The 115,343-nt window shown below is 61.2% G+C and carries 85 protein-coding genes and 7 pseudogenes (2 of these 92 cut by a window edge); 30 read left to right on the top strand and 62 right to left on the bottom strand.

What is annotated here, in order from left to right:
• The 5 genes from QMK55_RS28465 to QMK55_RS28445 all read right to left on the bottom strand — a co-directional run.
• Positions 1–148 carry the 5' portion of an aspartate/glutamate racemase family protein gene (locus tag QMK55_RS28465; RefSeq protein ID WP_320328321.1) on the bottom strand. The gene continues 545 nt to the left of window position 1, outside the view, so the window shows 148 of its 693 coding nt (coding positions 1–148); the start codon lies at positions 146–148; its stop codon lies off the left edge, out of view.
• A gap of 147 nt (positions 149–295) precedes the next feature.
• Positions 296–1,264, bottom strand: coding sequence for a halovibrin HvnC (locus QMK55_RS28460; RefSeq protein ID WP_102355071.1), 969 nt, complete (start codon positions 1,262–1,264; stop codon positions 296–298).
• 59 nt (positions 1,265–1,323) lie between these two features.
• Positions 1,324–1,785 (bottom strand): DUF2599 domain-containing protein, encoded by a 462-nt coding sequence (locus QMK55_RS28455; protein WP_102355072.1) that lies wholly within the window; start codon positions 1,783–1,785, stop codon positions 1,324–1,326.
• Complete coding sequence (locus QMK55_RS28450; protein WP_320328320.1) at positions 1,782–2,711, bottom strand: halovibrin HvnC; 930 nt, start codon at positions 2,709–2,711, stop codon at positions 1,782–1,784. Before QMK55_RS28450 ends, QMK55_RS28455 begins: the two co-directional genes overlap by 4 nt.
• 55 nt (positions 2,712–2,766) lie before the next feature.
• Positions 2,767–4,158 carry a hypothetical protein gene (locus QMK55_RS28445; RefSeq protein ID WP_320328319.1) on the bottom strand — a complete coding sequence of 464 codons (1,392 nt, stop codon included), beginning with the start codon at positions 4,156–4,158 and terminating at the stop codon, positions 2,767–2,769.
• Positions 4,159–4,372: 214 nt separating this feature from the next.
• Here QMK55_RS28445 and QMK55_RS28440 point away from each other — a divergent pair, with 214 nt between their 5' ends.
• Complete coding sequence (locus tag QMK55_RS28440; RefSeq protein ID WP_320328318.1) at positions 4,373–4,864, top strand: hypothetical protein; 492 nt, start codon at positions 4,373–4,375, stop codon at positions 4,862–4,864.
• Between the two features lie 132 nt (positions 4,865–4,996).
• On the opposite strand, the gene QMK55_RS28435 is transcribed toward QMK55_RS28440, so the two are convergent.
• Together QMK55_RS28435 and ccoN are read right to left on the bottom strand one after the other, a co-directional pair.
• Positions 4,997–5,218 carry a CcoQ/FixQ family Cbb3-type cytochrome c oxidase assembly chaperone gene (locus QMK55_RS28435; RefSeq protein ID WP_102355076.1) on the bottom strand — a complete coding sequence of 74 codons (222 nt, stop codon included), beginning with the start codon at positions 5,216–5,218 and terminating at the stop codon, positions 4,997–4,999.
• 15 nt (positions 5,219–5,233) lie between these two features.
• The gene (ccoN, locus tag QMK55_RS28430) at positions 5,234–6,661 is read right to left on the bottom strand and encodes a cytochrome-c oxidase, cbb3-type subunit I (RefSeq protein ID WP_320328317.1); all 1,428 of its coding nucleotides are present in this window, start codon (positions 6,659–6,661) and stop codon (positions 5,234–5,236) included.
• A gap of 321 nt (positions 6,662–6,982) precedes the next feature.
• Here ccoN and QMK55_RS28425 point away from each other — a divergent pair, with 321 nt between their 5' ends.
• The 3 genes from QMK55_RS28425 to QMK55_RS28415 all read left to right on the top strand — a co-directional run bounded on the left by QMK55_RS28425 (position 6,983) and on the right by QMK55_RS28415 (position 10,415).
• On the top strand, positions 6,983–8,656 hold the full coding sequence (locus QMK55_RS28425) for a nitrite/sulfite reductase (RefSeq protein ID WP_320328316.1): 1,674 nt from the start codon (positions 6,983–6,985) through the stop codon (positions 8,654–8,656).
• On the top strand, positions 8,653–9,132 hold the full coding sequence (locus QMK55_RS28420) for a DUF934 domain-containing protein (RefSeq protein WP_102355079.1): 480 nt from the start codon (positions 8,653–8,655) through the stop codon (positions 9,130–9,132). The genes QMK55_RS28425 and QMK55_RS28420 overlap by 4 nt, the downstream gene beginning before the upstream one ends.
• A gap of 308 nt (positions 9,133–9,440) precedes the next feature.
• Positions 9,441–10,415 (top strand): hypothetical protein, encoded by a 975-nt coding sequence (locus tag QMK55_RS28415; RefSeq protein WP_102355080.1) that lies wholly within the window; start codon positions 9,441–9,443, stop codon positions 10,413–10,415.
• Between the two features lie 118 nt (positions 10,416–10,533).
• On the opposite strand, the gene QMK55_RS28410 is transcribed toward QMK55_RS28415, so the two are convergent.
• Positions 10,534–12,894 (bottom strand): tetratricopeptide repeat protein, encoded by a 2,361-nt coding sequence (locus QMK55_RS28410; RefSeq protein ID WP_320328315.1) that lies wholly within the window; start codon positions 12,892–12,894, stop codon positions 10,534–10,536.
• Positions 12,895–13,109: 215 nt separating this feature from the next.
• Here QMK55_RS28410 and QMK55_RS28405 point away from each other — a divergent pair, with 215 nt between their 5' ends.
• The gene (locus QMK55_RS28405; RefSeq protein ID WP_102355082.1) at positions 13,110–13,787 is read left to right on the top strand and encodes a DUF3313 domain-containing protein; all 678 of its coding nucleotides are present in this window, start codon (positions 13,110–13,112) and stop codon (positions 13,785–13,787) included.
• A gap of 106 nt (positions 13,788–13,893) precedes the next feature.
• Here QMK55_RS28405 and QMK55_RS28400 read toward each other — a convergent pair whose 3' ends face one another.
• Positions 13,894–16,398 carry a fused MFS/spermidine synthase gene (locus tag QMK55_RS28400; RefSeq protein WP_320328314.1) on the bottom strand — a complete coding sequence of 835 codons (2,505 nt, stop codon included), beginning with the start codon at positions 16,396–16,398 and terminating at the stop codon, positions 13,894–13,896.
• 270 nt (positions 16,399–16,668) lie between these two features.
• Here QMK55_RS28400 and QMK55_RS28395 point away from each other — a divergent pair, with 270 nt between their 5' ends.
• A complete protein-coding gene (locus QMK55_RS28395; RefSeq protein ID WP_102359176.1) occupies positions 16,669–17,616 on the top strand; it encodes an IS110 family transposase in 948 nt (315 codons plus the stop codon).
• Between the two features lie 151 nt (positions 17,617–17,767).
• Here QMK55_RS28395 and QMK55_RS28390 read toward each other — a convergent pair whose 3' ends face one another.
• The 13 genes and pseudogenes from QMK55_RS28390 to QMK55_RS28330 form a co-directional block, all read right to left on the bottom strand.
• A complete protein-coding gene (locus tag QMK55_RS28390) occupies positions 17,768–19,357 on the bottom strand; it encodes an arylsulfatase (RefSeq protein ID WP_320328313.1) in 1,590 nt (529 codons plus the stop codon).
• A gap of 72 nt (positions 19,358–19,429) precedes the next feature.
• A complete protein-coding gene (locus QMK55_RS28385) occupies positions 19,430–20,452 on the bottom strand; it encodes an HAD family hydrolase (RefSeq protein WP_102355085.1) in 1,023 nt (340 codons plus the stop codon).
• Positions 20,449–21,810, bottom strand: a complete 1,362-nt coding sequence (locus QMK55_RS28380; RefSeq protein WP_320328312.1) for a hypothetical protein — start codon at positions 21,808–21,810, stop codon at positions 20,449–20,451. Before QMK55_RS28380 ends, QMK55_RS28385 begins: the two co-directional genes overlap by 4 nt.
• Positions 21,807–23,387: a VWA domain-containing protein gene (locus QMK55_RS28375; protein ID WP_320328311.1), complete on the bottom strand. Its 1,581-nt coding sequence runs from the start codon at positions 23,385–23,387 to the stop codon at positions 21,807–21,809. The genes QMK55_RS28380 and QMK55_RS28375 overlap by 4 nt, the downstream gene beginning before the upstream one ends.
• 1 nt (position 23,388) lies before the next feature.
• The gene (locus QMK55_RS28370; protein WP_320328310.1) at positions 23,389–24,381 is read right to left on the bottom strand and encodes a VWA domain-containing protein; all 993 of its coding nucleotides are present in this window, start codon (positions 24,379–24,381) and stop codon (positions 23,389–23,391) included.
• Entirely contained in the window at positions 24,368–24,967 is a 600-nt protein-coding gene (locus QMK55_RS28365) for a DUF4381 domain-containing protein (protein WP_320328309.1), read from the bottom strand. The genes QMK55_RS28370 and QMK55_RS28365 overlap by 14 nt, the downstream gene beginning before the upstream one ends.
• Positions 24,964–25,902 carry a DUF58 domain-containing protein gene (locus QMK55_RS28360; RefSeq protein ID WP_102355090.1) on the bottom strand — a complete coding sequence of 313 codons (939 nt, stop codon included), beginning with the start codon at positions 25,900–25,902 and terminating at the stop codon, positions 24,964–24,966. The genes QMK55_RS28365 and QMK55_RS28360 overlap by 4 nt, the downstream gene beginning before the upstream one ends.
• 8 nt (positions 25,903–25,910) lie before the next feature.
• Positions 25,911–26,891 (bottom strand): MoxR family ATPase, encoded by a 981-nt coding sequence (locus QMK55_RS28355; RefSeq protein ID WP_320328308.1) that lies wholly within the window; start codon positions 26,889–26,891, stop codon positions 25,911–25,913.
• Between the two features lie 19 nt (positions 26,892–26,910).
• The gene (locus tag QMK55_RS28350) at positions 26,911–27,861 is read right to left on the bottom strand and encodes a transporter (RefSeq protein WP_102355092.1); all 951 of its coding nucleotides are present in this window, start codon (positions 27,859–27,861) and stop codon (positions 26,911–26,913) included.
• Positions 27,862–27,913: 52 nt separating this feature from the next.
• Positions 27,914–29,284, bottom strand: a pseudogene (locus QMK55_RS28345) (DUF1254 domain-containing protein); the annotation flags it as partial.
• 13 nt (positions 29,285–29,297) lie between these two features.
• Complete coding sequence (locus tag QMK55_RS28340) at positions 29,298–30,749, bottom strand: DUF1254 domain-containing protein (RefSeq protein ID WP_102355094.1); 1,452 nt, start codon at positions 30,747–30,749, stop codon at positions 29,298–29,300.
• Between the two features lie 10 nt (positions 30,750–30,759).
• Positions 30,760–31,547 (bottom strand): annotated as a pseudogene (locus QMK55_RS28335) (hypothetical protein).
• Positions 31,548–31,880: 333 nt separating this feature from the next.
• Positions 31,881–32,012, bottom strand: a pseudogene (locus QMK55_RS28330) (YciI family protein); the annotation flags it as partial.
• A 180-nt stretch (positions 32,013–32,192) separates the two neighbouring features.
• On the opposite strand from QMK55_RS28330, the pseudogene QMK55_RS28325 reads away from it, so the two are divergent.
• The 3 genes and pseudogenes from QMK55_RS28325 to QMK55_RS28315 form a co-directional block, all read left to right on the top strand.
• Positions 32,193–32,657 (top strand): annotated as a pseudogene (locus QMK55_RS28325) (PAAR domain-containing protein); the annotation flags it as partial.
• Complete coding sequence (locus QMK55_RS28320; protein ID WP_320328307.1) at positions 32,657–33,355, top strand: hypothetical protein; 699 nt, start codon at positions 32,657–32,659, stop codon at positions 33,353–33,355. The pseudogene QMK55_RS28325 and the gene QMK55_RS28320, both read left to right, overlap by 1 nt.
• Positions 33,356–33,446: 91 nt before the next feature.
• A complete protein-coding gene (locus tag QMK55_RS28315; protein WP_320328306.1) occupies positions 33,447–33,806 on the top strand; it encodes a hypothetical protein in 360 nt (119 codons plus the stop codon).
• A gap of 86 nt (positions 33,807–33,892) precedes the next feature.
• Here the strand turns inward: QMK55_RS28315 and QMK55_RS28310 are convergent, their stop codons facing one another.
• Positions 33,893–34,318 (bottom strand): YciI family protein, encoded by a 426-nt coding sequence (locus tag QMK55_RS28310; protein WP_320328305.1) that lies wholly within the window; start codon positions 34,316–34,318, stop codon positions 33,893–33,895.
• A 133-nt stretch (positions 34,319–34,451) separates the two neighbouring features.
• Between QMK55_RS28310 and QMK55_RS28305 the strand changes: the two genes are divergently transcribed.
• The 8 genes from QMK55_RS28305 (at position 34,452) to QMK55_RS28270 (ending at position 48,202) form a co-directional block, all read left to right on the top strand.
• Positions 34,452–34,895, top strand: coding sequence for an SRPBCC family protein (locus tag QMK55_RS28305; RefSeq protein ID WP_102355096.1), 444 nt, complete (start codon positions 34,452–34,454; stop codon positions 34,893–34,895).
• A 158-nt stretch (positions 34,896–35,053) separates the two neighbouring features.
• Positions 35,054–35,554 (top strand): thiol peroxidase, encoded by a 501-nt coding sequence (gene tpx / locus QMK55_RS28300; protein WP_102355097.1) that lies wholly within the window; start codon positions 35,054–35,056, stop codon positions 35,552–35,554.
• 175 nt (positions 35,555–35,729) lie between these two features.
• The gene (locus QMK55_RS28295) at positions 35,730–37,037 is read left to right on the top strand and encodes an MdtA/MuxA family multidrug efflux RND transporter periplasmic adaptor subunit (protein ID WP_320328304.1); all 1,308 of its coding nucleotides are present in this window, start codon (positions 35,730–35,732) and stop codon (positions 37,035–37,037) included.
• On the top strand, positions 37,034–40,135 hold the full coding sequence (locus QMK55_RS28290) for an MdtB/MuxB family multidrug efflux RND transporter permease subunit (RefSeq protein WP_320328303.1): 3,102 nt from the start codon (positions 37,034–37,036) through the stop codon (positions 40,133–40,135). Before QMK55_RS28295 ends, QMK55_RS28290 begins: the two co-directional genes overlap by 4 nt.
• 142 nt (positions 40,136–40,277) lie before the next feature.
• The gene (locus QMK55_RS28285; RefSeq protein WP_102355100.1) at positions 40,278–43,385 is read left to right on the top strand and encodes an efflux RND transporter permease subunit; all 3,108 of its coding nucleotides are present in this window, start codon (positions 40,278–40,280) and stop codon (positions 43,383–43,385) included.
• Complete coding sequence (locus QMK55_RS28280; protein ID WP_320328302.1) at positions 43,382–44,851, top strand: efflux transporter outer membrane subunit; 1,470 nt, start codon at positions 43,382–43,384, stop codon at positions 44,849–44,851. Before QMK55_RS28285 ends, QMK55_RS28280 begins: the two co-directional genes overlap by 4 nt.
• A 306-nt stretch (positions 44,852–45,157) precedes the next feature.
• On the top strand, positions 45,158–47,236 hold the full coding sequence (locus QMK55_RS28275) for a putative bifunctional diguanylate cyclase/phosphodiesterase (protein ID WP_320328301.1): 2,079 nt from the start codon (positions 45,158–45,160) through the stop codon (positions 47,234–47,236).
• A gap of 219 nt (positions 47,237–47,455) precedes the next feature.
• The gene (locus tag QMK55_RS28270) at positions 47,456–48,202 is read left to right on the top strand and encodes an SDR family oxidoreductase (protein WP_102355103.1); all 747 of its coding nucleotides are present in this window, start codon (positions 47,456–47,458) and stop codon (positions 48,200–48,202) included.
• A gap of 117 nt (positions 48,203–48,319) precedes the next feature.
• Here the strand turns inward: QMK55_RS28270 and mapR are convergent, their stop codons facing one another.
• The 3 genes from mapR to QMK55_RS28255 all read right to left on the bottom strand — a co-directional run bounded on the left by mapR (position 48,320) and on the right by QMK55_RS28255 (position 51,878).
• Entirely contained in the window at positions 48,320–49,729 is a 1,410-nt protein-coding gene (gene mapR / locus QMK55_RS28265) for a GntR family transcriptional regulator MpaR (RefSeq protein ID WP_102355104.1), read from the bottom strand.
• A gap of 274 nt (positions 49,730–50,003) precedes the next feature.
• The gene (gene ccoG / locus QMK55_RS28260) at positions 50,004–51,434 is read right to left on the bottom strand and encodes a cytochrome c oxidase accessory protein CcoG (RefSeq protein WP_320328300.1); all 1,431 of its coding nucleotides are present in this window, start codon (positions 51,432–51,434) and stop codon (positions 50,004–50,006) included.
• A gap of 195 nt (positions 51,435–51,629) precedes the next feature.
• Positions 51,630–51,878: a DUF3203 family protein gene (locus QMK55_RS28255; RefSeq protein ID WP_320328299.1), complete on the bottom strand. Its 249-nt coding sequence runs from the start codon at positions 51,876–51,878 to the stop codon at positions 51,630–51,632.
• 121 nt (positions 51,879–51,999) lie between these two features.
• Between QMK55_RS28255 and QMK55_RS28250 the strand changes: the two genes are divergently transcribed.
• Entirely contained in the window at positions 52,000–52,512 is a 513-nt protein-coding gene (locus QMK55_RS28250) for an MgtC/SapB family protein (RefSeq protein WP_320328298.1), read from the top strand.
• Positions 52,513–52,536: 24 nt separating this feature from the next.
• Here QMK55_RS28250 and QMK55_RS28245 read toward each other — a convergent pair whose 3' ends face one another.
• On the bottom strand, positions 52,537–52,695 hold the full coding sequence (locus tag QMK55_RS28245) for a hypothetical protein (RefSeq protein WP_178082101.1): 159 nt from the start codon (positions 52,693–52,695) through the stop codon (positions 52,537–52,539).
• A gap of 217 nt (positions 52,696–52,912) precedes the next feature.
• On the opposite strand from QMK55_RS28245, the gene QMK55_RS28240 reads away from it, so the two are divergent.
• The 3 genes from QMK55_RS28240 to glgB all read left to right on the top strand — a co-directional run bounded on the left by QMK55_RS28240 (position 52,913) and on the right by glgB (position 60,633).
• Positions 52,913–54,910 carry an alpha-1,4-glucan--maltose-1-phosphate maltosyltransferase gene (locus tag QMK55_RS28240; protein ID WP_102355107.1) on the top strand — a complete coding sequence of 666 codons (1,998 nt, stop codon included), beginning with the start codon at positions 52,913–52,915 and terminating at the stop codon, positions 54,908–54,910.
• Between the two features lie 147 nt (positions 54,911–55,057).
• A complete protein-coding gene (gene treS, locus QMK55_RS28235; protein ID WP_320328297.1) occupies positions 55,058–58,399 on the top strand; it encodes a maltose alpha-D-glucosyltransferase in 3,342 nt (1,113 codons plus the stop codon).
• Positions 58,400–58,401: 2 nt separating this feature from the next.
• Entirely contained in the window at positions 58,402–60,633 is a 2,232-nt protein-coding gene (glgB, locus tag QMK55_RS28230) for a 1,4-alpha-glucan branching protein GlgB (RefSeq protein WP_320328296.1), read from the top strand.
• Between the two features lie 120 nt (positions 60,634–60,753).
• On the opposite strand, the gene QMK55_RS28225 is transcribed toward glgB, so the two are convergent.
• The 21 genes and pseudogenes from QMK55_RS28225 to QMK55_RS28680 form a co-directional block, all read right to left on the bottom strand.
• The gene (locus tag QMK55_RS28225) at positions 60,754–61,824 is read right to left on the bottom strand and encodes an autotransporter outer membrane beta-barrel domain-containing protein (protein ID WP_320328295.1); all 1,071 of its coding nucleotides are present in this window, start codon (positions 61,822–61,824) and stop codon (positions 60,754–60,756) included.
• Between the two features lie 323 nt (positions 61,825–62,147).
• Positions 62,148–64,702, bottom strand: a pseudogene (locus QMK55_RS28220) (autotransporter outer membrane beta-barrel domain-containing protein).
• A 194-nt stretch (positions 64,703–64,896) separates the two neighbouring features.
• Positions 64,897–65,679, bottom strand: a complete 783-nt coding sequence (locus QMK55_RS28215; RefSeq protein WP_320328294.1) for an endonuclease/exonuclease/phosphatase family protein — start codon at positions 65,677–65,679, stop codon at positions 64,897–64,899.
• 213 nt (positions 65,680–65,892) lie between these two features.
• Positions 65,893–66,651, bottom strand: a complete 759-nt coding sequence (locus QMK55_RS28210; protein ID WP_102355111.1) for a PIG-L deacetylase family protein — start codon at positions 66,649–66,651, stop codon at positions 65,893–65,895.
• Positions 66,652–66,808: 157 nt separating this feature from the next.
• Positions 66,809–67,495 (bottom strand): glycosyltransferase, encoded by a 687-nt coding sequence (locus tag QMK55_RS28205; RefSeq protein WP_102355112.1) that lies wholly within the window; start codon positions 67,493–67,495, stop codon positions 66,809–66,811.
• Complete coding sequence (locus tag QMK55_RS28200; protein ID WP_102355113.1) at positions 67,492–68,091, bottom strand: SAM-dependent methyltransferase; 600 nt, start codon at positions 68,089–68,091, stop codon at positions 67,492–67,494. The genes QMK55_RS28205 and QMK55_RS28200 overlap by 4 nt, the downstream gene beginning before the upstream one ends.
• Positions 68,088–68,858 carry a PIG-L deacetylase family protein gene (locus QMK55_RS28195; protein WP_102355114.1) on the bottom strand — a complete coding sequence of 257 codons (771 nt, stop codon included), beginning with the start codon at positions 68,856–68,858 and terminating at the stop codon, positions 68,088–68,090. The genes QMK55_RS28200 and QMK55_RS28195 overlap by 4 nt, the downstream gene beginning before the upstream one ends.
• Entirely contained in the window at positions 68,855–69,853 is a 999-nt protein-coding gene (locus QMK55_RS28190) for an acyl-CoA dehydrogenase family protein (protein WP_102355115.1), read from the bottom strand. The genes QMK55_RS28195 and QMK55_RS28190 overlap by 4 nt, the downstream gene beginning before the upstream one ends.
• Position 69,854: 1 nt before the next feature.
• A complete protein-coding gene (gene glgX / locus QMK55_RS28185; protein ID WP_320328293.1) occupies positions 69,855–72,014 on the bottom strand; it encodes a glycogen debranching protein GlgX in 2,160 nt (719 codons plus the stop codon).
• Positions 72,015–72,264: 250 nt separating this feature from the next.
• On the bottom strand, positions 72,265–72,600 hold the full coding sequence (locus QMK55_RS28180) for a DUF2934 domain-containing protein (RefSeq protein ID WP_102355117.1): 336 nt from the start codon (positions 72,598–72,600) through the stop codon (positions 72,265–72,267).
• Positions 72,601–72,627: 27 nt separating this feature from the next.
• Entirely contained in the window at positions 72,628–75,396 is a 2,769-nt protein-coding gene (locus QMK55_RS28175; protein ID WP_320328292.1) for a malto-oligosyltrehalose synthase, read from the bottom strand.
• Positions 75,393–77,471, bottom strand: coding sequence for a 4-alpha-glucanotransferase (malQ, locus tag QMK55_RS28170; protein WP_102355119.1), 2,079 nt, complete (start codon positions 77,469–77,471; stop codon positions 75,393–75,395). The genes QMK55_RS28175 and malQ overlap by 4 nt, the downstream gene beginning before the upstream one ends.
• On the bottom strand, positions 77,468–79,270 hold the full coding sequence (treZ, locus tag QMK55_RS28165; protein ID WP_102355120.1) for a malto-oligosyltrehalose trehalohydrolase: 1,803 nt from the start codon (positions 79,268–79,270) through the stop codon (positions 77,468–77,470). Before treZ ends, malQ begins: the two co-directional genes overlap by 4 nt.
• A gap of 18 nt (positions 79,271–79,288) precedes the next feature.
• Complete coding sequence (gene glgA, locus QMK55_RS28160; RefSeq protein ID WP_102355121.1) at positions 79,289–80,875, bottom strand: glycogen synthase GlgA; 1,587 nt, start codon at positions 80,873–80,875, stop codon at positions 79,289–79,291.
• Between the two features lie 650 nt (positions 80,876–81,525).
• Positions 81,526–82,479 (bottom strand): D-2-hydroxyacid dehydrogenase family protein, encoded by a 954-nt coding sequence (locus QMK55_RS28155; protein ID WP_102355122.1) that lies wholly within the window; start codon positions 82,477–82,479, stop codon positions 81,526–81,528.
• A gap of 13 nt (positions 82,480–82,492) precedes the next feature.
• A complete protein-coding gene (locus QMK55_RS28150; RefSeq protein WP_102355123.1) occupies positions 82,493–83,545 on the bottom strand; it encodes an alpha/beta fold hydrolase in 1,053 nt (350 codons plus the stop codon).
• 86 nt (positions 83,546–83,631) lie between these two features.
• The gene (locus tag QMK55_RS28145) at positions 83,632–84,066 is read right to left on the bottom strand and encodes a YqaA family protein (protein WP_320328291.1); all 435 of its coding nucleotides are present in this window, start codon (positions 84,064–84,066) and stop codon (positions 83,632–83,634) included.
• A complete protein-coding gene (locus QMK55_RS28140; RefSeq protein ID WP_102355125.1) occupies positions 84,066–84,512 on the bottom strand; it encodes a DUF411 domain-containing protein in 447 nt (148 codons plus the stop codon). The genes QMK55_RS28145 and QMK55_RS28140 overlap by 1 nt, the downstream gene beginning before the upstream one ends.
• A 332-nt stretch (positions 84,513–84,844) precedes the next feature.
• On the bottom strand, positions 84,845–85,792 hold the full coding sequence (locus QMK55_RS28135) for an IS110 family transposase (protein ID WP_102359176.1): 948 nt from the start codon (positions 85,790–85,792) through the stop codon (positions 84,845–84,847).
• Between the two features lie 328 nt (positions 85,793–86,120).
• Positions 86,121–86,648, bottom strand: a pseudogene (locus QMK55_RS28685) (methyl-accepting chemotaxis protein); the annotation flags it as partial.
• 333 nt (positions 86,649–86,981) lie between these two features.
• A pseudogene (locus tag QMK55_RS28680) lies at positions 86,982–88,112 on the bottom strand (cache domain-containing protein); the annotation flags it as partial.
• A 380-nt stretch (positions 88,113–88,492) separates the two neighbouring features.
• Between QMK55_RS28680 and QMK55_RS28125 the strand changes: the two are divergent.
• A complete protein-coding gene (locus QMK55_RS28125; RefSeq protein WP_102355127.1) occupies positions 88,493–89,020 on the top strand; it encodes a hypothetical protein in 528 nt (175 codons plus the stop codon).
• Positions 89,021–89,068: 48 nt separating this feature from the next.
• On the opposite strand, the gene QMK55_RS28120 is transcribed toward QMK55_RS28125, so the two are convergent.
• From QMK55_RS28120 to QMK55_RS28095, 6 genes are all read right to left on the bottom strand, one after another.
• Positions 89,069–89,995, bottom strand: a complete 927-nt coding sequence (locus QMK55_RS28120) for a GNAT family N-acetyltransferase (protein ID WP_320328289.1) — start codon at positions 89,993–89,995, stop codon at positions 89,069–89,071.
• Positions 89,995–91,284, bottom strand: coding sequence for a phenylacetate--CoA ligase family protein (locus tag QMK55_RS28115; protein ID WP_320328288.1), 1,290 nt, complete (start codon positions 91,282–91,284; stop codon positions 89,995–89,997). Before QMK55_RS28115 ends, QMK55_RS28120 begins: the two co-directional genes overlap by 1 nt.
• Before the next feature lie 46 nt (positions 91,285–91,330).
• A complete protein-coding gene (locus QMK55_RS28110; RefSeq protein ID WP_320328287.1) occupies positions 91,331–93,733 on the bottom strand; it encodes an aldehyde dehydrogenase family protein in 2,403 nt (800 codons plus the stop codon).
• Position 93,734: 1 nt separating this feature from the next.
• Positions 93,735–94,865, bottom strand: coding sequence for an acyl-protein synthase (locus QMK55_RS28105; RefSeq protein WP_102355130.1), 1,131 nt, complete (start codon positions 94,863–94,865; stop codon positions 93,735–93,737).
• A gap of 9 nt (positions 94,866–94,874) precedes the next feature.
• On the bottom strand, positions 94,875–96,131 hold the full coding sequence (locus QMK55_RS28100; protein ID WP_320328286.1) for an MFS transporter: 1,257 nt from the start codon (positions 96,129–96,131) through the stop codon (positions 94,875–94,877).
• A 262-nt stretch (positions 96,132–96,393) separates the two neighbouring features.
• Positions 96,394–96,528: a hypothetical protein gene (locus QMK55_RS28095; RefSeq protein ID WP_256588101.1), complete on the bottom strand. Its 135-nt coding sequence runs from the start codon at positions 96,526–96,528 to the stop codon at positions 96,394–96,396.
• A 157-nt stretch (positions 96,529–96,685) separates the two neighbouring features.
• Here QMK55_RS28095 and QMK55_RS28090 point away from each other — a divergent pair, with 157 nt between their 5' ends.
• On the top strand, positions 96,686–96,874 hold the full coding sequence (locus QMK55_RS28090; RefSeq protein ID WP_025109975.1) for a hypothetical protein: 189 nt from the start codon (positions 96,686–96,688) through the stop codon (positions 96,872–96,874).
• Between the two features lie 18 nt (positions 96,875–96,892).
• Here the strand turns inward: QMK55_RS28090 and QMK55_RS28085 are convergent, their stop codons facing one another.
• On the bottom strand, positions 96,893–97,270 hold the full coding sequence (locus tag QMK55_RS28085) for a fe2+ zn2+ uptake regulation protein (protein WP_102355132.1): 378 nt from the start codon (positions 97,268–97,270) through the stop codon (positions 96,893–96,895).
• Positions 97,271–97,547: 277 nt separating this feature from the next.
• On the opposite strand from QMK55_RS28085, the gene QMK55_RS28080 reads away from it, so the two are divergent.
• A complete protein-coding gene (locus QMK55_RS28080; RefSeq protein ID WP_320328285.1) occupies positions 97,548–99,893 on the top strand; it encodes an acylase in 2,346 nt (781 codons plus the stop codon).
• 72 nt (positions 99,894–99,965) lie between these two features.
• On the opposite strand, the gene QMK55_RS28075 is transcribed toward QMK55_RS28080, so the two are convergent.
• Entirely contained in the window at positions 99,966–100,973 is a 1,008-nt protein-coding gene (locus tag QMK55_RS28075; protein WP_320328284.1) for a FecR family protein, read from the bottom strand.
• A gap of 153 nt (positions 100,974–101,126) precedes the next feature.
• Between QMK55_RS28075 and QMK55_RS28070 the strand changes: the two genes are divergently transcribed.
• Positions 101,127–101,396, top strand: coding sequence for a PepSY domain-containing protein (locus QMK55_RS28070; RefSeq protein WP_320328283.1), 270 nt, complete (start codon positions 101,127–101,129; stop codon positions 101,394–101,396).
• Positions 101,397–101,448: 52 nt separating this feature from the next.
• Here QMK55_RS28070 and QMK55_RS28065 read toward each other — a convergent pair whose 3' ends face one another.
• Complete coding sequence (locus QMK55_RS28065; RefSeq protein ID WP_320328282.1) at positions 101,449–106,284, bottom strand: dermonecrotic toxin domain-containing protein; 4,836 nt, start codon at positions 106,282–106,284, stop codon at positions 101,449–101,451.
• A 235-nt stretch (positions 106,285–106,519) separates the two neighbouring features.
• On the opposite strand from QMK55_RS28065, the gene QMK55_RS28060 reads away from it, so the two are divergent.
• Positions 106,520–107,560 carry an Ldh family oxidoreductase gene (locus QMK55_RS28060; protein WP_320328281.1) on the top strand — a complete coding sequence of 347 codons (1,041 nt, stop codon included), beginning with the start codon at positions 106,520–106,522 and terminating at the stop codon, positions 107,558–107,560.
• A 151-nt stretch (positions 107,561–107,711) separates the two neighbouring features.
• On the opposite strand, the gene QMK55_RS28055 is transcribed toward QMK55_RS28060, so the two are convergent.
• Positions 107,712–108,029, bottom strand: coding sequence for a DUF883 family protein (locus QMK55_RS28055; protein WP_102355138.1), 318 nt, complete (start codon positions 108,027–108,029; stop codon positions 107,712–107,714).
• Positions 108,030–108,182: 153 nt separating this feature from the next.
• Between QMK55_RS28055 and QMK55_RS28050 the strand changes: the two genes are divergently transcribed.
• Positions 108,183–108,437: a hypothetical protein gene (locus QMK55_RS28050; protein ID WP_003224595.1), complete on the top strand. Its 255-nt coding sequence runs from the start codon at positions 108,183–108,185 to the stop codon at positions 108,435–108,437.
• A gap of 6 nt (positions 108,438–108,443) precedes the next feature.
• Here QMK55_RS28050 and QMK55_RS28045 read toward each other — a convergent pair whose 3' ends face one another.
• Positions 108,444–109,358 carry a LysR family transcriptional regulator gene (locus QMK55_RS28045; protein WP_102355139.1) on the bottom strand — a complete coding sequence of 305 codons (915 nt, stop codon included), beginning with the start codon at positions 109,356–109,358 and terminating at the stop codon, positions 108,444–108,446.
• An 84-nt stretch (positions 109,359–109,442) separates the two neighbouring features.
• On the opposite strand from QMK55_RS28045, the gene QMK55_RS28040 reads away from it, so the two are divergent.
• Entirely contained in the window at positions 109,443–110,366 is a 924-nt protein-coding gene (locus QMK55_RS28040) for a carbon-nitrogen hydrolase family protein (protein WP_320328280.1), read from the top strand.
• 83 nt (positions 110,367–110,449) lie between these two features.
• Positions 110,450–112,021, top strand: coding sequence for an alkaline phosphatase D family protein (locus tag QMK55_RS28035; RefSeq protein WP_320328279.1), 1,572 nt, complete (start codon positions 110,450–110,452; stop codon positions 112,019–112,021).
• 3 nt (positions 112,022–112,024) lie between these two features.
• Here the strand turns inward: QMK55_RS28035 and QMK55_RS28030 are convergent, their stop codons facing one another.
• The 3 genes from QMK55_RS28030 to QMK55_RS28020 form a co-directional block, all read right to left on the bottom strand.
• Complete coding sequence (locus QMK55_RS28030; RefSeq protein ID WP_102355142.1) at positions 112,025–112,495, bottom strand: LEA type 2 family protein; 471 nt, start codon at positions 112,493–112,495, stop codon at positions 112,025–112,027.
• 65 nt (positions 112,496–112,560) lie between these two features.
• The gene (locus tag QMK55_RS28025) at positions 112,561–114,027 is read right to left on the bottom strand and encodes a nucleobase:cation symporter-2 family protein (RefSeq protein ID WP_320328278.1); all 1,467 of its coding nucleotides are present in this window, start codon (positions 114,025–114,027) and stop codon (positions 112,561–112,563) included.
• 246 nt (positions 114,028–114,273) lie between these two features.
• The gene (locus QMK55_RS28020) at positions 114,274–115,188 is read right to left on the bottom strand and encodes a LysR family transcriptional regulator (RefSeq protein ID WP_320328277.1); all 915 of its coding nucleotides are present in this window, start codon (positions 115,186–115,188) and stop codon (positions 114,274–114,276) included.
• A 99-nt stretch (positions 115,189–115,287) separates the two neighbouring features.
• On the opposite strand from QMK55_RS28020, the gene QMK55_RS28015 reads away from it, so the two are divergent.
• Positions 115,288–115,343, top strand: the start of a protein-coding gene (locus tag QMK55_RS28015) for a polyamine ABC transporter substrate-binding protein (RefSeq protein ID WP_320328276.1). The gene runs 1,036 nt beyond the window's last position; only the first 56 of its 1,092 coding nucleotides appear in the window; the start codon lies at positions 115,288–115,290; the stop codon falls past the right edge of the window.

Below are 115,343 nucleotides of genomic sequence, written 5' to 3'. Positions count from 1 at the left end.
GTTCGACCGGGCCGAAGTCGACGCTGTGCATCAACAGTTGTGCCGAGCGCAGCGGGCCGAGGCGATCGCGCACTTGTTGATTGATGAGGCGATAGTATTCGGCGCTGGACTCCCAGCTCATGCCGCCGATCAGGCCGATGGTGCGCATTGAAATTCCTCTGGCTTGGACCTGGAACGAACCACCAAGTCTGAACAGAGTGTCCATTTGTTCATCGAAGGACGCCAGCGTAAATCAGCTGTACTGCCAATCCTTCTGCCAGGTGTAACGGTGCCGTTCGCCTTCAACCGCCGCTGTTCATTGTGTAACCACTTGATCCGCTGGCGCGAACGTAAAGCTCGCCGCACCCCCGTTACTGGCGGAGGGTGTCAACCGAATGATGGGCACGAGGATTCTCGGGTTGGTCGAGTTATAGAAGTCGCGCTGGTTGTATTGCGCGTCCGCCAGGCCGGCGTTGGCGCCTCCATAAACATAGAAGAACGCCATGATGGGGAATCGGTTGGGAGGAAAACTCGAAGCACATGATTTTGCCGGGTCGGGGGAGGTCGGATTGCACCAGGTTTTTATCAGCAACTCATTGTGTTCATTGTAGCCAGTGAGACTCACAAACGCCCTGGCGCGCACGGATTGATAAAACGCCGGGCCCGCCAGATGATTGCGCTCGTCTCTGACGTCAAAGCCACATTGCCGCTGGTGCGGGTTGCCTCCCGCTATCCTCCAGACCGCATACCATTGCTCTGCGGTGGTGACACCGGCGTTCTGGCAGAGCTGACTTTGCACGGGATAGCTCGGGTGGGCAGCGCAGACAGCGTCAGCCCGGCGTGTCCAGGTCCAGGCATCGTAGGCATAGGCACACAGATAATCGAGGTCAAGCTTGTCTTGGGGGGACTCAAAGATCGGATAAACAATGTAGCCGTTGCCATTGCCCCAGGCGAGTCGGCCGAAGTCGGCATCCTGACGCAGGTAGGAAAAGGACACGCCTCCACTGGTCACAGATGTCGGGCTTGGGTCCCAAACCTTGTATTTGTTGGCGGGATCTTTGACCGTCACCCGCAGGGTCACACCGGAACACAGGAACGCTGGCTGGGAGTCGCTCTTGTTGCAGTTGGGAAATTTGCGCCCGTAAAGCGTATTGAGCTGAGTGGCGATGGCCGGGCCGTTGAGCACCTCAACACCACTGACGCCGATGGCCACCGGCGGTTGGGTTGCGGTCTGCACGCAACCCATCAGTAATGCAATAAAAAACGCTGCGGCTATTTTTCTCATGATGAGCCTCTGGCCTGAAATGGGGATTGTGTTTGTCAGTTCAAAAACGCGGTTAAGCGTTACGGTGCAGGTTCAGGCAACGGCTCGACAGGGTTGCAGCCGGCTGCCAGCGTTCGGGCATATCCCACGTCAGGCCGCCACGGTTCGATGTTCCACTCCGGTTTGTCGCGGGTGATCGCCAGGTGGCAGATCAATTGATGGCGAAGACCGTGGGTATTGGACCAGTAGCGGCTGTTGGAGTAGTCCCTCAGCAATTCATCCATCAGAAACGGCGTTGCTTGTTCCGGGGTACGACGTGCACAGGGCGTTGGGGTGATGGCAAACACCCACTCATCGTCACGGTAGAGCCATTTCGCACTTGCGATGTATCGAGTACAGCGCTCCACGGTCACGATGACGGAGTCCGGTTCCGTTGCCTGTGCGATTGCAGGGGCACCGAAGGGCAGCGCCATGCAGCGATTGAGCAAGGCAATCAAGGTGAAACCTGATCTTTCTCGCCCGTTTTGTTGGTGCAAATTCATTGAGCCACCGCCTGATCTGCTGCCGAATAGGTGAAAGCCGCCGGCGCTGCGGCGCTTGTCGCAGGCGTCAGGCGAATAATGGGGACGACGATTTTCGGGGTGGTCGAGTTGTAGAAGTCACGCTGGTTGTACTGCGCGTCTGCCAGGCCGGCATTGGTGCCGCCGGCGATAAAGAAAAAGGCCATGATCGGAAGCTGGTTGGCGCTCCCGGCTGCCCAAGTGCTGATAATGACTTCGTTCTGTTCGCCGAAGCCGGTCTCTCCCAGCAACGTCTTGGCTCTGAGAGATTGATAAAATGCCGGGCCTGCGAGGTGGTTACGTTCATCCCTGACATCGAAGTCGCATTGACGAAGATTTTTGTTCTCGTATGAATAATCCCAGGCTGCCTTGAACTGCTCAGCGGTTAAAACACCGGCATCCTGACAATGGCCACTGACGTTCGGATATTGCGGAGTGGGAACGCACACAGCGGTTGCGCTGCGATGCCAGCCCCACGCGTCCATGGGGTAAGAGCACAACACTTGGAGCTGAAGCTTGCCCGCCGGTTGTTCCAGGAACGGGTAAACGATATAGCCGTTACCGTAACCCCATGCCAGTCGGCCGAAATTGGCATCCTGGCGCAGGTACGAGAATGAAACACCACCGCTTTTTACCGAGGTTGGGCTCGGATCCCAGACTTTGTATTGGCCTGCCGGATCCCTGGCGGTGACCCGCAGTGTCACACCTGAACACAAAAAGGCCGGTTGTGAATCGATCTTGTTGCAGTTGGGAAACTGCCGTGCATAAAGCGTGTTCAGATAGGTCGCGATAGCAGGACCAGTGCGGGGCTGGGCATTGTTGACGCCAATCTCGGTTGGCAGTTGGGTGGCGGTTTGAGAGCAGCCCCATAGCAGCGCGATGAGCAGTGACAGCAGCAATTTACTCATGAGAACCCCTGTTTAGTGCAATATCGCGCGTTGTTCCGGGATAGGCTTCGAAGTGTTAAAGAGTCACTCGCAGGTACCAGGAAAAAATGATTGGTTCGCCCGTGCCCGTCTTTCTGAGGGTGTAATTGAACAGGCCGGGTTTTCCCCTGTTCGGCGGGATCCAGCTCGACGGGACGACGACGTCGGTATAGGACGACGGCTGGGTGATGAAGAATTCCTCGCTGTCATAGCGGATCGTTTCAACGGTCAGCGATATTCGTACTTTGTAAGTACCGTCCAGCGTCGGGTAGTACGTTCTCAGGTTGTCCTTGGCGGCATTCAGCGTCGGTTCCGGCAGGTGATGCCTTTGTCCGGTAATGGTTATGTTCAGCGGTTTGGACGGGCGATCCTCGGTGGTGTCCGGTAAACGGACGGTGTAGGCCACTTCAGCACCGCTGCCAACGGTGTCGACCACTTCTTCGCGCGGAATCCGAAACTGCAAGGTCTGCCCGACAGCGGTGACGATTTGAACCTCACTGCTATAAGTGGAGTTGCGGCCTTTCCAGTAGACCTTCACCGATTGCCCCGGCGCCGAGCCGGTGTATTTCACTTCGACGGTCGCGTACTGGGCTGCATAGAAGTCGCGAACAAAATTCAGCACAGAGCCGTTGGCGTCTCTGGCTTCGAGCACTTTGGGGGCAAGCAGGTCCAGCACCGGCCGACGAATATGCACATCGACGTAGGTGGTTGCCGACCAGATCGCCTGTGGCCCCGAGGAGTTGCCGAGCAGGTCGGTGACGCGAAAACGCAAGGCGAACCGGGCATTGTCCTGCCAGAAGTCATTGGTGGTCAGCGTGATCACCAGTTGACTGGCGGCAGCCTGTGCCTCGGTCACGGTATGCTGGAGATTGCGCCCGTCAAGATCGACAGTGATGACGTCCCCCGCCCGCATGTAGACATAGCGCAGCGTAACGTCAACGCCTTGTGCCGCACGTGCTGCATCGATGCCTTTGGCGATGACATCGGCCGGCAGGGTCTTCAGCAAGTTCGGATTATCACCGCCCCCGGCGATCTCTCCACCTGGGCGAGGTGTATGGAAGAGCACACGTAACGGCTCTGAAGTTTCGGGCATCGGTTGCGTGATCCGCGCCACCCGCAGGCGCAGCAGGTTGATTCCATCCCTCAGCAACGACGCCGCAAAACTCATGCTGAACGGTTGATTCAGCTGCGTTGGTCCGATGATTTGTGTGGCAACAATGGTTTGCGACTCGTTGAGCAGTAGCTGAGCACTGTCCTCCAGGCTCTGGCTGGTCCATGGATCGACAAGAATCCGGATAAATCCATTGGCGACCAGCACGAGCGGAACCCCGCCGTGCGGATTCTGCGGATGCTGGATCGGTGACACCCACCCCGGAATCCTTACCGGGTCGATCTTCAGCAGTTGACTATCGTTGATCTGGTTGGCCATTTCGTTCGCTCCGCAAAGGATTGCTCTCTGGTTTTATCTAAAACCTTCGCGTACCGCTTGCCTACTGTCAGATCTGACAGGTGGCCGCGCAAAAGACCTACCGTCCGTCGTGCCAGTCCCGGATTGGTGCGGGTTGGCATTCGAGGTTTTACGCGCACTGGCGTGTTGATCTGTCACTATGAGTTTCGCAAGCTCTCCCCCGAGGAACGTACCGATGAACGACGTACAACAACTGGGCGAAATGCTTCGTCACTATGCCGAGAGTGAAGCGCACAAGAAGCAACTGTTCGAAACCCAGTCGCAGGCGTGGGCCAGCCGGATCACCGAGCTGTTCGGCCATATTCAGCAATGGCTGGAGCCGGTGCAGGCGCCGAACCTGCTGGAGGTGAGCCGCGAGGCCTACGTCGCGTTCGGGCCGAGCACGCCGGTGGAAACCTCGACCTTCAAGACCGAAAAACTGAGCATCGTGATTGCCGGCAAACCGGTGGAGTTCGTGCCGGATGTAATGGGCAGCGCCGGGCAGATTTCCCTGGCGGTGATGGGCCTGACGGCGGCGCGTTACGGCAGTATTTCGCTGGTGGGACTGCCGAACGGCGAGTGGCAATGGCGCAAGACCAACGGTTTGAAGGATCCGGACACGTTTGTGTTTGATGCGGATTTTCTGGCGCAGCAGTTGCAGAGCCTGATTCCGCGCGACCGTAACTAGATCTCAAGGACTTGCAAATTCCCCTTGTGGGAGCGGGCTTGCTCGCGAAGGCGGTGTGTCATTCAACATTAGCGTTGGCTGATCAGACGCTATCGCGAGCAGGCTCACGCCTGCAGGTGGAAGGTGGTGTCGCTACATTTCGAGGTTGATCCAGCCCGGTTTTGCCTCTTCCGGCGCCACAGCCTTCACGGTCTTTCCGGTCGCCAGCTCCACCCGCCGCGCCACTTCCGGATCATCGGCAAACGGCACCATGCTCGCATCATCCAGGCTCTCTGAAGTCTGATGGCGCAGGCAGTACTCCACCGCCAGCCACAGAAACACCACCCCCAGCAGATTCAAGAAAAGTTCGAACATCTTCGGCTCCCTGCCTCAGGCGATCTGCGCCTGACTGCGCGCCAGCGCCACGTCGGCCACCCGCACTGTGCGCCAGACGTTGTAGGCCATCAGCAACATGCCGCTGAGGAAGAACACTCCGCCGGCAAAGCGCACGATGAACCCCGGATGGCTGGCCTGCAGCGCTTCGACGAACGAATAGGTCAGCGTGCCGTCCTCGTTGATCGCGCGCCACATCAGGCCCTGGGTGATACCGTTGACCCACATCGACGCGATGTACAGCACCGTGCCGATGGTCGCCAGCCAGAAGTGCAGGTTGATCAGCGGCGTGCTGTACATCTGCTCGCGGCCAAAGACTTTCGGCACCATGTGATAGGTCGCGCCGAAGGTGATCATCGCCACCCAGCCGAGCGCGCCGGCGTGGACGTGGCCGATGGTCCAGTCGGTGTAGTGGGAGAGGGCGTTGACCGTTTTGATCGCCATCATTGGGCCTTCGAAGGTCGACATGCCGTAGAACGCCAGCGACAGCACCAGAAAGCGCAGGATCGGGTCGGTGCGCAACTTATGCCAGGCGCCCGAGAGGGTCATCATGCCGTTGATCATCCCGCCCCAGCTGGGTGCCAGCAGGATCAGCGACATCGCCATGCCGAGTGACTGCGCCCAGTCCGGCAGCGCGGTGTAGTGCAAGTGGTGCGGGCCGGCCCAGATGTACAGGGTGATCAGCGCCCAGAAGTGCACGATCGACAACCGGTACGAATACACCGGGCGGTTGACCTGTTTTGGCACGAAGTAATACATCATGCCGAGGAACCCGGTGGTCAGGAAGAACCCCACCGCGTTGTGCCCGTACCACCACTGCACCATCGCGTCGGTCGCCCCGGAATACACCGGATAGGATTTGAACCAGTCCACCGGGATCGACAGGTGATTGACCACGTGCAGCATGGCGATCACCAGAATGAACGCGCCGAAGAACCAGTTGCCGACGTAGATATGCTTGGTCTTGCGCTGCACCACGGTGGTGAAAAACACGATGGCATACGCGACCCAGACCACCGCCATCCACACCGCGCCGGAGAATTCGATCTCGGCATATTCTTTGGTGGTGGTGTAGCCCATCGGCAGGGTGATCAGCATGACCACGATCACCGACTGCCAGCCCCAGAAGGTGAAGGCTGCGAGCTTGTCCGAGTACAGCCGTACCTGGCAGGTACGCTGCACCGCGTAGTAACTGGCGGCGAATTGCGCGCTGCCGGCGAAGCCGAAAATCACCAGGCTGGTGTGCAGTGGCCGCAAGCGGCCGAAGGTGGTCCACGGCAGGTCGAGATTCATGTCCGGCCATACCAGTTGCGAGGCGATCCATACCCCCATCGCCATGCCGACGACACCCCAGAAAACCGTCGCGATAACGAATTGGCGGACGACCTTGTAGTTATAAACCTGTCCGATTGTTGCTGTGCTCATGGTCAGTTCTTCCACGGTTGCAAAGTCTTGCCAGGCCACCCGGTCTGGCATGCACTGCACTGTAGGAACACCGCCAGAAACAAAACAGGCTCAGGAATATTTCATTTGTACGGATCAGATCAAGGGGCTGCCTGCGGCGTTCTGCCGCGCCCTGATACGGTTTTTATCGTTTCAGGTGAATCTGTTGCGTGCTGCGCTGCTTCGTCATAGTGCTCTGAAGAAAACTGTAGGAGTGAGCCTGCTCGCGATAGCGACACACCGCTATCGCGAGCAGGCTCACTCCTACAGGAATTGTGTGCGTCCTGATGAGGTGGCAGTTGCATGTATCAATACGATGATTACGACCGGGCGCTGGTGTTCGAGCGCGTTGCGCAGTTTCGCGATCAGGTCGAGCGCTTCATGGCCGGCGAGTTGAGCGAGGAGGAGTTCCTGCCGCTGCGCCTGCAGAACGGCCTGTACATGCAAAAGCACGCGTACATGCTGCGGGTGGCGATTCCCTACGGCACGTTGAGTGCCGAACAGATGCGCACCCTTGCGAGCATCGCCGCCGATTACGATCGCGGTTACGGCCACTTCACCACCCGGCAGAACCTGCAATTCAACTGGATCGAACTGAGCGAAGTGCCGGACATTCTCGAACGTCTGGCGCAGGTCAACATGCATGCGATCCAGACCTCCGGCAACTGCGTGCGCAACATCACCACCGAGGCGTTCGCCGGGGTGGCGGCGGACGAGATGATCGATCCGCGTCCGTTGGCAGAAATCCTCCGGCAGTGGTCGACGATCAACCCGGAATTCCTCTTCCTGCCACGCAAGTTCAAGATCGCCATTTGCTCGGCGAAGCAGGATCGCGCGGCGATCATGATGCACGACATCGGCCTGTATCTTTATCCCGGGCGCGAGGGGCAAATGCTCCTGCGGGTGATCGTCGGCGGCGGGTTGGGGCGCACGCCGATTCTCGGTCTGCAGATCCGCGAAGGCTTGCCGTGGCAGCATCTGTTGTCTTACGTCGAAGCGATCTTGCGGGTCTACAACCGCCATGGCCGGCGTGACAACAAGTACAAGGCGCGGATCAAGATTCTGGTCAAGGCGCTGGGCATCGAGGCGTTCGCCCGGGAAGTCGAAGAAGAATGGCAGCACCTCAAGGATGGCCCGGCGCAGTTGACCGAGGCTGAATACGAGCGGGTCGCCAGTGCGTTCGTGCCGCCGATCTATCACACCCTGGCCGACACTGATCTGGACTTCGGCACGCGCCTGGCCGAGAGCCCGGCGTTCGCTCGTTGGGTGGCGCGTAACGTGCAACCGCACAAAAAACCCGGTTACACCAGCGTGGTGCTGTCGACCAAACCGGGCCTGGCCGCGCCGCCGGGGGATGTTACCGGGTTGCAGATGCTGGCCGTCGCCGACTGGTCGGAGCGCTTCGGTTTTGGCGAGATTCGCATCGCCCACGAACAGAACATCGTCCTGCCCGATGTACAGAAGTCTGACCTGTACCCGCTCTGGCAACTGGCCTGCGAGCGTGGCCTGGGCAGTGCCAATGTCGGTCTGCTGACCGACATCATCGCCTGCCCGGGCGGCGATTTCTGTGCGCTGGCCAACGCCAAATCGATCCCGATTGCCCAAGCGATTCAGGCGCGATTCGACAACCTCGACTACCTGCACGACCTGGGCGACATCAGCCTGAACATCTCCGGCTGCATCAACGCCTGCGGCCACCACCACATCGGCAATATCGGCATCCTCGGCGTCGATAAAAACGGCAGCGAGTGGTACCAGATCACCCTCGGTGGCGCGCAGGGTAAAAACAGCACGCTGGGCAAAGTCATCGGCCCGTCGTTCAGCGCTGCCGAAGTGCCGCAGGTGATCGAGCGGATCATCGGCACCTTTGTGCGTTACCGCGAAAGCGAGGAGCTGTTTGTCGACACCGTGGCGCGCATTGGCCTGGAACCGTTCAAGGAGCGGGTCTATCCGAAAGCGCTGGAGGTGACGGCATGAACAATCTGCTGCGGTTGGAACAGGGCGTCGCGCGGCAAGTCGAGGACGATCCGTGGACGCTGGTGCGTGACCCGGAGCAGGGCAGGTCGCAAGGGTTGCTGATCCTGCCGCTGGCGCACTGGCTGCAGTCGCCCTCGACCCACGCGGTGTGGCTGGGGCCGGACGATGAGGTTGAAAGTGTGGTGCCGTGGCTGGCTTCGCTGCCGTTGATTGCCCTGGACTTCCCGAACTTTCGCGACGGTCGCGCCTACAGCCAGGCGTATCTGCTGCGCAGCCGTTTTGGTTGGGCCGGGGAGCTACGGGCGATCGGCGATGTGTTGCGTGATCAGCTCAGCCACATGCGCCAGTGCGGGTTCGACAGCTTTGCGGTGCGTGAGGACAAGTCGGCTGAAGATGCGCTGAAAGGGCTGGCTGGAATGAGCGTGCTGTACGGCCGCTCCGTCATTGAACCGCGCCCCTTGTTCCGCAGACGCTGACATATCCAATGCCTGATAAATACTTTGTGGTGAGGGGATTTATCCCCGATGGGCTGCGAAGCGGACCTAAAACCTGCCAAAGCATTTCTTCAGCTAAAACCTGTTGGCGGGTTCTGCGGCCGCTGCGCAGCCGGTCGGGGATAAATCCCCTCACCACAATTGTCTAGTGGCCCCTTCAATACAGGGGAAACCCTTAGATCCCGCACCATTCCCGGATTTTCCCTTGGGTCGATGCTGGCCTTTTGGTAGAGTCCCCGTCGCCAGCGGGTTTTCGGCTGGACGACGGAACGAAGAAGGGAGTCTGGGTAGTGAGTGCGGGCAAAAAGATTTTGGGCCTCACGGCAATGCTGTTGATGCTGACGCTGTGGGCCAGTTACTTCTATGTGATCAAGGAAAACCGCGACGGCCAGTTGGGCGGCGCCGGTGAAAGCACTGCGTGGTGCGGCACGCCGCCGTCCACCGAAGCGGCGTTGCTGGGCAAGGATCAACTGACCTTGCGCGTGACCAACAACCTGCGCGGCGAGTTCATGCTCAGTGGCTCGCTGGTGGTCTCTGAACGCACCTTCAACCGCTATGACCTGGGTCGCAACGAACTGCGCCTGCGTCTGGAACCCTTGCAGTGGTCGTACGGCGTCACGCCGATCTTCCTTGAGCAGGTCAAGGTTCAGCCGCTGAGCCGCAACCTCGCGTCGCCGACCAAGAGCGCTTACGCCGAACTCGAGCCAAGGCCGATCGGCGTACAGGGTCAGGTCACCGAATTCCCCTTCGACACGTATCGCTACGGCTACAAGCCGGTGCTGTATTACCTCAAGGGCAGCGAGCGCATCGACCTGCGCTTCAAGAACATCACCACGCTGATGGAGATGTCCAACACCTTCACGCCGATCCAGAAGTACAACCGCGTCGAGTACATCAACGAGAAAAACTCGATGATCCGCGACGAGGACTACAAGGCCTACGGTCCGCACGAATGCGCATTCAGCGTCGAGCGCAAAGGCTCGTTCAAGGTGGTGGTGCTGTTGTTGCTGCTGGTGCTTTGCCTGCCGTTGTTGCACGTGTTCTATCGCGACGAACCGGGAATCGATTTCCTTGCGACGCTGGTAGCGATTGCCGTGGTGCGCGTGGTGCTGGTGGGGCCGGTGCAGGACTTCCAGCTGTACAACATCGACTTCCTGTTTGGCGCGGCAATCCTGCTGGTGGGCTCGGTGTCGCTGATCAAGGCGATGCGCGCCAACAGTCGGCGGGAGATGGCGTTGAAGAGCGGCGAGACGTCTTCCTGGTAACGCCACTGTAGGAGTGAGCCTGCTCGCGATCGCAATGGGTCAGTGACATTGATGGTGACTGACACAACGCTATCGCGAGCAGGCTCACTCCTACAGGTGATCGGCGTTTATTGGCCGGTCACTTCAGCGCCGGATCACCCATGTTCATCCTCTTCCATCCCTGCAACAGCACCTGCGCCTTCGGTTCCTGGCCGTTCTCCAGGTAGTACTGGATCAGCGACAACCGCGCATTGCGGTTCGCCGGTAGTACCTTGAGCAGGCGCTCCAGCACCTCGCAGGCTTCATCGACCTTGCCGCTGTCGTGCAACGCCACCGCCAGCACATAGCCGTACTGCGCGCTCTGCGGCTCCAGATGCGCGGCTTTGTGCAGCGCGGTCATGGCCTCGGCGGTCTTGCCGGCGCGAATCAGTGACAGGCCACGGGTGTGTTGCAACAGCGCTGCGTCCGGGTGGGCCTTGAGGCTGTCATTCAGCAGCGTTTGCGCCTCTGGTCCTCGGCCATTGGCCTCCAGCCATTGCACCAGCGTCACCAGCGCCGGGTAGAAATCCGGATCACGTTGCAGTGCGCTGCGCAGCAAGCCTTCGACTTCACCGCTGCGGCCGCTGGCCTGATACAGCATGGCCAGATTCAGATTGGCCTCGGCACGCTCCAGCAGGCTCTGCTGCACCGCCTCGTATTCGGCAATTGCCGCGTCCCAATTGGCTTGCGCCGAGCCAAGGCCGTTGTTGTGGGCCACGCTCAGCAGGTCGCGGGCGACGACGATGCGCACTGCTTTAACCGGGTCATTCAACAGCGGCGTCAGCAGCGGTGCACGCTCCGGTGGCGGCAGGAATGCACTGATCGCCCGCACCGCACTTTCACGCACCTGCGGCTCGGGGCTTTGCAGGTCCTGGGTCGCCAGTTTCAACGCCTGCTCACTCGGGTACAACGGCAGTTCCGCCAGCAACGTGGCACGCTGGATCGCCGGCAGGTTGCTGCGCTGCAATTGCTCGTACAACGCGTTGGCAGCGCCGGGCTGACCATTGCGGATCAGCCACAGGCTTTCGTCATAACGCGGCGCCTGTGGGGCGGTTGAAGCACTCCACAGTTTGAACTGCGCGGTGACCTTGTCGCCGGCCTTGCCCTGATGGCAGGTCAGGCAGGCATCCGGGGTGCCGAGCTTTTGCGCACGTTCGGGATTGGGAATGCTGAAACTGTGGTCGTGACGCAAGTCGTTGCCCATGTAGAGCTTGCCGGGCATGTGGCAATCGATGCACTGCGAGCCGGGCTGGCCCATGGTGTGGCGGGTGTGTTCGACGGAGTCGTAATTCTTTGCCAGCAGGCCCTTGCCGTCGACGCCTGCGACCGAGGTCTTGCCGGCGCTGTTGTGGCATTGCAGGCACACCGCGTTGCCCGGTGCCTTGAGTTCGGTGCTGTGCGGGTTGTGGCAATTGCTGCAACGCACGCCCTTGTCGAACATTTTGCTTTGCAGGAACGAGCCGTGCTCGAACACTTCATCTTTGATCTTGCCGTCCAGCGCATACAGTTCGCGGGTGAGGGTGCTCGGCAGGTAGTCGTCCATCAAACGCTTGCCGACCGTGTAACCATCGCCCAACGGCGCACGGCGGGCATGGCAACGCGCGCAGGTCTCGATCTCGACCGTGGCGTTGTTGTCCTTGAGGTCGACGGCAAAGCCCTTGTGGATCAGGTCGTCCTTGTTCTGCGCCCATTGCAGGTGATTCGATGCCGGGCCGTGACAGGCCTGGCAGCCGACACCGAGGCTGTTCCACTGACTGTTGAAGGTGTTGCTGACCGCGTCGAAATTGCGCTTGAAGCCGGTGGTGTGGCATTCGACGCACATGAAGTTGGCGTTCTGGCTCGGTTTGCTCCAGTGCAGCGGGTTCTTGAAGTTCACGCCCTGGCCGGGGTAGAGGTGAAACCAGCGGTGCTGCTCGGTATCCCATGCCACGCCGAGCGCCTGCAAGCGGCCTTCGCCGACCTCAATCAGGTACTGCTGCAGCGGCGCGATGCCGAAGGTGTAGGCGACCTTGAAGTCGGCGTTCCTGCCGTCGATGCCGGACGTATTGACCCAGAATTCGTCGCCCTTGCGCGAGAACCGCGTGGTCTCGTTTTGCGCCTTGAACGTGATGTTGTTGAAGTCGCCGAGCGTGGTCTCGGCAGTGGCTGCCTGCATCGCCAGTTGATGATGCGAGCCTTGCCAGTCCTTGACCTGCTCGGTGTGACAGCCCTGGCATTGCTGTTCATCGACCAGGGTCGCCGGTTTGCTGGCGACTGCCGGTTGCGGTTTGGCGGGCGCAGCCACAGGCGCGGCGACCGGTACAGGTCTGGCCGGCGCCGGCGCGGGGTTCAGGAGAAACCAGCCGATGCCTGCCACGGCGGCCAGCAATACGCCAATCGCAACAGGGAAGAACAAGCGGGAGAATGACGGTCGGGATGAATCGGGATCAGGCTGCACGGTTTTATTTTTATGCTTGGGCATTACGACTTCCATGGTCCAGGTGCATTTGCCATCTGGCGTGCGTTCAAGCTCGATGCAGCTTTGCCGGATGCTCGGCGTCTGTCAAATGACGGTTGTGATCCGCCGCGCAGCCTGAGTTGAATTTTGTGTTTTCGAATCGCAATTGCCGGGGTTTTAGCTATACCTGTAACTCCCCCAATCCAAAAAGTTTCTGGCCTTCTGACAGGAGTTACAGCATGAAGCTAGCAGTAATGATGGGCACCCTCTGCATTGCCACCCTCGGCGTGGTGGGCTGTTCCAGCAAAACCGTCGCTCCCGACGAGTATTCAGGCTTCCTCAAGGACTACAGCCAACTCAAGGAGGCCAAATCCCCGTCCGGTGCCGAAGTGATGCGCTGGATCGACCCCAAGGTCGACATCAAAAAATTCACCAGTGCCTACATCGAGCCGACTCAGCTCTATCCCAAACCCCAACCGACCGCGAAGATCTCCCAGCAAACCCTCAACGGCATCACCTCCTACTACGATCAGGCGCTCAAGCGTGAAATCGGCAAAGACCTGCCGTTGGCTACCGGTCCAGGCCCGGGCGTGATCGTGGTGCGTGCGGCGATCACCGCCGTGAGCAGCAAGACCGAAGGCCTGCACGCTTATGAAGTGATCCCGATTGCCCTGGTGGCGGCGGCAGTCAGCACCGCCAGCGGTATCCGCGATCAGGAAACCACCCTGGCCACTGAAGCGGTGTTCCTCGATGGCGCGACCAACAAGGTCGTGGCGCAAGTGGTACGCAAAGGCACCGGCAAACCGCTGGAAAATGACACCCAGGCAATGAAGGCAACCGACGTCAAGCCAGTGATCGACGGCTGGGCCAATGACATGCATCAGATGTATGTGAAGCTCAGGGCCAACTCCAAATAACCGCTGAAAGCTTCGCGAGCAGGCTCGCTCCCCCATTGGATTTGTGCACGACACAGTTCAGTGTGGGAGCGAGCCTGCTCGCGAAAGCGCTCTATCAGGCAACGGGTTATTGTCCGGTAAACCAACGGAAGTACGGATTCCCGCCATCCCAACGCATCACTTCACGCATATCCCGCCCCCACGCATCCCGATCTCCGTCATACGCATGCAGGCTCGCGCGGTAAAACTGCATCAGACGCTGACGGTGCGTTTGCATCCGCTCACTGAATCCGGCATCGGCATTGACCAGTGTCGGCGGTTGATAGAGGTCCAGCAGCGCCGGCAGCACCCGGGTGATTTCCTTGCTGCGCACCCACGGTGCGTATTCGATGCGCGGCTGATCGTCCGTCACCGCCGGGGCATTCGCCGCGAAACGTTCAAGGCCTGCACGGTCGGTGACCCAGGTCGCGAGCAACGCCGCCGCCGAGCCGATCCCGACATCCTGCAAGGTGCTGCGCACGCTGTCCTGCTGGAAGCGCTCGGTGATTTTCGCCGCGTCCAGTTCCATCGGTTGCAGCGAGCCAACCAGCAGCATCTCGTGGAACTCGCTGGACCACAGCGAGGCATACGGGAACACGTCGAGGAAGCTGCGCACCAGCGAGCGTGAGTCATCGATGTTCTGCGTCGGCAGCGGCAGCCATTGCGCGACAATGCCTTGTTGCTGCAAGCGGCTGGCCGCCAACTGATAGAAGTCCCGCGAATACAGGTTGACCACGCCGGCCGCCGATGGCGGGGGCGGTTCGAGGGTGATCAGGTCGTAAGTCTGTTCGCTGCGCAGCAGTTCCTGGCGGCCATCACGCAGGCGCACATCAACCCCGGGATCGCTGGCCGCGTTGAAATTGCCTTTGAACAGCGGCGCGGCTTTGACCACTGACGGCAACAGCTCGGCGACCACTCGATGCTCAAGCCCGGGATAGCGCAACATTGCACCGGCGGTGATGCCGGTGCCGAAGCCGATCACCAGCGTCGAACGCGGTTCGCCGTTGTGAATCAGCAGCGGCAACAGGGCCTGAATACGCATGTAGCGCAGCGACGGCATGGCATCGCCGGTGTTGGACACGCCCTGAATGTACAAACGGTGGAAAGCGTTTTCGCCACGGCCCTGCGCGACCACCGCCACCGTACCGCCTCGGCCTTCCTCATAGAACGCCAGCGTGCCGTTGCGCGCACCGGGCAACAGGTTTGCGAGTTTGTCGACCGGCGTCAGCACGGCCAGCGCGACCGACACCAGCCCCAATGCAACCACCGCCTGGCGTCGGCCTTTCTTGACGTGGTGACCCTTGCGCACGGCCATGTAGCCGATGCCGGCGGCGATGATCGCCAGCAGACCCAGCGTGTGTACCAAGCCGAGCAACGGGATCAGCAGGAAGCCGCAGAGCATCACCCCGACGATCCCGCCCAGCGTGTTGAACGCCACGACGGCGCCCACATCACGACCGACATGCCCGTGGCCGACGCTCAGCCGCAGTGCCAGCGGGAAAGCTGCGCCCAGCAACAAGGTCGGCACAAACACAATGCTCAGCGCCGCCACGGCAAAACGTGCGCTCATGCCGACCAGTTCACTGGCGCCCATCGACCGCAGCGTTTCTTCGGCAAGGCTTTGCGCCAACACCAGCCAGCGACCGAGCAGGGCGATCTCCAGCAGTGCGATCAGCCCGGCACCGGCAATCAACAGCCCGAACACACCCCACGGATCACGAATGCGCTCGACGCGACGGGCGAGCAGGGCGCTGCCGAGGAACAGCCCGCTCAGGTAAGTGGCGAGGACCACGGCAAACGCATAGGTGCGGGTGCTCATGAACTGCACGATCGATTGCGACCAGACCACTTCGTAGCCCAGCGCCACGCCGCCGGCGATGGAGTACAACCACAGCGCGGTGCGATCCGTGGCTTTCTCCGCATGATGTTTGACCGGGGCAACAGGTATCGTCAGGTGCTGACGCTGCAGCCACAGCGCACCGGCGGCGGCCAGCAGATTGAGCATCGCGGCAAACAGCGCGCTACCGCGCACACCGAGGGTGGCGATCAGCACGAATGCGGCGAGCAGGGTGCCGACAATCGCGCCCAACGTGTTTGCGGCATACAACTGACCGCCGGCCTTGTCCGGGGCAGTCGCCAGCGAGCGCACCAGCACCGGCAACGTACCGCCCATCAAGACCGCCGGGATGCCGACCAGTAGAAATGGCAGCAGCCACGCCAACAGGCCGACGTGACCTTGCAGCCAGGCAAACGGGCTGGCCGCCAGGCTCATGGTCACCGTCGCGGCAACGCCAAGTAGCGCCACCAGCACCTCCAGCCCGGCGTAGAGCAGAACCGGCTGTTGCAGACGATCGGCCCAGCGCCCGAACAGCCAGCCACCGATCGCCAGGCCGGCGAAAAACGCGCTGATACCGGTGGTGATGGCGTAGACCTCGACCCCGACCACCAGCGACAGCTGCTTGATCCACAACACTTGATACACAAGCGCTGCGGCACCGGAGAGGCACAGCAGCAGGGCAGGAATCAGCAGCGCGGCGCTGGCGACTTGCGGGGCGGGTATGGCCGACGGTTTGCTGGCGATACGTGAGGACATGCGGATTGCCTTATTTCAATTCGGAAATGGCGGTGACGGTGCTGGCCTCTTCGCGAGCAGGCTCGCTTGTATGGTAGGACTTGAAGGGAGGAGGAGGGACAAGGCTCGATTCTGACTGTTAGCGCAGTACAGACCGTGGGAGATTTCACCCCTCCTCCTTTCACCCAAGCGCCGATAAAGAATGCATCTGGCCTAGACCGACGATAGGAACAAGCCTGCGCCTCTGGGTGAACCCTTCAAGCGTTCAAACCTTAGCCCGGAGGATTTCTCATGGCAATGCCCGTCGTTACCACTCAGTCGATTATCGGGGTTGATGTCGCCAAGGACGAACTGGTGATTTATCACGCCGAATCAGATCAGCTCGAGACAATCTCCAATACCAAAGCGGCGATCAAGAAATGGCTCAAAACCGCTGCCAAGCCAGTGGCAATCGCCATCGAAGCCACCAATATCTATCACCAGGAATTTGCTGATCTGGCGTATGCCGATGGTTGCGTGATCTATATGGTTGGCGGTTATGAGCTCAGCCATTACCGCAAAGGCGTGAACGTTCGCGCCAAAACTGATGCGCTGGATGCCCGATTACTGGCCCGTTATCTGACAAACGAAGGGGACCACTTACGCCCTTGGACACCGCCGTCGCCCTTGTATTGCCGGCTCATCAGTCTTTTCCGGCGCCGTGCGGCTCTGGTCCAGGCTCGTGTCAGCCTCAAGCAGAGCTGGGAGAATGAGCCATTGCTCAAAACCGCTTTCAAAAATCAGATAAACGCCATGCAAAGACTGGAAATCCTGCTGGAGAAAACGATCCTGGCGCAGATAGACGAAGCCGGTTTAGGCGCTCAGCTCAAGCGTTGCATGAAGGTAGAAGGCATCGGTACGTTGACCGGCGCCCGCTTGCTCGCATCCTTTCAGCGTGGGGACTTCAGGAATGCCGACGCTTTCATCGCCTTTCTAGGCCTGGATCTGCGCATATCGGACTCAGGCAAAAAGAAAGGCCGTCGCTGCCTGACCAAACGAGGCGACTCAGAGGCACGTCGATTGCTGCACAACGCTGCAATGGCGGCGAGCCGGACCTCGGCGTGGAAAGGGTTTTATGAGGCTTTAAGAGAGCGCGGATTGAGCACTACCCAAGCACTGGTCGCACTAGCCCGCAAGCTTGCCCGGGTGGTATTTGCTCTGTTGAAAAACCAGAGCGAATACTCACCTAAAGCCGTTTAGGGGCTAGGCATGAACCATAGAATCTCCCACAGTGGATCTCGGGCGTTGCGAAAATCCCTGTGGGAGCGAGCCTGCTCGCGAATGAGGCCGACACGGTCCCACGTGTGAAACAGGGCCGCCCGCCGCTGAGGACGGGCGGCGCTCCAGCGGTTTACTGTGCAGATGGTGCCGCTTTCATTTTCTCGGCAATCCTGGCGTCAACCGCAGCACGGATCTGGTCGATGCTGAAGCTCGCCGGTTTCTGGCTGGGCGGGTACTCGATGAAGGTCTGGAGGAAACGCGCGGCCTTCGTCGTTGCTACCGCGACGAGATAAACGTTCTTGGTCGACCAGTCATAGTACTGATCCGAGACCACGTCGGCGCGCTCATACGGGTCCATTCTCAAGTTGAATATTTTCGGCACACGCAACGGTGTGAACGGGTTGCTCCATACGGCGAAGCCACCCGGTGCACGCTGCTCGGCGAATACCGCTTTCCAGTTGCCAAAGCGCATCGAAACCAGCATGCCGTCGTCGTTGAAGTAGTAGAACTCCTTACGTTCACCGTTGGGTTGCTGGCCAGTCAGGTAAGGCAACTGGTTGTAACCGTCCAGATGCACCTTGAAGGTGTTGCCGCCGCTGGTCGGCGCCCAGCCCTTCAGCAGCTTGCTCGTGACGTCGGTATCGCCCGCAGCGGCCAGCAGCGTCGGGAACCAGTCCAGGCCCGAGAACATCTCGTTGGAGACCTCACCTGGCTTGATCTTGCCCGGCCAGCGGACCATCGCCGGGACCCGGTACGCACCTTCCCAATTGGAGTTCTTCTCGTTGCGGAACGGGGTGGTCGCCGCGTCCGGCCAGGAGAACTGGTTCGGGCCGTTGTCGGTGGTGTAGACAACAATGGTGTTGTCGGCGATTTTCAGGTCGTCGAGGGTTTTCAGCAGTTTGCCGACGTCGCCGTCATGTTCAAGCATGCCGTCCGCGTATTCGTTGCCGGGCATGCCGCTTTGGCCTTTCATCGAATCACGCACGTGGGTGAACAGGTGCATGCGAGTCGTGTTCATCCAGACAAAGAATGGTTTGTCCGCCTTGGCCTGCTTTTCGATGAACGCTTGCGCAGCCGCGGTGGTTTCGTCGTCGATGGTTTCCATACGCTTGGTGGTCAGGGCGCCGGTGTCTTCGATCTTGCCGTCGGCAAAACTGTGAATGACGCCACGCGGAGAGTAGGCCTTGACGAAATCCGGGTCATCCTTGGGCCAGTAGGGGCGTTCGGGCTCCTCTTCGGCGTTGAGGTGATAGAGGTTGCCGAAGAATTCGTCGAAGCCATGGTTGGTCGGCAGGTATTCGTCCTTGTCCCCAAGGTGGTTTTTGCCAAACTGCCCGGTGGCGTAACCCTGCGATTTGAGAGCCTGAGCGATGGTGATGTCGCGTTTTTGCAGGCCTACAGTAGCGCCCGGCGCGCCGACTTTCGACAGCCCTGTACGCAACGGCGTCTGCCCGGTGATGAACGACGATCGTCCCGCCGTGCAGCTGTTCTCGGCGTAGTAATCGGTGAACATCATGCCTTCTTTGGCAATCCGGTCGATGTTCGGGGTCTTGTAGCCCACCACGCCCATGGAATAGGCACTGATGTTGGTCTGGCCGATGTCATCGCCAAAGATCACCAGTATGTTGGGTTTTTCGGCCGCTGTGGCGGTTGCCGACAGCGCCATCACCGAGGTTGCCACCAGGGCGAATTTCGGTAGCCACTTGCGTATGCGAGTCATCTGACTTGCTCCTTTTTGTGGGGGTCGTTTATTGCGACTTACGTTTCTTGCAGTCCTGCATCACGCTTTTTCTTATTGCACCTGCTCGTTTGCCGGTGGATCGAACGGATAGATCCGGCGCCATTGGGTCGCCATGTCCACCACGGTCCAGCCGCGGGAATTCGCTTCGTCGAGGGCCTTGTCGAGCCGGCCAATGTCTGATTTGCGGTCGTAGGCCCACTCGCGCTTGGCGTCGGTGTGGTGCACCAGGCCCATCAAGCGCTTGCCCGGGCCGGCGGCGGTCCACTGCAGCATCTGCAGGTCGCCGTCGGAATTGCCGAAGGCGAGGATCGGCCGTTTGCCGATCACCGCATCGATACTTTCCGGTTTGCCTGGGCCGTCGTCGTTGTGCGCCAGTTTCGGCGTGCGCAGGATCGAGGCCTTGCCGTCCTTGAGCTGGAACGCGGTGACGAACGTGGTGCCGATCACCTGTTCCGGCGGAATGCCGTAGACCTTCTCGGCAAAGGCGCGCATGAACGCGGTGTCGCCACCGGAAACGATGTAGGTCTTGAAGTCCTGGCTGCGCAGGTAATCGAGCATTTCCAGCATCGGCTGAAAGATCATTTCGGTGTAGGGCTTGCCGGTCTTCGGGTGGCGCGCCTGACTCAACCAGGTCTTGGCGTGGTCATCGAAAGCGTCGGTGGTCATGCCGGTGTGGGTCGCGCCGACGATCTTCAGCAAACCGTCCATGCCGGCGGCGGCCAGCCCCTTGTGGTCGTTTTCCAGTACCGCCTTGAAGGGCTGGGTGGTTTGCCATTCCGGGTGTTGCGCTGCGTTGCGTTTGACTTCATCGAGGGCGAACAGCAGCTCGAAATACATCGGCTGCTCGCTCCACAGGGTGCCGTCGTTGTCGAAAACGGCAATGCGCTCGGCGGGTTTGACGAAGTCCTTGCTGCTCTGGTCGGTGATCGCTTGCACGAACTCGATGATGCTGCTTTTTGCTGGTCCCTCATTCCATGACGGCAGGGGTTCCGTGGCCTGGGCCAGCAGTGGCAATGCCAGCGCAAACCACAGCGCAAGACTGAAGCGTTGACGGTGCTGTGGCGGGTTCGTCATGGGAAATCCTTTTCATGGACGGGGTTGAGCGGGCGCAGGGCCGGGGCCGGTTTGTGCTGCTGTTGCCTGGCCTGACTGTGAAGCGTAGCCAACGATTGGCGCAGCTGAACGAGTGTTTGCCCGGGTGTCGGTTCGCGACCGTAAAGGCCGCGCAACAGGCCTTGCAGACGTGGGCCGGCATCGAGCAGCTTCAGCCCCAGCCGGCTGCGCCGCAGCCACAGGTACAGCGCAGTCAATTGCGCCGGTTGCGCTTGCAGTTGCGGCTCGATTTGCTGCCAGGCGAAATCCGCCGAGTGTTCCCGAGCCAGTTGCCGCGCGTGCTGGCGTGCCTGCCATTGCCGGTGCGCGCTCAGGATGGCCAGGCGCAGCCAGTAACCGCCGCTAACAACGGCCGCGAGCAGCGCCAGCCACAGCAGCCACTTCGTGGAGAAATACAGGTTGTTGCGGCCCAGTTGCTTGAGGTCTTCGGTGATCGAAAACACCGGTTTGTCGGCGCTGTTGGCTGCCGCTTCGAATGTCACCGCCGGCACTTGCGTGGTGCGTATCTGGCGGGTTCTGGCGTCCCACCATTTCACCTCGATGGCGGCCAGCGTGTGCGTGCCGGCCTTGTCGATGCGGTAGGTGACGTTGTCGATGCGCTGGCCGCCGAGAATGTCGCCGCGCCCGTCATCGAGGTTGCTCACTTGCGGGGTTTTCACATAGCGACTCAGGCCGGCGACGTCACCCAGCATCGGCACGGGCAGGGCCATCGCCAATGCGCCGTCGGCTTGCAAGGTCAGTTGGCGGGTGATGCTGTCGCCGACTTTCAATGGCGTTGCCGAGTTGATTACGCTCTGGGTAAAGCGCACGCCGTTGGCCACCAACGGTGTTTCTCCGGGGTTGAAACCGGGCGGCTGGGCGGCGCTGAACTGCAGCGGTTGGCTTTGCGCACTGATCGCGGTGCTGGCCTGCCCCGGCGTTGCGCTGACGGTCAGCGCCGGAATGTCGTAGCGCTGCGCGACATTCGGGGTGATCAGGTAGCTGTAGCGCATGCCGCTGAAGGATTGACCGTCGAAGGTCTGGTTCAGGTGCTGCGCCTGGCCGTCGGACGGCATCACCAGCGCGCCGTCGAGTTTCAAGTCGGGCAGGGTGGCAGCGCTGGTGAACCAGGTGTCGGTGAGCACGTCGACTTGCAGCTCGACCAGGCCACCGACCATGGCGCCTTCGGCGGGTTGCAGGTGGGCCTGGACTTTGAGTTGCGGGGTGGCGGCGAAGGCATTCAGGCTGAGCAGGCTGGTCAGCAGCAGGCTGCTGATTTTTGCGGCCACTGATCTGGCCTCTTCGCGAGCAGGCTCGCTCCAACTGGGGTTCAGGTTCATGGCTTGCCTCCCGCCTGATCCTGCAAGCTGAACTTCTGCTTGAGGAATTTCGCCGGCGAGGTGTTCAGGTTCTGCAGCCACAACGCATCCGACGCCGCTTGTTCGGTCTCGACCTTTTTGCTTTGGCCCTTGCCCGGTGCCTTGTCGAATTTCACTTCGTCCGGTTTGGTCTCGGGGGCGTTTTTCTCGGCGCTGTCGGTGTCCTTGAGCAGGGCCTGCGCCAGCGCCAGATTGGCCGTGGCTTCAGGGAACTGTGGTTGCAGCTTCAAGGCCTGGGTGTAGGCGGCAATCGCCTGAACGAACTTGAAGCGCCGCACGTAGATGTTGCCCAGATAAAAGTAAGCCTGCGGCGTGTCCAGCCGGGCAAAGGTCGCCAGTGCAAGGTCGTAGTCAGACGCGTGATACGCCGCCACACCTTTCCAGTACGGATCGACAAACAGCGCCGCCGCTTGCGGCCAGTGCTCATGTTCGAAGGCCCAGCGTCCTTGCTGATCGCGGGTGAAGAAGGCATCGGTCAGCGCGTTGGCCTGCGCCGGTGCGGCCGGCCAGCCAAGGCCTGCGGCCAACAGCAGCGCCGGCACCCAGTTGACGCTCCAGCCCTTGCGCACGCCGACCAGTGCCAGCAGCAACAGCGGCCAGCACAGCCAGTAACCGGCGTCTTTCCAGTGCAGTTCCTGCTGCTCGGCGCTGGCACTCTGGAAGTGCTGTTGGGCGTGCAATTCGATCCAGTCCAGATCATCGTCGTCGAGGGTCAGGCTGCCCAGCGGCGCGTCGACGGCGGACGCCAATTGCTTGAGCGCCGCCTGATCGAAACTGCCGAGCACCGGGCGCCCGTTGCTGTCGATTTTCGGCTGGCCATTGGCGCCCTGAATGACCCCGCCGTCCTCGTTGCCGACCGCGAGCACCAGCACTTGCAAGGCGCTGCCGCGCAGTTGTTTGTCGAGCCCCTCGAGTTGCGCCGTGTCGGCGCCGTCGCTGATCAGCAGCAGCGTGCTGGGCGTTTTCTCGGCGCTGAGCAGGTGTTTGGCTTGCTCGATGACGGCGCCGACGTCCTTGCCCGGTTTGTCGATCAGCCCGGTGCCCAAGGCCTGGATGAAGCTGTCGAGCAGCGCCGGATCGTCGGTCGGCGGCAGCACCAGATGCGCGCTCCCGGCGTAGGCGATCAACGCCGTGTGGGCACCGGCGCGGCGCTGGATCAACTCGTGGAGCTTATGTTTGGCCGCTTCCAGGCGTGTCGGTTGCACGTCTGCGGCGTCCATCGATGGTGACAAGTCGACGGCGACAATCAGCGGCGCACGGTTCTCCAGGAAGTCCGGGCGATCCTGCTCCCAGGTCGGCCCGGCGGCGGCGATGGCGCCGAGTATCAGCAGCGTACACAGCCAATGCACCGGACGCAGGCGCTGGTGATCCTGCGGAGTGACCAACAGGTGCGGTAGCAGATGCTCGGCGATGTTGCCGCGCAGCCGCCGCTGCAGGTCGCGGCTGCGGCGCCAGATCAGCGGCAGCAGTGCCGCAAACAATGCCAGCAACAGCCACAGCGGACGCAGGAAATGCAGGTCACTGAGGTTGATGTCCATCTCAGGCCTCCTGCCGCTGGCGGACGAGTGATAGCCGAGGACGCAGCAGCGCGCCGAGGTGATACAGGGTCAGCAGAACCAGGGCGGCGCTCAGCGGCCAGTAGAACAACTCGCGCTGCGGCTGGTGGCTGAGGGTTTTCACCTGATGCGGGGTGAGGCGGTCGAGGGTGCTGTAGACCTGATCCAGCGCACTGCGGTCTTCGGCCCGGAAAAACTGCCCGCCGGTGGTCTGAGCGATTTGTTCCAGAGCTTGCAGATTGACCTTCGCCTCGCCCGAGGCGGTCGGATCGCCGATGCCGATGGTGTGGATCACCACACCTTTGTTGGCGGCCATTTCGGCGGCATGGTCCGGGGTGATCGCGCTGCTGGTGTCGTTGCCGTCGGTGAGCAGGATCAGCACCTTTTCCTGCTCGTGGGCCTGGTCCAGCAGCTTCAGGCTCAAGCCGATCGCGTCTCCGATGGCGGTGTTGGGCCCGGCCATGCCGATACCAGTGTCGGCCAGCAACAGCGACAGGCTGGCGTGATCGAGGGTCAGCGGCGCTTGCGGATAGGCACCGCTGCCGAACACGATCAGGCCGATGCGATCGTCCTTGCGCTTGTCGATGAAGCCTTGCACCACCTGTTTGACGGCCGCCAGGCGATTGATCTTCTCGCCGCCGGCGTTGGTGAAGTCTTCGGTTTCCATCGATTGTGAGATATCGATGGCGAGCATCAGGTCGCGCACCGGTTGTTGGCGCTCGATGGGTTTTTCGACGAATACCGGGCGCGCGGCGGCCAACAGGATCAGCGCCCAGATCAGCAGATTCAACAGCAGTTGCCAGCGATTGCGCCGATTGCCGACGTTGCTCGGTGTTTGCCCGACCGCGCGGCTCATGGCAGCAAAAAACGGTACGCGCACGGCGCTGCGCGCTTCGTTGTAGGCAGGCAGGTAGCGGTAAGCCAGCCAGGGCAGCGGCAACAGCAGCAACAGCCACGGGTAATCAAGCTGCCACATGGTGCTGCTCCACCCAGTGCTGGCAGGTGTCGAACAACGCCTGGCGTTGTTCGGCGGGGAGGGCGCGCAGGGTGGCGTCGGGGGCGTAGGCGAGTTGTGCGAGTTGTTCGCTGAAATCGGCGGGCAGCCTGGTTTTGCAGTGCTGCTGCAGGAAGGCTTGCCAGTCGTCTCTCCCAAGCGCCGCGGGCCCCTGTAGGAGTGAGCCTGCTCGCGATAGCGCTCTGTCAGTCGATGCAGAGGTTGAATGTGATGACGCTATCGCGAGCAGGCTCACTCCTACATTGGTTGTGTTCCAGTGCCGGGAATGTGCGGGTATTGAGAGGGCTACGCGTTTTAACAGCTCCGGCAATTCGCGCAGGGCGCTGAGGTCATCACTTCGCCCGCGCAATTGTGCCAGGCGCTGTAGCGCCTCACGCCGATACTGATCCCGTCGCCATTGCCGATAGCGGCGCAGGCCAATCAGCAACGCGCTCAACAACAGTATCGCCAGCAACACCCACCAGCCCCAGGTCTGCGGCGCATAACTGACGGGCGCAGGCAGGCCCAGCTCCTGGAGCTGGTCGATGCTCGGAATATTCGGATTCACCGTCGTGCCCCGGCACTTTTACCAAGCTCGGCGCGCAGTTGCTGATGGGCTTCTTCAGCGGTGCTGAACATCATCAGCGGCACCTGACTGCGGCGCAGCAGAGTGGCGACGTCCTTGAGGCGGCCGCCGAGGTAATCGCCCAGTGGTTGATGCACGCTGCGTTTCTCGACCGCCAGTTCCACTTGCAACTGACCCTGGGTGACCAGCAGCCGGCCATCGCTGGGTAGCTTCAAGGCCAGCGGATCGTAGACTTGCAAGGCGATCACGTCGTTGTGCGCCGACAGTTGTCGCATCAGTTGCAAGGTGCGCTCGCCAGCCCCGGCAAAGTCGCTGACGATGCAGATCAAATGGTCATGCCCGGCCAGCGCCAGGCAGCGCTGCAAGGCTTTGTCCAGTTGGTCTTCGTCTTCGGCATCGGGGTTGGCGGCGTTCAGTGCCTGATTGTGTTCGACGACGCGACTGAGCAGCGCTTCAACCCGTTTGCGGCTGCGCAACGGCGCGATGCTGTCGATACGCTGATCGTTGAACACCAGCCCGCCGACCCGGTCACCGGCGTTGAACACCATCCATGCCGTCAGCGCCGCGAGCTCAGCCGCCAGCGCAGATTTGAAGCTGCGCTGCGAGCCGAAGAACATCGACATGCGCTGATCAACGACGATCAGTGCCGGGCGATCACGCTCTTCGGTAAAGGTGCGCACCACCGGTTTGCCGGTGCGCAGCGAGGCACGCCAGTCGAGGTGACGCAGGTCGTCACCGGGCTGATAGCGGCGTAGCTCGTCGAAGTTCAGGCCGCGCCCGCGCAGGCGCGAGGCATGGTTGCCGGCGAGGATACTGCCCTGCGGCTGGCGCGCCAGAAAGCTCAGGTCACGGGCCTTGAACTCCAGCGCCATCAATTGCGCCAGAGAGACATAGACCAGCCCGTCGCTGCTCTGCATATTCAACCTCAGGCAGGAATCGCCACTTTGTCGAGGATCCGGTCCAGCACTTGATCTGCTGTCACGCCATCAGCCACCGCGTCGTAGCTCAGTTGCAGGCGATGGCGCAGCACCGGGTGCACCACCGCGCGCACGTTGTCCGGCGAAACGAAGTCCTGCCCCTGCAACCACGCATCGGCGCGGGCGCAGCGGTCCAGGCCGATACCGCCGCGAGGGCTGGCACCGATGGCGATCCAGCGAGCGAGGTCTTCGTCGTAGTCGGTGGGGTGGCGGGTGGCGTTGATCAGGTCGATCAGGTAGGTGTCGATGGCCGGCGAGACATGCACTGCGCTGACCTCCTTGCGCGCGGCAAAAATCACTTCCTGCGCGAGGCTGAAGCCCTTGGCGGGCGCGGTGTTCGCCCCCTGGCTGAACTCTTCGTTACGCAGCAGGCGCAGCACCTGGCTTTCGTTTGCGGCGCTGGGGTAATCCAGCAGGACTTTCATCAGAAAACGGTCCATCTGCGCTTCCGGCAGCGGATAAGTGCCTTCCTGTTCGATCGGGTTCTGCGTCGCCACCACAATGAACAGCTCCGGCAGCGCATGGCTGTTGCCGGCCACAGTGATCTGCCGTTCCTCCATGGCTTCGAGCAGCGCTGCCTGGACTTTGGCCGGCGCGCGATTGATCTCGTCGGCGAGGATCAGGTTGCCGAACAAGGGGCCGGGCTGGAAGCGGATCTCGTGTTTGCCCTCGACCTGATGCAGCACCTCGGCGCCGGTGATGTCCGAGGGCAGCAGGTCGGGAGTGAACTGGATCCGGCTCATTTTCGCATCCAGGTGCTTGGCCAGCGCCTTGACCGTGCGGGTCTTGGCCAGTCCCGGCAGACTCTCCAGCAGCAAGTGCCCGTTGGCCAACAGACCGAGAAGGATCTGCCGAATGACTTGATCCTGGCCGAGTACCGCTTCGGCGATGCTGGCTTGCAGGGCGTTGAGGTCGGTGAGTGCAGTCATGAGACAGTCCTTCGCAGGTCTAGAAGAATGCCAGGGTCATGTTGACGGCGAAGCCATTGCCTTCAGGGCGATTCTTGGTATCGAACTCCGGTACCCAGCGTGCGCTGATGTTGGCCTGGGCGTCGGCGAACTTGCCGGCCCAGCCGATCACCGGGCCGGCACCGACCGAGCGGCCACGGAAGCCATTCAGTGCGTCGGCGGTCTGGCCCTTGTCGTCGGTGACCTGCTGGATATAACCGGCCGCGAGACCTGCGCTCCAACCACTGCCAAAACCGTGGGTCCACAGCGCATCGAGGGTGAAGATGTTGCCGTTGCGATAATCCGTGGTGGTGTTTTCGGTATAGAACTCCAGACCACTGGACAGGGTGAACTCGCCACCCTTGCCATCCAGATGGGTGAAGGCCACGGTCGGCATGAACGTGTAGTTGTTCTGGCCCGGGTTGGCCAGACGGTTCTCGTTATAGGCACCGGTCGGCACGTAGATCGGCAGGGAGAACGCGATGTGATTCAGTTCATCGAAGTGGTAACCGGCGGCAATCGGCGTCACCAGCGCGTCGGCAAACTGAGTGCCGGAATCGCTGGTGCCGAGGGTCCGTCCTCGCGGGCCGGTGATGGCCGCGTCAACGTCGGTGTATTGCAACGGAATGCCGATCGCCGAGGCAAAGTTCCACGGGCCTTTGCCGGTGTCCCAGATGTGGGTCAGGTTGGTCATGGTGTAGGAGACTTTCATGTCGATCCCGGCACTGATTTCACCGGAAATCGGTGCACCACGATTGCCCTTGAGCGAGCCGTCGTACCAGATGCTGGTCACCGAGACGACCCAGCCGGGTTCCGGCGGTACGATCCCGGCATTGGAAAACACCTGTTGACCGGTGATCGGTCGACCCACACCACCCTCGGCGGCGTACAGCAGCGGACTGCCGATCATGCACAGCGCCAACAGAGGACGCACAACGTAAGGCTTGACCATCACTGACTCCGCTTATTGTTTTGAGTTGACCGGGGTCAGTGGCGGCATTCTCCATTCGCCACTGGCCACTGGCCACTTCCGGTTTTGGCAGATAAAGACGCAAGATCCCGTAGAAAGGCCCGTTCGGTGCCGGCAGCCAATTGGCCTGTTGGTCCTTGCCCGGGTTCTTGTGCTGCACATACAGGGTCAGGCCGCCGTCGGCATCGAGCTTCAGCTCGGGGAGCATCCGCGAGTTGATCAGGTAGCGGTTGAGCGGGTTGGCCACCAGCAATTTGTTCTTGCCGTCGTACATCGTCAGCGACCAGAACGCATCGGCCGGGGGCAGGGCGCCCTTGTCGAAATGCAGGGTGTAATCGTGTTTCGAGGCGTCGACCGGTTGCCCGTCCTTGTCAACGAAGTAGCCGATGTAGTTCGCCTCTTCGGCCGAGTTGCCGAAAATGCCCATGTTGGCCCCGGCGTAGCGGTACAGGTAGTTGCCCTTGAGGTGATCGCGAGTGCCGAACAAGTCACCGCTGCTGACCTTGTGCGCGTCGACCTGGTCTTTTTTGAACGCGGCGAATTCAGCCTTGGCGTCGCTGATGCCGTCCTCCAGTGCCTTGCGCTGCTCGGCAGTGAGTTTGCCCGGATCAAACGGCTGGCCGGCACCGATGCCGATTTTGGCGAAACGCGCGAGCAGGTCTTTCTCGACGTCCTGCGGCGGCGTGAAGGCGAGCATGAAGTTCAGGTAACGGAACAGATCCGGGGTTTCGCTCATGGTCGGCGTGGGTTTCGGCCAGCTGACTTTCGGGGCCGGGGCCGGGGCTTTCTGTTTCAGGTAATGGCTGAGGGTTTCGACCTTGTAGCCTTTCTGGATCTGCTTGACCTTGCCCAGATCCCTTTCATCGAACAATTGCGTGCGGTACAGCGCGTAAGTGATGTTGCTTTCGCTGCGAAGCAGGCGATCGATATTCACCGGTTGCTGGCCCTGCCACTCCGGCCCGGCAATCATGAAATGGCCACCATTGTTACCGGTGCTGCGGGTGCCCAGATAAGCGAAATTCTGCGTGTAGGCGTCGATCAACTGCACCGAGTAGTAACGGTGTTCCTCGATCGGTGGCAAGGTGAGGATCAGCGGTTCTGCGCGCAGGTCCATCCAGACGAACGAGTAGGGCGTGTCGGCGTTCGGTGTGACGAAAGCGGTGTCCTTGGCGGTGAAGGCCTTGGCGGTGTTGCCGATCTGGTTGAATGGCGCCTTGTAGTTCGGGCTTTTGCTGTCGACGGCCTGGGTGTACAGGGTCTTGTACATCTCCACCACCGGGAAACCATACAGATAAGCCTCTTTGGCAATGCCCCGAGCCTCTTCGGGGGTGGCGCTGAAATCGGCCCAGACGCTGGTGCTCAGAGTAAGGGCGAGGCCGGTCAGCAACAGACTGCGTGTGTGCATGGTGCGTCCTTGTTTATGGCGCGAGCGTGATGTCGTCGAGTTTCCAGCTTTTGTCGAAATACGCTTCGGTCGGCGCGTACAGACGGAAATAACTGAACCAGTGTTTGCCCGGCAGGGTTTGCACCCAGTTGTTCTCGAACCCTTTGGGCGCGGTAGGGCCGAAGTACAGGTCCACCGAACCGTCGGCGTTTTTCTTCAAGTCCTGACGCGAAGACAGGTCAGCCTTGCGCTGCGGGTTGTCGATCAGACAGCGGCTGTCGATGTCGTACACGGTCATCGACCAGAACTGCTTGGCCGGCGGGTTGGCGCCGACGTGCAGGCGATAACTCTTGCCGCCGTCGAGCCAGTCACCTTTGGCGTCGGAGTAGGCGCCGAGGTAGGTCTGGCCCAGCCCGGGCGTCCGGGAAATCATGCCTTTGGTGTTGGTGACCGCCTCGTAGAACCACGCGCTGCGTTCCCACAACTGGTCGTAATACGTCACGCGTTGCGACGGCTCGGCGATGTTCAGCACCCTGTCCCAATGCCGGTCGGGCCAGTACTGGGCGTCGGGAAAACGTTTGGCGAAGGTGTTGGCCTTGGCGATCAATTCGCCGACCTGCACCCCTTCTTCCAATGCCTTGCGTTGCTGGGTATTGGGATTAAACGGTTTGTCCTTCTCGATGCCGAGGCTGGCAAGCATCGCCATGTAGAAGCGGTCACGTTCGTTGACCGGTTCTTTCTGGATGATCTGGTGCAGGCGCTGCCAATAGGCAATGCCTCGGGGCTGCGTGCCGGACCACGGTTTGCCTTGCGGTGAAAGCAGGCGGGTTTTGCCAGGGGCGCTGCGTTGGGCGTACGGGTACATCTTGAACTGCTCGACCAGCGCCTTGCCTTTGGCCGGGTCCGGATCGAGTACGCGAAACCCCACCAGCACGTTCATGGTTTCCGATTTGGCCAGGTAATACTGGCCGGCATCCGCTGGTGGCTCGGCGCCGGGAGGCAGCACCAGATATTTGCCGCCCTGGCCCTTGTCGGGACCGGTCTGGCCCATGTCGATAATTGCCCGCTGCCAGAAATCGCCGATACCGCCGGCAGTGGGGCCTGGCGGCAACTCGATCACCAGTGGCCCGGTTTCACTCAGGTCGACGAAGCCCAGAATGTAGGGGGTGGTGGCGTTGGCGGTGATCACGCCGAGCTTGTCTTCGTAGCTGTTGAGGACCATCAGGTCGCCGCTGCGCGCACCCAGCTTGTCGCGAAACTCTTCCTGCCACTGGGCGTAAGACACCAGCGGCAAGGCCCACAGATAACTCTGGGTGGCCTGCTGGAAATCCAGTTCGGCGTACAGCCTGGCAATCGAATCATGGGCCGGTAACTCGCCGTCCATGGCGATCTTGCCAATGCGGGTATCCAGGTCCTGCGCACCGACGCCGCAACTGGCGAACAATGTCATGAGGCTGAAACCGGCGGCGCGCAGTGCAATGTGCATCGCAATATCCTTATTTTCCGAACGTTACGTTGATGCCTGTGTACAGGGTGAACTGCGGCAGGCCGTCGCCCTTGCGGTCAGCGGTCCACTGCGGCTCGATAAAGCGTTGAGGATGTTGCTGCCGGACTTCCAGACCTTGCCCAGGCCCAGCCCGATGGGGATGTAGTGGGTGTTGTTTTTCAGGTCGAAGGACCAGGTGCCGGTGGAGCGCAGGTACCAGCCTTTTTCCAGGTTATGGATGATGAACGGCTGCATCGTGGCGCTTTCGACGTGGGCGCGGTCGCTGTCGCCGGCAAACGAACTCTGGTATTGCAGCAGTGCGCCGAGCAGGCCGCGCGGCGACGAATCGATGGCCACTGCGGCCAGGCCACCCTGCCATTTGCCGGTGCCCAGTTCGTCCTGTTCGGCGGTCGGCGCGGTAATCAGCGGCCCGATGCCGAGCTGCACACCCTCGGTTTTCAGGATGAAGATATCGAACAGATTCAGATCACCGATGCCGGTGCTGTAGCCATTGTGCGGGTCGGGGCGGGTGCTGATCGGCAATGTTGCGCGCACCAGTTGCGGGACACCGATGAAGTCGTTGGGGGCTAGCGGCAGGGCGCCGCGCAGCAACACGTCGTTGGTGTGCGCGTTGGTGTCGTAGAGCCTGGGGGTGTAGTAGTCCTGCAGATTCGCGCCAGGAGCAATGTTCAACGGGTTGTTGCTTTTATTGGCGTCTTCGGCGTTGTCCGCCTGCGCGCACGTAGCGGCCAGCGATCCGGCCAGAAAGAGAGTCTTCCCCACTCGATTGAACGTCATCCCCGCTTCCCTGGTGGCTTATAGACAGTTCGGCACTTGTCGGCCGTTTGGTCGTAATCCCTTTCTTATCAAGCCTGTAGGACACGTCCGATTGACGCTAGCAGCTTATGGGGACTTAGCCAGTCGAATGGGTTAATTCTTTAGTTTTGTGTACAGGGTCACACTTGCATTGTGTACTTGATGGTTAAGTTTTTTACCAGAGATCGCGCCATCGCGGGCAAGCCACGTTCCCACAGGATTGAGGGCGCCTACAAATGATGTGACTGGCGACGTACCTGTGGGAGCGTGGCTTGCCCGCGATGGCGATCTCAAATTCAGCAAGTGTTTGCGGATTCAAACGTTTTTCTTGGCCTGTTCGCGGATGCGCTCTTCTTGTTCGCGCGCTTGCGGGGTGAACTCGGCGCCGAAATCCTCTGCCGAGAATATCTGCCGAATCTCGATTTCAGAGTCGCCTGAGTAGGGATTGGCAGAAATCAAAGCATTGATCAAGGAAGTGCAGCGCAATCACGAGGCAAGGCGTTCAGCAAGAATGGGGCTTGATCGCTCTGGACTCATCAAAGATCAGGTAACATCTGCAAATCGTGATATTCAAAGGAGAGAAACGATGGCAGGAAAGCCAGTCGCAAGGCTCGAGATCCAGGGAGTCACGGCGGAAATATCACCACTGGATCAAGTCCTGTTTTTGTTAATTCAACCCCTGTGGCTTTGGTAGGAGATATCTATTCCTGCCCGGTTCACGGCAGCAATCCCATAACGACGGGCGCTCCCCATGTTTTCGGGTTGGGGAAAGACGTTGCCCATGTTGGCTCGCAAACGGCATGCGGAGCGACGATTACCGCCGGCTCACCCGATACCTTCGTCGGCGAGTCTGGTGGTGGCGCCCCCACCAGTTTCTTCTCGCAGTTTCTGAAAGAAAAGACTTTTGTCGAGTTTCAGTTGCTGAACGAAAGAGATGAGCCCATGGCCAACGAGGCTTATGAATTGACGCTTCCGGATGGAACCTTGATGACAGGCGCCCTTGACGAAAATGGCTTTGTGCATGTTGCAAATATTCCCAGGGGGAGTTGCAGCATAAAGTTTCCGAAGCTTGAAGATGCGGAACATCTTTAATGGTTCAGCCTACTAAAACTACCAGCACAACACAGGCAGCAAAAAATACAGGCGCATCGGGGAAAACCACAAAGACCAACCAGATAGTCGTGTCCGGTGCCTACATGGAAGTACTGGTGGGTGGTCCTTACACCCGCGATAAAGAAGAGCATCCTTTCGGACACGCGGCTTTACACTTGGTGGTCGGCAGCAAAGACATCACCTATGACTTTGGCCGCTATGGTAAGACGTGGGGCACATTCGATAGTGAGGGGGAGGGCGTGCTGAACGTTTGGACTTCCTTCAAAGCCTACATCTCTGGTGAGAACAGTTTGGGGCGTACAACAACAGGTTTTGTTTATTCTTTGGATAACGCAAAGGCGGAGGCGGTGATCGCTCATTTCGATGGCATTATCGCTCAGCAAAAAGAACAGAGAAAAAAGACTGCGACTTCAGCACGGTATGTCTTGCCGTCCAACTATCATCCGACGACGAACAACTGCACAACCGTGACAATAGCCGGGGCAAAGGTTTCGGGTAAGTCAATTGTGCAGAATCCGGCGAAATATAATGAGATGAGAGGTCTCTCTTTCATCGAGAGACAGGCAGCGCGTACGCAAAGTAGTCCGAAGGATGGGATCTTCATGCCTGCGGATTTACAAGCCATGCTCGAAGCAAATACCGAGGCTCCCTATGATAAGAAAAACGTTTACAAATAGGCGCCTGGGCCTATGGTTGGTGGCAGTTTTATCCGTAAATGCGATTTTTTTGGCTTTTCTGATTTTTGGCGATATTGCGAAGGGGCACGATATGAAAATGATCAAAACCAAAGAGCCGTTGCTGATTGAAGGACCCGATGGCGACGAGAACTACTATGTCCTGCCTTTGGGTACTACGCTATATCACGATAAAAGTTTCCCTGAAGGGCATGATCGTTATGTGGTGTATCTCAACCATAAAGGTGCGATTGCACACGAAGAAGTAGCGATGAAACCTGAGTATGGTGGTTCCTTTATCGACCCGCTTTGGTTGGCCAATGTTGATGCGGAAGTTTTGAAAGAAATATTCAAGCGTTTCCCTCTTTCCAAAACAGATATCGCCGCTGCTATCAAAGCCAATGAAATAACCAAGGATGATCTGGCGGACATAATCCGCTCGATGCCCGACTGACCGATTCAGTAGCTGTCGCTGCGATCTTTTGATCTTGTTTTAGTCGATCAATATCAAAAAATCGCAGCCTGCAGGGGGATATTGGTTCAGCCGTTTTTCTTGGCCTGTTCGCGGATGCGCTCTTCTTGTTCGCGCGCTTGCGGGGTGAACTCGGCGCCGAAATCCTCTGCCGAGAATATTTGCCGAATCTCGATTTCGGACTCGCCCGGCATCGGGTTGGGGCAGCGTTTGACCCACTCGATGGCTTCCTCTTTCGACTTCACTTCCCAGATCCAGTAACCGGCCACCAGCTCCTTGGTTTCGATGAACGGCCCGTCGATGACGGTGCGCTTTTCGCCGGAGAAGCGCACGCGGGCGCCTTTGCTGCTGGGGTGCAGGCCATCGGCGTCGATGAGAATGCCGGCCTTGACCAGTTCTTCGTTGAAATTGCCCATGGCGGTGATCAGCTTTTCGCTGGGCATGATGCCGGCTTCGGAGTCGGCGCTGGCTTTGACAAGGATCATGAATCGCATGGTGGTTGCTCCGTGGATTGGGTGGGGATTCATTGCTTAGTCGAACGGGCGGGGCTTAAATCGACAGGCTTCTAAATAAAAGATGCAGACCTGCGTTTTAACAAGCATCCCCTGCATACGGAGTGTGTCGGCCATGCCAGTCCTGAAACTCACAACGTTGATTCCCGCCCGCACACCGGCCCAAGTGCTCGACTTTTGTCTGGACGGGACGAATTTTCCGAAGATCTTCCCGGAGCGCGTCACGCCGCTGGGCGATGTCGACCTGAACAATCTACGGATCGAAGCCGGGCGCCAGTTCCGCTTTCGGCACTGGATGTTCAACCTGATTCCATCAAACTGGACGGTGGTGATTCGCGAAGTCGGTAACAGCCATTTTGTCGATGAGATGCTCAAGGGGCCGCTGCGTGCCTTTCGTCATGAACATCGGGTGGCCGCGGGTGAGGGCGGTACTCTTTATACCGATCAGGTGACATATGCAGCGCTTGGCGGGCGGTTCAGCGAGCGTCTGCTGGTGGACGCGTACATGCGGCGAATCTTCGAGGCGCGGCACCGCAACATGCTGCAATTGCTCAAATGACCACGCAAATCCCCTGAGGGGGGATTTTTGCGGGTTGTATACAATTTTTTGTGCGAGCACCTAACAATTTCAGTCTGGGCATAGGTCGTCGGACAATTTCGTGGTTAACTTCGGCCTCTTGCATGCTTTCCAACCAAAACGCTAGAAGGACTCAAGTCATGGCTCAAGTCACCCTCAAGGGCAACCCGGTTCAAGTCAACGGCCAGTTGCCACAAGCCGGTTCCAAGGCACCAGCCTTTTCTCTGGTTGCCGGCAATCTGTCCGACGTCACCCTGGCGAGCTTCGCCGGCAAGCGCAAAGTGCTGAACATCTTCCCAAGCGTCGACACCCCGACCTGCGCCACTTCGGTACGCAAGTTCAACGCCCAGGCCAACGACGTCGCCAACACCGTGGTGCTGTGCATCTCGGCTGACCTGCCGTTTGCCCAGGCCCGTTTCTGCGGCGCCGAAGGTCTGGAAAACGTGCAGAATCTGTCGACCCTGCGTGGCGCCGAGTTCATCCAGAACTACGGCGTAGCCATCGCTGACGGCCCGCTGAAAGGCCTGACCGCCCGTGCCGTGGTGGTTCTGGATGAAAACGACAACGTGCTGCACAGCGAGCTGGTCAAGGAAATCGCTGAAGAGCCGAACTACGAAGCAGCACTCGCCGTTCTGAAATAAGCGCTTTTACAATTGTTAACGGCCTGGCCCTGTCCAGGCCGTTTTCATTTGTGTATCAGTGTTTTGCCTCACACCTTGAAACGTAAGTTGAAGGTAAATTGCCGGTAAAGCTGCTTTGCTAATTCCCTGCCAGTGCTTATCGTTCAGCCTCCCGTAAAAGAAGCCCACGCGCCCAATGGTCAATCAATCCATGCAATCGTCCCCTCGCAACTCCCGCCGCTGGCTGATCAGCTTGCTCGTCCTGTTGGTCATCGCCGTACTGTGCTGGAAGTTCTGGCCCGCCGGTTCGGCCCACAAGGAGGGCGCCGACAAGGCTGCGACCGGCCATGCCGGACGTTCGGGGATGATGCGACCGGGCTTCGGTGGCGCGGCCGGGCCGATTCCGGTGCGTGTAGCCCCGGCGGTCACCGGTGATTTCCCGCTGTATTACAAGGCGCTGGGCACAGTCACCGCGCTCAACACCATCAATGTGCGCAGCCGGGTGGGGGGCGAACTGGTGAAGATCAATTTCGAGGAAGGGCAGATGGTCAAGGCCGGCGACCTGCTGGCAGAGATCGATCCGCGTCCGTACCAGAACGCCTTGCTGCAGGCGGAAGGCACCTTGCTGCAGAATCAGGCGCAACTGAAAAACGCTCAGGTCGATGTCGAGCGTTATCGCGGCCTGTACAAGGAAGACAGCATCGCCAAGCAGACCCTGGACACCGCCGAAGCGCTGGTCGGCCAGTATCTGGGCACGGTCAAGACCAATCAGGCGGCGGTCAACGACGCCAAGCTCAATCTTGAATTCACCAGAATCCGCGCGCCGATTGCCGGTCGCGTCGGCCTGCGTCAGCTCGACGTCGGCAACCTGGTAGCCGCCAACGACACCACGTTCCTTGCGGTCATCACTCAGACCCAACCGATCAGCGTGGTCTTCACCCTGCCGGAAAACAGCCTTGAAACCGTGCTCGCGCGCTACCACAGCGGTGCCAAATTGCCGGCCGAAGCGTGGGACCGTGGCGACACCAGAATCCAGGCCAGCGGCGTGCTGCAAAGCCTCGACAACCAGATCGACGTCGCCACCGGCACCCTGAAATTCAAGGCCCGTTATGATAACCGCGACCAGTCGCTGTTCCCCAATCAGTTTGTCAATGTGCACCTGCTGGCAGACACCCTGAAAGGCGTGGTGCTGGCACCGTCGGCCGCGATTCAGTTCGGCACCAACGGCACTTTCGTTTACGCATTGGACGGCGACAAGAAAGTCACCATTCGCCAGTTGAAGATCGGCGCCAGCGACGGCAACAACACCGTGATCACCGAAGGCCTGGCGGCGGGCGACCGCGTGGTGCTCGAAGGCACCGACCGCCTGAAGGAAGGCAGCGAAGTGGAAGTGGTCAACGACAGCAATGACGTGCCGACCACGCCGACCGGGCACTTGCAGGGCAAGCCCGCCGCCAGTGCACCGGACACCGCCGTGACTGACAAGGCCAAGAAGGGCGCATGAACATTTCGCGGCTGTTCATCCTCCGTCCGGTAGCCACCACCCTGAGCATGCTGGCCATTGTCCTGGCCGGCCTGATTGCCTATCGCCTGCTGCCGGTCTCGGCATTGCCGCAGGTCGATTACCCGACCATCCGCGTCATGACCCTGTATCCCGGCGCCAGTCCGGACGTGATGACCAGCGCCGTGACCGCACCGCTCGAACGCCAGTTCGGACAGATGCCGGGCCTGACGCAAATGGCCTCGACCAGTTCCGGCGGCGCTTCGGTGCTGACCCTGCGTTTCAGCCTCGACATCAACATGGACGTCGCCGAACAGCAGGTGCAGGCCGCGATCAACGCCGCGACCAACCTGCTGCCAACCGATTTGCCGGCGCCGCCGGTGTACAACAAGGTCAACCCGGCAGACACCCCGGTGCTGACCCTGGCGATCACCTCGAAAACCATGCTGCTGCCCAAGCTCAACGACCTGGTCGATACGCGCATGGCGCAGAAAATCGCCCAGATCAGCGGTGTCGGCATGGTCAGCATTGCCGGCGGTCAACGTCAGGCGGTGCGCATCAAGGTCAACCCGGAAGCGCTGGCCGCGAACAGCCTGAACCTGTCGGACGTGCGCACCTTGATCAGCGCCTCCAACGTCAACCAGCCGAAAGGCAACTTTGACGGCCCGACGCGGGTGTCGATGCTCGACGCCAACGATCAGCTGACCTCGCCCAAGGACTACGCCAACCTGATCCTCGCCTACAAGAACGGCGCGCCGTTGCGGCTCAAGGATGTCGCGGAGATCGTCGACGGTGCCGAGAACGAGCGTCTGGCGGCGTGGGCCAACCAGAATCAGGCGGTGCTGCTGAACATCCAGCGTCAGCCGGGTGCCAACGTGATCGAGGTGGTCGACCGCATCAAGGCGTTGCTGCCGAGCATCACCGACAACCTGCCGGCCGGCCTCGACGTCACCGTACTCACCGACCGCACTCAGACCATCCGCGCCTCGGTTACCGATGTGCAGCACGAACTGCTGATCGCCATTGCATTGGTGGTGATGGTGACGTTCCTGTTCCTGCGCCGCGCCAGTGCGACGATCATTCCGTCGGTGGCCGTGCCGCTGTCGCTGATCGGCACGTTCGGCGTGATGTATCTGGCCGGGTTCTCGGTCAATAACCTGACCCTGATGGCGCTGACCATTGCCACCGGGTTTGTGGTCGACGACGCCATCGTCATGCTCGAGAACATCGCGCGCTTCATCGAAGAGGGCGATAGCCCGATGCAGGCCGCGCTCAAGGGCGCCAAGCAGATCGGCTTCACCCTGATTTCCCTGACTCTGTCGCTGATCGCGGTACTGATTCCGCTGCTGTTCATGGCCGATGTGGTCGGGCGGCTGTTCCGCGAGTTCGCCATCACTCTGGCGGTGGCGATCCTGATTTCCCTGGTGGTCTCGCTGACGTTGACCCCGATGATGTGCGCGCGACTGCTCAAGCGTGAGCCGGAAGCCCACGAGCACGGTCGTTTCTACCGGGCCAGCGGCGCCTTCATCGACTGGATGATCGCCGCCTACGGGCGCAAGTTGCAGTGGGTACTCAAGCACCAACCGCTGACCCTGCTGGTGGCCATCGGCACGCTGGCGCTGACTGTGTTCCTGTACATGGTGGTACCCAAGGGTTTCTTCCCGGTGCAGGACACCGGGGTGATCCAGGGCATTTCCGAGGCGCCGCAGTCGATCTCCTTTGCCGCCATGGGCGAGCGTCAGCAGGCGCTGGCCAAGGTGATTCTGGAAGATCCAGCGGTGGAGAGCCTGTCGTCCTACATCGGCGTCGACGGCGACAACGCCACGCTCAACAGCGGGCGCTTGCTGATCAACCTCAAGCCTCACGGTCAGCGTGACCTGAGCGCCACCCAAGTGATCGCGCGTCTGCAGCCACAACTGGACAAACTGGTCGGCATCCGTCTGTTCATGCAGCCGGTGCAGGACCTGACTATTGAAGACCGGGTGAGCCGGACGCAGTACCAGTTCAGCATGTCCTCGCCGGACGCCGAATTGCTTGGCCAGTGGAGCGGGCGGCTGGTCGAGGCACTGGCCGAGCGTCCGGAACTGACCGACGTTGCCAGTGACTTGCAGGACAAGGGCCTGCAGGTCTATCTGGTGATCGACCGCGACGCGGCCTCGCGTCTCGGCGTTTCGGTGCAGAACATCACCGACGCGCTGTACGACGCCTTCGGTCAGCGGCAGATTTCGACCATTTACACCCAGGCCAGCCAGTACCGTGTGGTGCTGCAGGCGCAGGCCGGAGAGAAGATCGGGCCGGCAGCGCTGGACCAGATTCACGTCAAGACCACGGACGGCGCGCAGGTGCGTCTGTCGAGTCTGGCCCACGTCGAGGAGCGTCAGGCGCAACTGGCGATCACTCACATCGGTCAGTTCCCGGCGGTGATGATGTCGTTCAACCTCGCACCCGGTGTGGCGTTGGGGCACGCGGTGGACATCATCGATCAGGTGCAGAAGGACATCGGCATGCCGATTGGCGTGCAGACCCAGTTCCAGGGCGCGGCCGAAGCGTTCCAGGCCTCGCTGTCGAGCACCTTGCTGCTGATTCTGGCGGCGGTGGTGACCATGTACATCGTGCTCGGCGTGCTCTACGAGAGTTATATCCACCCGATCACCATCCTCTCGACCTTGCCGTCGGCGGCGGTCGGCGCCTTGCTGGCCTTGCTGCTCAGCGGCAATGACCTGGGCATGATCGCGATCATCGGCATCATCCTGCTGATCGGTATCGTCAAGAAGAACGCGATCATGATGATCGACTTCGCCCTCGACGCCGAGCGCACCCAGGGCATGGCGCCGGAACAGGCGATCTATCAGGCTGCGCTGCTGCGCTTCCGGCCGATCCTGATGACCACCCTGGCCGCGTTGTTCGGTGCGGTGCCGCTGATGCTGGCTACCGGTTCCGGCGCTGAATTGCGTCAACCGCTGGGTCTGGTGATGGTCGGCGGGCTGCTGGTGAGCCAGGTGTTGACCCTGTTCACCACGCCGGTGATCTACCTGTATTTCGACCGCCTGGGTCGGCGCTTCGGCAAGACCAATGCCGACCGCGAAGAGGTGTCGGTATGACTGCCCTGACACATAACCCCTGTAGGAGTGAGCCTGCTCGCGATGAGGCCGGCACATTCAATATCAGTGGGGGCAGACACACCGCTATCGCGAGCAGGCTCACTCCTACAGGGGAGTGCGGTGAAGTCGGGGATTGTGGTCAATGAACCTCTCCGGTCCTTTCATCAAGCGCCCGGTCGCGACGATGCTTCTGAGCCTGGCGATCATGCTGCTGGGTGGCGTCAGCTTCGGTCTGTTGCCGGTGTCGCCGCTGCCGCAAATGGATTTCCCGGTGATCGTGGTCCAGGCCAGCCTGCCCGGTGCCAGTCCCGAGGTGATGGCGTCCACGGTCGCCACGCCGCTGGAGCGTTCGTTCGGCGCGATCGCCGGCGTCAACACCATGAGCAGCCGCTCCAGCCAGGGCTCGACCCGGGTCATTCTGCAGTTTGACCTCGACCGCGACATCAACGGCGCGGCGCGTGAGGTGCAGGCGGCGATCAACGCGTCGCGCAACCTGCTGCCAAGCGGGATGCGCAGCATGCCGACCTACAAGAAGGTCAACCCGTCGCAGGCGCCGATCATGGTGCTGTCGCTGACCTCGGACGTGCTGGAAAAAGGCCAGCTCTACGACCTCGCCTCGACCATCCTGTCCCAGAGCCTGTCCCAGGTGCAGGGCGTGGGTGAAGTGCAGATCGGCGGCAGTTCGCTGCCGGCGGTACGCATCGAACTCGAACCGCAGGCGCTGAATCAGTACGGCGTCGCGCTCGACGATGTGCGCAAGACCATTGCCGGGGCCAACGTGCGCCGGCCCAAGGGTTCGGTCGAAGACGGCGAGCGCCTGTGGCAGATCCAGGCCAACGACCAGTTGGAAAAGGCCAAGGATTACGAATCGCTGATCATCCATTACAACAACGGCGCGGCCCTGCGGCTGAAGGACGTAGCCAAGGTCAGCGACGGCGTCGAAGACCGTTACAACAGCGGCTTCTTCAACGATGACGCGGCGGTGCTGCTGGTGATCAACCGCCAGGCCGGCGCCAACATCATCGAGACGGTCAACGAGATCAAGGCCCAGTTGCCAGCCCTGCAAGCGGTGCTGCCGGCCAGTGTGAAGCTGAACCTGGCGATGGACCGTTCGCCAGTGATCAAGGCTACGCTGCACGAAGCGGAAATGACCCTGCTGATTGCCGTGGCGCTGGTGATTCTGGTGGTGTTCCTGTTTCTCGGTAACTTCCGTGCCTCGCTGATTCCGACGCTGGCGGTACCGGTGTCGCTGGTGGGCACCTTCGCGGTGATGTACCTGTATGGCTTCTCGCTGAACAACCTGTCGCTGATGGCGCTGATTCTGGCCACCGGACTGGTGGTGGACGATGCCATCGTGGTGCTGGAGAACATTTCCCGGCACATCGACGACGGCGTCAAACCGATGAAGGCTGCCTATCTCGGGGCCAAGGAAGTCGGTTTCACCTTGCTCTCGATGAACGTTTCGCTGGTGGCGGTGTTCCTGTCGATCCTGTTCATGGGCGGGATTGTCGAGAGCCTGTTCCGCGAATTCTCCATCACCCTGGCGGCGGCGATCGTGGTCTCGCTGGTGGTCTCGCTGACCCTGACGCCGATGCTCTGCGCGCGCTGGCTCAAGCCGCACACGCCGGGCCAGGAAAACCGCCTGCAACGCTGGAGCCGCAAGACCAACGACTGGATGGTCGGCAAATACGCCAGCAGCCTCGACTGGGTGCTGCGTCATCGGCGTCTGACCCTGCTCAGCCTGATCATCACGGTCGGCGTCAACGTCGCGCTGTATGTGGTGGTGCCCAAGACGTTCATGCCGCAGCAGGACACCGGCCAGTTGATCGGTTTCGTGCGCGGTGATGACGGCCTGTCGTTCAGCGTGATGCAGCCGAAAATGGAAACCTTCCGCCGCGCCGTGCTCAAGGACGAAGCGGTCGAGAGTGTGGCCGGCTTCATTGGCGGCACCAACGGCACCAACAACGCGTTCATGCTGGTGCGCCTGAAACCGATCAAGGAACGCAACCTGTCGGCGCAGAAGGTCATCGAACGCCTGCGCAAGGAAATGCCCAAGGTACCCGGTGCCCAACTGATGTTGATGGCGGACCAGGACCTGCAATTTGGCGGTGGCCGCGAACAGACCACCTCGCAATACAGCTATATCCTGCAAAGCGGCGATCTGGGGGCGTTGCGCGAGTGGTATCCGAAAGTCGTCACTGCCTTGCGCGCTTTGCCTGAGCTGACAGCCATCGATGCCCGCGAAGGGCGCGGTGCACAGCAAGTAACGCTGGTTGTCGACCGCGATCAGGCCAAGCGCCTCGGGGTCGACATGAACATGGTCACGGCGGTGTTGAACAACGCCTACAGCCAGCGGCAGATCTCGACTATCTACGACAGCCTCAACCAGTACCAGGTGGTGATGGAGGTCAATCCGAAGTACGCGCAGGATCCGGTAACGCTCAAGCAAGTGCAGGTGATCACTGCTGACGGCGCACGGATTCCGTTGTCGACCATCGCCCACTATGAGAGCAGCCTGGAAGACGACCGGGTCAGCCACGAAGGCCAGTTCGCCTCCGAAAGCATCGCCTTCGACATGGCCGAAGGGGTGACGGTGGAGCAGGGCAGCGCGGCGATCGAGCGGGCGATTGCCAAGGTCGGTTTGCCGGAAGACGTGATTGCGAAAATGGCCGGCACCGCCGACGCCTTTGCCGCGACCCAGAAAAGCCAGCCGTTCATGATTCTTGGCGCGCTGCTGGCGGTGTATCTGGTACTCGGGGTGCTGTATGAAAGCTACATTCACCCGCTGACGATTCTCTCGACGCTGCCGTCGGCCGGGGTCGGCGCGTTGCTGTCGATCTATGCGCTGGGTGGCGAGTTCAGCCTGATCTCGTTGCTCGGGCTGTTCCTGCTGATCGGCGTGGTGAAGAAAAACGCGATCCTGATGATCGACCTGGCGCTGCAACTGGAGCGCCATCAGGGGCTGTCGCCGCTGGAGTCGATCCGCAGCGCCTGCCTGCAACGGCTACGCCCGATTCTGATGACTACCCTGGCGGCAATCCTCGGCGCCTTGCCGTTGCTGCTCAGCCGCGCCGAGGGTGCGGAAATGCGCCAACCGCTGGGCCTGACGATTATCGGCGGGCTGATCTTCAGCCAGGTGCTGACCCTTTACACCACCCCGGTGGTTTACCTCTATCTCGACAAGCTGCGCCACCGCTTCAACAAGTGGCGTGGCGTGCGTACTGACGCCGCTCTGGAAACTCCGCTATGACTGACCGTTCGCTTCTCAATCTGGCCACTGCTCGGGGTTCACGTCTGTTGAGCCTGTCGCTGTGCGTGGCGATGCTCAGTGCCTGCGCCGTCGGCCCTGACTATCAGCGTCCGCAGACCGCTGAAGTCGCGCAATACAAAGAAGCCAAGGGCTGGCGTCAGGCCAACCCCAGCGACTCGCTGGCCCGTGGCGCCTGGTGGGAACTGTATGGCGATCAGCAACTCAACGCTCTGGTGGAGAAACTCAACAGCGCCAACCAGACCGTCGCCCAGTCCGAAGCCCAGTACCGTCAGGCCCAGGCCCTGGTGCGCAGTGCCCGTGGGGCGTTTTACCCCAATGTCGACCTGAGCGTGGGCAAGACCCGCTCCAGCCAAGGCACTGGCAGCAGCAGTTCCAGTTTGAGCAGTTCCTCCAGCGGGATTCGCGATACCTATAATGCGCAGTTGGGTGTGAGTTGGGAGGCGGATGTCTGGGGCAAGTTGCGTCGCGGACTTGAAGCCAACGAAGCCAGCGCGCAGGCAAGCTTTGCCGATCTGGCGGCAATGCGCCTGAGCCAGCAGTCGGATCTGGTGCAAAACTACCTGCAACTGCGCGTGATCGATCAACAGAAGCGCTTGCTTGAGTCGACGGTGGCGGCGTACGAGAAGTCGCTGCAAATGACCCAGAACCAATACCGTGCCGGGATCTCCGGGCGCGATGCGGTGGCGCAGGCGCAGACCCAGTTGAAAAGTACCCAGGGCGATCTGGTGGACCTGATCTGGCAACGCGCACAGTTCGAAAACGCTATCGCCGTGCTCACCGGGCAGGCGCCGGCGGAATTCAGCATCGCCGAAACCCAGAACATTCCGAACCTGCCGCAGATTCCACTGAGCCTGCCTTCGCAATTGCTGGAGCGGCGCCCGGACATCGCCTCGGCCGAGCGCTCGGTGATCGCCGCCAACGCCAATATCGGCGTGGCGAAAGCGGCGTACTACCCGGACCTGACCCTGAGCATGAGCGGCGGTTACAGCAGCAGTACCTCGAAAGACCTTTTTACGCTGCCCAACCGCTTCTGGTCGGTCGGTCCGAAACTGGACTTGCCGATATTCGATGGCGGGATCCGTTCCGCCGAAGTCGACCGCACCGAAGCGGTCTATGACCAGACCGTCGCCAAGTACCGTCAAACCGTGCTCGACGGTTTCCGCGAGGTGGAAAACTACCTGGTGCAATTGAAGGTGTATGAAGACGAAGCGGCGGTGCGTCAGGAAGCGCTGGATGCCGCGCGCGATTCGTTGCGCCTGACCCAGAACCAGTACAAGGCCGGGTTGATTGCCTATATCGACGTGGTCGTGGTGCAGGCCACTGCGCTGAACAACGAACGCACAGTGCTCAATATTCTGCAGAGCCGGTTGATTGCCAGCGTGCAGTTGATTGCAGCGCTGGGGGGTGGTTGGGATGGACAGCTCGACGTCAGCGACAACCGCTGATTGGCGCTAGCGCAATACCGGTGGCAGCGAGCCTGATCGCGAAGGCATCAGTTCAGTCGACATCTGCGTCGAATCTGCTGGCTTTTTCGCGAGCAGGCCCGCTTTCACATTGATCGCCTCGGACGACAGAAATCTTCCGGTCGAGGCCCGGGCCAGAGCCTTGTAGAGCGATCTCACAAGTCTTTCATCGGGTTGATGGCAAAATGATTACTTTGTCAGTGCGTTCTTCTGCGCAATCAGTACAATCGCCGCATTTGCCCGGCCGAGAACGGCTGCAGCACGGCACGACTGGTCGCGAGAATCCACATGCTCATCGGTAATTATTCCTTCACTCTGGTTTTGATTTCGCTGTGCGTGGCGATTCTGGCGTCGTATACGGCGCTCGATCTGACCGGGCGCATTGCCACCGCCCGTGGGCGTGCAGTGCATTTCTGGACGGCGGGCGGCGCACTGGCGATGGGGGTCGGCGTGTGGTCGATGCACTTCATCGGCATGCTCGCGTTCAAGCTGCCGATCGAGCTGGGCTACGACATCACGATTACTGCGCTGTCGCTGCTGATTGCGGTCCTGTCCTGCGGGTTTGCCTTGTGGCTGGTCAGCCAGCCGAAACTGCCTGTTTTGCAATTGGCTTTTGGTGCCTTGATCATGGGCGGCGGGATCAGCGCCATGCATTACACCGGCATGGCGGCGCTGCGCATGACCCCGGGGATCGATTACGACCCGACGCTGTTCGGCGCGTCATTGCTGATCGCGGTCGGTGCGTCGGCGGCGGCATTGTGGATCGCCTTCCGCCTGCGCCAGCACTCGCCCTATGTGCGCCTGATCCGTGGCGGCGCGGCGGTGATCATGGGCATTGCGATTGTCGGCATGCACTACACCGGCATGGCTGCCGCGCAGTTTCCCGATGGCAGTTTCTGTGGCGCGACGCTCAATGGGCTGAAGGGCAACGGCGTCGACAGTCTGGTGCTGATCACTACGCTGGCGGTGCTGTCGATTGCTTTGCTGACCTCGATTCTCGATGCCCGCCTCGAAGCGCGCACCGCCGATCTGGCGAACTCGCTGACCCTGGCCAACCGTGAACTGACGCAACTGGCGCTGCACGACACCCTGACCGGCTTGCCGAACCGCATGCTGCTGGACGACCGGATCAATCAGGCCATGAAGAAGGTCGAGGAGCAGGGCGGTTGTTTCGCGCTGATGTTCATCGATCTGGACGGTTTCAAACCGGTCAACGATGCCTTCGGTCACCACATGGGTGACCAGTTGCTGCGTGAAGTCGGGGGCCGCCTGCGCGAGGACTTGCGCAGTCAGGACACCCTGGCGCGGATCGGCGGCGATGAGTTCGTGCTGCTGGTGCGCCTGACCGAGCCCAACGATGCCCTGAGCCTGGCGGCGCGCCAGGTCGGTCTGATCGGCCAGTCGTTCCGGGTGGCTGAACATGACTTGCAGATTTCGGCCAGCGTCGGCATCGCTCTGTACCCGGGCAATGGTCAGAGTGCTCAGGAACTGCTGATGAACGCTGACGCGGCGATGTACCACGCCAAGAATGGCGGTAAAAACGGCTACAGCTTCTTCGACGCCTCGATGAACAGCAACGCCCGCAAGCAACTGCAACTGTTGCAGGATCTGCGCGCGGCGCTGGAGCACAATCAGTTCAGCCTGCATTACCAACCCAAGTTCGATGCCGCCAATGGCCAGCCGGTTGGTGCCGAAGCGCTGCTGCGCTGGGAACATCCGACCCAAGGCATGTTGCTGCCGGACAAATTCATCGATCTGGCGGAAAAGACCGGCCTGATCATCGCCATCGGCGAATGGGTGCTGAATGAGGCCTGCCGGCAGATGCGCGAATGGTACGTGCTCGGTTACACCAATTGGCGTATCGCGGTGAACCTCTCGGCGTTGCAGTTCTGCCACACCGGGCTGGTGCGCAGCGTGGCGAAGGCGCTGGCGACGCACCATCTGCCAGCCAACAGCCTGACCCTGGAAATCACCGAAACCACCGCCATGAGCGACGCCGATGCAAGCATGACCGTGCTGCAGGAGTTGTCGGATATGGGCGTGGATCTGTCGATCGACGACTTCGGCACCGGCTATTCAAGCCTGATGTACCTCAAGCGCTTGCCGGCCAACGAGCTGAAGATCGATCGTGGTTTTGTCCGCGATCTCGAGCATGACAGTGATGATGCGGCCATCGTCTCGGCCATCGTGGCGCTGGGCCAGGCGCTGGGTTTGCGAATCGTCGCCGAGGGCGTGGAGACCGGTGTGCAGCAGGATTTCCTCACGAAGTTGGGGTGCGATTCGTTGCAGGGCTATTTGCTGGGGCACCCGATGCCGGCGGACCGGTTCATGCAGAACATCGTGAGTGCGCAGAAGACAGCGGTCTGAAATCGATGTGGCGAGGGGATTTATCCCCGATGGGCTGCGAAGCGGCCCCGGGATCCTGCTTATCTGATACTCCTGATCCACCGAATTGGCGACTGCTGCGCAGCCGATCGGGGATAAATCCCCTCGCCACAGGGCAATGATCAGACTCCATGCAAAACCGGCCAATGGCGGTTATTCTTCCACCCGACTGTTACGTGTGCATTTGGGGGAAGGGCCAGCATGGATAAAGTCATTGTGATCACCGGTGGCGGGCGCGGAATCGGCGCCGCTACGGCGTTGTTGGCTGCCGAGCAGGGCTATCGGATCTGCATCAACTATCAGTCGGATGAACAGGCCGCGCAAAGTGTGCTGGAGCAAGTACGGGCGCTGGGCGCGCAAGCCATTGCCGTGCGCGCCGATGTCAGCATCGAAGACGAAGTGATCGCGCTGTTTCAGCGGGTCGACACCGAATTGGGGCGGGTCACTGCACTGGTGAACAACGCCGGCACCGTAGGGCACAAGTCGCGTGTCGATGAAATGTCCGAATTTCGCATCCTCAAAATCATGAAAACCAACGTATTGGCGCCGATCCTCTGTGCCAAGCATGCGATCCTGCGCATGTCGCCCAAGCACGGCGGGCAGGGCGGCAGTATCGTCAACGTGTCGTCGGTGGCGTCACGCCTGGGCTCACCGAATGAGTACGTCGATTACGCGGCGTCCAAAGGTGCGCTCGACACCTTCACCATCGGTCTGTCCAAGGAAGTGGCGGGCGAGGGGATTCGCGTCAACGCGGTGCGTCCGGGCTACATCTACACCGATTTCCATGCATTGAGCGGCGATCCGGATCGGGTCAGCAAGCTGGAGTCGGCGATCCCGATGGCCCGGGGCGGACGGCCGGACGAGGTGGCGGAGGCGATTGTCTGGTTGCTGTCGGACAAGGCTTCGTATGCGACGGGGACGTTTGTCGATCTGGGTGGTGGTCGTTAATTCAACGGCGTCTGGTAAGGCCTCATCGCGAGCAGGCTCACTCCTACAGGGTGAACGCATTTCAAATGTAGGAGTGAGCCTGCTCGCGATAGCTATAGTCCGCACAACACAGAGCTGTCAGAACGACCGCACAATCCGCCCCAACGTCTCCATCGCCTTTTCCGAGTCCTCGGTCCACGGGCTGCCGTAATTCAAGCGAATGCAGTTCCGAAAGCGTTGGGTCGGCGAGAAGATCGGCCCCGGCGCAATGCTGATCCCCTGCGCCAATGCCATCTGAAACAACTTCAATGAGTCCATCTGCGGTGGCAGTTCCAGCCACAGAAAGTAGCCGCCCGCCGGCTGGCTGACCCGGGTTTGCGCCGGGAAGTAGCGGGCGATCGCTGCGAGCATCGCGCTCTGCTGTTCTTCCAGGGCGTAGCGCAGTTTGCGCAGGTGGCGATCGTAGCCGCCGTGTTGCAGGTAGTCGGCGATGGCTGCTTGTGCCGGCATCGAGGCGCACAGCGAGGTCATCAGTTTCAGTCGTTCGATTTTCTGCGCGTAGCGCCCGGCGGCGACCCAGCCGATGCGGTAGCCGGGGGCCAGGCTCTTGGCGAACGAGCCGCAGTGCATCACCAGCCCTTCGGTGTCGAAGGCCTTGGCCGGTTTCGGCGCCTGCTGGCCGTAATACAGCTCGGCGTAAACGTCGTCCTCGATCAGCGGCACCTGATGCCGACGCAGCAGTTCGACCAGTTCCTGTTTCTTCGCCTCGGGCATGGTTGCGCCCATCGGGTTCTGGAAACTGGTCATGCACCAGCAGGCCTTGATCGGATGGCGTTCCAGGGTCTGCGCGAGGACGCCGAGGTCGATGCCATCTCGCGGGTGCACGGGGATTTCCACGGCTTTGAGTTTCAAGCGCTCCAGCACTTGCAGGCTGGCGTAGAACGCCGGGGCTTCGATGGCCACCAGATCACCCGGTTCGGTCACTGCTTGCAGGCACAGGTTCAGCGCTTCGAGGGCACCGTTGGTGATCAGCAGTTCTTCCATCGGCAGCATCAGCCCGCCGACCATGTAGCGCAGGGCGATTTGCCGGCGCAGTTGCGGGTTGCCCGGTGACATGTCGGTGACCACCATGCGCGGGTCCATCTCGCGCGCCGCACTGGCCAGTGAGCGCGACAGGCGCTGCAGCGGGAACAGGGTCGGGCTGGGGAACGCCGAGCCGAAGGGTACGGTGCTCGGGTCCTTGATCGATTCGAGGACCGAGAACACCAGTTCGCTGACGTCGACTTCGGTGGAATCGCTGACGTGGCTGCTGATCACCGGCTCCGAAAACGGACTCGGCGCGTGGGTGTTGACGAAGTAGCCGGAGCGCGGCCGGGCGCGGATCAGGCCACGACGTTCCAGCAGGTAATAGGCTTGGAACACCGTGGAAGGGCTGACCCCGTAAGTCTGGCTGGCGTAGCGCACCGACGGCACCCGCTGCCCGGGGCCGAGGACGCCGGAGCGGATCAGTTCAGCGATGTCGTCGGCGAATTTTTCGTAGCGTTTCATCGAGTACCTTGGTGCTGGTGTTATTGAGGTGTGTCAGGGAGGAAGCCCTCACCCTAGCCCTCTCCCAGAGGGAGAGGGGACTGATTGGGGGATGCTTGCGGCATACACCGACCTGAAATTGGTTTGCTGAATCCATAATCGACTCGGTCGGAAAGTGCTTCGCCGAATCCATAATCGACTCGGTCTGTCAGGTCGATGTATAGCGATAGACACCTCGGTCGGCCCCCTCTACCCCTGGGAGAGGGCTGGGGTGAGGGGGGACGATTCTAAGGGATCAACGATTCATCGGCGCAACAAACCTGCTCTTCGCCACGCTATAAACCTCAGGCTCATCGCTGTCGGCGATCTTGAAGCTCAAGGTCTGCGAACTGCTGCTCGGGCGTTCCGTGGTCATCGCCACCGACACCGGCACATCGACAATTTCACCCGGGGCGAGGCTCAGTTCGGTCTTGCCCTGCAACTGGAAGCCGTCGCCATCCACCAGGCTCAGGTTGTAGTCCTGCCGCTGTTGGGTCTTGTTGATGACCTTGAGGGTGTAGATGTTCTCGATCTGGCCCTGACCGTTCTCGCGGAACAGTCCACGGTCCTTGGTCACGTCCAGCGAGACCATCGGCCGTTCGACCAGTGCCAGCGCCAGAGCGCCGATCATCACCAGTAGCACCGCAACGTAACCGATCAGCCGTGGCCGCAGCAGATGGGTCTTGCCGCCCTGCAATTCGTGCTCGGAACTGTAGCGGATCAGGCCGCGCGGGTAGTTCATTTTGTCCATGATCGAGTCACAGGCGTCGATGCACGCGGCGCAGCCAATACATTCCATCTGCAGGCCGTCACGGATGTCGATGCCGGTCGGGCAGACCTGCACGCACAACTGGCAGTCGATGCAATCGCCCAGTCCCGCTTCGGCAGGTTTCACCTCACGTTTGCGCGGGCCACGGTTTTCGCCACGGGCCACGTCGTAGGAAATCGCCAGAGTGTCCTTGTCGAACATCACGCTCTGAAACCGCGCATACGGGCACATGTGCATGCAGACCGCCTCGCGCAGCCAACCGGCGTTGATGTAGGTGGCAGCGGTGAAGAACAGCACCCAGAACAGGCTGACCCCGCCGATCTGCAGGGTGAACAGCTCTTCAGCCAGCGGCCGGATCGGGGTGAAGTAGCCGACGAAGGTCAGCCCGGTCATCACGCTGATCGTCAGCCACAAGGTGTGCTTGGCCGCACGCCGGGCCAGTTTGTTCAGGCCCCAGGGCGCCGCTTGCAGCTTGATCCGCTGGTTGCGCTCGCCTTCAGTGATTTTCTCGCACCACATGAAGATCCACGTCCACGAACTCTGCGGGCAGGTGTAGCCGCACCAGACCCGGCCGGCGAACACGGTGATGGCGAAGAGCCCGAACGCGGCAATGATCAGCAGCGCCGAGAGCAGGATGAAATCCTGTGGCCAGAAGGTCGCGCCGAAGATGTGGAATTTGCTTTCGGCAAGGTCCCACAACACCGCCTGACGGCCGCCCCAGTTCAGCCACACGGTGCCGAAAAACAGCAAAAACAGAAACCCCGCGCCGCTCATCCGCAGGGTGCGGAACAGGCCGGTGAAACTGCGCGTGTGGATGTGATTGTCGGTGGAGCCGGCCTTCGCCTTCATTGGGCGACCAGGCACACTTTTTATGGTTGGCGTTGCTTCTACGGTTCGGACGGGAATTTGTTCGCTCATGGTCATTCGCTCATCAGCCTCCATCAGGCGAATGAACTATGAGCGCCGATCTGTTTGCATAACAGACTCAGGTATTTGAATAAAAAGCGGATCAGATGTGCTTTTGCAGCGTCCCTGCGACAACTTGAAGCAGCCCGCCGATAAAGGCGCAAAGGCCTATCGCAGACGTTTGCGCCGGGTGTTGATCAGGGTCAGTCAAATCACCGAATCACTCTCGTCGGTCTTCAGGTGTTTACGGCCGTCCTTGGCGCCCGCGACAGTCAATGCATCGGCCTCCACTTCGGTGACGTAAACGCGCCGGCCTTCTATTTCCACGAACGACATGGCTTTTTCGCTATCGGTCCTGACTTCCAGGGTGTCGCAAATGCGAATTTCCTCGCCATTTTCGACGGTGAAAAAACACACTTTTGATTCGGGATTGGATTCATCGACTCGAAGGGGCATGAGGCAGTCCTTTTTCAGGGGTATCTAAAAGGTTAGGGCGCTGCGCGGGGGGATCGTTCGACGCAACCGATTAATGGTCGGCGCTGTCCATCGACTAACCACGTATAAGAAGGAGGGAGCGATGGACGCCTGGTGGCATGAAGTGTGGGCAACGCTGCAAGCGGAGTTCGCCGACGTCGGCGACGCCTCGCAACTGACGCGCATCACCGTGCGCCTGCTGATGGCGGCGGTGCTGGGCGGAATATTGGGGTTCGAGCGCGAGCACAAGGGCAAGGCTGCCGGGGTACGCACGCACATGCTGGTGGCGCTCGGTGCGGCGCTGTTTGTGCTGGTGCCGCAGACCTCGGGGGCCGAATCCGATGCGATGAGCCGGGTGTTGCAGGGGGTGATTGCCGGGATCGGTTTTCTCGGCGCCGGGACGATCCTGAAGAATCAGCAAGGTGATGAAGGCCATGTCAAAGGCCTGACCACGGCAGCGGGGCTGTGGATGACGGCCGCCATTGGCGTGGCGGCCGGGTTGGGTAAAGAGGCGACTGCGCTGCTCAGCACCTTTCTGGCACTGGCGATCTTCAGCGTGATGCCGCACATCGTGAAGCTCTTTGAAAAAGACCAGCAGCACAATGATCACCTCTGACTGAGCGTCGCTCAGGCGGTGGAGTCAGACGATCACCGGCGGCATCGTGGTCGGCGGTTCTTCCTTCGCCGGCGGCGTGGTGCCAGGCGGCTCCTGCTCGGGAATCGGTTGTGGTTCGGTCTCGGGCAGGGTGGGTTTGTCGATGTTCGGATCAGGCGTTTGCGCCGGGATCGGGATGTTCATCTGTAGACCTCCGTGTGGCACATGGCGTGAGACGTGCTTAAGTGGATTGACCACCTCGTGGCGAATTCGATCCGCTTATTTATCCAGGCAAATCCCTGTGAACTTTTCCCCGCGCGCGTCGCTCGGAACCTAAGTGAGTTCATGTCGGGGCCGGTGCCTCTTTGTGAACACCGATCCGGCACAAGAGCGTCCTTGGGGCGTTAAGGAGAGATGCTCAATGACTGCTGAAAAACCTTCAGAGCAGAGCTACAACCCGCACATGCCGCTGTCGCAGGCGTTGCTGCTGCCGCGCATCGTGATCGAAAGCACCATGCCGACCCTCGACGGCGGGCAGTTCGCCGCCAAGTCGATTGCCGGGCGTGACGTGGTCGTCACCAGCAAAGTGTTTGCCGACGGGCACGACAAGCTCGCGGTGCGCATCCGCTGGCACGAGGAAGGCACTGAGACCTGGCAGAGCGAGGTCATGAACGATCTGGGCAACAACAGCTGGGAAGGGCGCTTTCGTCCTGAGCATCAGGGGCGCTTTGTGTATTGCGTCGAAGCGTGGATCGATCACTTCGCCAGTTTCCAGTACGAACTGGAGAAAAAACACCACGCTGCGGTCCCGGTCTCACTGGAGCTGCAGGAAGGCCGGAGCATGGTGCAACTGGCCGCCGAACGTAGCGAAGGCCAGCTCAGCGAACAACTTGCGGCGCTGCACCATGACCTGTCCGGCCTGCTCGAAACCGAGCAGGTGGCGCTGTTTCTGCACCCGCGCAGTGCGCAATTGATGGCGCAGGCCGATCACCGCGCCTACCTGAGCCTGAGCGCCGAGTTTCCGATGGACGTCGAACGTGAACTGGCTGAATTCGCCAGTTGGTACGAGCTGTTTCCGCGCTCGATCACCGACGATCACAACCGTCACGGCACCTTCAACGACGTACACGCGCGTTTGCCGATGATTCAGGACATGGGCTTCGACGTGCTGTATTTCACCCCGATCCACCCGATCGGCCGCGCCCACCGCAAGGGTCGCAACAACTCCCTGACCGCCGGGCCGGATGATCCGGGCAGCCCCTACGCCATCGGCAGCGAGGAGGGCGGCCACGAGGCGATTCACTCGCAACTAGGGACCCGCGAAGACTTCCGCCGGCTGGTGGCCGCTGCCGCCGAGCATGGCCTGGAAATCGCCCTCGATTTCGCCATCCAGTGCTCCCAGGATCACCCGTGGCTCAAACAGCACCCGGGCTGGTTCAACTGGCGCCCGGACGGCACGATCAAATACGCGGAGAACCCGCCGAAGAAATATCAGGACATCGTCAACGTCGACTTTTATGCGCCGGAGGCGATCCCCAGTCTGTGGGTCGAGCTGCGCGACATCGTGGTTGGCTGGGTTGCCGAAGGCGTGAAGATCTTCCGTGTCGACAATCCGCACACCAAACCGCTGCCGTTCTGGCAATGGTTGATCGCCGATGTGCGCGCACTGCACCCGGAGGTGATCTTCCTCGCGGAAGCCTTCACCACCCCGGCGATGATGGCGCGCCTGGGCAAGGTCGGTTACACCCAGAGCTACACCTATTTCACCTGGCGTAACACCAAGTCGGAGCTGGCGACCTATTTCACCGAACTCAATGAGTCGCCGTGGCGCGAGTGCTACCGGCCGAACTTCTTCGTCAACACGCCGGACATCAACCCGGCGTTCCTGCATGAGTCGGGGCGTCCGGGTTTTCTGATCCGCGCGGCGCTGGCGACCATGGGGTCGGGCCTCTGGGGAATGTATTCGGGGTACGAACTGTGCGAGGCGGCCCCCGTGCCGGGCAAGGAGGAATACCTTGATTCGGAGAAATACGAAATCCGTGTCCGCGACTTCAATGCGCCGGGCAACATCATTGCCGAAATCGCCCAGCTCAACCGCATCCGCCGACAGAACCCGGCGCTGCACACGCATCTGGGCCTGAAGGTCTACAACGCCTGGAACGACAACATTCTGTATTTCGGCAAGCGCAGCTTCGACGGCAGCAACTTCATCCTGGTGGCGGTGAGCCTCGACCCGCACCACGTGCAGGAGGCGAATTTCGAGCTGCCGCTATGGGAGATGGGCTTGCCGGACGACGCGACGACCCACGGTGAGGATTTGATGAATGGGCATCGTTGGGACTGGCATGGCAAGTACCAGTTCATGCGCATTGACCCGGCGTATCAGCCGTTCGGGATCTGGCGAATCACCGCTACGTAATGATCGTTCCCACGCTCTGCGTGGGAATGCATCCCGGGACGCTCCGCGTCCCAGAAACGGACGCAGAGCGTCCATGGCGGCATTCCCACGCAGAGCGGGGGAACGATCATCGTGGGGCGCTTTTAAAGCATTCAGCAGGAGTTTCACATGGCGAAGAAACCCAAAGCAGCCACCTTCATCAAAGACCCGCTCTGGTACAAGGACGCGGTGATCTATCAAGTACACGTCAAATCCTTTTTCGACTCCAACAACGACGGGATCGGCGACTTTCCCGGCCTGATCGCCAAACTCGACTACATCGCCGAACTCGGCGTCAACACCATCTGGCTGCTGCCGTTCTACCCCTCGCCACGTCGCGACGACGGTTACGACATCGCCGAATACCGTGGCGTGCACAGCGACTACGGGACCATGGCCGACGCCAAGCGCTTTATCGCCGAGGCGCACAAGCGCGGCTTGCGGGTGATCACCGAGCTGGTCATCAACCACACCTCCGACCAGCACCCGTGGTTCCAACGCGCGCGCAAGGCCAAACCAGGCTCGGCGGCGCGGGACTTTTATGTGTGGTCGGATGACGATCAAAAATACGACGGCACGCGGATCATCTTCCTCGACACCGAAAAGTCCAACTGGACCTGGGATCCGGTCGCCGGCCAGTACTTCTGGCACCGTTTCTATTCGCACCAGCCCGACCTGAATTTCGACAACCCGCAGGTGATGAAAGCGGTGCTGTCGGTGATGCGCTACTGGCTGGACATGGGCATTGACGGCCTGCGTCTCGACGCCATTCCATACCTGATCGAACGCGACGGCACCAACAATGAAAACCTGCCGGAGACCCACGACGTCCTCAAGCAGATCCGTGCCGAGATCGACGCCAATTACCCCGACCGTATGCTACTGGCCGAGGCCAACCAATGGCCGGAAGACACCCAGTTGTACTTCGGCGACACCGATGCGGCGGGTGTCAATGGTGACGAATGCCACATGGCGTTTCACTTCCCGCTGATGCCGCGCATGTACATGGCGCTGGCCCAGGAAGATCGCTTCCCGATCACCGATATTCTGCGTCAAACCCCCGAGATTCCTGCCAACTGCCAGTGGGCAATCTTCCTGCGCAACCACGATGAGTTGACGCTGGAGATGGTCACCGACAAGGAGCGCGATTACCTGTGGAATTACTACGCCGCTGACCGTCGCGCGCGGATCAACCTCGGCATTCGCCGGCGTCTGGCGCCGTTGATGGAGCGTGATCGCCGCCGCGTCGAACTGCTCAATAGCCTGCTGTTGTCGATGCCGGGCACGCCGACCTTGTATTACGGCGATGAAATCGGCATGGGCGACAACATCTATCTTGGCGACCGCGACGGCGTGCGGACCCCGATGCAATGGTCGATCGACCGCAACGGTGGTTTCTCCCGCGCCGACCCGGCAAGCCTGGTGCTGCCGCCGATCATGGACCCGCAATACGGCTACCTGTCGGTGAACGTCGAAACCCAGGCTGGCGACCCGCATTCGCTGCTCAACTGGACGCGACGCATGCTCGCCGTGCGCAAGCAGTCCAAGGCCTTCGGGCGCGGTACGCTGAAGATGCTCTCGCCGAGCAACCGGCGGATTCTGGCATACACCCGGGAATTCACCGACGCCGACGGCAAGCACGAAATCATCCTCTGCGTGGCCAACGTATCGCGCAGCGCGCAGGCGGCGGAACTCGATCTGTCGGCGTACGTCGGCATGGTTCCGGTGGAGATGCTCGGCGGTAATGCGTTCCCGCCGATCGGCCAGTTGAATTTCCTCCTGACCTTGGCGCCCTACGGTTTCTACTGGTTCGCCCTGGCAGCGGAAAACCAGATGCCGAGCTGGCACGTGGAACCGGCGCAGAGCCTGCCGGACTTCACCACGCTGGTGCTGAAAAAACGCATGGAAGAACTGCTCGAAGCGCCGACCCGCAACACCCTGGAGCAGGGCATTCTGCCGAGCTGGTTGCAGAACCGCCGCTGGTTCGCCGGCAAGGACGCGGCCATCGAGCGGGCGCATCTGGCTTACGGCGTGCGCTTCGGCGATGCGCAGCATCCAGTGCTGCTCAGCGAAATCGAAGTCACCAGCGCCGGACAGACCAGCCGCTATCAACTGCCGTTCGGTTTCATCGCGGAAGATCAGGTTGGCCCCGCACTGCCGCAGCAACTGGCATTGTCCCGGGTACGGCGTGGGCGTCAGGTCGGGCTGATCACCGATGCGTTCAGCCTCGAAGCGTTCATTCGCGCGGTGCTGCAAGGCATGCAGAACAACACGGTGCTGAATTGCGAAGAGGGCGAGATTCGTTTCGCACCGACTGCGCAGCTGGAAAAACTCGGCCTCGGCGCCGAGTCGGAAGTGCGTTATCTGTCCGCCGAGCAATCGAACAGTTCGGTGGTGATCGGCAACAGCCTGGTGCTGAAGCTGATACGTAAAGTCGCTTCTGGCGTACACCCGGAACTGGAGATGAGCGCTTACCTGACCGAGGCCGGATTTGCCAATATCTCTCCGCTGCTTGGCTCGGTGATTCGCCGCGACGCCAAGGGCGAAGACAATCTGCTGATGATCGCCCAGGGTTATCTGAGCAATCAGGGCGACGCCTGGGAATGGACGCAGAACAACCTCGAACGGGCGTTGCGAGATGAACTGGCTGACGCCATGTCCGAGCAGGAGCAGCATTACAACGCCCTCGGTGAACTCAAGGATTTTGCCGGCATGCTCGGCCAGCGTCTGGGCGAGATGCACCAGGTGCTGGCGGCGCCGAGCGACAACCCGGATTTCGCCCCGCAAAGCACCAGTGCCAAGGACGCCTTGGCCACTGGCAAGGACGTTGCGGCGCAGGTCGAGCATGCGTTGAAGTTGCTCAAACAGCATCAGGGGCATTTGGGTGCGGCGGATCAAAAACGGGTGACGCGCCTGCTCGACAACAAAAAGATCATCCTCGGTCACGTGCAGGAATTGGCGAAACAAACGGTCGGCGGGTTGCGTATTCGCGTCCACGGCGATCTGCATCTGGGCCAGGTGCTGGTGATCAAGGGCGATGCCTACCTGATCGATTTCGAGGGTGAGCCGGCACGGCCGCTGCACGAGCGTCGTGGCAAACACAGCCCGTACAAGGACGTCAGCGGGGTGCTGCGCTCCTTCGATTACGCCGCAGCTATGACCATCAACGTGCACAACGTCGATCACAGTCCTGAGTCCGAAGCAGCGCGGCATCGGGTGGCCGAGCGCTATTTGCGTGAGGCCCGAGAGGCATTTGTGCAGGCATATCGCCGCGCGGCAGCTAGTCTTGATCATGCCTGGCAGGATCCTGCGGGTGCCGACGCTGCGCTTGCGCTGTTCGGCCTGGAGAAGGCGGCCTATGAAGTGGCCTATGAAGCCGAAAATCGCCCCACGTGGCTGCCCGTGCCGTTGCACGGTTTGTATGGGTTATTGACGGGGCTTAAACCCTTTTCCGATCTTGGTGGAGAGTAGTCATGAGTTTCTCGAACAAGGAACAGGGTCACGCCAAAGAGGCATTGTTGCCGGTGGCGCAGGACATCGACGCCCTGGTGCGCGCCGAACATCACGACCCGTTTTCCATTCTCGGTCCGCACGGCGATGGTGCCGGCGGGCAATTCATCCGGGCTTATCTGCCCGGGGCGTTGAAAGTTGAAGTATTGGACAGGGACAGCGGCGAAGAGCGCGGCGAACTCACGGCCACCGAAACCCCGGGGCTGTTTGTCGGGCACTTTGCCCAGGCGCGGCCGTATCTGTTGCGCACCCGCTGGTCCGGTGGCGAGCAGGTGGCGGAAGATCCCTACAGCTTCGGCCAGTTGCTCGGGGAAATGGATTTGTATCTGTTCGCCGAAGGCAACCACCGCGACCTGAGCGGTTGCCTCGGCGCACAACTGACAAGCGTTGATGGCGTGGAGGGCGTGCGCTTTGCCGTATGGGCGCCGAATGCCCGCCGGGTGTCGGTGGTCGGTGACTTCAACGTGTGGGACGGGCGCCGCCATCCGATGCGTTTGCGGCATCCGTCCGGGGTCTGGGAGTTGTTCATTCCGCGCCTGCAGGCGGGTGAGTTGTACAAGTACGAAATTCTCGGTGCCCACGGCATTCTGCCGCTGAAGGCCGACCCGATGGCCCTGGCCACCAGCCTGCCACCGGACACCGCCTCGAAAGTCGCCGCGCCGCTGCAGATCAACTGGCAGGATCAGGACTGGATGAGCGGCCGTCGCGAGCGGCAACAGCATTCGCAGCCGCTGTCGATCTACGAATTGCATGCCGGATCGTGGCAGTGCGAACTGGACGATCTGGGCGAAGTAGCCCGCCAGTACACCTGGCCGGAGCTGGCCGAGCGGCTGATTCCTTACGTCAAGGAACTGGGCTTCACCCACATCGAACTGATGCCGATCATGGAACACCCGTTCGGTGGTTCGTGGGGTTATCAGTTGCTCTCGCAATTCGCCCCGAGTGCGCGTTACGGCACGCCGGAGCAGTTCGGCGAATTCGTCAACACCTGTCACCAGGCCGGTATCGGCGTGATTCTCGACTGGGTGCCGGCGCATTTCCCCACCGATACCCATGGCCTGGCGCAGTTCGACGGCACGGCGCTGTACGAATACGGCAACCCGCTGGAAGGCTTCCATCAGGACTGGGACACACTGATCTACAACCTCGGGCGCACCGAAGTGCACGGCTACATGCTGGCGTCGGCGCTGCACTGGTTGAAGCATTTTCACGTCGATGGCCTGCGGGTCGACGCGGTGGCCTCGATGCTTTATCGCGATTATTCGCGCAAGGCCGGCGAATGGGTGCCGAACCGCCACGGCGGCCGGGAAAATCTGGAAGCCATCGATTTCCTCCGGCACTTGAATGACGTGGTCGAACTGGAAGCGCCGGGCGCGCTGGTGATTGCCGAAGAGTCCACCGCATGGCCGGGCGTCAGCCAGAGCACCCAGCAGGGCGGCCTCGGTTTTGCCTACAAATGGAACATGGGCTGGATGCACGACTCGCTGCACTACATCCAGCAGGACCCGGTGTACCGCGCGCATCATCACAACGAGCTGAGCTTTGGTCTGGTCTACGCCTGGTCCGAGCGCTTCATCCTGCCGATTTCCCACGACGAAGTGGTGCACGGCAAGCACTCGCTGATCGACAAAATGCCCGGCGATCGCTGGCAGAAGTTCGCCAACCTGCGCGCCTATCTGAGCTTCATGTGGACCCACCCGGGCAAGAAGCTGTTGTTCATGGGTTGCGAGTTCGGCCAGTGGCGCGAGTGGAATCACGATCAGCAACTCGACTGGTATCTGCTGCAGTATTCCGAGCACAAAGGCGTGCAGAAACTGGTCGGCGACCTCAATCGCCTGTACCGCGACGAACCGGCGCTGCACGATCAGGACGACGCGCCGCAGGGATTCCAGTGGCTGATCGGCGATGATGCGATCAACAGCGTGTATGCATGGCTGCGCTGGAGCAAGGACGGCAAACCGGTGCTGGTGGTGGCCAACTTCACCCCTGTGCCACGTCAGTCCTACCGTGTTGGCGTGCCGTTCGCCGGGCGCTGGACCGAGCTGCTCAACAGTGATGCCGACACCTATGCCGGGTCCAATTATGGCAATGGCGGTGGCGCGTTCACCGACGAGGTGGCGAGCCATGGGCAGTCGCTGTCGCTGGAGTTGAATCTGCCGCCGTTGGCGGTGTTGATTCTCAAGCCTGAGGGCTGATCCAGGACCGAGGCGCTGCCTTTGCGAGCAGGCTCTCCTACAGGGGAATGCATTTCAAATGTAGGAGTGAGCCTGCTCGCGATGGCGTCAGCTCAGACGCCATCGCTCCTCAAACCGGGTTCACCAGCGCATCCGCACCCCAAGGCTGCCAATCAGCCCGTTCAAATCATTGTCATCGACATCACTGCTGTAATCGGCACTGACATACAGGCTGACGGCAGGCGTCACCCGCGCCACCAATCCCAACCCTAATTCGACCGTCGACGATTTGCGGCTGCTGCTGATTTTATCGACCTGGTCCAGGGTCACCGTGTTGCCGGTGTAGACCGTGTGCCACACGTTGGTCCGCACGTAGGGCTCCAGCGGCAGGCCGTTCAAATCGTAACTGCCTTTCATACGAGCGCCGACGCGGCCGCTCCATGCCGACAGATCCGTCGATGAAGCATTGCCGGAGCCCGCGTACGGCGTGTCGAGGGTGATGCGTTGATTGATCAATTGCGCCTGGGGTTCGACCACCCAGTTCTCACTCAGGCCGATCGGGTAGCCGCCTTCGATCGAGAGGGTCATCGCGCTGCCCTCGGTGGCCTGACGCGCGCCTTGTTCATTGCGGCTGAAACCACTGACCCGGCCGCCGCTGGCCGACAAGTCGACATGCCAGCCCTTGTCGCCGGTCAGGCTGTAATAGGCGCCGAGGCTCTGGCCTTGCAGGTTCAGGGTGTCGGTGGTCGGGTCGGCGAGGGCGCGGCTGCTGATCAGGCCGCCGCTGTTGGCCTGGATCTGGTTGCGCCCGCCAATCAGGCCGATGGTCTGGGTATGGCCGCCGGCGCTTTGCACCGTGAGTACCGCCGGGCCTTTGAGTTCGCCGCTGCCGGGGGCGGCAAAGCCTGGCGAGAGCACGTCGGTTTGCGCCAGGCGGGCGCTTTGCCCATACAACCGGTCCCAGCTGGCCGGCGCCAGATCTTCGGTGATCAGGTTGGCGCCCTGCAGGTCGGGGCGTGGGCTCAGGCGTTGCAGGTCGGGTGTAATGACGGTCGCCGGCAGGGTCAGGACGGGCACATCCTGGCGATACCAGGGGGTGGTTTCATCCGCTGCGGGGCCGGCCTGCGCCTCCATGGATGAGCACAGCAGGATCGAACTCGACACTGTGCAGAACGTCACTTTGATCTCTTGTGGGGTGAATGAGCTTTTCATGGAGGTCTACCTTGCAAGCGCATGCGGGATCTCTTTTCTGGCGTCTCTCCTACCCCGAACGAGGGGCGACCGAATGGAGCGGGGCGAACCGTGGCCGCTCGATTTCGCGAGTGCCGGAAGGGTCGCCCCGGATAGTGATTCCGGGGGTAGTAAGCTAGAGATAAGAAGAGTGCGGCGGTTGCGTCAAGAAATTGCACGATGAGCGGTATGGCTAAATCAGGTGCTGCAAGCGTTTGTTTTTTTGCATATATCTAAGTGGTTGTTTGCAGGGGTAAACAGCGCGAAAACCGCGCTGTAGAGGGTTTAGGTAGCCAGCTATCGGTTTACCAACTGATGCGAACACCGAGATTTGCGGCCAGGCCACGCAGGTCATTGCTGTCAATATTGCTACTGTAGTCGGTGCTGGCGTAGACGCTCACGGCGCGGTCGAGGGACAGCACGACGCCGAGACCGACATCTGCAGTCGAGGACTTCTGTTCGCTGTCGATGGTATCGGTGTCGTCGAACGTCACTGAGTCGGTACCGGAAAAGGTGTGCCACAGGTTGGCCCGCAGATAAGGCTCCAACGGCAGTCCGTTGACCTGATAACGGCCCATGAGTCGTGCACCGAGGCGACCGGTCCAGGCGCCGTCGGAGTCGAACGACACCCGGGAGATGCCATCATCCTGGCTGTCGAGGGAGAGTGTCTGGTGGATCACTTGCACTTGCGGCTCGATCACCCAGGTCTCGTTGAGGGCGAACGGGTAGGCGGCCTCGGCGGAGAGCGTCAGGGCATGGCCGCGATTGTCCAGTTTCAGCCCGCGGTCGGAGCGGTTGTCGCCGTCGAAACGCGTGCCCATCGCCACGATATCGATGTACCAGCCGTAGGGATCGGTCAGCGTCCAGTACAGGCCATAGCTGTCGCCCTCGAGCTTGATCTTGCCCGCACTGTTGTGTTCAAAGCCTTCGTTAAAGCCATCGACATCACCCTGAATCCGGTTGTGGCCGACCAACAGGCCGATGCGTTGGGTCTGACCGCCGGAGGTTTGCCAGCTGTACAAATCGTTGCCGACTTGAAAACCATTGAGTGAACCGTTCAAGTGCGGCGTGACGGTGCCGGCCCAGGTCTGGTCGAGGTTCTTGCCGTAGACCCGGCCCCAACCGGCACCGAAGGCACCTGTTTCGCTGAGCAGGCGTTGATCGCCCTGACGATCATGAAACGTGCCGAGCGCGCTGAGGGCCAGTTGGGCGGCGGCGGGTGGCAGCACCGACCAGTTCGGCACCTCAGGACGATAGATCGGGATCGGCGCGGCGCCTGCCACGGCGGCAGGCAACACCGGCAGTACCGGCAAATCAGGGCTGGCGATGGGCGGTGCCGGTGCGCCTGGCGCGAGAGCCACTGGAGTAATCTGCGCGACAACTGGCGGCGCGACTACCGGCACCAGAGTCGGCGGCAGCGTCGGATCCGGGTTGGGCACGCTGACCACTTGCGGTGCGACGACGGCGGAGCGCAGGTACCAGCTGTTTTCGGTCCCGGCGGTGACGCCGCCCTTGAACAGGTAGTAATCGTAAGCGCCGACAGACACCGGACCGCTGAAGCTGAAGGCGTTGTTGGTGCTGACCGTGGAACCTTGGGCCTGCACCACTTGAATGCCGTTTTCCTGGGTCAGCCCACCGATCCCGCCGAGGTTGGTGACGGAGATGACAGTGGCACCGCTCAGGTTGCCATTGTTGACCACCAGTTTGTCGCTTGGCGCGCCATCGGCGCCTAGCTCGCTTTGCAGCAACAATTGCCCGCCGTTGCCGACGTAGTTGCCGTTTACCGTCAGCGTGTCATCGGTGCGGCTGTTGTTGCGCGTCAGGTCGATGACCCCGGCGTTGTTGAGCGTCACCGCTTGTCCGGCGACGGCAGGTGACACGGCGCCTTGAGTGGAGAACACGCTGCTGCCGGCATCCACATTCAACACGCCAGTGCCGCTGGTGGCATCGCCGAGCAGCAAGGTGCCGGAGCCCAGATCCAGTTGCGAGGCGTTGTTCAGGTTCACCGTCTCCCAATTGCTGAAGCGCCCGGGCAACGCGGTGCGAGCGTTGTCGAAAGTCAGCACATCGTTGCCGGTGCCGCCATCCACGCTCGGTGTCAGGGCGAGAAGGCTGTCATCCAGATTGCGCAGTGTCGCGCTGTCGTTGCCGTCGCCCATCAGGATTGCTGAACGGATGATCCCTCCGCCGTCCCACAGCAAGGTGTCGTTACCGACGCTGGCGCGGATCTCGCCGACGATTTCACCGCCGGTGACGGTGATGCTGTCATTGCCGCCGCTGACGCTGATGTTGCCGCCGATGCGCCCGCCGGAAACGGTAATGGTGTCGGTGCCGAAGCCGGTCACCAGATTGCCGAGGATCTGCCCGCCGGACAGATCGAAGATGTTGTTGTCGAGTTTCATGTCGACGCGGCCGATGGTGCCGCCGGTCATGCGCGCAACGTCGCCGTCCTCGAAAGCACCGACGATGGTGCCACCGGTCATCAGGAAGGTATCGCGGCCGTCGCCCTGTGCCAGCGAGCCGATGGAACCGGCGCTCATGACGAAGTCGTCGACGCCGGCGCCCTGACTGACCGCGCCGGTAATCACGCCAGATTGCATGTTCACCCGGTCGGCGCCGGCGCCGAAGGTTACGCTGCCATTGATCTGGCCAGTGCTATTGGTGGGGAAGGTCAGGCTGTTGTTGCCCGCAAGATCTGTCAGCGAACCGCTGGTGCCGCTGTCACAGGTGAGGCATCGTTGCCGGGGCCCGCTACCAGTGAACAGGCGGCAGAGGCGGGTGGGCTGTTGAGCAACAGGAGCGAGGCAGGCAGCAGCAAAGCCTGCGGCAGCGCCCGCAGGTGTCTGGTGTAATGCTTCATGGCGATTCCCTACGGCCAGATTCGGGGAAATCATCCTTGAGCGAGCCTTGGACCTGCCTCCCGATGTAACTGAGGCAATACGTGAGATCCATGCTCTAACGAATTGAATACGCTGATCTTTGAGCTGCTTTAGGTGTAGAAGGTTTTGCCCGCCGAGCAAACATGACTGACCAACGGTCATGTCAGAACTGCGCTTACAGATGCACTTCAACCGCCAGCGGCAAGTGGTCCGACAGGTGCGTCCAGGGCTTGTTGCCAAGGATTTGCGGGTCGTGGCTGCTGGCGTTGCGCAGGTAGACACGGTCCAGGCGCAGCAACGGGAAACGTGCCGGATAGGTCTTGGCCGGACGACCGTGGTGGCGCTCGAAGGCTTCGTGCAAGTCTTCGCGGCGGGCGAGGGTCAGGTTGCCCTGCAATTGCCAGTCGTTGAAGTCACCGGCAATGATCACCGGTGCGCCGTCGGGCAGCGATTCGAGCAATTGGCAGAGCAGTTGCAACTGCAATTGGCGGTGGCTTTCCAGCAGACTCAAGTGCACGCAGATCGCGTGCACCTCGGCGTGCCCCGGCACGTCCAGCACACAGTGCAATAACCCCCGACGCTCGGGCCCGGTGATCGACACGTCGAGGTTGCGGTATTCGCGGATCGGGTACTTCGACAGCAGAGCATTGCCGTGGTGGCCATCGGGATAGACCGCATTGCGCCCGTAGGCAAAGTCGCTCCACATGCTGTCGGCGAGAAATTCGTACTGCGAGGTTTGCGGCCATTCGTTGTAGCGATTGGAATGTCGCTCGTGTTCGCCCACCACTTCCTGCAGAAACACCAGATCGGCCGAGGTGCTGCGCACCGCTTCGCGCAACTCCGGCAGGATGAAGCGCCGATTGAGGGCGGTAAAGCCCTTGTGGGTATTGACCGTCAGCACACGCAGACGCTGGATGGCGGGGGCGTCGACGGCGTGACGCTTGGGATCGCTGGACACGTTCACTCCTCTGAAAAACGGCTTCCTTCTCATGCGACTGGTCTGTGCGCGGGCAGTTCCTTCCAGATGCCTCAGGCCGGAATACAAATCACCAGAGCCGCCGGGAAACCTGTGGGAGCGAGCTTGCTCGCGAATGCGCTGTGTCAGTCAGCACTTTAAGTGCCTGACACTGCCTCTTCGCGAGCAAGCCCGCTCCCACAGGGGATGGGTATCTCAGATGAAGACGATTTCGTAGGGCAAGCGCATCCGCTCCAGGATCACCCGCGGCAGCAGGGGCGCAATGCCGATGGCCGGTTCGCCCTTGAGCTGGCTGGCGTAGGCATGGGTGGCGTGGCTTTTGCGCGCCACGGTCCAGGTATCGAGCCTCAATTTACGCGCACGTTCCCAAGGGATCAGGTGCTGATCGCGTTCCGGCCAGTGCCAGGCCCAGACCGGCACGTCATGGAAGGTTGCCCCGACTTGTGCCGCTGCTTTGGCACTGGCATTTCCCACCGCTTCGTGGTCGTCACTGCCATCGTTGTTCCAGGTGCTGAAGACCACGTCACCAGGGCGCAGGTAGCGGGCAATGAAGTGGGTGAGGTCTGCCTCGCGCTCAAGCAGCGCGTTGTCGGTGAACCCGCCGCGTACCCATTTCAGGCTGTGCATCGGCAGTCCGAGGCGGCGCAGGGCCTCGACGCTTTCCTGCGGGCGAAATACGCTCAGGCGTTTTTCCGACCATTGCCGCGAGCCGGGGTGGCTGGCGCTGCCATCGGTGATCGAGAGTAATTGCAGGGGGTGGCCGAGGCTGGAAAGCAGTTGCAGGAGGCCGCCGCAGGTCACCACTTCATCGCCTGGGTGCGGGGCGACCACCACCGCTCGGGCACCGGGGGGTACCAGACTGTGGGTATTGATGACGGGAATGTTGTCCAGTTGCGGGGCGCCGTTCCATATCTGCGCCGGCAGCGGATTGTCGCTGAGGGATAACGGTTTCATGGGTGCTACGTCCTTGTCGTGTCTGGCCCTCAGTCGTACAGACGCCGTGGAAAAACAGGCGTGCGCGACCCGTGAAGGCGGATGGATTGCCGTGCGACGCTCCGAACCCTGGATTGCCGCGCAGCAGAGTATTGCTCAAGACTGCCGATTCGTCGCGTCACAGATCAATCTGATCCGCTTTTTTTTGCTCCAACTGTGCCAGATGTCGAAGATAATCACCGAATCCACCCCGTGCGCGGCTGTTCAGGCGGGCGCTGGTGTGCACTTGTGGGCGATGGCTCCAGGCGATGTCGGCGCCGGACAGTTCCAGTTGTCGTACCAGGTGCACATCCTCGTCGCAGGCCAGCGGCGGGAAGCCGCCGGCCCAGCGATAGGCGTCGGCACTGACCCCGAGGTTGGCGCCGTGGATGTGCCGATGCCCGTCGCGAGCCTGATAGTGGCGGTGATAGCGGATCTGTGCGGCTGCATCGAAGGTCTGATCCCAATGCTCGACAGTCACGGTGCCGCATACCGCGTCGGCGCCAAGCCCAAGCTGCGCCACCAGCCAGTCATCGGCCACCCGGCTGTCGGCGTCGGAGCAGGATATCCAGCGCGCACCGCGCTCCAGCAGGACTTGCGCGCCGGCGGCCCGGGCCTGCCCGACGTTGCGTGCGTCGATGTGCAGGCTCTGCACCGGATAGTTGCTGACGATCTGCGCCGAGCGATCGGTGCAGCTGTCGAGCACCACCAGCACTTCCACTGGTTCGCCGGCCAATAGCCCGTGTTTGCTGGCGCGCAGCGCAGCGGTGAGGCATTGCCCAAGCAGGTCTTCCTCGTTGTGCGCAGGAATCACAATACCGATCATCGCAGGCCCTCCAGCGTTGCCACCGAGCGCGGTTCGCGGCTCCAGACTTCAAGAATGAAATCCGCTTCCTGATGCAGCGCCACACGCGGCAGGGGCAGTTGCGCGTGGATCAGGTCGTGGACCTGACGCGCATTGAGCGGGCAGCCTTCGATCGGCGGGCGCCAGTGGCAGGCCAGCAATTGACCGTCGGCGGTCAGCGACTCACTGATGCGCCGGATCACGTCTGTCAGATCCTGGGCGTCGAGGTAGTAGCCGATTTCGCTAAATACAATCAGGTCGAATTTTTCCTCCGGCCAGTCGCCGGGCAAGCGACTTTGGCGCACTTGGGCGTGGTCAAAAAGACTCAGTCGGGTCCGCGCCAGATTCACCGCCGCGCTGGCAGTGTCGCAGCACAACAGACGGTCGCAACGCCCGGCGAGTTCGGCGCTGAGTTCGCCGTTGGCGCAACCGGGTTCGAAGATTGCCCGATAATGCGCGCGGGGCAGGGCGGCGAGGGTGATGGCGCGTTTGCGCTGTTCGTACCAGCGCTCGCGAAAGGCCCAGGGGTCGTCGTTGGCGCTGAACAGGCCTTCGAAGTAGCGATCATCGACGCTCATAGAAACACCACTTCAAAAGGTTGCAGCAGACGATCCAGCACGTAGGGCGCGAGCACCGGTGGCAGTCCGGCATCTGGGTCGCCTTCCAGTTGACTGGCGAACGCGTGCACTGCGTGGCGTTTGCGCGCGACCTGCTCGGCGGACAACAGGATCTTGCGCGCCCGATACCACGGCACCGTGGCGTCTTCGGGATCGGCCCAGTGCCAGGTCCACACCGGCAATTCGTGACAGCTGGCACCGACCCGCCGTGCGGCTTCGATGCTGGCGCGGCCGACGGCCTCGTGATCGCAATGGCCGTCTTCGCACCAGGTGCTGAACACCACGTCACCGGGCTGTAAATGGCGTTCGATGAACTCGACGAGGGTTTGTTCCTGAGCGGCGACCTGGGTGTCGGTGAAGCCTGCGCGCAACCATTTCATCCGGTGCAGCGGCACGCCGAGACGGCGCAGGGCTTCGGCTGACTCCTGTGGGCGAACCACGCTCAGACGCTCCACTGGCCAGCGCTCGGAGCCGGGGTGACTGGCGCTGCCATCGGTGACCGAGATCAATTCCAGAGGGCGACCGGCTGCCGCGAGCAACTGCAGCAGGCCGCCACAACCGAGTACTTCATCGTCCGGGTGCGGGGCGACGATCACGGCGCGGGCACCGGGCGGCACCAGGCTTTGGACATCGATGCTGTCCAGCGCAGCCAGTTGCCGGGAATGTTGCCATTGGTACAGGGAGGTGCCCTGGCCGATGATCGGGTTGGGTTTGCTGGCGGCGTTCATAGTGTCCAGGCCTCCTCGGGGTGTTCGGCAATCTGTTGGCCGAGGGCAGCCAGGTCGCGCTCGGCGTGGCTCTGGCGCAGGAATACCGGAAGATCAGCGCTCAACCGCGCGAAGTGCCGATCCTTGCAAAACGGCCCGGCACCGAGCGCTCGCCCGACTTCGCGCAGTACTTGCTCGGCGGTTTGTTCGACCACGGCGCGAGCACGCCGGGCCAGCAATTCAGCATGGGTCTCGGGGTGCGCGTCGATGTGCAGCGCACTGAAACGCAGCACGCTGGCCGCCGCGTACAGCGCCGCATCGACCGCGCCGAGATGGGCCAGGGCATGCGGCTCCTGGCGATGTGCGCAGTGTTGGCGCAGGGTCTCGGCAATCTGCTGTGTCGCGCCGTACCAGCACGCGGCGATGCCGATCCCGCCTTGCCAGAAACCGGGGCGTTGCAGGTAATCGCCGGGGTTACCGATGGCCTGCGCTTCGGCGCCGTCGAACAGCACCTCGACGCTGCCGGTGGCGCCCATGCCGACCGCTTGCCAACCCTCATTGGTAATGCTCACGCCCGGTTGATCGAGCGCTACTGCAACCAGTTGCTGGCGCTCATCGGCGTCCCACGCGGTGAGCAGCGCATGGCTGAGCACCGCCGCCCCGGAGCACCAGGCCTTGCGCCCGTCGAGGCGGACCATGTGCCCGGCCGGCGTTATTTGCACCCGCGCCTGTGGCGGTTCGGCAGCCCACATGCCCCAGGTGCTGCCCGGCGTTGGCGAACCGCCGAGTTGTTCGATGATCGCCAGCGCGTCGGTGTGGCCTTCATACAGTTTGCACAAACCCAGATCGTGCCCGCCGACCTCGGCCAGGCGCTGAAAGCGCTCCAGCGTGCGGCCACTGCCGGGTAACGGCAGTTGATCCAGCCCGGCCTCGACCATCGCCCGCAGGCAGTGGCCGAGGGCCGAGGTGTCGCGATAGTCCGGCGGACGGCGCGCCAGATAGCTGTGCAGGTCCATATCAGTCTTCTTCTTCGCGTTGCAGTTCGAACAGCAGTAGCGAACGGCCGGTGACGGAATATTCATGGCCGAACTCGAAACGCTCCTGACCGCGAACTGCCGGTTGATTGGTGTCGACCATGCAGGTCCAGAAACTGCCTTCGGGCACTTCCGGCAGCTTGAAATTGACGATGTCGTGATGCGCGTTGACCACCAGCAGCAACGTCGCATCGCCACCCTTGCGACGGATCCCGGTTTCCTGGGCGCGGCCGTCGAGGAGCATGCCCAGGCAACGGTTATGCGCGTCGTGCCAGTGTTCAGTGGTCATCTCGGTGCCGTCCGGCGCCAGCCAGGTCACGTCCTTGACGCCGATGTCCTCGTTATATTCACCGACCAGAAAACGCCCACGACGCAGGATCGGATAAGCCAGGCGCAACTTGATCAGGCGTTTGACGAATTTGAGCAGCGCCTTGCCGTCCTCGCTCAGGTCCCAGTTGACCCAACCGATCTCGCTGTCCTGGCAGTAGGCGTTGTTGTTGCCGTCCTGGGTGCGGGCGAATTCGTCGCCGGCGACGATCATCGGCGTGCCCTGGGCCAACAGCAGGGTGGCGAAGAAGTTGCGCATCTGCCGGTGACGCAGGGCATTGATCTCGGGATCGTCGGTCGGGCCTTCGACGCCGTGGTTCCACGACAGGTTGTTGTTGCTGCCGTCCTGATTGTTTTCGTCGTTGGCCTCGTTGTGCTTGTCGTTGTACGACACCAGGTCATTGAGGGTGAAGCCGTCGTGGGCGGTGATGAAGTTCACCGACGAATACGGCCGCCGCCCGCGCTGGTTGAACATCTCGCCCGACGCGGTCATGCGGCTGGCGAAGTCGGCGACCTGGCCGTCGTCACCTTTCCAGAACGCGCGCACGGTGTCGCGGAACTTGTCGTTCCACTCGACCCAGCCCGGCGGGAAATTACCCACCTGATAACCGCCGGGGCCGCAGTCCCACGGCTCGGCAATCATTTTCACCTGACGCAGCACCGGGTCCTGACGGCAGGCGACGAGGAAGCTGTGACGCTCGTCGAAACCGTCGTGATAACGCCCGAGAATGGTTGCCAGGTCGAAACGGAAACCGTCGACATGCATCTCGCTGGCCCAGTAGCGCAGCGAGTCTGTGACCATTTGCAGCACGCACGGGTGACTCAGGTCCAGCGTGTTGCCGGTGCCGGAATCGTTGATGTAGAAGCGCTTGTCGTCGGGCATCAACCGGTAGTACGAGGCATTGTCGATACCGCGCATCGACAGGGTCGGACCTTGCTCGTTGCCCTCGGCGGTGTGGTTGTAGACCACGTCGAGGATCACTTCCAGATTGGCCTCGTGCAGGTGCGCGACCATTTCCTTGAACTCGGCGATCTTGCCGCTGGCCAGGTAACGCGGGTCCGGGGCGAAGAACGCGATGCTGTTGTAGCCCCAGTAATTGGTCATGCCCTTGTGCAGCAGGTGTTGGTCGTTGACGAAGGCGTGGATCGGCAGCAATTCCACCGACGACACGCCGAGTTTGCGAATGTGCTCGAGCACGTCGTCGACCATCAACCCGGCAAATGTGCCACGCACGTTTTCCGGCACCGCTGGATGACGCATGCTGATGCCGCGCACGTGGGTTTCATAAATGATCGTCTTGTCCCACGGCACGCTGACACGGTGGTCGTTGCCCCAGGTGTGGGCCGGGTCGATGACTTTGCATTTGGGCACGAACGGCGCGCTGTCGCGTTCGTCGAAACTGAGGTCGGCATCCGGGTGGCCGATGGTGTAGCCGAACAGTGCCTCGGACCATTTCAACTGCCCGACCAGTTGCTTGGCGTAGGGGTCGATGAGCAATTTGTTGTGGTTGAAACGATGACCATTGGCCGGGTCGTAAGGGCCATACACGCGATAGCCGTAGATCAGCCCCGGGTGGGCGTCGGGCAGATAGCCGTGAAAAATCTCGTCGGTGTATTCCGGCAGTTCGATGCGTTCGAGTTCGACTTCGCCGGCATCGTCGAAAATGCACAGTTCAACCTTGGTGGCGTTGGCCGAAAACAGCGCAAAGTTCACCCCCAGACCATCCCAGGTCGCACCGAGCGGGAAGGGCAGGCCTTCACGGATTCTGGACGGCTCGGCGTGCGCGGCGGGCTCGGCTTGCTTTGGACGGGTCATGATTGCTCCTGCAAAACGGGTTGGTTCGAATAACGGATCAACTGTGGGAACAGAATCTGTGGTGAGGGGATTTATCCCCGATGGGTCGCGCAGCGGCCCTGCGACTGCTTCGCAGCCGATCGGGGATAAATCCCCTCACCACAGACATCTGTCCCTGACAGGGGGTGTTTGAGGTTTCTTGAGGACGAGTTGGCCCTCGGTGGCGAGCGAACCCGCCACACGGTCATTCAGTTCAATAATCCCGGGTGGGTCAGTTGGCCGGGGGCTTGCGCGGGGCGCGCGGCTTTTTTTCGGCGGCTTTTTCGCCCGGTGGAATCACTTTGGCGGCGCTGGATGGCTTGGCTTTGGCGTCCGCAGGCGTCTTGGGTTTGGCCGCCGGCGTCTTGCTTTCGGTGGCTTTGCCGGTCGCAGTCTTGCCGGCAGTTTTGCTGCCAGCGGCCTTTGGCGACTTCTTCGGTGCCAGGGCCTCGGCTTCGGCCAGTTTGCGCGCCATCTCCCAGTGGCGCGCTTCGTGACCTTCAGGCTTACCTTCCGATTCCCAGATCTGATAGGCGAACTCGCGGATGCGTTTATCGTCGGTACTCATCGCAATGCTCCTGAACTGAACTCGTCGTTACGTAAAGAGTTGGATAAAGAGATTGACCGGGATATCCCCCAGCGCGGCGCTGACGTTCAGCTCCCTGTTTTTTGTGACTGCGCTGCTGTGAAAAAGTCCCTTCAGGTTTGTGTCAGAGGCGGCGAACGGTAAAACCACCCGCGTATCGCCCCAGCGCAGCGCATCGACCTGTGGCACGGCACTGTTTTCCAGCAGCGTCGCGCAGCGGATCGGCACGATCACGATGGCGTACGTCCCTGCGTGTTCACGGGCAAACGCGAGCACGTTGTGCGCCTGGCTGCCCAGCACCTCCAGGGCCTGGTACGTGCCTCGCCGAAACAGCTCGGCGTGTTCGGCGCGCAGGTTCAATGCCTGGGCGATCAACGCTTGTTTGATGCGCCCGTCACGCCAGTTCGCCAGCAGATCCTCAAGCAATGCATGTTCGTGCAGGGCCTGCTTGCGAGCGGCGTAATCCACCGGCCGGCGGTTGTCCGGATCGACCAGGCTGAAATCCCAGAACTCGTTGCCCTGATACAGATCCGGCACCCCCGGCACGGTCATGCGCAGCAAGGTTTGCGCCAGGCCATTCAGCGCGCCGGCCGCGGCGATGCTGTTGACGGTCTTGCTCAGCGCCGCGCGCAGCAGTTCGCCCTCGTCCCCGGTGAGCAGGCGTTGGGTGAACGTCTGTGCGGCGTTCTCATAGGCTTCGTTGGGCGCGCTCCAACTGCTTTGCAGCTTGGCTTCGCGCAGGGCTTTCTGTTGCCACTGCCAGATGCGCCGCGCGTAATCGGCAAAGCCTGATTGATCGTCACTGCGCAGTTGCAGCGGCCAACTGCCGAGCAACGCCTGATAAAGGATCAGTTCATCGGCGGACGACGGCAGGTGATCGTCGTCACGCAACGGCCGGGCGAGGGCGCGCCACAGCTCGACCTGTTCGGCGTACCAGTGGCTGCGCTCGCTGAGCACCGCCAGCCGTGCGCGGGTGTCTTCGCCGCGTTTGTGGTCGTGGGTGGCCGTGGCCAGCAGATTGTCGGGAAACGTCTCCAGCCGCTGCTGATTGAGCGCATGAAAGTCACTGACCGGCGCGCTGAATTGCTCGGTGTTGTAGCCGACGTCATTGCGCGACAGCAGCACCGCCGAGCGATACAGCGCGGTGTCTTCGACGGCCTTGGCCGCTGCCGGTGAGGTCAGTTGCTGGAAGCGCACGCAGGCGTGTTTGAGGATCTTGCGCGAGCGCCCACGCGGTTTGTGCCGCCATGGCGTGCCGCCGAGCCAGACCGCCACGCAGTCGAGCACCGGCCAGTCGCCTTCGCCGAGGTTCTGGCGGGCACCGTCCATGGCTTGCTGGAAGAACTGTTCATCCTGCGCCGAGCGGCCCAGTGCGCTGATATAAGTGCGATAGACCGGGAAGTGCACGATCAGCGCCTGCAACACCCGGCGGATCGCGCCGAGGGTCAGGTCACGGGTCATCAAGTCATCCCGCGCCACTTGCAACAGGGCTTGGGCAACGCTTTCGCAATCACTGGCCAGCGAACCATTGAGGATCTGCTGGCGCGCCAGTTGTGCCTCTTCGATGAACGCTGCCGGGCGCTCGGTGCGCCGTTGCCAGAGGTCGCCGAGCACATATTCGCCATCGGGGTCGTGTTGCAGCAGCGACAGTTGATTCATGAATTCGTAACCGGTGCTGCCATCCACTGCCCAGTCACGGCGCAGGGCTTCGCCGGCGCCGAGAATCTTCTCGACGTAGATCGGCAAGTGCCGGCCCGGCGCGAGCAGGTCGAGGCGCCGGCGCAGTTTGCGGCAGTACCCGCGCGGGTCGGCGAGGCCGTCGATGTGGTCGATGCGCAGGCCGTCGACCAGGCCTTCGGCGATCAACTGGAAGATCTTGCCGTGGGTCGCTTCGAACACGGCAGGGCGTTCGACGCGCAGGCCACCGAGTTCGTTGATGTCGAAAAAGCGCCGCCAATTGATGTCGTCCGCTGCGGTACGCCAACTGGCGAGACGGTAGCTTTGACGTTCGAGCAACGGGTGCAGCTTGTCGAAACCTTCGGCGGTGGTGGAATCGTAATGCGCGAGACTGCTCTCGATTGCCGCGAGGATCTGCGGATCACTGGCCAGCTCGCGCAGTTCTGCCTTGAGTGGCATTGCCAGCGAGTGAGCGTCGGTCTGGTAGCTGAGGGTACTGAAACGATCGGCCAGGGACTTCAGCACTGCGACCGGTTTGAGCAGTTCGCCGTAGTCGTTCGGGCAGATCGGGAAGTGATGCTCGTAATGCTCGACGTGGAAACGGCCTTGCTGCACATCGAAATGCAGTTTCAGCGTACCTTCCTGCAGGGCGATGCCGTAATCGCTGCCGAGAAACGGCAGCAGCAACTGGCCTTCCATCAACGGGTCCGGCGAGTGCCATTGAATGTCGAAAAACTCGCCGTAAGGGCTCAGCCGGCCCCATTCCAGCAGGTCGAGCCACCACGGATTGTCACCGCCGCCGACCGCCATGTGGTTGGAGACGATGTCGAGGATCAGCCCCATGTTGTGTTCGCGCAGAGTGCTGACCAGTCGCCGCAGCGCCGGCTCGCCGCCGAGTTCCGGGTTGACCTGGGTCGGGTCGACCACGTCGTAGCCGTGCATCGAGCCCGCACGGGCCGCGAGCAGTGGCGAGGCATAGATGTGGCTGATGCCCAGGCTGGCAAAGTACGGCACCAGCGGCACTGCTTGTTCCAGGGTAAAACCCTGGTGAAATTGCAGGCGCAGGGTGGCGCGCAATGGCTGGATGAGCGTCTGGTTCATTGGTCACGCTCGGCAGCCTGAAGGCGGGCGCAGGCCAGCAGTTCCAGACGGCGCGCGGCATCGACGCCATCGAGCAAGGCTTCGCTGTTACCGGGCAACCGTCGCGACCAGTTCGGGTGGCTGTCGATGGTGCCGGGCAGGTTGGCCTGTTCGTCGATGCCCAGCGCATCCTCCAGCGGCAGCAATACCAGCGGTGCGCGGGTATGGCCGAGGAAGCGCACGCTGGCGTCCACCACCTGATCGGCTTCGTGGGATTCTTCGCGGAAATTCTGCGGGTCCTGACTCAGGGCGCCGCGCAGGCCTTCACGCTCACGCTGGCGATGACGCCGCCATTCGATTTCGCCGTTGGCATCGACAAAGCCCAGGCGCGCATTCCAGTCGATATCGCGGCCATGCCACCAGCCGTTGAGCGTCGGCAGGTCATGGGTGCTGGTGGTCGCCAGGGCGTTGTCCGGCCAGTCGAGAATCGGCTTGAAGCGGGTGTTGTCCTGTTCAAATAGCAGCACGCGCATGCCGAGAATCGAGCGGGCACTGAGTTTCTCCCGCAGGCCATCGGCTACGGTGCCGAGGTCCTCGCCGAGGACGATGGCCTGATGGCGATGGGATTCGAGGGTCAGCAGACGCAGCAGATCGTCCACCGGGTAATACAGGTACGCACCGTCGGCCGGTGCGGCGCCGTTTGGAATCACCCACAGGCGTTGCAGGCCCATCACGTGGTCGATGCGCAAGCCCCCGGCATGCGCGAAGTTGGCCCGGAGCATGTCAATGAAGGCACGAAAGCCGTTGCGGATCAGGCCTTCGGGCGAAAACGCGGAAATCCCCCAGCCCTGACCGGAGCGGTTGAGAATGTCCGGCGGCGCGCCGACGGTGAGCGAAGCGAGCAATTCGTCCTGAAAACTCCAGGCTTGACTGCCGGCACCGTCGGCACCGACTGCCAGGTCGGCGATCAGGCCGATGCCCATGCCGGCGCTGCGCGCGGCGGTTTGCGCGCGCTCCAGGCAGCGGTGGATCAGCCATTGGCAGAAAGCGAAGTAGCCGATGCGCTCGGCGTACTCCTCGGCAAACGCTTCGAGGGCGGCGCCGCGCGGGTCGTGCCAGTGTTCCGGCCATTCGCGCCAGTCGAGGCTTTCGCCACGAGCGGCGCGCATTTGCTGGATGGCTTCGAAGCGGCAATGGTTTTCCAGCGCTTCGCCACCGCTGTGGCGGAAACTGGCGAAGTCCGGATGCAATGGATGCTCGCCCGCGACGAAGCCGTCGTACAAGGCTTGCAGGAGCTTTTGTTTGGCATCGGCCGCCGTCGGCCAATCAATAAGCTTCAGGTCTTCCAGTTGCTGGAATTGTTCGGCCAGCCCGCTGGCCTCGATCGCATCACGCAGGGCACGTTCACCGAGGATCGCCCCGGGGGCGGCATACAGCGAGTTGAGGAACAGACGGCTGGACGGCGAATAGGGGCTGTAGCGCCCGGTGTCGGCGCTGAACATCGCGTGCAGCGGGCTGATTGCCAGCGCGTCGGCGCCGCGCTCGCCGGCAACCCGGGCCAGTTCTTCCAGCGCTTGCGTGTCGCCAAATCCGCCATCGCCGGGGCGGCGCAGACCGTACAGTTGCACGCTCAGGCCCCAGACGCGGGGGATCGGGTTGTCCACCGCATCGCCGACGCTGAAGCAGCGCTCCGGCGCTACGGCCAAAGTGAAATATTGATCGTCGATGTGCACCTGTTGATAGCCGACCGGGATCAGCCCGGGCAGCACCGCTTCGGCATCGAGTCTGAGGTTCAGTCGCGAGCCGTCTTCAAGGTGGATTTCACACGGGGTTTCAGGTTCGAAATAACGCGCCAGATCCACGCCGACACCTACGTCGGCGGTGAGCAGCGGCGGCAAGTGGCGGTCTTGCTGGACTTGTTGCAGCTCCAGCAGACTGGCGTCGATTTCCTGCGCGGTATTGGCCGGATGGCCCAGTCCGGTGAGGACATTGCGCAGCACCGCCGGGGCGACTTTTTGCGGGCGGCCATTAGCGTCGATCCAGTCGACGGCGAGGCCGGCTCTGCTGGCGAGAATTTCCAGTTGCGCATCGCTCATAGGCGCTCTCCATCCAAAGGTTGCAAGGGGGTTGCGGCCGTGAGGCTGACAAGCGCGCAATACGCGGGCAGTTGGCCCGGTTCCGACAGGGCAACGGCCGGCGGCTGTTGAAACAGCCACACGGCGTTGGTCTGTGCAGGGTTGACCACTGGCGTGTCGCTGAGGTTCAGGTCAATTCGCAGCTCACTGCCATCGCCCAGGCGCCAGCGCGCACTGACCGCGCCATGGCCGAGCATGTGCGCGCCGAGCGCCTGGGTGCCGGACAGGTGGGGAATGATGTGTTGATGGCGCAATTGCAGCAGTTGCCGGTACAAGGTGAGGGTTTCCTGCTGTTTCGCGGTGCCGCTGCCGATCAGTCGCGGCTGTGAGGCGTGGAAGGTCTGTTCGGCATTCGGGTCGGGAATCTTTTCGCGCTGATGCGGATCGGTGAAAGCGCTGAACCCGGCGAATTCATTGCGCCGGCCTTCGCGCACCAGCTCCGCCAGTTCGCCGTGGTGGCTGGTGAAAAACAGGAACGGCTGCTCGGCCGCGAACTCGTCGCCCATGAACATCAGCGGAATCATCGGCGACAGCAGCAACAGCACGGTGGCCGCCTGCACCGCCCGAGGCTCGGCCAGTTGATGCAGACGCTCGCCGAGGGCGCGGTTACCGATCTGGTCGTGGTTCTGCAGGAACAGAATGAAAGCGGTGGAAGGCAGGTGTTCGCTCGGCTCGCCGCGCGGTTCACCGTGACGGGTGATATGGCCCTGGAACACGAAGCCCTGGCTCAGGCAACGGGCCAATTGTTCGGTGGGTTGCAGCGCATAGTCAGCGTAGTACGCGTCGGTTTCGCCGGTCAGCAGCACGTGCAAGGCGTTGTGGCCGTCGTCGTTCCACTGCGCGTCGTAGTCTTCTTCGAGCAGGCTCGACTGGTTGAGCTCGTTCTCCACGGTCAGCCAGACGTGGCGGGTCGGGTCGATCTGTTGGCGGATGCGTTGCGCCAGTTCGGGCAGGAAATCCGGACTTTCAATCGCGTGAACCGCGTCCAGCCGCAGGCCATCGAAGCGGTATTCCAGTAACCACATCAGCGCGTTTTCGATGAAGAAATCCCGCACCTCACGGCGGCGGAAGTCGATCGCCGCGCCCCAGGGCGTGTGCTTGTCTTCGCGAAAGAAGCCTTTGGCGTAACGGTTGAGGTAGTTGCCGTCGGGGCCGAAGTGGTTGTAGACCACATCGAGAATCACCGCCAGACCATGGCCGTGGGCGCTGTCGATCAGATGTTTGAGTTGTTCCGGGGTCCCGTAAGAGGCTTGCGGTGCGTAGGGCAGCACGCCGTCGTAGCCCCAGTTTCGGCTGCCGGGAAACTGCGCCAGCGGCATCAACTCGATGGCGGTAATGCCCAGTTCGGCCAGACGCGCCAGGTGCTGCTCGACTTCGGCAAAGCCACCGAGTGCGCCAACGTGCAGCTCGTAGATCACCGCTTCGCTCCACGGCCGACCATGCCAGGTGGTGTGGCGCCACTGATAGGCCAGTGGATCGACCACCACGCTGTGGTGGTCAAGGTCACCGTCCTGGGCGCGGGAAGCCGGGTCGGGCACGTCCAGTTCGCCATCGATGTTGTAGCGGTAGCGAGTGCCCGCCGGGCACCGGGTCTTGATCACGAACCAGCCATCGCCCTGCGGCAGCATCGGCAGGGACTGGCCGTTTGCGAGCTCGACACTGACGTAAAACGCATCCGGTGCCCACAGCGCAAATTGTGTGTGTTCGGCGTCCTGCATGATCGCGCCGTGGGGCCAGTTTTCTTGGGTCCGTAACGGCATCGTGGAAAACTCCCTGATTTATTTGTGGCCGGCTTTACCCAGCGCCTTGGCGACCAGTTGTTCGTAGAGTTCAGCGTAGGGTTCGACCGCTTTGCACCAGTTGAACGGCGCGGCCATCGCCCGGCAACGCATGGCATTGAGCAGTTCGGGGAAGGCGAACACCTTGAACGCGCGGCTCAGGGCTTCGCGGTAGCTGTCGGCAGTGGACTCGTCGAAGAGGAAGCCGGTGACGCCGTTCTCGATGGTGTCTGCCAGCCCGCCGGTGTTGCGTGCCACCGGCAACGAGCCGAAGCGCTGGGCGTACATCTGGCTCAGGCCGCAGGGTTCATAACGCGACGGCATCAGCAGAAAATCGCTGCCGGCAAACATGCGCCGGGCGTCGGTTTCATTGAAGCCGATGCGCACGCCGATCTGCCCGGGGAAGCGCAGCGCCAGTTCGCGCATGGCCTGTTCTTCTTCCGGCTCGCCGCGACCGATGATTGCGATCTGGCCGCCGTTGCGCACGATGTATTCGGACACCGCCTGCGTCAGGTCCAGACCTTTTTGATAGACCAGACGCGAAACCACGGCGAACAGCGGCCCGGTGGAATCGTTCAGGCCGAACAGTTCTCGCACATGGGCGGCGTTGACCGCTTTGCCTTCCCAGTCGCCAATGGCGAATGGCGCGAACAGGTGCGGGTCGGTGGCTGCGTCCCAGCTCTCGTCGATGCCGTTGGGGATGCCGCTGAGCAAGCCTTGCTGGGTCTTGGCGGCGAGAAAACCGTCGAGGCCGCAGCCGAAGTCCGGGGTGGTGATTTCCTGCGCGTAAGTCGCGCTGACCGTGGTGATGTGGCTCGAATACGCCATGCCGGCCTTGAGGAACGACATCTTGCCGTAGAACTCCATGCCTTCCTGTTGCAGGGCATGGTTCGGAATGCCGAGCTCCGGGCATGAGCCGAGGCTGGTCACGCCTTGGTAGGCGAGGTTGTGAATGGTGAACAGGGTCGGCGTGCGCTGCCCGCGCCAGTGCATATAGGCAGGCGCGAGGCCGGCGGGCCAGTCATGGGCGTGCACCAGATCCGGGCACCAGTGAATTTGCGCCAGGTTGGCGGCGATGTCGGCAGCGGCCAGGCCCAGGCGGGCGAAACGAATGTGGTTGTCCGGCCAGTCGCGGCCATTGTTGGCGCCGTAGGGCGACCCTTCGCGCTCATACAGTTCGGGGCAGATCAGGACGTAGATCACCAGCCCGTCGGGCATGTCCATGCGGCCGATCTTGCACGGTGGCAGCGCGGCGTGGCCACCGAGTTCGCCGATGATGTGGATCGGGTTTTCGCTGTGCATCACCTGCGGGTAACCGGGGATCAATACCCGCACATCGTGCAGGTGCGCCATGGCGCGGGGCAGGGCGGCGGAAACGTCACCCAGACCGCCGGTCTTCACCAGGTCGGCGATTTCCGAGGTCACGAACAACACTTTCTTCTTGTTGGGATTCTGGCTGGCGACCGGCGTCAGCGTTTTGGTGCTTGGGACGCTGATCGACCGGCTGCCGGGAAGACTCACGCTGCTCGATTCGCCAACGGCCTGCTGAGCACGCTCTCCCTGAATATCCAATGCCGCACTGATCATATGAATCTCCCGTGTCGTTGATCTGATTCTTGTCTTGAACAAGCGATGTCCTTGGCCAAGTCCTGTGGCCGGGCGCAAACGCGCCACGCATCGGTGAGCAAACGCTACCCAACACGCGCAAGCAGAATGGGTGGAGGGGCCGTTGCAAGGATTGCACCAGTCGCGTTGCCCCTGTGTTTCAGATGACCCGTCGCTTCGCGCAAAAGTTTCGACTTTTTTTCCGCATTGTGACCGGCAGGTCGAGCCCCGCGAAAATCAGTCTAGGCCAGATCCTAGAGCGGGCCAGAGCAAATGGGTAAATTGTTCGACAATCGGTTTGTCAGCGGTGAAAGGCAGGGTTTGCAGGGGCGAACGCACCGACGAAGTGCAGGTTTTTTTGCTGGAGAGGGCCAAAACGGTGACTGTCCGGTCACGTTTCTGTGCTAGCGGGAAGGGAGGGTGCACTGTTGTGGTGCGGGCAGTTTGTTGATTTGTTGTCTGTCCGGGCCCCTTCGCGAGCAAGCCCGTTCCCACACTGGAAATGCGTCGTACACCAATCAATTGTGGGATGGCCCCTTTGCTCCCACATTTGACCGGTGTACGCAGTTCCCTGTGGAAGCGGGCTTGCTCGCGAAGGCATCAGTCGGTCCACCGCCCTCCAAAAATTGCGATCAGTTCAACAGGCGAAGCGGGCTCCCCGCCGCCCAAGCCTGAATATCCTCGATCATCTGCGCAAAGAACTGCTCGTAGTTCTGCCGGCTGACGTACCCCACATGCGGCGTGGCCAGCACATTGTCCAGCGTGCGAAACGGGTGCAGTGCCGGCAGCGGTTCCTGATCGAACACGTCCAATGCTGCCCCGGCGATCTTCTGTTTCTGCAAGGCCTTGATCAGCGCCGCTTCATCGACAATCGGCCCGCGGGCGGTGTTGACCAGCAGCGCGGTGGGTTTCATCCAGTCCAGCGCCTGCGCATCGACCAGTGCGCGACTGCGCTCGCTGAGCACCAGGTGCACCGACAGCACATCGGCCTGTTCGAACAATTGCTGCTTGCTGACCCAGGTCACGCCGGATGCTTCGGCGCGTTCGGCGGTGAGGTTTTCGCTCCAGGCGATTACGCGCATACCGAACACCTGGCCGAATTGCGCCACCTTCTGGCCAATGCTGCCAAGACCGAGGATGCCCAGCGTCTTGCCGTGCAGGTCGCCGCCCAGCCCTTGCTGCCAGCGGCCGGCACGCAGGGAATTGGCTTCATTCACCAGATTGCGCGTGGCGGCCATGATCAATGCCCAGGTCAGCTCCGGCGCCGCGTGCTTGTAGCTATCGCTGCCGCAGACCTTGATCCCGAGGCTGGCGGCCGCCTGCATGTCCAGCGCTGCGTTGCGCATGCCGCCAGTGACCAATAGCTTGAGGTTGGGCAGGCGCTGCAGCAGGTCCTGGTCGAACCGCGTGCGCTCGCGCATCACGCAGATCACCTGGTACCGGCCCAGTCGCTCGGCCAGGGTGGCGTTGTCCGCCGGGTAATCATGCTCAAACGTCACTTCGCCAATGCTGTCGAGCACCGACCAGTCGACCACATCCCGTGCCACGTCCTGCCAGTCATCAATCACTGCAATCTGCATCGCCATCAGCCTTACCTCATCAACGAACGGGATTGGTATTGTTCAGCCAGCCAAGCAACGCTTTATGAAATTGCTCCGGTTCTTCCATCTGCGGCGCGTGGCCCATGCCGGGGAATTCGACCAGCGTCGACTGGGGAATCAGCTTGGCGACCTGCTTGCCGAGCACATCATAGTGGCCGATTTTTGCCTTGACCTCTGGAGAGGCGAGGTCCTTGCCGATGGCCGTGGTGTCGGACGTACCGATCAGCAACAGGGTCGGCATCTTCAGGTCCTTGAACTCGTAGTACACCGGCTGGGTGAAGATCATGTCGTAGATCAGCGCCGAGTTCCATGCCACCTGGGCTTTGCCCGGGCCATTGCTCAGACCGGCGAGCATGTCGACCCAACGGTCGAATTCGGGCTTCCAGCGGCCGTCGTAATAAGTGTTGCGTTCGTAGTCGCGAATGCCTTGGGCGGTGACTTTGAGTTCGCGCTGATACCACTGATCAACGGTGCGATACGGCACGCCGAGGGCCTTCCAGTCTTCCAGGCCGATCGGGTTGACCAGTGCCAGTTGTTCGACCTGATCGGGAAACAGCAAGGCGTAGCGGGTGGCGAGCATGCCGCCGGTGGAGTGGCCGAGCAGGGTGGCTTTCTGGATGCCCAGCGCCTTGAGCAGTTGCTGGGTGTTGGTTGCCAGTTGCTGGAAGCTGTATTGATAGTGATCGGGTTTGCTGGAGGTGCAGAAACCGATCTGATCCGGCGCGACGACCCGGTATCCAGCCTCGCTCAAGGCCTTGATCGAACTGTCCCAGGTGGCGGCGCAAAAGTTCTTGCCGTGCATCAGCACCACGGTGCGGCCGTTGGCCTTGCCGTGGGCGGCGACGTCCATGTAACCCATCTGCAGGGATTTACCCTGGGACTGAAAGGCAAAGTGCTTGAGTGTGTAGGGGTACTGGAAGCCTTGCAGCTGCGCACCATAAGTGGGGCCTGCGCCGGGCGCCGCTTCAGTGGGTTCGGCAGCATGCGCAAACAGCGGCAGCGCAGCAGTCAGGAACAGGCCGGGCAGCCAGCGGGTTAGCGTGACGGACATAAGGGCAAACTCCATTGAAATCGGCTGATGCTGGAGCGTCCGGATTAGGGCGATGTTAACCACAGGCAACGGCAACGGCGGAATGTTCAATCGAGCCAGCCCAGCGTCAACATCGCCACCACGGCGTAACGCGCGCCCTTGGCGAAGGTGACAATCAACAGAAAGCGCCCGAGCGGCTCACGCATGACACCGGCGATCAGGGTCAGCGGATCGCCAATGACCGGCAGCCAGCTGAGCAGCAGCGACCAGTGCCCATAACGCTCGTAGTGTTTGCGTGCCGTGGTCATGTGTTTACGGCTGACGGGAAACCAGCGTCGACCCTGAAAGCGTTCGAGGCCACGTCCCAGCCACCAATTGACCAGCGAACCGAGCACGTTGCCCAGCGTCGCCACGCCCAGCAGCCCCCACAGCCAGTAGCGGTCGCTGGCGATCAGGCCGACCAGCAGCGCTTCGGATTGCAATGGCAACAGCGTTGCAGCGCCGAACGCGGCTGCGAACAGCCCGACGTAACCGGCGGCCATCAGTGGGCCGGGTAGTCCGCCACCACCACGTCCGTGCCGTCCTTTTTCAGGCCGATCACTTGATAGGCATCGCTCATGCCATCCATTTCCATGCCCGGAGAACCCATCGGCATGCCCGGTGCGGCCACGCCCAGCAGGTCGTCGCGTTTGCTCAGGGCCAGCACTTGCTCAGCCGGCACATGGCCCTCGACGAACTTGCCGTTGATCAGCGCGGTATGGCAGGAACCCAGGCGCGGTGGCACGCCGTGTTGCTGCTTGAAGCTGCTCATGTCGGATTCGACGTGGTCTTCGACTTTGAAACCGTTGGCTTCGAGGTGGCTGATCCATTTTTTGCAGCAGCCGCAGTTGGCGTCGCGATGGACTTCGATCGGGATCAGGTCGGCAGCCTGGGCCAGGGAGGACAGGAGCAGGGCGCTCAGGGCGGCCAGTCGCAAAGGATTTCGCATGAGGGGCGGTCTCGACTCGGAGGTAAAGCACTGATGGACACCTGTGGCGAGGGGATTTATCCCCGATGGCCTGCGCAGCGGGCCCGAAAAGAAGGGACGCTCCGCGCCCATCGGGGATAAACCCCCTCACCACAGGGGGGGCATTTTCAGGCGGCCATTTTGACCGGATTATCTTGCCCGGCATCAACGGAGTGTTTCAAGTTGATACAAGGCAGACTGGCAGGATGATCGTCGATCAAGGCTGACAGCCTGCTGAGTGAGACATTACAAATCTGTCAGGTGGCCAGATCTGGCGTCCCCCTGTGGGAGATTCTATGGTTCATGCCTAGCCCCTAAACGGCTTTAGGTGAGTATTCGCTCTGGTTTTTCAACAGAGCAAATACCACCCGGGCAAGCTTGCGGGCTAGTGCGACCAGTGCTTGGGTAGTGCTCAATCCGCGCTCTCTTAAAGCCTCATAAAACCCTTTCCACGCCGAGGTCCGGCTCGCCGCCATTGCAGCGTTGTGCAGCAATCGACGTGCCTCTGAGTCGCCTCGTTTGGTCAGGCAGCGACGGCCTTTCTTTTTGCCTGAGTCCGATATGCGCAGATCCAGGCCTAGAAAGGCGATGAAAGCGTCGGCATTCCTGAAGTCCCCACGCTGAAAGGATGCGAGCAAGCGGGCGCCGGTCAACGTACCGATGCCTTCTACCTTCATGCAACGCTTGAGCTGAGCGCCTAAACCGGCTTCGTCTATCTGCGCCAGGATCGTTTTCTCCAGCAGGATTTCCAGTCTTTGCATGGCGTTTATCTGATTTTTGAAAGCGGTTTTGAGCAATGGCTCATTCTCCCAGCTCTGCTTGAGGCTGACACGAGCCTGGACCAGAGCCGCACGACGCCGGAAAAGACTGATGAGCCGGCAATACAAGGGCGACGGCGGTGTCCAAGGGCGTAAGTGGTCCCCTTCGTTTGTCAGATAACGGGCCAGTAATCGGGCATCCAGCGCATCAGTTTTGGCGCGAACGTTCACACCTTTGCGGTAATGGCTGAGCTCATAACCGCCAACCATATAGATCACGCAACCATCGGCATACGCCAGATCAGCAAATTCCTGGTGATAGATATTGGTGGCTTCGATGGCGATTGCCACTGGCTTGGCAGCGGTTTTGAGCCATTTCTTGATCGCCGCTTTGGTATTGGAGATTGTCTCGAGCTGATCTGATTCGGCGTGATAAATCACCAGTTCGTCCTTGGCGACATCAACCCCGATAATCGACTGAGTGGTAACGACGGGCATTGCCATGAGAAATCCTCCGGGCTAAGGTTTGAACGCTTGAAGGGTTCACCCAGAGGCGCAGGCTTGTTCCTATCGTCGGTCTAGGCCAGATGCATTCTTTATCGGCGCTTGGGTGAAAGGAGGAGGGGTGAAATCTCCCACGGTCTGTACTGCGCTAACAGTCAGAATCGAGCCTTGTCCCTCCTCCTCCCTTCAAGTCCTACCATACAAGCGAGCCTGCTCGCGAAGGCAGTGGGTCAGGCACTGGAGGCAGCGACTGAAACCAGGCTTTCGCGAGCAGGCTCGCACACATTGGTTATCTGTAGGGCAGAAAATCAATGTGGAAAGACAGGGGTCAACGGACCTTGAACCGCCCCATAATCGCGCTGACCCGGCTGTTGGCTTCCAGCAACTGGCGGGTGTTGAGTTCGCTGGCCTGGCCGCTGTGCACCAGTTCCTCGACCATGTGGCGGATCTGCACCATGCTGCGGTTGATCTCTTCGGTCACCGCACTTTGCTGTTCGGCAGCGGTGGCAATCTGCGTGCTGAGGCTGTTGATGTGGCTGACCGAGCCGGCCATTTCGTCCAGGCCCGAGTTGACCCGCGCCGTGGCGTCGGCGGCGGACTGGCAGCTGGCCTGAGTATTCTCCATGGCGCTGACCGAGGAACTCACGCCTTGGGTCAGGCGGATCAACATTTCATTGATTTGCGAGGTACTGGCCTGAGTACGGGCGGCGAGGGCGCGCACTTCATCGGCAACCACGGCAAAACCGCGTCCTTGTTCACCCGCGCGGGCCGCTTCAATGGCGGCGTTGAGTGCCAACAGGTTGGTCTGCCCGGCAATCGCGCCGATCACCCCGAGAATCTCGGTGATGCGTTGCGCGTCCTGCTGCATGTTCTCGACTTTCTGGGTGGCACTGGCCACTTCGTCGATCAAGGCCACCACACTGTTGGTCGCTTCACCCACCACCACTCGCGAACGGTCGGCGTTTTCGTTGGCGCGCTGAGTGAAGGCCGCGGTTTCAGCGGCGTTCTGCGCCACGCTGTCGGCGGTCGAGCTCATTTCGGTGATGGCCGTCACGGTCTGATCGGTTTCTGAAGCATGACGTAGCAGGATCTGGCTGGTGTGCGCCGACGTCCGTTGCAGGTCGTCGAGGCTGGTGGCCATGGCGCCGGTGGCCTGGGTCACTTCTCCGATCATGTTTTGCAGGTAGGCAATGAAGGTGTTGACCGAATGGCCGATGGCCCCGAGTTCATCTTCGGCACGGATGGTGATGCGCCGGGTCAGGTCGGCATCGCCGCTGGACAGCAAGTCGATGTTGGCTTTCAGCGCTTTCATCCGCGAAACCAGTTGGCGGATTGCATAGGCCTGCAACAACACCAGCAGGATCACCAGTGGAATCTGCAACAGGCTCAGGCTGCTGAGTACGTCATCGCGCTGGGCGGTGAGCATCTTGGTCGGCAGGGCGGTGGCGAGGAACCACGGCGTGCCCTCGATCGGGCGCATGAAGAAGGTGCTGGCCTCGCCGTTGTTGTCGAACTCGACGCGTTGCGCCTGATCGCGATGCTGCAGGCCGGCCTTGACCTGGCTGGCGAAGGTTGAGCCGGCGGCCAGTTCGCTGATGTTCTTGAGCACGATCGGGCCACTGATGCGCGAGCTGTTGCTGATGATCTTGCCGTCGGCCTCGACGATCAGCATTTCGGCATTCAGGTCTTTTTCCTTGCGCGCGACCAGGTCGTTGAAGAAGCCCAGTGTCACGTCGATGGTCGAAACGCCCCAGGCCGCGCCGTTTTTCTGGATCGCCATGGCGCAGTTGGTGCGCGGCTCGGCACTCGCGTCGTCTTTATAGGCCGCGGCCCAGGCGCACTGGCCGCGCGGGGTCTGCATGCCGCCCTTGTACCAGCTCTGGTCGTAGTAGTTGGGGGCGGCGTCGCTGTTCCAGAAGGTATTCACCGCCAGTTTGCCCGAGGCGTCGCGGTGCCAGAAGGTACTGAATTTGTTGCGCCCGGCCTCACGCTGGCCCGGCAATGGCCAGATCCCGCCACCAAATACTTTCAGCTCGCCGTATTGATCCACCAGTCCCGGCAACACCGTGTCGATGGCCGCGCTGTCGAGCAGGGGAATGGTTTGGGTGATGCTGCGTTGCTGTGACTGCACTTTGTTCAGTTCGCCCTGGATCTGCTCGGCGACTTCGGCGATGCGATTGAGCACGACTTGCTCTTCGGTATGCCGCAGCTTGGGCGCGACCAGTTGGCTGATACCGACCACGGTCAACACCGACAGCAGCAGGATGAACAGAACCAGAAACAGCGTGTAGCGAGCCTGAATGGTGCGGAATGCGGGCATGGATACCGGTCCTTGAGCTGCAAATTTTTATTGTGGAGTCGGGGGAAAGCGGCGGGGGTACATCAGCGTATCGTCGGCGAGCGGGGAAGCTTTAGGTACTTTCGTGCAAGAACGCGCAAGGCAGGCCAAAAGTGCGTATCGGCCTTGATACAAATAAATTGAGCGGCTTTTGCAAGAACCCCAAAAACCCTCAACAAGGTTCGCGCAATCAGCAGAAATGCCCGAGATAGCGCATCTGTGGCGATTTGTATCGAGAATGTACAAAAATTGTAAGCGACTGCACTAAAAGGGTTGGTGCCACTAGTTGGCCGGTAGATACTTCCCGGCATTCGAGTGGTCCAGCAAGGACATTTCATGGTTTTTTCACAGGGAGTCTTCTCATGACGATCGGCATTGTCGGCGGCTGGGAGAGCAAGGCAGGGGTGCTGGTTCGCAACACGGGTGCGAAAAAGCAGGTGAATCAGAGCGTCAAGGTGCAGCAGATGCTGAGCATGGTCGGTAATGACCCGAACGCGCTGAACACCGCCGAAATGGACAAGCAGGGCCTGCGCAAGAACATCAAGGGCTTCGATCCGGCGAACGTCTCGGTCAAGCAACTGGGCAATCTGAGTGTTTTCCTGCGCAGCCGCGGCCTGATCTCCGAGATCACTTCGTTCACGTTGCTCAATGCTGGCGACAAGTTCGACCGGTTCGGCGTGACCAAAGACGTTGATGCCAAATTCAACGCGCTGGAGTACTTCGCGACCCAGCTCGACGCTATCCAGAGCAATGGCCTCAATGGCAACGCTTACGGCAAGAATCTGATCCCCGAATATAAAAAGGCGATCTACGTGCTGCAGAACCTGAAAACCTACGGTGAAGGCAACGCGCCCAAACCTGTGGATCAAGGCATCAAAGCCAAGGCATAAGCCGACCCTCTACGGCCCGTCCATCCTGTGGACGGGCCGTTTTCATGTCTACTGCGGATTGATTTCACCGCTCTGTCGAGCCTGATCCTGCAGGTGTTGCATGTGCGGGCAGTGCAACGTCAGCGCAGATGGCTGATAGCCGCGATGAAACAACGCCAGCCAGCCTTCGCTGCGGTCATCGGGGATAACTCCGGTGAAGGCGAAACCCACTGCAGCCAGTTTGTGCAAGGCGCTGGCAAACCCCTCGGCGAGCCTGAGCCGGAGCGAAATCAGCCACTGCGTCGGCAGTTGTTCCAACTGCTGGAACAGGTCGTCCTCGAGTACTTTCAACACCATGTCATAACGCCCCGATGCATGTTCGAAATGCAGCTTCGGGCCCTTCCAGGGCGCGGCGTTGTCTGCGGTGCCAAACGCTGTTTCCAGGTGCAGCATCAACTCGCGACAAGCTTCTGGCCAGACCAGCGCCGGCAGTGGACGTCGATAGCCGTCGATGCAGCAGTGGCCGACAATGATCGTCTCGCGTCCCGGGCCGCCAAAGGGCGTGGGCACGTAGTCCGGCAACAACCCGCAACTGTGAAAGCCGAGACCGGCGGCCATGCGTTGTGTGTACGGGTGTTGCGTCACCTGCTTGATGGTCACGCCCCGGCAATCAAGCGCCTGAGCATGAATCAGCAACTGCTGGCCCAATTGCGTGGCAATGTTCTGTCCGCGAGTTTCCGGGTGCACCACGCTCAATGCCAGTTCTGCCGTCAGTGAGTGGCTGGCGGCCTGGCGAAACAAAGTGGCGTGCCCGCAGATTTCGCCGTTCATCAGAGCCACCATCGAGTGCCAGCGGCCATCGCGGTGGTTTTGGCTGATCATGCAGGGCAAATAGACGTGCGGTTGCACGTAATGGTCGCCGTAGATTTTCCGGAACAGACAGCTGACCGCCGCTGCATCGCCGATCCGATAGCGTCGCAGGATTACCGTATCCATCATCCTCGCCTCAGGCACGGGGTGCCATATTCGCGCCGGTCGACGACCCGCTGACGTTTGCCGGAGCGCGGATGACAAGCCAGTTCGTCATTAGCGCAGTCGATCACGTGCAGGTCCAGCAGATGATCGGCGTGCAACTGCTCGATCAACGGGTATTGGCCAATCAGCGCGCGTCGCAGCCTTGTGGTCGCCAGGGCAACGTCAGACGTTTGCGTGCCCGCTACCCAGCGCAGACTCAGCAGGTCTTTCTTTCCCTGCTGTTCGATGAGCAGTTGCCAATCGTCGCTGTTGCCGATGGCTCGCACCAGATCGGCAATATCACCCGTGTCCAGGCTCAATACGCCCACCCGCACACGCTGGCTGTGCATGCTGCGGCCTGCCAGGGCGAATTTGCGCATCGGCGTCCCGGCGGGTTCGCGCCAGCAGGCCAGGTCGCCGACAGGGTAACGGATCACCGGCATCAGGCGCCGCGTCAGGTTGGTCAAGACCAGCCGTCCATTGCGGTTGCATTCTTCGATGACCTCACCGGTCACTTCATCGATGATCTCCAGCACACTGTGTGTTTCCAGCATCCGGTGCTCGCCCAGGGCGCAATCGCGGGCACTGATGCCGATGGGACCGGCGTCGACGCTGGCATAGCCGATCGAGGCGATGCGTGCGTTCGGGAACACCCGGTCGAGCAATTGCAGTTGCGCGGGGAACAGGCTCTCACCGCCGTAGAGCAGCGTTTCGACACCTTCCAGCGTCCGTGACTGACGCTCAAGCCAGGCGGCGAACTTCAGCAGTTGGGCGGGTACGCCCGCCAGTACGTTGATCCGGTAGGCACCGATCGAGTCGGCCAGCACGCCGCTGTCGGCCTCTCCGGTAAACGGGAACTCGCAGACGGGCGTCTCGACATGGCTCAGGGCGTCGTGGGTGAAGATGAAACTCGCATATAGGTCGCCGACGAAAAACAGGTTCGCAACCCGGTCACCGGGGTTCAGTTGCGCCGTGAGATGGCGTCCGAAATCACGCACCAGGGTTTGCCATTCGGCGCGGGTGAACAGCGACAGTTTGCCGGAGCCGGTGGTGCCCCCGGTCTTGAAGATCAGTGCATCGTGCGGGGTTGCGGTCAGCACCGGCCATTGGTCTGGATGCTGGCTGTCGCGCCAATAATGCACAGGGTCGATCAAGGGCAGTTCGGCCAAAGTGCTGATGGGCGCTGCGACGTCCTTGAAATGCTCGCGGTAATAAGCCGAATGTTGGCGGGTGAAACTGAGCAGGGTGGTCAATTCAACGGTTGTGTTCATGATCTTTTCTTATAAAAGGGCGGGGGCCGCGTGCAGGTGTCTGCGGTCAGCGGCGTTGGTCAATCAGTAACGGCGTCTTGCCGCTGTGTCTGTTACGGGCGAATTGCTCGACGGCACATTGCTCGACGTCCACGGTGAGCAGGCCGGTCTGCACCAACGAAGTCAGCTTCTGGTAGTCCTGCAGTTGTCGATGGGTTTCCTGCGGTGCCTGAGGGCTGCGCAAACGCATGCGCTCCAGGCCATCAGGGCCGTGATCGAGGATCAGTTGGAAGGGCGTTTGCAGGTGGTGCGCCAGTGTCGTCAGCGAAATGAAGTCGGTACCGATACGCAGCAATTTGCCGTGGCGCCCCAGCAGCTCGAAGCGCGGAGAAGGCAGACCGCATTCACACGGACCGGGCAGCCAGCGTCCGCTGTCGCCGATGTCATAACGCTGCACGGATTGGCCCTGGCGTGCCCGGGAGGTCACCAGCAGACGGCCGGACTCGCCGTCTCCGGCCGGCGTGTCATGCGCAAAATCGACGATCTCCAGATGCTGGATATCGCTCATCACGTGGAAAACGCCGTCTGCCGTAGCCTGGCAAGCGTGGCCCAGGGGACCCGCATCGACGCTGCCGTAGATCGCCGAACGAATCAGCTTGACGCCGCAGCTGTGCAGTAACTCGCGGGTGTGCTCACTCAGGTGTTCGCCGCCGAGAAAGACTTTGCTGATGGCGCCATAGCGACGCAAAGTCGGTTGCTCGTTGAGGAATAGCCGGTGCAGGGTGCCGGGCATGCCGATCAGCACGGTGATCTGCTGTTCGATGATGATTTGCGCGATTTCCTGGTAATCGTCGTCCGCCGGAGCGCCCATCGGCCAATGCCTGACCTGCAGTTGTTCCAGTACTTTGGTGAAGCTGGAAAAACCACCGTATAGCCCGCCGCTGAAGAACAGGTTCATGACCCTGTCCCGCGCCGGGTCCAGACCCGCTGCAAACAGACCATCGGCAGTTGCACGCATCTGGCGCTGGAAATCGTCGTGACTGAAGCCCGAAAGGACCGGCGCGCCGCTGCTGCCCCCGGAGCGAAAATACAGCTGCGCCGCCGGGTCGGGTGGCTGATTGACGAAGGTTTGCTTGTCCATGAGCGGAACGCCGGCCAGCGCGGGCGGCAAAGGCAGGCGATCAAGGGCGGCACGGCTCGCGAGCATCGACGGCGGCAAGCTGACCGACACCCGTCGGCTCAGGCGCTGCAAGGCGTAGACACCGTCATGCGGTTCGCCGTCGTAGCCGTCGTGGATAGCGCCGATCGGGGCAATGCGGGTGACACCGGCGGCAATCAGCGTCTGTGCCAGTTCGCCGATCTGCGCCTCCGGACACAACAAGGCACAGCTCTGCAACACATTGCGCCAGGGTTGCAGCGTACCGGTAAGCAACTCGCGGGGTACCGGCTTGAGCAGCAGGCTGCGAAACAGCGCCGAGGGCTCAAGCTGGCGGTCGTGGCTCCAGATCACTCGCCAGCCCGGCGTATTCCAGACCTGGCCGGTTTGCCCGGTAAAACTCTGCCTCAACTGTGCCATCGCCGTGCAGGTGGTGACTTGCGAGGCTTCCTCAAGGGTGGGGGTGAGGGCTGGCCATTGTCCGACGCGGCGTTCAAACGCCTCGGCCAGTTGCGCGCCGATGTCGCTCATTACGACCGCGTCGTCACTGTCCACCAGCAGCCATTGCGGACTGGAACAGGCTTGCTGATCGAGGCGACAGACTTCGTCCACGATGGCATCGAATACCGTGGGCGACGCCGCATCCGGGGTCAGATAGGCGAAACTGATTCGGTGCCCCCAATCGATCCAGCGGCAGCCCGGCGCAAGCTGTTGGCGGATTGCGTGCAATGCACTTTCGCCGCCCCAGGCCGCGACACCGTTGGCGTGTTTGCACAGTTGGCCGATTTGTCCGGTGGTTGTCGGCAGCACGGCCACGTAGCCAGCGAGTTGCCCGCTTGCGTCGGCTTCGAGCAAGGCCTGGAGTAGTTGCGCGGTGAAGCCGCCGTCGCTGCTGCTGGGACGCAACCAGTTGACATTGCCGCTCAACAGGCTCTCCAGCACCGCACAGAACGCCAGCAGCGGAGCGTTGGCCGGCGTGATGTGCACGACCAGGCCCAGCGGGCTCCAGCGCTCGAAGCGCGGCTGGCGATAATCGATGCGGCGTAGCGAATCGGGTTGCAGACCGAGTTCGCGATCAAGCTTGGCCTGCAGCGCGGCAGGTTGGCAGAAATCGATCAGTGCCTGACGTTGCCCGGCATCGAGCGCCAGCGCCGACGTCTGATGCAACAGGCGTTCCGCGAAGGCTTCGGTGGCTGCCAGCAGCGTGCTGGTTTCAAGCGGTGTCTGCAGCCGTAGTGGCAGCTCCAGGAGTAGTTGCTGCACGGCATTATCGAGGTTGATGTCGCTGTGCAGTTGTCCGTTGATCAAGAACATGTCAGTGCCTCCCCAACAGTTCGGAGGCGGCCATGGCGCAGCTCCTGGCGGCTGTGGTGCCGGCGCGGCCATGCAGTTCGAACCAGTCGCTGGGCAGTCCGCAGTCGCAGCTGGAGCCGGGATGCAATGTGGCGAGGTCGCTCATGACCACCGCGTGTGCCGGACTTGAAGAAATGTACGGTGAGACCAGGTTCAGCAAACCACGTTGCCCATAGGGCAGGACGGAAAAATCCAGCGCGCTGCGCACGTAGACTTTCGAATAGACCGGTACGTGAAAGCGATGATGGGCGCATTCGATGTAGGGCACCGCATGCTCGACCGCACCATAGCCATCGCGACAGTCACGGGCATCGATGCCCAGTTGTTGCTGGATCCGCGCGTACAGCTGTTGTTTGGGGACTTCTTCGGCAGCGCGGGTTTTCCAGCCGCCGCCGAAAAATGCCAGTGATCCCGCCGGCAGTTGCAGCTGCGCCACGCCGGTGGCGCGCATGCGTTGCAGGGTTTCCCAGAGAAACGCCGGGAAGCCGAAAATGCGTACCGGCAAGCCTTCTTCGGCAAACGCCTGCAGGGCCGAGATCACACCGAACAGATCAAACTGGTGGCCATCGCCATTGGCGCGCAGCGCGTACACCACTCGATTGACGGGGGCAAAGCGACACAGAAATTGATCGGTGAAGGAGGTGCCCAAGGTGATCGTCTGCTCTGGCTCGTAGCTCAACAGCAGATAATTGCAGGGCGTGTGCGGAGTGATCCAGCCGTATTGCGCGAAAATCCGTTCGACCATGTACTGCGCCGCCCCGAGGCTGCGCGAGTCGTAGCGCATGCGGCTCTTCTGGCCGCTGGTGCCGGAGGAGGTCAGTTCCAGTGCGTCTTCCCCCGTGGGGCTGAGCAGCAAATGTTGCTTGAAGAAACTGGCGAAAATCGGCGGCAGTTGCGACCAGTCATCCAGCGTGTCCAGTGCATCGATATCGATAGAGTGGGCGCTCAACCAATGGCTGTAACCGGGCGTATGGCTGGCGTGGAATCGGCTGACTTCAGCCATGGCCTGATTGAACAGCCCCGTGGGTACGGACTCCGGGCAATAGGGTTGCGGCAACGCGCAAAGCGCGTCGCTGTGGGGGAATCGAGTCATCGAATGTCCTTATTGATGGGTATTTGGCGTGGCGGGCGCCGCAGGTTTTTTGCGCAGAAGGCGCTGGAGCAGGGGCAGGCACAGCAGGCCGCCGAGGGCTGCCCACAGGGAGAACGACTGAAGGCTATCGCCACCGCCAATGACGGCGATCAGCGATCCGCCGGCGCCCATTACGGCAATCGACAGCATGCCGATCATGGCCGAGACCAGACCTTTGCCTTCATCGCTGGAAAACAGTGCCAGCCGGTACAGCGCGGCGTTGCTCATGCCCAGCCCGAGCGCGTACACGGCAAGACCGGCGACAGCCCATGGCAGGGAAGTCGACAGCAGGGCGGCGGCGATCAACATCAGCAGACCGAGGCAGAACGGCCACAATGACAGGCTGATCACCCGCCAAAGCGTGTGCGTGCTCAGCAGTCGGTCCAGCAGCAGATTGCCAATGATTACCGCCGAGAACACCGGGATCTGCCACAGACCATATTCCAGCGCAGACAGCTCCAGGCGCTGCATCAGCAGTACCGGTGCCAGTCCGATCCAGGCAATCAGGGGCAAACTCATCAAGCCCAGCGCCAGGCTGCTGCCGACGAATCGGCGATTGCGCAGCAGTGTCAGGTAACCGCGGCGGATTTGCCTGAACGAGAACGCTACAGGCGCCTGTCGTTGCCCGTCGCGTCGCACCACACCAATGGTTTCCGGCATCCAGACCAACAGACCGAGCCAGACCACGGCACTCGCCGCCCCCAGGCCGAGAAACAGCTGCCGCCAGCTCAACCATTCCAGCAGCAAACTGCCGAGCAACGGCCCGAGCAGCGGCGATAACAGCGCGACATTGCCCAGCAAGGCCATGAGCCGCACCGCGTCGGCTTCGCAGAACACTTCCTGCAGCGTCGGATAGCTGACGGCAACCACGAAGCCCAGGCCCATGCCTTGAATCAGGCGCAGCGCATTGAACGCTTCAATGCGCTGCGTCATGACCGCCGCGCCGCAGGCCAGGCCGAACAGCGCACAGCCGAGCAACAATAAGCGGCGTCTGCCGTAACGGTCGGAGAGGGGACCGATCAGCCACTGCAGGCAGACGCCGCCGATCAGGTACAAATTGAAGGCGTTTGGTACATGCCGGGCATCGGCGTTGAATTCGTCGGTCACCGTCAGCATGGCGGGCATGATCATGTCGCTCGCCATGTACGTGATCAATTCAAAAGCGGTAATGGCCAGGCAGAATCCAATTATCTGCACCGGTCCCATTACGATCAAAGTTCTCTGCATGACATCCCTGTTCCATTGATCGAGAAAGTCCGCAGAGACTAGAGGCAGAGTCGTCGCAGCCTCTAATGCTTTGCTGCGACATGAGATTTCAAATACTTACAACGTATTTAAGTGAGTCGGCGCCCGTCTCGTACCGGTGCTGTTCAGGGGACGGCGCGCCAATAAAAATGCCCGCCGGGCGGCGGGCATGGTAGTTGCTGAAAAGACTTGTGGTGTTTCTCGACCGGTAGTTCAGACGTACCGGCAGGCGAACAATCCTGTTCTATCGATGGTAATAACCGGAGCCTTCCTGGTAGCGATGGTGGTCGTCATGCCAGCCTCCGTGGGGAAAAATGATGCAGCCACTCAAGGTCAGTACGGCAAGGACGGGAATCAGCCAGGTGATTCGACGGAACATTTCAGAAATCCTCATGGTTACGCCGTCATGAAGCCAAAACTCTTCATCGGCTGTAACATGAGAGCGCGTTTGCCCCGGCCCATCCCCGTGACACGGTATGTGCATGGCATGCAATCGGATACAAACCGGATACATTTGAAAGTTTCAGGAACCCGCAATGACTCAGAAGCAACGTTTGAAATACTCGATACTGATCGCCCTGTCGGTGCTGGCGATCATGCTCGGCCTGTCCTGGCTGCAGAACGCCGGGATGATCAGCGAAAAGATGTTCCAGTACATCGCCATCGGTGTGGCGGTGGTCGTGGTGGTGATCAACGGGGTGATGCGCCGCAAGGTCAAGCCCTGACGGCGATCGCGGGGCGCTTCAATCGTGATTGAGCACTGCAGCAGCCTGTGGATGCAGGCTGTAACTCTTGTCCGGGTTGAAGGTGACGACACCTTCGGCGCACAGGCGCTTCAATACTTCGCGCACACTGAGAAACGACAGCGGGACGTCCAGGTCCAGCAGTTGGCTGTGCACGCCGCGCACCCCAAGGCGTCGATCGCTTTGCGCGGCGACCAGCAGGGCGTCGATGACTTTAAGACGAACCAGGCTGGTGCGCAGGCCAAAGCTTTTGAGCAGCAGGCGAATGCGCTCATTGCCCTGTCGCTCGGGGCTGGGTGCGAAACTGCTCGCGTGGGGGCTCATGGAAGCTCCTTGTGACGCCTGGCTACCGTCCGTTGGTAGTTGCGAGTTGTACATGGGATTACTCCTTTTCAGAGCCTGATCAGGAAACGTTTTGCCAGCTCTCGTTAAACAAGACGTTTCAGCACGGCGAATCATGAAAGGAAATATGTAGAAATTTTGTCGCTTATTCGTTGTTTTCCCGTAACCACCGGGTTGTCCGGTGGATGCCCGGGCTAAATTTTTTCCGTCGGATTCGTTTCCTGAACAGCCACCTTGCGCCCAGGCGCATGCGTCAACTTCAAACCGGATCCGGCGCACGCGCCGATCTTTGTCCTATCGATCAGGAGCGTGTGTGATTATTTCCAGACAGTTAACCGGGCTAGCCTTTGCGTGCGCGTTTCTCGGGCTCAGTCTGTCGGCCCATGCATTCAGTCCCGCCGCTCAAGCCAGCGCCGAGATTCGTCGCACCGGGTTTGGTGTGCCGCACATCCGTGCAGAGAATGAGCGCGGACTGGGATTCGGTATCGGTTACGCCTACGCCCAGGACAACCTGTGCCTGCTGGCCAACGAGATCGTCACGGTCAATGGTCAGCGCTCGCGTTATTTCGGCCCGGACCAGTTCACCGTCGAGGGGCGTGAAAACCGCGTCAGCGATCTGTTTTTCACCTGGCTCAATACCCCGCAGGCAGTCGCCGCGTTCTGGCAGGCACAGCCGGCGCAAGTACGCGACCTGGTCGACGGTTATGCGGCGGGCTACAACCGCTATCTGGCCGAGCGCCGCCAGCAAGGCTTGCCGCAGCAATGCCAAGGTGAATGGGTGCGGGATATCGCCGCCGAGGATCTGGTGAAACTCACCCGCCGGCTGTTGGTCGAGGGCGGGGTCGGGCAGTTCGCCGAAGCGTTGGCCGGTGCAACACCGCCGCAGGCGTCGGCACAGCTCGGCAGCAACGCACGCGCCTATCAGGTGGCGGACACGCGCATGCAGCGCTTCGCCCTGGATCGCGGCAGCAACGCCGTGGCGGTCGGCAGCGAGCGCTCGTTCAACGGTCGCGGCATGCTGCTGGCCAATCCGCATTTTCCGTGGGTCGGCGGCATGCGTTTTTACCAGATGCACCTGACCATTCCCGGCAAACTCGACGTGATGGGCGCAGCGTTACCTGGGCTGCCGATGATCAACATCGGCTTCAACCAGCATCTGGCCTGGACTCACACGGTCGACTCGTCGAAGCACTTCACCCTGTATCGCCTGCAACTCGATCCGAAAGACCCGACACGCTACCTGCTGGACGGCAAATCATTGCCGATGAGCAAGCAGACCGTCACTGTGCAGGTCAAACAGGCGGACGGCCAGGTGGCGCCGGTTTCGCGTGATATCTACAGCTCGCCGTTCGGCCCGATCGTGCAGTGGCCGGGCAAGCTCGACTGGGATCACCAGTACGCGTACAGCCTGCGTGATGCCAACCTGGGCAATGACCGAGTGTTGACGCAGTGGTACGCGATGAACCAGGCCGCCAACCTCAAGGATCTGCAGGATTCGGTGCACAAGATTCAGGGCATCCCGTGGGTCAACACCCTGGCTGTGGATGACAAGGGCCAGACGCTGTACATGAACCTGTCGGTGGTGCCCAACGTCAGCGCCGAAAAACTCGCCCAGTGCAGTGATCCACGCGCCGGCTTGCAGATGATTGTGCTGGACGGTTCGCACAGCGCCTGCGCCTGGGATATCGACCCGCAAGCGGCGCAGCCGGGTATCTATGCCGCCAGCCAGCTGCCGCAATTGCTGCGCAACGACTTCGTCCAGCATTCCAATGATTCGGCGTGGCTGGTGAACCCGGCGCAACCGTTGACCGGTTTTTCGCCACTGATCAGTCAGGACGGTCAGCCTCTGGGGCTGCGTGCGCGATTTGCTCTGGATCGTCTGAGCACAATGGGCAAACAAGGGCCGGTGGCGGTCAAGGATCTGCAACAGATGGTGATGGATGACAACGTGTATCTGGCGACACAGGTGCTGCCCGATCTGTTGAAATTCTGCGCTGCCGATCTGGCTGGCGACGCGGCTGCACTGAAGCCGGTTTGCGCGAGTCTCAAGGTTTGGGACGGTCGAGCGAATCTGGATTCGGGCAGTGGGCTGGTGCATTTCCAGAACGTCATGCAGGCGCTGCTCGAGTCGCCCGATATCTGGCGGGTGCCGTTCGATCCGAAAGATCCGCAACACACCCCGCGCGGGTTGGCGATCGAACAACCGGCAGTGAGCAAGGCGTTGCGTGAAGCAATGTTGGCGTCGCTGGCCAGTGCCGAAAAAATGGGTCTCAAGCCTGACACCCGCTGGGGTGATATTCAGGTGGTGAGCAGCGGTGCCCGGCAAACGGCGATTCATGGCGGGCCGGGGACGCTGGGCATCTACAACGCCATCCAGAGCGTGCCGCGCGAAGACGGCAAGCTCGAAGTGGTCAGCGGCACCAGCTATCTGCAAGTGGTGACCTTCGACGATAAAGGCCCGCAGGCGCAGGGGCTGCTGGCGTTCTCGTTGTCCAGTGATCCGGCGTCGAAATACTCCCGGGACCAGACCGAAGCGTTTTCGAAGAAGCAGTGGCGCGTCATGCCCTTCACCGAAGCGCAGATCAAGGCTGATCCGCAGTATCAGGTGCAGGCCATTCGTGAGACTTCGGCTCAACCGGCCAAGGTGGCTACGCAGTAGCCGATTGACCGCGACCTGAACGAAAAAGCCGCTGCACCCTGAAGAGGGGCAGCGGCTTTTCTATTGTCGGGTTCAGGCTTCAGGTTTTGGCGGCTGGCGGGGCATCGAATTGATGACCGGATCACCCTCGGTATTGCGGGTCAGATAGACCGGCAGCACCTTGGGCAGCGTGTTGACCAGGCCACCGAGCTCCTTGATGTTGTAGACGCCGCCGACGCGGATCGCTCCAGTGCTGGCGTCAGCGAGTTTCAGCGGTTTGCTCAGATATCGATTGATCAGTGGCAAGGCTTCGTTCAGCGCCAGGTTATCCAGCACCAGTTTGCCGCTGCGCCAGGCCAGCGCGTTGTCGTTGGGGTAGGTCTGGCTGATCTGCGGCATGTAGTCGCCGTGCTTGTACTGCGCCTGCATGGCCGGCCCCAGGCGCAAGCCGTCGCCGGGCAGTGCAGCGTTGCTGGTCACCAGCACCGAGCCTTCGATCAGGTTGACCCGCACCTGATCCTCATAGAGCCAGACATTGAAGCGCGTACCGGTCACGCGGATCTTGCCCTCGCCGGCACGAACCACGAAGGGGTGGGAGAGATCGTGGCTGACCTCGAAAAAGGCTTCGCCTTTTTTCAGGGTGACACGACGCTCGTCCTTGTAATTGCTGAAGGTCAGTTCGGTATTGAGGTTGAGCTCGACCTGGCTGCCATCCTTCAACGTCACCTGACGGACATTGTCGGTGGCGGCGAAATGCTGGTAGCTGTTGGGCAGCCAGCCCAGGTTCCACCCACCGTAGGCCGCCAGCGGCAACGCCAGGGCACAGACACTGGCGGCCATTGCGTAGCGACGCCAGGCGGGCGCCGGTGGGCTCAGTGGAACGCTCGGGGTTGGCTGCGGACGAGGCAAATGTTCGGCAACGTCCCAGATCTCCAGCATCGCTTCGTATTCGAAGGCATGCAGCGGATGGGCGTCGCGCCATTGCTCGAAAGCCAGACGCTCCTCGGCGGAGCAGTCGACAGCGTGCAGACGCATGCACCAGTGCGCGGCGGCATCGGTGATCGCATCGTATTCGGCTTCCGAGAGGGATTCTTGGGTCATTGACTCGTCCTGGTTTGCTGCATTCTAACCTTGTGGGCCAAGCGCCGAGAACATCCGTCATGGCGAATGCCCATCAAAGTGGAACTTATTTTTCCGTCTGACACCCAAAAAACAGGACGTCAGACCAACATCATCCACAAATGGAGTGAAAAAATGATCAAAAGAACCTTTGCCGCTGTTATCGCCACCGCCGCCTTGTTCAGTGCGGCTGCCGCCATGGCCGACCGGCCAGGCGCAGGTTGGGTGACCATCGAGAAGGCTATCGAGATCGTCAAGACCAAGGCCGGTTATGTCGAAGTGTATGAGATCGAGGCAGACAACAATGGCTACTGGAAAGGCGAGGGCCGCAAGGCTGATGGCGTCGTCTACGAGTTCCGCATCGATGGCGCATCCGGCAACGTATTGCGCGATCAGAAAGACTGACGCTGGCACGTAGCAGGTGAATGCGCAGGCCCATGGGCCTGCGCTTTTTTACTCAACTGAGTCCTGCAACAGGTTCAGTGAGCGGGTCGAGTTGTCGACCCATTTCACAAATCAGGAAAGCAATCGAGTCGGCATTGCGCAGGATTGTGTCGATGCGTGCGTTAGCGTTGCGCGGGTTCAGGAACGCCGTTCGTGCCTCCTCCATGGTCGTGCAGGCAGTGGCCTTGAGGATTTCCTTGCCGACGTGAGACATCCCGGGAATCGAGTCCATGCTGAGCCATTCGCGCAGGTCGTGGTTCCAGACGGCAAACAGTTCCTCGCGGGGCGTGGCGAGCGACAGCGCTTCACGCTGAAAGCGTTTCTGGTTTTCTTTCAAGGCTGCGCCGTAACCGGTAATCGTCGAAATCAAATCAGTAAACGGACGCCGGGCCTCCAGCGAAGCAATGTCCACGGCCTTGGCAAATTGATGCGCGAATTCGTGGATCAGCGTCGACGCCTGGGCATGGCACAGAACATCGAATGGCTCGGTCAGGCCCTCGTGGTACCAGTCGAGCCCCTGATTGAAGAAGTTCTCGGTGAAATGCACTTTGCGGCGTGAGTCGTCAGCCAGCACAAAGGCGATCAGGCGGGCCTGTCGGTTTTTGTTCGAGCCGACGACGAAACGTTCGGTGTTCATCAGGTCTTCAGTCGGATCCACCAATGCATTGCAGATTGGCACGATGGCCTGCTTTATTTTCGCGAGCACATCGGCGTCGACTCTCGATACGTCAAAAAATGCCTTGAGGAAGATATCCAGCCGGGTGCCGGGGGCATGGTTCTTCAGTTGGGCCAGGTTGTGCAGACTGTTAAAGGCGTAGTAGCGGGCCAGATCGACGGCCTGCGTCAGGACCCGAGCCTTTTCCGGGTGCCGGGCGCGGATCTCGGCCATGCCTTGGGCTTCGATGTTCAACCAGAGCCTGGTTTCCAGGTCGTTGGCAATGCGGTTGTGCAGGGTCGACAGGACCTTGCCGAAATGGACTGTGTGCCGGTCCGGGTCCAGAACCAGTTGCCGCGACGCAGTGTGCTGCAACACCGGCCCTGCCTCATCGGCGCCCTTGATGCGCCAGACCGCACCTGGCCGCTCCACCGCATAGACTTTGCCGGCGACGGCGGCGTAGCGGGTTTTATTCGTCAGGTCTTGATAAGTGCCATCGGCCGGATTCGGGGTCAGGTCTTTCAAGGCAATTGTCGGTGTTTCGAATCTCTGTAATGCCGTACGGGCAGGGTCCGTCGGTTTGATCTCAGTCCAGTGGGGCGCACTGACAGAGGGCGCAAGCGGTGCTGGCACCGGTGCAACCTCCGGCGTTGCCTGTGTCACCAGCTTTGCTTCCAGTGACAGGCGCCCGAGCGAGATCAGCTCCACGCCGCCGGCAATGAACGTTGCCAGTGCGCGCGTCCAGTGATGATCCTGCAGCGCTTGGGCAGAGTCGAGGAAGTCCTTGTAGCTTTGCCAGAGAAATTGCGCATAGGCCAGTTTGCCCGGGAGCAATCCGCGGATCAGCTGGATGCCTTGACTGAACAGGGTTTTCGCCGCGTCCCAGTCCGCATGCGCCGAAGGTATCGCATGACTGCCGAGCAATCGCTTCAGCAACGACAGGCCTTCACTGAAAAGGTATTCAAGCGCATTGCCAGTGATTGCGGAGGATGCCAGCTGCATTTCGCTCGTTTGGCCGGCGCTGGCCTTGAACAGGGCTGCAAAGGTCGATTGCTGGTCCTGCGGCAGGCGTCGCAGCAGCAGGTCTTGCAAGGCGCCTGGCAGGTTGAAGGCGGCGATGACGGCGGCATCGTTCTCGAACTCGGTGAATACGCGCTCACCGTGATACGGCGAATAAAGCACCTGTGGCCCGGCTTGTCCGGACGCCGGTCCGATCAGGTAGAGCCCAAGCGCCTTGATTGCGGCAGCGCCTGCGGTCTTGATCAACGTTACTGGCCTGATCATGGCGTTTGCGCCTGCCACTGTCGCACGGGCGAGCGCATCGGGCATGTCCAGCACCTGGGTCAACAGATCGAAAGCCTTGCTGGAAAGATGCTGTTGCAGCTTGAGCTGATGGGCATGTTGCAGCAGTTGCCAGGGTAACTGGCGGATGAATCGTTGCTTGCGCAGCGCCGCGCTGGCGTCATTGCGCGTCAGGGTGGTGTTGATCGTATCGGCGAAAGCGCCGATGTCCAGAGACAGCAGCAGGCTGCGTATCGCCTGTTGGTCGAGTCCGGCCGGGAGCTTTTGTGCGCTGCTCGAGGTGACCTTGAAGCGGGTTTGCTCAGCGATATGGGGATGGTTCAGCGCGAAGTCGACCAGGTTCATGGCCGGGCCGGCGAGGGCCAGTAGCGGGGTGATCTCGATGTCCTCCGGATCAAGTTCCGGGGCCTGGAAACGGCTGCTCAGCAGTGTCTTGAGTCGGCGCTGGATGTGCTCGCGCAAGGTCGGCAGCCCATGCAGGTAATCCTTGCCATCGCTGACGTTATGGCGCCACTGCTCGAGCAATTCGAGGTGCAATTGCAGTTCGTCGAGTGTGGCCATGCCCAGCCAGGCGGGCAGCGTCTGCTGTGTGTTGAGTGCCCTGGCCAGCGCGGTCGCGCGCTCCAGATTGACGTTGATCATTTGTCCGCTCAGGGCTTTGAGGGCCTGTTCCTCGCGGGATTTGGTCAGCTTCAGGCCGCGCACCCGTTCGCAACGCTGGAGAAATTGTTCAATGGCCGATTGCGTGCGGTTTTGCAGCACGTTGTCGTCGATCAGGTGCAGTGGACCCAACGCGTAACGCTGATGAAATCCGTCGATCAACGGTGAGAGGTTCTCCAACAGTGCCAGGCGCTTTTCGGGATGCAGCAGGCGCTGATTCAACACCTGCCGGGCGCTGTCGATGGACGCGAATACTTCCAGCCCCATCGCGGGTGTCCACAACACTGTGCGCCCTGAGTGCTGCGCATCCAGTCCGCCACGCTCGGTCAGCAGGACGCAGTTGGCCAGCGGCAGTTCGTCGCCCTGTGCGGCGGTTTGCACGGTGAGCGTCCAGGCATCTGGCCGGAAGCCGTTGAGCCCGTGGCGGTGCTGCCGGTCCGGCCGATCGGCGTTGAATACCGTGTCGACAATCGCTTGTTCGGGAAGCCGCTGGCTGCCGCCGAGGACTCGCAGGCGCGCTTCGCCCGTAACGCCCACATAAAACGAATGCGCCAGTTTGGCCAGGATACTTTGCAGATAGTTGCGTTGTTGCACCGCGCTGGTGAGTGGCTGCGCCGCGAACTCTTCGGCGATCGGCGGCAGCACACTGCTGAACAGCCTGATTTGCGCGGCAGCGACGTCCGCCAGCAGCATCGATGGTAGCTGGCTGCCGGTGATCGCCAGCCGGGTACTCCAGCGGTCCCCGGTATCGAGTTCGAGCAGTCGTTCGTGAAGCATCGAGCGAATATCCAGCGCCTTGTCGAACAGGGCGGCGATATCGATGGCTCTGTCGCCATGGCGGAACACCTGCAAGACATACTCGATGTTCTTGCGTTGCTTGGTGATGATGGCTTCCATCAGCACCTTGAATATCTCGCCGCCCAGCGGTTCGCCCGAGACCTGTGGCTGATCGAACCCGATGAATCGCTGACGCTCTTCAAGGCTCAACAGGCCGTACAGTTCATCGTCGTGGCCGGCCGTGTGGAATTTGCTCAGCAGCGTGTCCTTGAGGTCCTTGTAGTCCTCGAGTACCTGCAACCCCTGGGAGGGTGTGTACAGGCAGGCATCGGTGTGACTGAGCATTAGCGAACCGGCCAGCTCGACGTGGTTGGGCTGGTATTGCCACAGGCGTACGGCTTCCAGAGTGCCTCGCCGTCCGGAGGTACCGCGCGGGTCGATCCAGGCCAACAAGTTCTCGCATTTATCGGCATCGATGATCCGGGCTTCACGCTTGAGCAGGATGTCGGCCCGGGCTTGCTCGCGCAGAACGCGAAAGAAGAACTCCCGCCGCGGGGTGCCGTCGGCGCATGGCGAGTCCCAATAGGTCTCCATTCGTTCGTACAGCAACGCGAGCAAGTGGCCAGACACGGTTTTCACGGCCGCTTCCCAATGATTGTGGTCGCTGGCCAGCGACGGCTTGCGCGGGTGGGAATAGACGTGCGACTGCGCGCCCGGCCAGCCCGAATGTCGATAGTGCAACAGCGCCGCGTTGGCCAAAGTCATCGCGTCCAGCCAGCGCCCGGGACTGCTGGTGTGTGCCGATTCAGCGTCTGGTGATGATTCCGCGTAAAAACCGACCGTGGTCAAGGCTTGATCGACCCCGGGCATGGCGCCGATGAGCTGATCCTTGAGAATCTCCCCAAGTAATATGTCGAGTTCGGGCAGGTGCACCAACTCGTCGAACATGGCCTGGACGTTGAGTTGCCGGCAGTGTTCGATGGCGGCTTTCTGATCGTCGAATACGTCACCCTCGATGAGTTGGAAGCTCACGCTGATATTGCCTTTTTCCAGCAGAAGCTTGCGTTGCGAGATCGCAAGCAACGCCAGCAGCCGATCGTCTTCATCGGCGTCCTTGAGACGCTGCTCGAGGTGGCTGGTCAAGGTGGCGAGGCTGTCGAACTTCTTCAGCCCGTCGAAGGGGGTGTAGAGCAGAAAAGCCCGGTCATCCGGGGTGCTGCCGAGAATGAAGCTACCTGCCAGGACTGTGGCCGGAGGATCTTCGGTGTTCAGCAGCACACGGTGGGCAAGCATTGGCGGCGTCTGCTGACGACGCAGTGATTCGGTGGCGAGTCGCACATGGGCCAGCCAGTCAAAATCCTTGACCGACAGACCGTGGGTATTGCCAAGCGACCTCCACAATCCGGGCGCATCGAGGAATTGTGGGAACAGCAGCGGGGGGGCAGGCGCAGGCATTTTCGGGTCTCTGTCAGGGCGCAGACGAAAGCGCCGGTGGATGGAGACGACAGACTAAGAACCCTCAGGCGCGCAAGGGTGGTACATAGTTACCGCACAGAAAGCGCCGGAACGTGTCTGTGCCACGCGCCAGGTTCACCGCAACGGTTGACAGCACCCGGGCCTGACGTGGTTAATCGACGGGCAAGTCGTTCACACGCTGTTGTTCCCTCCAATAATTAGTCTGGAGCTTCAGATGTCTGCGCCACACGATCATGTGTCTTCTGCTGTCTCGCCATCGTTGTCACTCGAAGCGCTGACGCAACTGCTCGAAACGATTTTTCTGCGCCATGGCACCTCCGCCGACGTCGCCCGCGCACTCGCCGCCAACTGTGCCGGTGCCGAGCGCGATGGCGCGCACAGCCATGGTGTATTCCGGATTCCCGGGTATGTGTCGACCCTCAACAGCGGCTGGGTCAACGGTCAGGCGGTGCCGCAGGTCGAAGATGTGGCCCCCGGGTTTGTACGTGTCGATGCCGGCAACGGTTTCGCCCAGCCCGCGCTGGCTGCTGCCCGGCCGCTGTTGGTGGAAAAGGCGCGCAACGCCGGGATTGCCGTGCTGGCGATTCGTAATTCTCACCACTTCGCTGCCCTCTGGCCGGACGTCGAACCCTTCGCCGAGGAAGGGCTGGTGGCGCTGAGCGTGGTCAACAGCATGACCTGCGTGGTGCCCCACGGCGCCGATCGGCCGCTGTTCGGCACCAACCCGATTGCCTTTGCTGCACCGCGAGCCGGTGGTGCGCCGATTGTGTTCGATCTGGCGACCAGCGCGATTGCCCACGGCGACGTGCAGATTGCGGCGCGCAAGGGCGAACGGCTGCCAGCCGGAATGGGCGTGGACAGCCTCGGTCAGGCGACGCAGGACCCGAAAGCCATACTCGAGGGCGGCGCGCTGCTGCCGTTCGGCGGGCACAAGGGCTCGGCACTGTCGATGATGGTCGAGTTGCTGGCCGCTGCGCTCACCGGCGGTAACTTTTCCTTTGAGTTCGACTGGTCCAATCATCCCGGTGCCAAGACCCCGTGGACCGGGCAGTTGCTGATCGTCATCGATCCGAGCAAGACCGCCGGGCAGAATTTCGCCGAGCGCAGCCAGGAACTCGTGCGGCAGATGCACGGCGTCGGGCTCAAGCGCTTGCCGGGTGATCGCCGCCACTTGCAGCGCGCCAAATCACTAGCCGAGGGCATCGTGCTCGATGAGCAGACGCTCGGGCAGTTGCGCGAACTGGCGGCGGGTTGAGTTTCTGTCAGGCATGAAAAAGGCGAGCCAGATGGCTAATGCCGATCAGTTAAGCGAACGCAATGCTCAAAGCAATGAAGATCAATTGTGGGAGCTGCGCTTGACTGACTGGCATTAGCCGGGTGGCTCGCCTTTTTTCTGCGTGACGGGTTCAGCGGCGACCGAGCAACAAGCCGACCACCAGGCCGAAACCGGCGGAGATCGCGACGGTCTGCCAAGGATGGCCGCCGATGTAGTTTTCGGTGGCATCAACGGCCGGTTTGGTGCGATCGCGCACGCTGGAAACCGAGTCCAGCGCCTGTTGCAGTTTCAGGGCGATTTGCCCGCGCAGGGTCTCCGCTTCCTCGCCGACCAGTGAGGCACTGCTCTTGAGCAGTTTGTCGGACTCTTCGATCAGAGCCTGAAGTTCGCTGAACGCCTGATCCTTGATTTGGTCTTCGGCGGCTTGCACGCTGGATTTGCGGGCCATTGGGTGACTCCTTGCAGGTGAATGAACAGTGATCAATGGAGTGTGGCGCTGTCTGAAAAGTTGCACTGATTTTAGGTACGAAACAAAAACCTGCGCGGGAGATTTCCGTCGAGCGTGTAAGATGTCGCCATTTTACGCAGCAGGTATTTCCCCATGAGTTTCAATCTGGCCGACAAATCCCTCGCCGAGCGCGCGGCGCTGGAAGACGAGAAATCCCGTCTGTTCGAACTCTGGCAGAACAATCTGGGCAAAGCCAAAGGCGAAGCCGCGCGGTTGTTCGGCGAACGCTCCAAGCGCAAGGGCAAATGGGCCGAGTGGGTGCGCGCCGAGCTCGATGGCATGTCGCCGCCGGAATTCGCCAACATGGTGCGCAGTGAAGTCAACCGGCTGATGGCGGCCAACAAGTAAACGCGCTTACGGCGTGTTGAATGCCGTCACGATCGCCTCGCGCACCTTGATCACCACCGGATCGATCTGCGTGCCGGTGCGCCAGCCCAGTTCGATCGGGTAACGCGGCAGGGCCAGGGGGCAGGGCAGCAAGACCAGTCCGCTGAGGGCGGCGATGGCCTGGGCGGCGTGGGTCGGGATCGTTGCCACCGCGGCGCTGCCTTTGAGCAGATGCGGCAGTGCCGCAAAGTGCGTGGTCGAAGCGCAGACCCGGCGGCTCAGGCCCAGTGCCGCCAAGCCCTCATCGGTGATACCGATAAAACCTCCCGAAGACACCAGAATGTGATCGCGGGCGACAAATTCCTGCAGATCAATCGATTGTTGCCCGGCCGTCAGGCTGCCCGGGTCGACCAGGCACGCATAATCCCCTTCAGCCAAGACCTGACGACTGAGCAGGCGTTCGGCAAATCCGCCGGCGGTGATCGCCAGGTCAATGCTGCGCTCCATCAGGGCGCGGGCGACGATCTGGCTGTGGGTCTGGCGGAAGATCAGCCGCAGCTTGGGTGCGCTGCGGGCAATTTCTTCGATCAGACGCCGGCCATAAGCGATTTCAAAATCATCCGACAGGCCCACCGTCACCGAGCGGCCCTCGTAGTGATGCGCCGCCGGGTCGACCATCGCCAGACTTTGCCGGCATTTGTTCAGCGCCTCGCTGACCACCGGTTTCAGTTGATTGGCCTTGAGCGTCGGCGCCAGTCCGCGACCGGTGCGTACGAACAACTGATCGCCATACACCTCACGCAAGCGGCGCAACGCTGCGCTGACCGCCGATTGCGTCACGCCCAGACGCAGCGCCGCACGGCTGGCGCTGGACTCTTCATGCAGGGCTTCGAAGACTTTCAGCAGGTTGAGGTCAATATTGGCGATATTCATATGGCTCATATCATTCAGCAGTGAGTCGGGCTTTATTCATGATCCCGCGCCGTCGCAAAATCGGCAACACTTGAACCCGATGGAGTGAATGCGATGCCCAAATCAATTGTTGCCGCCCTGCAGGTCGGCGCCTTGCCCGGTGGCAAAGGTGAAACCCTGGAACAGATCCTGAGTTGGGAGGGCGCGATCAGCGAGTCCGGCGCGGCGTTGGTGGTGATGCCTGAAGCGCTGCTCGGTGGCTACCCGAAAGGCGAGGGCTTTGGCACTCAGTTGGGCTACCGCTTGCCCGAGGGGCGCGAGGCCTATGCCCGTTACTTCGCCAACGCCATCGATGTACCGGGAGCGGAAACGGAAGCGTTGGCCGGCCTGTCGGCACGCACCGGGGCCAATCTGGTGATCGGCGTGATCGAGCGCGCCGGCAGCACGCTGTATTGCACGGCGTTGTATTTCGATCCGCAGGCGGGGCTGGTGGCCAAACACCGCAAACTGATGCCGACCGGCACCGAACGGCTGATCTGGGGCAAGGGCGACGGCTCGACGCTGCCGGTGCTCGACAGTCAGGTCGGGCGTCTTGGTGCCGTGGTCTGCTGGGAAAACATGATGCCGCTGCTGCGCACGGCGATGTACGCCAAAGGGATTGAGGTCTGGTGCGCGCCGACGGTGGATGAGCGCGAGATGTGGCAGGTCAGCATGCGCCATATCGCTCACGAGGGCCGCTGTTTTGTGGTCAGCGCCTGTCAGGTGCAGGCCTCGCCGAATGAGCTGGGCGTGGAGATCGCCAACTGGCCGGCGGATCGGCCGTTGATTGCCGGCGGCAGCGTGATTGTCGGGCCGATGGGCGAAGTGTTGGCAGGGCCATTGCGCGGCGAGGCAGGATTGCTGACGGCGCAAATCGATACCGATGAATTGGTTCGTGCGCGCTATGACTACGATGTGGTCGGCCACTATGCACGGCCGGATGTGTTCGAGTTGAGTGTTGATGAACGCGCCAAACCAGGCGTGCGGTTCACCGCCTGAGGTGACGGTGAGGGCGGCGAAATGGCGATTGTCGACTAGGCTGATCGTACGATTCCCACCCTCGCAACGGATCAGGACGAACCATGAGCGTGCTACTTGGACCCATTCTGCAGTTTCGCGGAACTGATAAAACCGTCTACTCACTCTCTGCCTTGGTGGTTCAACCCCTCGGTGATCCGGAGCCCGGTGTAACGCCACCCAGCGGTATCAAGGCGTCCAGGCCGCTGGCCCTGGCGGATATCCCGCTGCTGGCCCCCAAACAACGGGTGTGGCGGGTGGATTTCAGCGCCAGGCAAGGCGCGGTCGCGGCGACGTATACGGTCAAGATCGGTGGTCTGGAGTGCAATTTCGTCGTTCCGCCCGCGGGGCAGTCGCCGCGCATGGCGTACGTCTCCTGCAACGGTTTCTCTGATCCCAAGGACATGGAGAAGGTCGATCGCAACAATGAACGCTGGGACGACATGTGGGGCGCACACCAGCATCAGCCCTACCACCTGCTGTTGATGGGAGGCGATCAGCTGTACAGCGATGAGATGCGCCTGACTGTCCCTTCGATGAAGGCCTGGTTTGCCAAATCCTTTGCCGATCGCGAGAAGGCGGCCTACAGCAAGACCATCGAAAGCGAGCTCGACAGCTTTTTCAGCCGGCTGTATGTAGAGCGCTGGAAACAGCCGGAAGTCGCCAGAATATTCAGTGCGATCCCAACCATCATGATGTGGGACGATCACGACATTATCGATGGCTGGGGCTCCTACGATGAGGCGTTGCACAGCTGTCCGGTGTTTCAGGGATTGTTTGCCACGGCCAAGCGTTACTTCAGGATCTTCCAACAGCAATTGACTCAGCCTGCTCCGAGCCAGGGTGCCCCCAGTGATGTTCACCCGTGCGCGATTACGGGCACTGCCGACGGCTTCCATCTGGGCTATACCGGTCTTGGCGATCTGGCATTGCTGGTGCCGGATCTGCGCAGCGAGCGCGCGCCCGATCTGACGAAACCGGTGTTTCAGAAGACCCGAATCATTTCTGCCGTCAGTTGGACGGCCATCTATGACTGGCTGGACCAGCTCAAGCACCATCGGCATTTGCTGGTGATGTCGAGTATTCCGGTGGGCTACCTGGACTTGCAGGCCGCCGAAAAGGCCCTGGATCTGGTGCCGGGGCGGCAGGAACTGGAAGATGATTTGCGTGATCACTGGCGCAGCCTGCCACATCGCGATGAGCGCAAACGCCTGATCATGCGGTTACTCGACTTTGCCAGTCAGCAGCGGTGCAAAGTCACTCTATTATCCGGTGATGTGCATGTGGCCGGAGCGTGTGTGATCGAGTCGAAGCTGACGCAACATGGCGTGGATGGCGCGGGCACGATCTATCAACTGATTTCGACCGGCGTCGTGCATCCCTCGCCGCCGGCACTGGCGGTGTATTTTCTCGAAACCCTGGGCGCCGGCCAGGAGCAGATCGACTACGCAATTACCGGCACCATGCTGCCGCTCGGGGCCCGTGGCCGGTACTTGATTGCTGCACGCAACTGGCTGGCCATCGAACCGGATGAAAAGAGCAAGAGCGACAAGGACCGGTTGTGGGTCAACTGGCATGTCGAAGGCTCGGAGCACTGGGTGACCCAGGTGATTGACCCGGTCAAGTCATTGCCTTGAATTTCACCAGGTGGCGCTGCTCGCTCTCGGCAGGCTGAGCTTGCCACTGTCAACAAAACGCAGGGTGCCGAACAAGCCGCCGGCCAGTTTGCCGCGCAGCACGTAGGGCAGGTTGTCGAGGGTTTGTGTCTGGCTCAGGCCCAGCGTCTGGCGCAGTACCGAGAACGCGGAAACGCTGACCGGTACGCTGACCACGGTTTCCGAGAAACGCGGGATCGAGCCGATCTGATCGCTCACGCCCGACGCCAAAGGATGGCCGTTGACCTCAAGGTCGAGGGCGATGCCGGTGTAGTCGATGGCGGTTTCATTGGGGTTCTGCACCCGCAACTTGATGGCGAAGCGCACTTCCAGATCCTGGCTTGGCAACGGTTCGAGGCCAACCACGTTGATGTTCACCGGGTCACGGTTGGGGAACAGCGCGCAGGCGCTCAGGGACAACAACAGCAGGGACAGGATGACGGCGTGGACGCGCATAAACAGTCTCTCAACAAAAAAAGGCTGAACCGTCGCCGGCTCAGCCCTTTTTTCAAGGCGCAGCGTCAGCGGTTCAACTGTGCGACCGCCGCTGCGCTTGCAGGTTCAGCCTTGGCCGGCAGATCGGGGTTTTCCATGACCTGCAGAATCGACGCTTCCGGATCGAAATCGTCCTCCTCAAGCTCCATGAACTCTTCCGGCAGGAAGATATTCAGCACGATAGCGCACAACGCACCGACGGTGATCGGCGATTCGAAGATGTTGCGCAGGGCGTGCGGCAATTCGCGCAATACTTCCGGCACGGCCGCAATGCCCAGGCCCATGCCGATGGAAATCGCCACGATCAGCATGTTGCGGCGATGCAGGCCGGCCTCGGCCAGGATCTTGATCCCGGCCACGGCCACGGTGCCGAACATCACCAGCTCAGCACCGCCGAGCACCGGTTTTGGCATCAGTTGCAGCACCGCGCCGATCATTGGGAACAGGCCGAGCAGCACCAGCAGGCCGGCAATGAAGAATGCCACGTAACGGCTGGCAACGCCGGTCAGCTGGATCACGCCGTTGTTCTGCGCAAACGTCACCATCGGCATGCTGTTGAACACTGCCGCCATGGCCGAGTTGAGGCCGTCGGCGAGCAGACCGGACTTGATCCGACGGATGTACAGCGGGCCTTTGACCGGTTGCCGGGAGATCATCGAGTTGGCGGTCAGGTCACCGGCCGCTTCCAGTGGCGAGACCAGGAAGATCACCGCCACCGGCACAAACGCCACCCAGTCGAAGTTGAAGCCGTATTTGAACGGCACCGGTACGCTGACCAGCGGCACCTCGGGCAGGGTGGCGAAATCCACCGTGCCCATCAGCCACGCGACCACGTAGCCGAGGGTCAGGCCGATGACGATGGCGCCCAGGCGCAGAAACGGCACATCGACCCGGTTCAGCACAACGATGGTGCCCAGCACCAGTGCCGCCAGGAACACATGGCTGGCCGCGCCGAGATCGGCAGCACCAAAGCCACCGGCGATGTCGGTCATTGCCACTTTGATCAGCGACAGGCCCATCAGGGTAATGATGGTGCCTGTGACCACCGGGGTGATCAGCATCCGCAGTTTGCCGATGAACTGGCTCAGCACCACTTCGATGAACGCGGCGAAAAAGCACACGCCAAAGATTGTCGAGAGGATCTCATCGGTGCCGCCGCCCCGGGCCTTGACCATGAAACCGGCGCTGAGGATCACGCTGATAAAAGAAAAACTGGTGCCTTGCAGGCATAACAAACCGGAACCGACCGGGCCGAAACGCCGCGCCTGGACGAAAGTGCCCAGGCCGGAGACGAACAGCGCCATGCTGATCAGGTACGGAATTTCACTTTGCAGGCCCAGGGCGCCGCCCATGATCAGGGTCGGGGTGATGATGCCGACGAAGCTGGCCAGCACGTGTTGCAGCGCAGCGAACACCGTGGCGGTCAGGTGCGGACGGTCGTTGAGGCCGTAAATCAGATCGTTGTTGCGCGGGACTTTTTCAGAGGCGGTCATGGTGTTTTGCGCGCCGTGAGGCGGGGCCGGGTCAGAAAATGGAGGCGCAGGATGCCGGAAGAGGGCGGCGAGGGCAACGAGCAAAAAAATTGCCTGAAAGGTCAAGAAATACGGGGTTTGAACTTGTTTCTGTTTCTGTGGTGAGGGGACTTATCCCCGATGGACTGCGTAGCAGGCCCAGTGACTAGATGCCAAAGAGCCGGGCCGCTTCGCGACCCATCGGGGATAAATCCCCTCACCACAAAGTTACTTGCCGGCAGAAGTCGCCTGGGTAAAGGCACTGAGCAAATCCTCCTCAAACGCCTTCTGCGCATCCCCTGGCACCTGTGCCCGATGCCGGGCCAGATGAAACCCCACCTCGAAACTCAACGCTCCGGGCCGTAGCGCGCGCAGCAAGCCCTTGTCCTCCCAAACGCGCGCGTAGTGATCGGGCAGATAATCGACGTGCTTGCCGGAAAGAATGAAGGCGAGGGTGCCTTCGACCTGTTCCGAGCGCGCGGAAAAGCGCTTGTCCGGGAACGGTTCGCCCGTGCGCATGAACCGGTAGGGATGATCAACCCGGTCGCAGGCCTGCAGCGCCGCATCATCCGGCTCATCCACCGTGAACAGCGGATGGCCCTGCGCGCAATACAGATGTTGAGTCTCCGTGAACAGTTCGCGGTAATCGAAAGCGCTCTGCACCTGCGAGAAATAACCAATGGCCAGGTCCAGCCGTTGTTGCAGCAACAGACGCTCCATTTCCCCGGGCATGGCGCTGATCAACTCGATGCGCACCGACTCATCGCGCTCGCGAAAGCGCCGGATCGCATCCGCGACCCGTAGTAGCACCGATTGATCGACCGCTTCCGACAAACCCAGGCGCACCTCACCGATCAGCCGCCCGGCGACGCCGTTGGATTGATGGCGGAAGGTTTCGATGGATTCGAACAGCGTGCGGATCGCGATCAGCAACTGCTCGCCCTTGGGGGTGACGCGGAAACCGCCCTTGCCGCGACTGCACAGGCGATAGCCGAGGCGGGTTTCCAGCTTGGCCATTTGTTGGCTGATGCTCGATTGGCTCAGGCCCAGTTCACCTTGCGCCGCGCTGAAGCCACCACATTCCACGACCCGCACAAACAGGCGCAGCAACTGCAAATCGACGTCGTGAAGCTGACCGAGCATTACATTACTCCGGGGTAAAGTCAGGTTAACAAACTTGATATTTCTGCAAAGTATCCGACGGCGCATCCTGCCACCACTTCCTCCGGTCAGGTGTTCGTCATGGCTCCCGTGTTCAAGCTGTGTTTTCCCGCGCTGTTGTTGTCCGTGGCCCTCAA

The organism is Pseudomonas sp. P8_229 (assembly GCF_034008635.1).
Classification (GTDB): Bacteria; Pseudomonadota; Gammaproteobacteria; order Pseudomonadales; family Pseudomonadaceae; genus Aquipseudomonas.
The sequence above is the reverse complement of the archived record's forward strand: the minus strand, read 5'-3'. Positions and strand labels throughout refer to the sequence as shown.

Excerpts from the sequence above, each read along its gene's own strand:
- QMK55_RS28460 (WP_102355071.1), bottom strand. The coding sequence starts at position 1,264 with ATGAGAAAAATAGCCGCAGCGTTTTTTATTGCATTACTGATGGGTTGC.
- QMK55_RS28455 (WP_102355072.1), bottom strand. The coding sequence starts at position 1,785 with ATGAATTTGCACCAACAAAACGGGCGAGAAAGATCAGGTTTCACCTTG.
- QMK55_RS28450 (WP_320328320.1), bottom strand. The coding sequence starts at position 2,711 with ATGAGTAAATTGCTGCTGTCACTGCTCATCGCGCTGCTATGGGGCTGC.
- QMK55_RS28445 (WP_320328319.1), bottom strand. The coding sequence starts at position 4,158 with ATGGCCAACCAGATCAACGATAGTCAACTGCTGAAGATCGACCCGGTA.
- QMK55_RS28440 (WP_320328318.1), top strand. The coding sequence starts at position 4,373 with ATGAACGACGTACAACAACTGGGCGAAATGCTTCGTCACTATGCCGAG.
- QMK55_RS28435 (WP_102355076.1), bottom strand. The coding sequence starts at position 5,218 with ATGTTCGAACTTTTCTTGAATCTGCTGGGGGTGGTGTTTCTGTGGCTG.
- ccoN (WP_320328317.1), bottom strand. The coding sequence starts at position 6,661 with ATGAGCACAGCAACAATCGGACAGGTTTATAACTACAAGGTCGTCCGC.
- QMK55_RS28425 (WP_320328316.1), top strand. The coding sequence starts at position 6,983 with ATGTATCAATACGATGATTACGACCGGGCGCTGGTGTTCGAGCGCGTT.
- QMK55_RS28420 (WP_102355079.1), top strand. The coding sequence starts at position 8,653 with ATGAACAATCTGCTGCGGTTGGAACAGGGCGTCGCGCGGCAAGTCGAG.
- QMK55_RS28410 (WP_320328315.1), bottom strand. The coding sequence starts at position 12,894 with ATGCCCAAGCATAAAAATAAAACCGTGCAGCCTGATCCCGATTCATCC.
- QMK55_RS28405 (WP_102355082.1), top strand. The coding sequence starts at position 13,110 with ATGAAGCTAGCAGTAATGATGGGCACCCTCTGCATTGCCACCCTCGGC.
- QMK55_RS28400 (WP_320328314.1), bottom strand. The coding sequence starts at position 16,398 with ATGTCCTCACGTATCGCCAGCAAACCGTCGGCCATACCCGCCCCGCAA.
- QMK55_RS28395 (WP_102359176.1), top strand. The coding sequence starts at position 16,669 with ATGGCAATGCCCGTCGTTACCACTCAGTCGATTATCGGGGTTGATGTC.
- QMK55_RS28390 (WP_320328313.1), bottom strand. The coding sequence starts at position 19,357 with ATGACTCGCATACGCAAGTGGCTACCGAAATTCGCCCTGGTGGCAACC.
- QMK55_RS28385 (WP_102355085.1), bottom strand. The coding sequence starts at position 20,452 with ATGACGAACCCGCCACAGCACCGTCAACGCTTCAGTCTTGCGCTGTGG.
- QMK55_RS28380 (WP_320328312.1), bottom strand. The coding sequence starts at position 21,810 with ATGAACCTGAACCCCAGTTGGAGCGAGCCTGCTCGCGAAGAGGCCAGA.
- QMK55_RS28375 (WP_320328311.1), bottom strand. The coding sequence starts at position 23,387 with ATGGACATCAACCTCAGTGACCTGCATTTCCTGCGTCCGCTGTGGCTG.
- QMK55_RS28370 (WP_320328310.1), bottom strand. The coding sequence starts at position 24,381 with ATGTGGCAGCTTGATTACCCGTGGCTGTTGCTGCTGTTGCCGCTGCCC.
- QMK55_RS28360 (WP_102355090.1), bottom strand. The coding sequence starts at position 25,902 with ATGCAGAGCAGCGACGGGCTGGTCTATGTCTCTCTGGCGCAATTGATG.
- QMK55_RS28355 (WP_320328308.1), bottom strand. The coding sequence starts at position 26,891 with ATGACTGCACTCACCGACCTCAACGCCCTGCAAGCCAGCATCGCCGAA.
- QMK55_RS28350 (WP_102355092.1), bottom strand. The coding sequence starts at position 27,861 with ATGGTCAAGCCTTACGTTGTGCGTCCTCTGTTGGCGCTGTGCATGATC.
- QMK55_RS28340 (WP_102355094.1), bottom strand. The coding sequence starts at position 30,749 with ATGCACATTGCACTGCGCGCCGCCGGTTTCAGCCTCATGACATTGTTC.
- QMK55_RS28320 (WP_320328307.1), top strand. The coding sequence starts at position 32,657 with ATGGTTCAGCCTACTAAAACTACCAGCACAACACAGGCAGCAAAAAAT.
- QMK55_RS28315 (WP_320328306.1), top strand. The coding sequence starts at position 33,447 with ATGAAAATGATCAAAACCAAAGAGCCGTTGCTGATTGAAGGACCCGAT.
- QMK55_RS28310 (WP_320328305.1), bottom strand. The coding sequence starts at position 34,318 with ATGCGATTCATGATCCTTGTCAAAGCCAGCGCCGACTCCGAAGCCGGC.
- QMK55_RS28305 (WP_102355096.1), top strand. The coding sequence starts at position 34,452 with ATGCCAGTCCTGAAACTCACAACGTTGATTCCCGCCCGCACACCGGCC.
- tpx (WP_102355097.1), top strand. The coding sequence starts at position 35,054 with ATGGCTCAAGTCACCCTCAAGGGCAACCCGGTTCAAGTCAACGGCCAG.
- QMK55_RS28295 (WP_320328304.1), top strand. The coding sequence starts at position 35,730 with ATGGTCAATCAATCCATGCAATCGTCCCCTCGCAACTCCCGCCGCTGG.
- QMK55_RS28290 (WP_320328303.1), top strand. The coding sequence starts at position 37,034 with ATGAACATTTCGCGGCTGTTCATCCTCCGTCCGGTAGCCACCACCCTG.
- QMK55_RS28285 (WP_102355100.1), top strand. The coding sequence starts at position 40,278 with ATGAACCTCTCCGGTCCTTTCATCAAGCGCCCGGTCGCGACGATGCTT.
- QMK55_RS28280 (WP_320328302.1), top strand. The coding sequence starts at position 43,382 with ATGACTGACCGTTCGCTTCTCAATCTGGCCACTGCTCGGGGTTCACGT.
- QMK55_RS28275 (WP_320328301.1), top strand. The coding sequence starts at position 45,158 with ATGCTCATCGGTAATTATTCCTTCACTCTGGTTTTGATTTCGCTGTGC.
- QMK55_RS28270 (WP_102355103.1), top strand. The coding sequence starts at position 47,456 with ATGGATAAAGTCATTGTGATCACCGGTGGCGGGCGCGGAATCGGCGCC.
- mapR (WP_102355104.1), bottom strand. The coding sequence starts at position 49,729 with ATGAAACGCTACGAAAAATTCGCCGACGACATCGCTGAACTGATCCGC.
- ccoG (WP_320328300.1), bottom strand. The coding sequence starts at position 51,434 with ATGAGCGAACAAATTCCCGTCCGAACCGTAGAAGCAACGCCAACCATA.
- QMK55_RS28255 (WP_320328299.1), bottom strand. The coding sequence starts at position 51,878 with ATGCCCCTTCGAGTCGATGAATCCAATCCCGAATCAAAAGTGTGTTTT.
- QMK55_RS28250 (WP_320328298.1), top strand. The coding sequence starts at position 52,000 with ATGGACGCCTGGTGGCATGAAGTGTGGGCAACGCTGCAAGCGGAGTTC.
- QMK55_RS28245 (WP_178082101.1), bottom strand. The coding sequence starts at position 52,695 with ATGAACATCCCGATCCCGGCGCAAACGCCTGATCCGAACATCGACAAA.
- QMK55_RS28240 (WP_102355107.1), top strand. The coding sequence starts at position 52,913 with ATGACTGCTGAAAAACCTTCAGAGCAGAGCTACAACCCGCACATGCCG.
- treS (WP_320328297.1), top strand. The coding sequence starts at position 55,058 with ATGGCGAAGAAACCCAAAGCAGCCACCTTCATCAAAGACCCGCTCTGG.
- glgB (WP_320328296.1), top strand. The coding sequence starts at position 58,402 with ATGAGTTTCTCGAACAAGGAACAGGGTCACGCCAAAGAGGCATTGTTG.
- QMK55_RS28225 (WP_320328295.1), bottom strand. The coding sequence starts at position 61,824 with ATGAAAAGCTCATTCACCCCACAAGAGATCAAAGTGACGTTCTGCACA.
- QMK55_RS28210 (WP_102355111.1), bottom strand. The coding sequence starts at position 66,651 with ATGAAACCGTTATCCCTCAGCGACAATCCGCTGCCGGCGCAGATATGG.
- QMK55_RS28205 (WP_102355112.1), bottom strand. The coding sequence starts at position 67,495 with ATGATCGGTATTGTGATTCCTGCGCACAACGAGGAAGACCTGCTTGGG.
- QMK55_RS28200 (WP_102355113.1), bottom strand. The coding sequence starts at position 68,091 with ATGAGCGTCGATGATCGCTACTTCGAAGGCCTGTTCAGCGCCAACGAC.
- QMK55_RS28195 (WP_102355114.1), bottom strand. The coding sequence starts at position 68,858 with ATGAACGCCGCCAGCAAACCCAACCCGATCATCGGCCAGGGCACCTCC.
- QMK55_RS28190 (WP_102355115.1), bottom strand. The coding sequence starts at position 69,853 with ATGGACCTGCACAGCTATCTGGCGCGCCGTCCGCCGGACTATCGCGAC.
- glgX (WP_320328293.1), bottom strand. The coding sequence starts at position 72,014 with ATGACCCGTCCAAAGCAAGCCGAGCCCGCCGCGCACGCCGAGCCGTCC.
- QMK55_RS28180 (WP_102355117.1), bottom strand. The coding sequence starts at position 72,600 with ATGAGTACCGACGATAAACGCATCCGCGAGTTCGCCTATCAGATCTGG.
- QMK55_RS28175 (WP_320328292.1), bottom strand. The coding sequence starts at position 75,396 with ATGAACCAGACGCTCATCCAGCCATTGCGCGCCACCCTGCGCCTGCAA.
- malQ (WP_102355119.1), bottom strand. The coding sequence starts at position 77,471 with ATGAGCGATGCGCAACTGGAAATTCTCGCCAGCAGAGCCGGCCTCGCC.
- treZ (WP_102355120.1), bottom strand. The coding sequence starts at position 79,270 with ATGCCGTTACGGACCCAAGAAAACTGGCCCCACGGCGCGATCATGCAG.
- glgA (WP_102355121.1), bottom strand. The coding sequence starts at position 80,875 with ATGATCAGTGCGGCATTGGATATTCAGGGAGAGCGTGCTCAGCAGGCC.
- QMK55_RS28155 (WP_102355122.1), bottom strand. The coding sequence starts at position 82,479 with ATGGCGATGCAGATTGCAGTGATTGATGACTGGCAGGACGTGGCACGG.
- QMK55_RS28150 (WP_102355123.1), bottom strand. The coding sequence starts at position 83,545 with ATGTCCGTCACGCTAACCCGCTGGCTGCCCGGCCTGTTCCTGACTGCT.
- QMK55_RS28145 (WP_320328291.1), bottom strand. The coding sequence starts at position 84,066 with ATGGCCGCCGGTTACGTCGGGCTGTTCGCAGCCGCGTTCGGCGCTGCA.
- QMK55_RS28140 (WP_102355125.1), bottom strand. The coding sequence starts at position 84,512 with ATGCGAAATCCTTTGCGACTGGCCGCCCTGAGCGCCCTGCTCCTGTCC.
- QMK55_RS28135 (WP_102359176.1), bottom strand. The coding sequence starts at position 85,792 with ATGGCAATGCCCGTCGTTACCACTCAGTCGATTATCGGGGTTGATGTC.
- QMK55_RS28125 (WP_102355127.1), top strand. The coding sequence starts at position 88,493 with ATGACGATCGGCATTGTCGGCGGCTGGGAGAGCAAGGCAGGGGTGCTG.
- QMK55_RS28120 (WP_320328289.1), bottom strand. The coding sequence starts at position 89,995 with ATGGATACGGTAATCCTGCGACGCTATCGGATCGGCGATGCAGCGGCG.
- QMK55_RS28115 (WP_320328288.1), bottom strand. The coding sequence starts at position 91,284 with ATGAACACAACCGTTGAATTGACCACCCTGCTCAGTTTCACCCGCCAA.
- QMK55_RS28110 (WP_320328287.1), bottom strand. The coding sequence starts at position 93,733 with ATGTTCTTGATCAACGGACAACTGCACAGCGACATCAACCTCGATAAT.
- QMK55_RS28105 (WP_102355130.1), bottom strand. The coding sequence starts at position 94,865 with ATGACTCGATTCCCCCACAGCGACGCGCTTTGCGCGTTGCCGCAACCC.
- QMK55_RS28100 (WP_320328286.1), bottom strand. The coding sequence starts at position 96,131 with ATGCAGAGAACTTTGATCGTAATGGGACCGGTGCAGATAATTGGATTC.
- QMK55_RS28095 (WP_256588101.1), bottom strand. The coding sequence starts at position 96,528 with ATGTTCCGTCGAATCACCTGGCTGATTCCCGTCCTTGCCGTACTGACC.
- QMK55_RS28090 (WP_025109975.1), top strand. The coding sequence starts at position 96,686 with ATGACTCAGAAGCAACGTTTGAAATACTCGATACTGATCGCCCTGTCG.
- QMK55_RS28085 (WP_102355132.1), bottom strand. The coding sequence starts at position 97,270 with ATGTACAACTCGCAACTACCAACGGACGGTAGCCAGGCGTCACAAGGA.
- QMK55_RS28075 (WP_320328284.1), bottom strand. The coding sequence starts at position 100,973 with ATGACCCAAGAATCCCTCTCGGAAGCCGAATACGATGCGATCACCGAT.
- QMK55_RS28070 (WP_320328283.1), top strand. The coding sequence starts at position 101,127 with ATGATCAAAAGAACCTTTGCCGCTGTTATCGCCACCGCCGCCTTGTTC.
- QMK55_RS28065 (WP_320328282.1), bottom strand. The coding sequence starts at position 106,284 with ATGCCTGCGCCTGCCCCCCCGCTGCTGTTCCCACAATTCCTCGATGCG.
- QMK55_RS28060 (WP_320328281.1), top strand. The coding sequence starts at position 106,520 with ATGTCTGCGCCACACGATCATGTGTCTTCTGCTGTCTCGCCATCGTTG.
- QMK55_RS28055 (WP_102355138.1), bottom strand. The coding sequence starts at position 108,029 with ATGGCCCGCAAATCCAGCGTGCAAGCCGCCGAAGACCAAATCAAGGAT.
- QMK55_RS28050 (WP_003224595.1), top strand. The coding sequence starts at position 108,183 with ATGAGTTTCAATCTGGCCGACAAATCCCTCGCCGAGCGCGCGGCGCTG.
- QMK55_RS28045 (WP_102355139.1), bottom strand. The coding sequence starts at position 109,358 with ATGAGCCATATGAATATCGCCAATATTGACCTCAACCTGCTGAAAGTC.
- QMK55_RS28040 (WP_320328280.1), top strand. The coding sequence starts at position 109,443 with ATGCCCAAATCAATTGTTGCCGCCCTGCAGGTCGGCGCCTTGCCCGGT.
- QMK55_RS28035 (WP_320328279.1), top strand. The coding sequence starts at position 110,450 with ATGAGCGTGCTACTTGGACCCATTCTGCAGTTTCGCGGAACTGATAAA.
- QMK55_RS28030 (WP_102355142.1), bottom strand. The coding sequence starts at position 112,495 with ATGCGCGTCCACGCCGTCATCCTGTCCCTGCTGTTGTTGTCCCTGAGC.
- QMK55_RS28025 (WP_320328278.1), bottom strand. The coding sequence starts at position 114,027 with ATGACCGCCTCTGAAAAAGTCCCGCGCAACAACGATCTGATTTACGGC.
- QMK55_RS28020 (WP_320328277.1), bottom strand. The coding sequence starts at position 115,188 with ATGCTCGGTCAGCTTCACGACGTCGATTTGCAGTTGCTGCGCCTGTTT.